Annotated in this window: 113 protein-coding genes, 2 tRNA genes, 1 pseudogene and 1 riboswitch (2 of these 117 cut by a window edge); of the genes and pseudogenes, 78 read left to right on the top strand and 38 right to left on the bottom strand. The window is 75.4% G+C overall.

Translation table 11 applies throughout. The annotated features are described in order from the left end of the window. The 3 genes in view from UXQ13_RS00550 to UXQ13_RS00560 are tightly spaced (each overlapping or abutting the next) and all read right to left on the bottom strand, a layout consistent with a single transcriptional unit that may run on beyond the window. Positions 1-705: the 5' portion of an adenosylcobinamide-GDP ribazoletransferase gene (locus tag UXQ13_RS00550; RefSeq protein WP_225234380.1), read on the bottom strand. 48 nt of this gene lie to the left of the window's left edge; the window shows 705 of its 753 coding nt (coding positions 1-705); its start codon is at positions 703-705; the stop codon falls past the left edge of the window. After that, on the bottom strand, positions 702-1223 hold the full coding sequence (locus tag UXQ13_RS00555; RefSeq protein WP_225234381.1) for a bifunctional adenosylcobinamide kinase/adenosylcobinamide-phosphate guanylyltransferase: 522 nt from the start codon (positions 1221-1223) through the stop codon (positions 702-704). The genes UXQ13_RS00550 and UXQ13_RS00555 overlap by 4 nt, the downstream gene beginning before the upstream one ends. Next, the gene (locus tag UXQ13_RS00560; RefSeq protein WP_225234382.1) at positions 1220-1756 is read right to left on the bottom strand and encodes a histidine phosphatase family protein; all 537 of its coding nucleotides are present in this window, start codon (positions 1754-1756) and stop codon (positions 1220-1222) included. Before UXQ13_RS00560 ends, UXQ13_RS00555 begins: the two co-directional genes overlap by 4 nt. A gap of 36 nt (positions 1757-1792) precedes the next feature. Here UXQ13_RS00560 and UXQ13_RS00565 point away from each other — a divergent pair, with 36 nt between their 5' ends. Next, positions 1793-2620, top strand: a complete 828-nt coding sequence (locus UXQ13_RS00565; RefSeq protein WP_225234383.1) for a Fic family protein — start codon at positions 1793-1795, stop codon at positions 2618-2620. 56 nt (positions 2621-2676) lie between these two features. Here the strand turns inward: UXQ13_RS00565 and UXQ13_RS00570 are convergent, their stop codons facing one another. Next, entirely contained in the window at positions 2677-3618 is a 942-nt protein-coding gene (locus UXQ13_RS00570; RefSeq protein ID WP_225234384.1) for a DUF559 domain-containing protein, read from the bottom strand. Between the two features lie 137 nt (positions 3619-3755). On the opposite strand from UXQ13_RS00570, the gene UXQ13_RS00575 reads away from it, so the two are divergent. Then, on the top strand, positions 3756-4790 hold the full coding sequence (locus tag UXQ13_RS00575; protein ID WP_225234385.1) for an aldo/keto reductase: 1035 nt from the start codon (positions 3756-3758) through the stop codon (positions 4788-4790). Here UXQ13_RS00575 and UXQ13_RS00580 read toward each other — a convergent pair. The 5 genes from UXQ13_RS00580 to UXQ13_RS00600 are packed head-to-tail and all read right to left on the bottom strand — an operon-like array spanning position 4768 to position 9188. Beyond that, complete coding sequence (locus tag UXQ13_RS00580; RefSeq protein WP_336391615.1) at positions 4768-5193, bottom strand: YkvA family protein; 426 nt, start codon at positions 5191-5193, stop codon at positions 4768-4770. The two genes, UXQ13_RS00575 and UXQ13_RS00580, sit on opposite strands and share 23 nt — an antisense overlap. Then, on the bottom strand, positions 5193-6605 hold the full coding sequence (argG, locus tag UXQ13_RS00585) for an argininosuccinate synthase (RefSeq protein ID WP_225234387.1): 1413 nt from the start codon (positions 6603-6605) through the stop codon (positions 5193-5195). Before argG ends, UXQ13_RS00580 begins: the two co-directional genes overlap by 1 nt. Before the next feature lie 29 nt (positions 6606-6634). Next, a complete protein-coding gene (locus UXQ13_RS00590) occupies positions 6635-7282 on the bottom strand; it encodes a response regulator (RefSeq protein ID WP_225234388.1) in 648 nt (215 codons plus the stop codon). Beyond that, positions 7279-8391 (bottom strand): MacS family sensor histidine kinase, encoded by a 1113-nt coding sequence (macS, locus tag UXQ13_RS00595; protein WP_225234389.1) that lies wholly within the window; start codon positions 8389-8391, stop codon positions 7279-7281. Before macS ends, UXQ13_RS00590 begins: the two co-directional genes overlap by 4 nt. Further along, on the bottom strand, positions 8391-9188 hold the full coding sequence (locus UXQ13_RS00600; protein ID WP_225234390.1) for an HAD family hydrolase: 798 nt from the start codon (positions 9186-9188) through the stop codon (positions 8391-8393). The genes macS and UXQ13_RS00600 overlap by 1 nt, the downstream gene beginning before the upstream one ends. 126 nt (positions 9189-9314) lie before the next feature. On the opposite strand from UXQ13_RS00600, the gene ssd reads away from it, so the two are divergent. From ssd to UXQ13_RS00635, 7 genes are all read left to right on the top strand, one after another. After that, on the top strand, positions 9315-10385 hold the full coding sequence (ssd, locus tag UXQ13_RS00605; protein WP_225234391.1) for a septum site-determining protein Ssd: 1071 nt from the start codon (positions 9315-9317) through the stop codon (positions 10383-10385). Then, the gene (locus UXQ13_RS00610; RefSeq protein ID WP_225234392.1) at positions 10378-11511 is read left to right on the top strand and encodes a TadA family conjugal transfer-associated ATPase; all 1134 of its coding nucleotides are present in this window, start codon (positions 10378-10380) and stop codon (positions 11509-11511) included. The genes ssd and UXQ13_RS00610 overlap by 8 nt, the downstream gene beginning before the upstream one ends. Beyond that, positions 11508-12272, top strand: coding sequence for a type II secretion system F family protein (locus UXQ13_RS00615; protein ID WP_225234393.1), 765 nt, complete (start codon positions 11508-11510; stop codon positions 12270-12272). Before UXQ13_RS00610 ends, UXQ13_RS00615 begins: the two co-directional genes overlap by 4 nt. Beyond that, positions 12269-12976 carry a type II secretion system F family protein gene (locus UXQ13_RS00620; protein ID WP_225234394.1) on the top strand — a complete coding sequence of 236 codons (708 nt, stop codon included), beginning with the start codon at positions 12269-12271 and terminating at the stop codon, positions 12974-12976. The genes UXQ13_RS00615 and UXQ13_RS00620 overlap by 4 nt, the downstream gene beginning before the upstream one ends. Before the next feature lie 141 nt (positions 12977-13117). Further along, a complete protein-coding gene (locus UXQ13_RS00625; protein ID WP_225234395.1) occupies positions 13118-13300 on the top strand; it encodes a DUF4244 domain-containing protein in 183 nt (60 codons plus the stop codon). Positions 13301-13302: 2 nt separating this feature from the next. Continuing rightward, the gene (locus tag UXQ13_RS00630) at positions 13303-13662 is read left to right on the top strand and encodes a TadE family type IV pilus minor pilin (protein ID WP_225234396.1); all 360 of its coding nucleotides are present in this window, start codon (positions 13303-13305) and stop codon (positions 13660-13662) included. Beyond that, complete coding sequence (locus tag UXQ13_RS00635) at positions 13659-14027, top strand: Rv3654c family TadE-like protein (RefSeq protein WP_225234397.1); 369 nt, start codon at positions 13659-13661, stop codon at positions 14025-14027. The genes UXQ13_RS00630 and UXQ13_RS00635 overlap by 4 nt, the downstream gene beginning before the upstream one ends. 8 nt (positions 14028-14035) lie before the next feature. Here the strand turns inward: UXQ13_RS00635 and UXQ13_RS00640 are convergent, their stop codons facing one another. Next, a complete protein-coding gene (locus UXQ13_RS00640; RefSeq protein ID WP_225234398.1) occupies positions 14036-16615 on the bottom strand; it encodes a DEAD/DEAH box helicase in 2580 nt (859 codons plus the stop codon). A 154-nt stretch (positions 16616-16769) separates the two neighbouring features. Between UXQ13_RS00640 and UXQ13_RS00645 the strand changes: the two genes are divergently transcribed. The 7 genes from UXQ13_RS00645 to UXQ13_RS00675 all read left to right on the top strand — a co-directional run bounded on the left by UXQ13_RS00645 (position 16770) and on the right by UXQ13_RS00675 (position 24417). Then, the gene (locus UXQ13_RS00645; RefSeq protein ID WP_225234399.1) at positions 16770-17087 is read left to right on the top strand and encodes a hypothetical protein; all 318 of its coding nucleotides are present in this window, start codon (positions 16770-16772) and stop codon (positions 17085-17087) included. Further along, entirely contained in the window at positions 17084-18592 is a 1509-nt protein-coding gene (locus tag UXQ13_RS00650) for an alpha/beta hydrolase (protein WP_225234400.1), read from the top strand. The genes UXQ13_RS00645 and UXQ13_RS00650 overlap by 4 nt, the downstream gene beginning before the upstream one ends. A gap of 135 nt (positions 18593-18727) precedes the next feature. Continuing rightward, positions 18728-21640, top strand: a complete 2913-nt coding sequence (topA, locus tag UXQ13_RS00655) for a type I DNA topoisomerase (protein ID WP_225234401.1) — start codon at positions 18728-18730, stop codon at positions 21638-21640. Between the two features lie 16 nt (positions 21641-21656). Continuing rightward, positions 21657-22418 (top strand): class I SAM-dependent methyltransferase, encoded by a 762-nt coding sequence (locus UXQ13_RS00660; protein ID WP_225234402.1) that lies wholly within the window; start codon positions 21657-21659, stop codon positions 22416-22418. Between the two features lie 49 nt (positions 22419-22467). Next, positions 22468-23103 (top strand): dTMP kinase, encoded by a 636-nt coding sequence (gene tmk / locus UXQ13_RS00665; RefSeq protein WP_225234403.1) that lies wholly within the window; start codon positions 22468-22470, stop codon positions 23101-23103. Then, positions 23100-24281 (top strand): DNA polymerase III subunit delta', encoded by a 1182-nt coding sequence (locus tag UXQ13_RS00670; protein WP_225234404.1) that lies wholly within the window; start codon positions 23100-23102, stop codon positions 24279-24281. Before tmk ends, UXQ13_RS00670 begins: the two co-directional genes overlap by 4 nt. 60 nt (positions 24282-24341) lie before the next feature. Further along, positions 24342-24417: transfer RNA gene (locus tag UXQ13_RS00675), tRNA-Thr, on the top strand. 10 nt (positions 24418-24427) lie between these two features. On the opposite strand, the gene UXQ13_RS00680 is transcribed toward UXQ13_RS00675, so the two are convergent. Further along, positions 24428-25063, bottom strand: coding sequence for a TetR family transcriptional regulator (locus tag UXQ13_RS00680; RefSeq protein ID WP_225234405.1), 636 nt, complete (start codon positions 25061-25063; stop codon positions 24428-24430). A 58-nt stretch (positions 25064-25121) separates the two neighbouring features. Here UXQ13_RS00680 and UXQ13_RS00685 point away from each other — a divergent pair, with 58 nt between their 5' ends. Both UXQ13_RS00685 and UXQ13_RS00690 read left to right on the top strand, forming a co-directional pair. After that, positions 25122-25595, top strand: coding sequence for an anthrone oxygenase family protein (locus UXQ13_RS00685; RefSeq protein ID WP_225234406.1), 474 nt, complete (start codon positions 25122-25124; stop codon positions 25593-25595). A 76-nt stretch (positions 25596-25671) separates the two neighbouring features. Beyond that, positions 25672-26319: pseudogene (locus UXQ13_RS00690) on the top strand (NAD(P)H-dependent flavin oxidoreductase); the annotation flags it as partial. A 135-nt stretch (positions 26320-26454) separates the two neighbouring features. Here UXQ13_RS00690 and UXQ13_RS00695 read toward each other — a convergent pair. After that, positions 26455-26967, bottom strand: a complete 513-nt coding sequence (locus UXQ13_RS00695) for an inorganic diphosphatase (protein WP_472975158.1) — start codon at positions 26965-26967, stop codon at positions 26455-26457. Between the two features lie 146 nt (positions 26968-27113). Here UXQ13_RS00695 and dacB point away from each other — a divergent pair, with 146 nt between their 5' ends. From dacB to UXQ13_RS00745, 10 genes are all read left to right on the top strand, one after another. Next, positions 27114-28460, top strand: a complete 1347-nt coding sequence (dacB, locus tag UXQ13_RS00700; protein WP_336391616.1) for a D-alanyl-D-alanine carboxypeptidase/D-alanyl-D-alanine endopeptidase — start codon at positions 27114-27116, stop codon at positions 28458-28460. Positions 28461-28500: 40 nt separating this feature from the next. Then, a complete protein-coding gene (locus UXQ13_RS00705) occupies positions 28501-29574 on the top strand; it encodes a zinc-dependent metalloprotease (RefSeq protein WP_225234410.1) in 1074 nt (357 codons plus the stop codon). A 3-nt stretch (positions 29575-29577) separates the two neighbouring features. Continuing rightward, positions 29578-30561, top strand: a complete 984-nt coding sequence (gene tilS, locus UXQ13_RS00710; RefSeq protein WP_225234411.1) for a tRNA lysidine(34) synthetase TilS — start codon at positions 29578-29580, stop codon at positions 30559-30561. Then, positions 30558-31139 carry a hypoxanthine phosphoribosyltransferase gene (gene hpt / locus UXQ13_RS00715; protein ID WP_318250002.1) on the top strand — a complete coding sequence of 194 codons (582 nt, stop codon included), beginning with the start codon at positions 30558-30560 and terminating at the stop codon, positions 31137-31139. The genes tilS and hpt overlap by 4 nt, the downstream gene beginning before the upstream one ends. A 183-nt stretch (positions 31140-31322) precedes the next feature. After that, positions 31323-33338, top strand: a complete 2016-nt coding sequence (gene ftsH, locus UXQ13_RS00720; RefSeq protein ID WP_225234412.1) for an ATP-dependent zinc metalloprotease FtsH — start codon at positions 31323-31325, stop codon at positions 33336-33338. After that, the gene (folE, locus tag UXQ13_RS00725; protein WP_225234413.1) at positions 33335-33949 is read left to right on the top strand and encodes a GTP cyclohydrolase I FolE; all 615 of its coding nucleotides are present in this window, start codon (positions 33335-33337) and stop codon (positions 33947-33949) included. The genes ftsH and folE overlap by 4 nt, the downstream gene beginning before the upstream one ends. Before the next feature lie 25 nt (positions 33950-33974). Beyond that, positions 33975-34826 (top strand): dihydropteroate synthase, encoded by an 852-nt coding sequence (gene folP / locus UXQ13_RS00730; RefSeq protein WP_225234414.1) that lies wholly within the window; start codon positions 33975-33977, stop codon positions 34824-34826. Beyond that, on the top strand, positions 34819-35181 hold the full coding sequence (folB, locus tag UXQ13_RS00735) for a dihydroneopterin aldolase (protein ID WP_225234415.1): 363 nt from the start codon (positions 34819-34821) through the stop codon (positions 35179-35181). The genes folP and folB overlap by 8 nt, the downstream gene beginning before the upstream one ends. Then, a complete protein-coding gene (gene folK / locus UXQ13_RS00740) occupies positions 35178-35681 on the top strand; it encodes a 2-amino-4-hydroxy-6-hydroxymethyldihydropteridine diphosphokinase (RefSeq protein ID WP_225234416.1) in 504 nt (167 codons plus the stop codon). Before folB ends, folK begins: the two co-directional genes overlap by 4 nt. Further along, entirely contained in the window at positions 35678-36175 is a 498-nt protein-coding gene (locus UXQ13_RS00745) for a DUF3180 domain-containing protein (RefSeq protein WP_225234417.1), read from the top strand. Before folK ends, UXQ13_RS00745 begins: the two co-directional genes overlap by 4 nt. 22 nt (positions 36176-36197) lie before the next feature. Here the strand turns inward: UXQ13_RS00745 and UXQ13_RS00750 are convergent, their stop codons facing one another. After that, a complete protein-coding gene (locus UXQ13_RS00750; protein ID WP_225234418.1) occupies positions 36198-37316 on the bottom strand; it encodes an ABC transporter ATP-binding protein in 1119 nt (372 codons plus the stop codon). A gap of 107 nt (positions 37317-37423) precedes the next feature. Between UXQ13_RS00750 and UXQ13_RS00755 the strand changes: the two genes are divergently transcribed. The 4 genes from UXQ13_RS00755 (at position 37424) to UXQ13_RS00770 (ending at position 41314) form a co-directional block, all read left to right on the top strand. Then, the gene (locus UXQ13_RS00755) at positions 37424-38173 is read left to right on the top strand and encodes an ABC transporter permease (protein ID WP_225234419.1); all 750 of its coding nucleotides are present in this window, start codon (positions 37424-37426) and stop codon (positions 38171-38173) included. After that, complete coding sequence (locus UXQ13_RS00760) at positions 38170-38934, top strand: ABC transporter permease (RefSeq protein ID WP_336391617.1); 765 nt, start codon at positions 38170-38172, stop codon at positions 38932-38934. Before UXQ13_RS00755 ends, UXQ13_RS00760 begins: the two co-directional genes overlap by 4 nt. A 127-nt stretch (positions 38935-39061) precedes the next feature. Then, positions 39062-40054 carry a glycine betaine ABC transporter substrate-binding protein gene (locus UXQ13_RS00765; RefSeq protein WP_336391618.1) on the top strand — a complete coding sequence of 331 codons (993 nt, stop codon included), beginning with the start codon at positions 39062-39064 and terminating at the stop codon, positions 40052-40054. Positions 40055-40318: 264 nt separating this feature from the next. Then, the gene (locus tag UXQ13_RS00770) at positions 40319-41314 is read left to right on the top strand and encodes a glycine betaine ABC transporter substrate-binding protein (protein ID WP_225234422.1); all 996 of its coding nucleotides are present in this window, start codon (positions 40319-40321) and stop codon (positions 41312-41314) included. 79 nt (positions 41315-41393) lie between these two features. Here UXQ13_RS00770 and UXQ13_RS00775 read toward each other — a convergent pair whose 3' ends face one another. After that, positions 41394-41999, bottom strand: coding sequence for a DUF1684 domain-containing protein (locus UXQ13_RS00775; protein WP_225234423.1), 606 nt, complete (start codon positions 41997-41999; stop codon positions 41394-41396). A gap of 85 nt (positions 42000-42084) precedes the next feature. Here UXQ13_RS00775 and UXQ13_RS00780 point away from each other — a divergent pair, with 85 nt between their 5' ends. After that, on the top strand, positions 42085-43302 hold the full coding sequence (locus UXQ13_RS00780) for a DUF6779 domain-containing protein (protein ID WP_225234424.1): 1218 nt from the start codon (positions 42085-42087) through the stop codon (positions 43300-43302). 3 nt (positions 43303-43305) lie between these two features. Here the strand turns inward: UXQ13_RS00780 and UXQ13_RS00785 are convergent, their stop codons facing one another. Further along, on the bottom strand, positions 43306-44106 hold the full coding sequence (locus UXQ13_RS00785; protein WP_225234425.1) for an SDR family oxidoreductase: 801 nt from the start codon (positions 44104-44106) through the stop codon (positions 43306-43308). Between the two features lie 233 nt (positions 44107-44339). On the opposite strand from UXQ13_RS00785, the gene UXQ13_RS00790 reads away from it, so the two are divergent. The 9 genes from UXQ13_RS00790 to UXQ13_RS00830 all read left to right on the top strand — a co-directional run bounded on the left by UXQ13_RS00790 (position 44340) and on the right by UXQ13_RS00830 (position 54796). Further along, positions 44340-45275 carry a Rossmann-like and DUF2520 domain-containing protein gene (locus UXQ13_RS00790; protein WP_336391619.1) on the top strand — a complete coding sequence of 312 codons (936 nt, stop codon included), beginning with the start codon at positions 44340-44342 and terminating at the stop codon, positions 45273-45275. Continuing rightward, on the top strand, positions 45272-46126 hold the full coding sequence (panC, locus tag UXQ13_RS00795) for a pantoate--beta-alanine ligase (protein ID WP_225234427.1): 855 nt from the start codon (positions 45272-45274) through the stop codon (positions 46124-46126). Before UXQ13_RS00790 ends, panC begins: the two co-directional genes overlap by 4 nt. Before the next feature lie 8 nt (positions 46127-46134). Beyond that, positions 46135-46563 carry an aspartate 1-decarboxylase gene (panD, locus tag UXQ13_RS00800; RefSeq protein ID WP_336391620.1) on the top strand — a complete coding sequence of 143 codons (429 nt, stop codon included), beginning with the start codon at positions 46135-46137 and terminating at the stop codon, positions 46561-46563. Then, positions 46560-48245 carry an L-aspartate oxidase gene (locus UXQ13_RS00805; protein ID WP_225234429.1) on the top strand — a complete coding sequence of 562 codons (1686 nt, stop codon included), beginning with the start codon at positions 46560-46562 and terminating at the stop codon, positions 48243-48245. The genes panD and UXQ13_RS00805 overlap by 4 nt, the downstream gene beginning before the upstream one ends. Next, complete coding sequence (nadC, locus tag UXQ13_RS00810) at positions 48242-49162, top strand: carboxylating nicotinate-nucleotide diphosphorylase (protein ID WP_225234430.1); 921 nt, start codon at positions 48242-48244, stop codon at positions 49160-49162. Before UXQ13_RS00805 ends, nadC begins: the two co-directional genes overlap by 4 nt. After that, on the top strand, positions 49159-49950 hold the full coding sequence (locus UXQ13_RS00815; protein WP_225234431.1) for a type III pantothenate kinase: 792 nt from the start codon (positions 49159-49161) through the stop codon (positions 49948-49950). The genes nadC and UXQ13_RS00815 overlap by 4 nt, the downstream gene beginning before the upstream one ends. A gap of 22 nt (positions 49951-49972) precedes the next feature. Then, on the top strand, positions 49973-51478 hold the full coding sequence (gene lysS / locus UXQ13_RS00820) for a lysine--tRNA ligase (RefSeq protein ID WP_225234432.1): 1506 nt from the start codon (positions 49973-49975) through the stop codon (positions 51476-51478). A 145-nt stretch (positions 51479-51623) separates the two neighbouring features. After that, positions 51624-51980, top strand: coding sequence for a histone-like nucleoid-structuring protein Lsr2 (locus UXQ13_RS00825; protein WP_225234433.1), 357 nt, complete (start codon positions 51624-51626; stop codon positions 51978-51980). 275 nt (positions 51981-52255) lie between these two features. After that, complete coding sequence (locus tag UXQ13_RS00830; protein ID WP_225234434.1) at positions 52256-54796, top strand: ATP-dependent Clp protease ATP-binding subunit; 2541 nt, start codon at positions 52256-52258, stop codon at positions 54794-54796. A 61-nt stretch (positions 54797-54857) separates the two neighbouring features. On the opposite strand, the gene UXQ13_RS00835 is transcribed toward UXQ13_RS00830, so the two are convergent. Both UXQ13_RS00835 and UXQ13_RS00840 read right to left on the bottom strand, forming a co-directional pair. Next, positions 54858-55751, bottom strand: coding sequence for an HhH-GPD family protein (locus UXQ13_RS00835; protein WP_225234435.1), 894 nt, complete (start codon positions 55749-55751; stop codon positions 54858-54860). Positions 55752-55790: 39 nt separating this feature from the next. Continuing rightward, positions 55791-56096 carry a putative quinol monooxygenase gene (locus UXQ13_RS00840; RefSeq protein WP_225234436.1) on the bottom strand — a complete coding sequence of 102 codons (306 nt, stop codon included), beginning with the start codon at positions 56094-56096 and terminating at the stop codon, positions 55791-55793. Positions 56097-56199: 103 nt separating this feature from the next. Between UXQ13_RS00840 and UXQ13_RS00845 the strand changes: the two genes are divergently transcribed. Continuing rightward, positions 56200-56907, top strand: coding sequence for a MucR family transcriptional regulator (locus tag UXQ13_RS00845; protein WP_225234437.1), 708 nt, complete (start codon positions 56200-56202; stop codon positions 56905-56907). Here the strand turns inward: UXQ13_RS00845 and disA are convergent. From disA to UXQ13_RS00860, 3 genes are all read right to left on the bottom strand, one after another. Continuing rightward, positions 56904-57986 carry a DNA integrity scanning diadenylate cyclase DisA gene (gene disA, locus UXQ13_RS00850; protein ID WP_225234438.1) on the bottom strand — a complete coding sequence of 361 codons (1083 nt, stop codon included), beginning with the start codon at positions 57984-57986 and terminating at the stop codon, positions 56904-56906. The genes UXQ13_RS00845 and disA overlap by 4 nt on opposite strands. 106 nt (positions 57987-58092) lie before the next feature. Next, positions 58093-59460: a DNA repair protein RadA gene (gene radA / locus UXQ13_RS00855; RefSeq protein ID WP_225234439.1), complete on the bottom strand. Its 1368-nt coding sequence runs from the start codon at positions 59458-59460 to the stop codon at positions 58093-58095. A gap of 54 nt (positions 59461-59514) precedes the next feature. Then, on the bottom strand, positions 59515-60060 hold the full coding sequence (locus UXQ13_RS00860) for a copper chaperone PCu(A)C domain-containing protein (RefSeq protein ID WP_225234440.1): 546 nt from the start codon (positions 60058-60060) through the stop codon (positions 59515-59517). A gap of 86 nt (positions 60061-60146) precedes the next feature. On the opposite strand from UXQ13_RS00860, the gene UXQ13_RS00865 reads away from it, so the two are divergent. After that, positions 60147-61706 (top strand): cryptochrome/photolyase family protein, encoded by a 1560-nt coding sequence (locus UXQ13_RS00865; protein WP_225234441.1) that lies wholly within the window; start codon positions 60147-60149, stop codon positions 61704-61706. Between the two features lie 3 nt (positions 61707-61709). Here UXQ13_RS00865 and UXQ13_RS00870 read toward each other — a convergent pair whose 3' ends face one another. Further along, a complete protein-coding gene (locus UXQ13_RS00870) occupies positions 61710-62570 on the bottom strand; it encodes a UbiA family prenyltransferase (protein WP_225234442.1) in 861 nt (286 codons plus the stop codon). Positions 62571-62701: 131 nt separating this feature from the next. Between UXQ13_RS00870 and UXQ13_RS00875 the strand changes: the two genes are divergently transcribed. The 6 genes from UXQ13_RS00875 to UXQ13_RS00900 are packed head-to-tail and all read left to right on the top strand — an operon-like array spanning position 62702 to position 67181. Next, complete coding sequence (locus tag UXQ13_RS00875) at positions 62702-63184, top strand: CarD family transcriptional regulator (protein WP_029337651.1); 483 nt, start codon at positions 62702-62704, stop codon at positions 63182-63184. Between the two features lie 47 nt (positions 63185-63231). Beyond that, positions 63232-63900 (top strand): 2-C-methyl-D-erythritol 4-phosphate cytidylyltransferase, encoded by a 669-nt coding sequence (gene ispD / locus UXQ13_RS00880; protein ID WP_225236070.1) that lies wholly within the window; start codon positions 63232-63234, stop codon positions 63898-63900. Beyond that, positions 63897-64400 (top strand): 2-C-methyl-D-erythritol 2,4-cyclodiphosphate synthase, encoded by a 504-nt coding sequence (ispF, locus tag UXQ13_RS00885; protein ID WP_225234443.1) that lies wholly within the window; start codon positions 63897-63899, stop codon positions 64398-64400. Before ispD ends, ispF begins: the two co-directional genes overlap by 4 nt. After that, positions 64397-65797 (top strand): cysteine--tRNA ligase, encoded by a 1401-nt coding sequence (gene cysS, locus UXQ13_RS00890; protein WP_225234444.1) that lies wholly within the window; start codon positions 64397-64399, stop codon positions 65795-65797. The genes ispF and cysS overlap by 4 nt, the downstream gene beginning before the upstream one ends. 47 nt (positions 65798-65844) lie before the next feature. Continuing rightward, positions 65845-66813, top strand: coding sequence for a 23S rRNA (guanosine(2251)-2'-O)-methyltransferase RlmB (gene rlmB, locus UXQ13_RS00895; RefSeq protein WP_336391621.1), 969 nt, complete (start codon positions 65845-65847; stop codon positions 66811-66813). After that, positions 66813-67181 (top strand): cupin domain-containing protein, encoded by a 369-nt coding sequence (locus tag UXQ13_RS00900; protein WP_225234446.1) that lies wholly within the window; start codon positions 66813-66815, stop codon positions 67179-67181. Before rlmB ends, UXQ13_RS00900 begins: the two co-directional genes overlap by 1 nt. Positions 67182-67184: 3 nt before the next feature. Here the strand turns inward: UXQ13_RS00900 and UXQ13_RS00905 are convergent, their stop codons facing one another. Both UXQ13_RS00905 and UXQ13_RS00910 read right to left on the bottom strand, forming a co-directional pair. Further along, entirely contained in the window at positions 67185-68453 is a 1269-nt protein-coding gene (locus UXQ13_RS00905; RefSeq protein ID WP_225234447.1) for a DUF445 domain-containing protein, read from the bottom strand. Between the two features lie 129 nt (positions 68454-68582). Next, on the bottom strand, positions 68583-69959 hold the full coding sequence (locus UXQ13_RS00910; RefSeq protein ID WP_225234448.1) for a trypsin-like peptidase domain-containing protein: 1377 nt from the start codon (positions 69957-69959) through the stop codon (positions 68583-68585). Positions 69960-70144: 185 nt separating this feature from the next. On the opposite strand from UXQ13_RS00910, the gene UXQ13_RS00915 reads away from it, so the two are divergent. From UXQ13_RS00915 to UXQ13_RS00925, 3 genes are all read left to right on the top strand, one after another. Further along, entirely contained in the window at positions 70145-70564 is a 420-nt protein-coding gene (locus tag UXQ13_RS00915) for a hypothetical protein (protein WP_225234449.1), read from the top strand. 16 nt (positions 70565-70580) lie between these two features. After that, positions 70581-70652: transfer RNA gene (locus UXQ13_RS00920), tRNA-Thr, on the top strand. A gap of 100 nt (positions 70653-70752) precedes the next feature. After that, on the top strand, positions 70753-70959 hold the full coding sequence (locus UXQ13_RS00925; RefSeq protein ID WP_225234450.1) for a dodecin: 207 nt from the start codon (positions 70753-70755) through the stop codon (positions 70957-70959). A gap of 76 nt (positions 70960-71035) precedes the next feature. Here UXQ13_RS00925 and UXQ13_RS00930 read toward each other — a convergent pair whose 3' ends face one another. After that, complete coding sequence (locus UXQ13_RS00930; protein ID WP_336391622.1) at positions 71036-71434, bottom strand: DUF5313 family protein; 399 nt, start codon at positions 71432-71434, stop codon at positions 71036-71038. Between the two features lie 114 nt (positions 71435-71548). Between UXQ13_RS00930 and UXQ13_RS00935 the strand changes: the two genes are divergently transcribed. The 4 genes from UXQ13_RS00935 to UXQ13_RS00950 all read left to right on the top strand — a co-directional run bounded on the left by UXQ13_RS00935 (position 71549) and on the right by UXQ13_RS00950 (position 73873). Beyond that, complete coding sequence (locus UXQ13_RS00935) at positions 71549-72310, top strand: DeoR/GlpR family DNA-binding transcription regulator (RefSeq protein ID WP_336391623.1); 762 nt, start codon at positions 71549-71551, stop codon at positions 72308-72310. Between the two features lie 68 nt (positions 72311-72378). Continuing rightward, the gene (locus UXQ13_RS00940) at positions 72379-72687 is read left to right on the top strand and encodes a hypothetical protein (protein WP_225234453.1); all 309 of its coding nucleotides are present in this window, start codon (positions 72379-72381) and stop codon (positions 72685-72687) included. Continuing rightward, positions 72680-73126: a PTS mannitol transporter subunit IIA gene (locus tag UXQ13_RS00945; RefSeq protein ID WP_225234454.1), complete on the top strand. Its 447-nt coding sequence runs from the start codon at positions 72680-72682 to the stop codon at positions 73124-73126. Before UXQ13_RS00940 ends, UXQ13_RS00945 begins: the two co-directional genes overlap by 8 nt. 27 nt (positions 73127-73153) lie before the next feature. Then, positions 73154-73873, top strand: coding sequence for a hypothetical protein (locus tag UXQ13_RS00950; RefSeq protein WP_225234455.1), 720 nt, complete (start codon positions 73154-73156; stop codon positions 73871-73873). Positions 73874-73900: 27 nt separating this feature from the next. Here the strand turns inward: UXQ13_RS00950 and UXQ13_RS00955 are convergent, their stop codons facing one another. After that, positions 73901-75538 carry a Na+/H+ antiporter gene (locus tag UXQ13_RS00955; protein ID WP_225234456.1) on the bottom strand — a complete coding sequence of 546 codons (1638 nt, stop codon included), beginning with the start codon at positions 75536-75538 and terminating at the stop codon, positions 73901-73903. Between the two features lie 95 nt (positions 75539-75633). On the opposite strand from UXQ13_RS00955, the gene rarD reads away from it, so the two are divergent. From rarD to UXQ13_RS00980, 5 genes are all read left to right on the top strand, one after another. Beyond that, on the top strand, positions 75634-76557 hold the full coding sequence (gene rarD / locus UXQ13_RS00960; protein WP_225234457.1) for an EamA family transporter RarD: 924 nt from the start codon (positions 75634-75636) through the stop codon (positions 76555-76557). 78 nt (positions 76558-76635) lie between these two features. Continuing rightward, positions 76636-76983, top strand: coding sequence for a DUF3263 domain-containing protein (locus UXQ13_RS00965; protein WP_336391624.1), 348 nt, complete (start codon positions 76636-76638; stop codon positions 76981-76983). Between the two features lie 21 nt (positions 76984-77004). Further along, positions 77005-78624, top strand: a complete 1620-nt coding sequence (locus UXQ13_RS00970; RefSeq protein WP_336391625.1) for a LytR C-terminal domain-containing protein — start codon at positions 77005-77007, stop codon at positions 78622-78624. 99 nt (positions 78625-78723) lie between these two features. Next, a complete protein-coding gene (locus tag UXQ13_RS00975; RefSeq protein ID WP_336391626.1) occupies positions 78724-81573 on the top strand; it encodes an alpha/beta fold hydrolase in 2850 nt (949 codons plus the stop codon). Next, the gene (locus tag UXQ13_RS00980) at positions 81570-82433 is read left to right on the top strand and encodes an ABC transporter permease (RefSeq protein WP_225234460.1); all 864 of its coding nucleotides are present in this window, start codon (positions 81570-81572) and stop codon (positions 82431-82433) included. Before UXQ13_RS00975 ends, UXQ13_RS00980 begins: the two co-directional genes overlap by 4 nt. 4 nt (positions 82434-82437) lie before the next feature. Here the strand turns inward: UXQ13_RS00980 and UXQ13_RS00985 are convergent, their stop codons facing one another. Continuing rightward, on the bottom strand, positions 82438-83259 hold the full coding sequence (locus tag UXQ13_RS00985) for an HAD family hydrolase (RefSeq protein WP_225234461.1): 822 nt from the start codon (positions 83257-83259) through the stop codon (positions 82438-82440). Positions 83260-83292: 33 nt separating this feature from the next. Further along, positions 83293-83409, top strand: a riboswitch (SAM riboswitch). Positions 83410-83421: 12 nt separating this feature from the next. On the opposite strand from UXQ13_RS00985, the gene thrC reads away from it, so the two are divergent. The 4 genes from thrC (at position 83422) to UXQ13_RS01005 (ending at position 88337) form a co-directional block, all read left to right on the top strand. Further along, the gene (gene thrC, locus UXQ13_RS00990) at positions 83422-84729 is read left to right on the top strand and encodes a threonine synthase (RefSeq protein WP_336391627.1); all 1308 of its coding nucleotides are present in this window, start codon (positions 83422-83424) and stop codon (positions 84727-84729) included. A 139-nt stretch (positions 84730-84868) separates the two neighbouring features. Then, on the top strand, positions 84869-85336 hold the full coding sequence (locus tag UXQ13_RS00995; RefSeq protein ID WP_225234463.1) for a hypothetical protein: 468 nt from the start codon (positions 84869-84871) through the stop codon (positions 85334-85336). A 186-nt stretch (positions 85337-85522) separates the two neighbouring features. Then, a complete protein-coding gene (gene groL, locus UXQ13_RS01000) occupies positions 85523-87148 on the top strand; it encodes a chaperonin GroEL (protein WP_336391628.1) in 1626 nt (541 codons plus the stop codon). A 193-nt stretch (positions 87149-87341) separates the two neighbouring features. Further along, positions 87342-88337, top strand: coding sequence for an iron-siderophore ABC transporter substrate-binding protein (locus UXQ13_RS01005; protein WP_336391629.1), 996 nt, complete (start codon positions 87342-87344; stop codon positions 88335-88337). A gap of 69 nt (positions 88338-88406) precedes the next feature. Here the strand turns inward: UXQ13_RS01005 and UXQ13_RS01010 are convergent, their stop codons facing one another. Both UXQ13_RS01010 and UXQ13_RS01015 read right to left on the bottom strand, forming a co-directional pair. Beyond that, positions 88407-89402 (bottom strand): Gfo/Idh/MocA family protein, encoded by a 996-nt coding sequence (locus UXQ13_RS01010; RefSeq protein ID WP_336391630.1) that lies wholly within the window; start codon positions 89400-89402, stop codon positions 88407-88409. Then, entirely contained in the window at positions 89399-89749 is a 351-nt protein-coding gene (locus UXQ13_RS01015) for a VOC family protein (protein WP_336391631.1), read from the bottom strand. Before UXQ13_RS01015 ends, UXQ13_RS01010 begins: the two co-directional genes overlap by 4 nt. Positions 89750-89766: 17 nt before the next feature. Here UXQ13_RS01015 and UXQ13_RS01020 point away from each other — a divergent pair, with 17 nt between their 5' ends. Beyond that, complete coding sequence (locus UXQ13_RS01020) at positions 89767-90054, top strand: DUF4031 domain-containing protein (RefSeq protein WP_225234468.1); 288 nt, start codon at positions 89767-89769, stop codon at positions 90052-90054. Here the strand turns inward: UXQ13_RS01020 and UXQ13_RS01025 are convergent. Continuing rightward, positions 90014-90634 (bottom strand): HD domain-containing protein, encoded by a 621-nt coding sequence (locus tag UXQ13_RS01025; protein ID WP_225234469.1) that lies wholly within the window; start codon positions 90632-90634, stop codon positions 90014-90016. The two genes, UXQ13_RS01020 and UXQ13_RS01025, sit on opposite strands and share 41 nt — an antisense overlap. Continuing rightward, complete coding sequence (locus UXQ13_RS01030; RefSeq protein ID WP_336391632.1) at positions 90631-91893, bottom strand: ArgE/DapE family deacylase; 1263 nt, start codon at positions 91891-91893, stop codon at positions 90631-90633. Before UXQ13_RS01030 ends, UXQ13_RS01025 begins: the two co-directional genes overlap by 4 nt. 31 nt (positions 91894-91924) lie before the next feature. Between UXQ13_RS01030 and UXQ13_RS01035 the strand changes: the two genes are divergently transcribed. Beyond that, positions 91925-92698 (top strand): LURP-one-related family protein, encoded by a 774-nt coding sequence (locus UXQ13_RS01035; protein WP_225234471.1) that lies wholly within the window; start codon positions 91925-91927, stop codon positions 92696-92698. Positions 92699-92912: 214 nt separating this feature from the next. On the opposite strand, the gene UXQ13_RS01040 is transcribed toward UXQ13_RS01035, so the two are convergent. Then, on the bottom strand, positions 92913-94340 hold the full coding sequence (locus UXQ13_RS01040; RefSeq protein WP_225234472.1) for a glucose-6-phosphate dehydrogenase: 1428 nt from the start codon (positions 94338-94340) through the stop codon (positions 92913-92915). Positions 94341-94473: 133 nt separating this feature from the next. On the opposite strand from UXQ13_RS01040, the gene UXQ13_RS01045 reads away from it, so the two are divergent. Together UXQ13_RS01045 and UXQ13_RS01050 are read left to right on the top strand one after the other, a co-directional pair. Next, positions 94474-95013: a DUF7282 domain-containing protein gene (locus UXQ13_RS01045; protein ID WP_225234473.1), complete on the top strand. Its 540-nt coding sequence runs from the start codon at positions 94474-94476 to the stop codon at positions 95011-95013. Between the two features lie 85 nt (positions 95014-95098). Next, the gene (locus UXQ13_RS01050) at positions 95099-96385 is read left to right on the top strand and encodes an MFS transporter (protein WP_225234474.1); all 1287 of its coding nucleotides are present in this window, start codon (positions 95099-95101) and stop codon (positions 96383-96385) included. A gap of 16 nt (positions 96386-96401) precedes the next feature. On the opposite strand, the gene UXQ13_RS01055 is transcribed toward UXQ13_RS01050, so the two are convergent. Further along, complete coding sequence (locus UXQ13_RS01055) at positions 96402-96794, bottom strand: DUF3592 domain-containing protein (RefSeq protein WP_225234475.1); 393 nt, start codon at positions 96792-96794, stop codon at positions 96402-96404. A 130-nt stretch (positions 96795-96924) separates the two neighbouring features. Here UXQ13_RS01055 and UXQ13_RS01060 point away from each other — a divergent pair, with 130 nt between their 5' ends. The 4 genes from UXQ13_RS01060 to UXQ13_RS01075 are packed head-to-tail and all read left to right on the top strand — an operon-like array spanning position 96925 to position 101087. Continuing rightward, a complete protein-coding gene (locus tag UXQ13_RS01060; protein WP_263639381.1) occupies positions 96925-97047 on the top strand; it encodes a hypothetical protein in 123 nt (40 codons plus the stop codon). Between the two features lie 37 nt (positions 97048-97084). Then, complete coding sequence (locus tag UXQ13_RS01065; protein WP_336391633.1) at positions 97085-100000, top strand: ATP-binding protein; 2916 nt, start codon at positions 97085-97087, stop codon at positions 99998-100000. After that, on the top strand, positions 99997-100554 hold the full coding sequence (locus UXQ13_RS01070; protein WP_336391634.1) for a DapH/DapD/GlmU-related protein: 558 nt from the start codon (positions 99997-99999) through the stop codon (positions 100552-100554). Before UXQ13_RS01065 ends, UXQ13_RS01070 begins: the two co-directional genes overlap by 4 nt. 41 nt (positions 100555-100595) lie before the next feature. After that, the gene (locus tag UXQ13_RS01075) at positions 100596-101087 is read left to right on the top strand and encodes a cupin domain-containing protein (protein ID WP_336391635.1); all 492 of its coding nucleotides are present in this window, start codon (positions 100596-100598) and stop codon (positions 101085-101087) included. On the opposite strand, the gene UXQ13_RS01080 is transcribed toward UXQ13_RS01075, so the two are convergent. Beyond that, complete coding sequence (locus UXQ13_RS01080) at positions 101088-102854, bottom strand: DEAD/DEAH box helicase (RefSeq protein ID WP_225234479.1); 1767 nt, start codon at positions 102852-102854, stop codon at positions 101088-101090. A gap of 213 nt (positions 102855-103067) precedes the next feature. Here UXQ13_RS01080 and UXQ13_RS01085 point away from each other — a divergent pair, with 213 nt between their 5' ends. After that, positions 103068-103460: a hypothetical protein gene (locus UXQ13_RS01085; RefSeq protein WP_336391636.1), complete on the top strand. Its 393-nt coding sequence runs from the start codon at positions 103068-103070 to the stop codon at positions 103458-103460. 57 nt (positions 103461-103517) lie between these two features. Here the strand turns inward: UXQ13_RS01085 and UXQ13_RS01090 are convergent, their stop codons facing one another. The 3 genes from UXQ13_RS01090 to UXQ13_RS01100 form a co-directional block, all read right to left on the bottom strand. After that, entirely contained in the window at positions 103518-105203 is a 1686-nt protein-coding gene (locus UXQ13_RS01090) for a DNA repair helicase XPB (protein ID WP_336391637.1), read from the bottom strand. Between the two features lie 149 nt (positions 105204-105352). Then, positions 105353-106633, bottom strand: coding sequence for a cyclopropane-fatty-acyl-phospholipid synthase family protein (locus UXQ13_RS01095; RefSeq protein WP_336391638.1), 1281 nt, complete (start codon positions 106631-106633; stop codon positions 105353-105355). Between the two features lie 103 nt (positions 106634-106736). Then, on the bottom strand, positions 106737-108968 hold the full coding sequence (locus UXQ13_RS01100) for a helicase C-terminal domain-containing protein (RefSeq protein ID WP_336391639.1): 2232 nt from the start codon (positions 108966-108968) through the stop codon (positions 106737-106739). Between the two features lie 42 nt (positions 108969-109010). On the opposite strand from UXQ13_RS01100, the gene UXQ13_RS01105 reads away from it, so the two are divergent. Beyond that, a complete protein-coding gene (locus tag UXQ13_RS01105) occupies positions 109011-109511 on the top strand; it encodes a hypothetical protein (protein WP_336391640.1) in 501 nt (166 codons plus the stop codon). Positions 109512-109520: 9 nt separating this feature from the next. Here the strand turns inward: UXQ13_RS01105 and UXQ13_RS01110 are convergent, their stop codons facing one another. Continuing rightward, on the bottom strand, positions 109521-110162 hold the full coding sequence (locus UXQ13_RS01110; protein WP_336391641.1) for a maleylpyruvate isomerase family mycothiol-dependent enzyme: 642 nt from the start codon (positions 110160-110162) through the stop codon (positions 109521-109523). A gap of 42 nt (positions 110163-110204) precedes the next feature. Next, positions 110205-111437: an MFS transporter gene (locus UXQ13_RS01115; protein ID WP_336391642.1), complete on the bottom strand. Its 1233-nt coding sequence runs from the start codon at positions 111435-111437 to the stop codon at positions 110205-110207. Between the two features lie 212 nt (positions 111438-111649). On the opposite strand from UXQ13_RS01115, the gene UXQ13_RS01120 reads away from it, so the two are divergent. Next, complete coding sequence (locus UXQ13_RS01120; protein WP_225234487.1) at positions 111650-111877, top strand: hypothetical protein; 228 nt, start codon at positions 111650-111652, stop codon at positions 111875-111877. After that, positions 111874-112163, top strand: partial view of an AMP-binding protein gene (locus UXQ13_RS01125; RefSeq protein ID WP_336391643.1) — the beginning only. Its footprint extends 1357 nt past the window's final position; 290 of the gene's 1647 nt are visible here — the first part of the coding sequence; it begins with the start codon at positions 111874-111876; its stop codon lies beyond the right edge, outside the window. Before UXQ13_RS01120 ends, UXQ13_RS01125 begins: the two co-directional genes overlap by 4 nt.

The raw sequence follows: 112163 nt of genomic DNA on the forward strand, positions 1-112163 counted from the left end.
CTCGCCGGCGGCGCCCATGACGTCGCCGTTGACCCCGCCCAGCCGGGCCCGGGCCCGGCGGTGCAGCAGCTCGCCGGCGGCCAGGCCGAGCGCGGCGGCGGCCACCAGCCGGCCGCCCTGCCCGAGGTCGCCCAGCCACAGCGCGGTGCCCAGCACCAGCAGGACGACGACCACCGCGCAGGCGGCCAGCCAGGCGCGGGAGACGGTGCCGGCGACCGCGGCGCCCAGCGAGGAGCCGGCCGCGGTGGGCACCCCGGGCAGGCCGCAGCGGGACATCGCCAGCCGGGCGGCGACCACCGCCGTCACCGGCGCGAGCCATCCGCCGTCCAGGGAGAGCAGCTGGGCCAGGCAGGCGACCTGCAGCAGGAGGGCCAGCACCAGGGTGGCGACCCCGAACGGGCCGACGTCGCCCGACCGCATCACCTCCAGCGCCCGCTCCCGCCCGCGCAGCGGACCCAGGCCGTCGGCGGTGTCGGCCAGCCCGTCCAGGTGCAGCCCGCGGGTCAGCCAGGCCAGCAGCGCGACCGCCAGCACCGCGCCGACCAGGGGGGAGGCGGAACGGGCGGCCAGCCAGCCGACCAGCGCGGCCAGGGCGCCGAGGACCAGGCCGACCAGCGGCGCCCACGGCAGCACGCCGCGCGCGCTCGCCGACCCGGGCACGCGGAAGACCGTCAGCCACCCGAAGGCGGCCCACACCCCGCTCACCGCAGGCGCTGGGGGAGTCCTGCGACGACGAAGAACACCTCGTCGGCGGTGGCGGCCAGCCGCTGGTTCACCGTGCCGAGGGTGTCCCGGAACAGCCGGCCCGACGACGTCTCGGGGATGACGCCCAGCCCGACCTCGTCGCTGACGGCCACGACGTGCGCCGGGGTCATCACCCAGGCCTCGAGCAGCTCGTCGACCCGCCGGGACAGGCGGTCGGCGGCCCGCTGGCCGCCGTCCCAGACCCCGCTGGCGTCCATCATCGCGGTGACCCAGGTGGTGATCGAGTCGACCAGGTAGGTGCCCGGGAGCACCAGCTCGCCGGGGTTGGTGGTCTCCTTCGTCGTCCACGCGGCCGGCCGGCGGGCGCGGTGCGCGGCGATCCGGGCGGCCCAGTCGGCGTCCCCGGGTCGGGGGTCGGTGGTGGCCAGGTAGGTGACGTCGTCCCGGCCCTCGAGCAGCGACTCGGCGTGCGCGGACTTGCCCGACCGCGAGCCGCCGAGGACGAGGGCGCGGCTCACAGCTCGAGCCGGGTGATCGAGCCGTTGTGCGGGGTGACCGCGGGCATCGCCTCGGGGCCGTCGCCGGCGAGCACGGCCTGGGCGGCGCGGATGGTGTCGCCGTGGGTGACCAGCGCGACCACCTCGGCCGGCGGGGCCGCCCGCAGGCCGTCCAGGTAGGTCGCCACCCGGGCGTGCAGCTGCGCCAGGGACTCCCCGCCGTCGGCGGACCAGTGCACGTCGGTCCAGTCCACGAGGTCCCACAGCTCGCGGGAGGGCCGGCCCTCCAGGACGCCGTACCCCTGCTCGCGCAGCGCCGGGGTGGTGGTGAAGCGGCGTCCGGTGGCGGCCATGCAGTGCTCGGCGGTCTGCACGGCCCGGTGCAGGTCGCTGGCCACCATCGCGCCGGGGCGCAGGCCCTTGAGCTCGGTGGCCGCGCCGCGGGCCTGCTCGTGGCCGAGCTCGGTCAACGGCACGTGCGCCGTCTGGCCCTGCATGAGGCCGGCGGCGTTCCAGGTGCTCTGTCCGTGCCGGACGAGCAGGAGCGTGGTCATCGAGGGGGAGCCTAGGTGCGCGGTTACCGTCGAGGCGTGACGATCCCCCTGCGGCCCCCGACGGACGGCCCCGGCGCGGCAGGCCTGGGTGCCCGCCGCGCGGCCCCGCGGCCGACCCGGCCGGCCGGTCCGGACCCGCTGGCCCCGCTGCTGGACCTGCCCGGCGTACGCGACGCGGCCGACGCGGCCCGCACCGCGGTCGACCGGCTGCTCGGCCACAAGGTGCTGCGCCGGGAGTCCGCCGGCGTGAGCTCGGAGTCCGCGCTGCGCGGCGCCCGCGCCTCGGCGTCGCTGGAGGGCGTCGACGTCCCGCTGGCCCAGGTGCGCACCGGCGACGTCAGCGAGCCGACCCTGCAGGGCGCGCTGCGGGTCTCGGTCGCGCTGGGCTCGATGGTCGACACCTGGGACCGCGCGCCGGGCCAGGTGCTGGCCCGCATGCACGTGCTCGCCGCCGCCGACCTGGTGCCCAGCGCCGAGCTGGGCCGGCCCGCGCCGCAGTCCAGCGGCCGGCTGGGCGGGGTGTTCGGGCTGATCACCGGGGCGACGACCGCCCCGGCCGTGCTGATCGCCGCGGTCGTGCACGGCGAACTGGCCGCGGTCGAGCCCTTCGCCGTGGGCAGCGGGGTGGTGGCCCGGGCCGCCGGCCGGCTGACCGGCATCGCCCGCGGCCTGGACCCCAAGGCCGTCTCCGTGCCCGAGGTGGGCTTCGCCGAGCTGGGGGCTGATGCGTACGCCGAGGCCCTGGCCGGCTACCGCAGCGGCACCGCCGAGGGCGTCGCCGGCTGGCTGGCGCACTGCTGCCGGGCCACCGAGCTGGGCGCCGTCGAGGGCCTGGCCATCTGCGAGTCCCTCCTCCGCGGGTAGCCCCCAGGCCTCGCCGAGTGCGGAGCCAGACCGGTCATCGGCGTGGATGAGCGGTCTCAGTCCGCACTCGACGATGCAAGGGCTGCCGCCACCAGCGCCACGATGCGCTCGGGGTGGTGGAGGTCGGCCGCCGTCACGTAGAGCACCCGCCAACCTGCGGCTTGCAGGCGGTTCATCCGTTGCCGGTCCGGGCCCAGCCGGGTCAGGTGGACCTCGCCGTCGTACTCCAGGGCCACTCTCAGCGCCGGCCAGGCGAAGTCCACCCGGGCCACCTCGCGTCCGCGAGCGTCGCGCACCCGGTGCTGAGCCATCGGTCTGGGCAGTGCGGACCGGTGGAGGACCAACCGCGTCCGGGTCTCCTGCGGTGACTCGGCCAGGCCGTCGGCGTCGGCCAGGGCGGCCCGGATCCGCCGGCAGCCACGCCCCGTGCGGGTGCCGGCACGGTCCTCGAGGTCGGCCAGGGTGACGGTCCGGTGCTCGCGGGGCCCGAGCTGGCAGAACTGGTCCAGGACCACCACGGCGTCGTCGTGGCGGAGCTCGGCAGCGAGGTCGAGGGCGGTGACCGTGGGGAGCGTCAGTCGCACCCCGTCCCGCCGTCCGACGTCCTGGGCGAACACCGCGCGCCGGCGGACGACGAGGCCCGCGATGCGCTGCTGACCAGCCGGGCGGCGGATGCCGTCGGCGTCGGGTGCCCGCCGTGGACGCGCGACCTCGACATCGGCCCGGTCGGGGTCGCCGGTGGGCCCGTCGACGTCCACGCCCCACAGTCGGGCAGCGCTGCGCCCGCAGACCACGGCGTCGGGGAACAGAACCAGGGCGGCCCGCACCCGGAGCTCGTGGGTGAGCGGCACCCCGGCCGCGATGTAGACGTCCGGGAACACCCGCACCCACCCCGGGCCGGCCAGCTGGTGCCGGGTGAGCGTGCCCGCCGCCACCGCGGCGGACCCCCGGAACGGCCGGGAGCCGAGGGCGGGCGCAGGGCGCGGCGGCCGGGACACGCTCGCAGGCTCCAGCACGGCGGACACCGATGTGGATCTTGTCCACAGGCGCCGTCGAGTGCGGAGCCAGGCCGGTCATCCCCGGCGATGGGCGGTCTCACTCCGCACTCGACGGCCGCTCCGCCCACACTGGGGGCATGCGCTTCCTCGACGTCGACGGTCTCGGTCCGGTCTCCCGGATCGGGTTGGGCACCTGGCAGTTCGGCTCCCGGGAGTGGGGCTACGGCGACGACTACGCCGACGCGGGCGCGACCGCGATCGTCCGGCGGGCCCTCGAGCTGGGCGTCACCCTCTTCGACACCGCCGAGGTCTACGGGCCGGGCAAGAGCGAGCGGATCCTCGGCGCGGCGCTGGGTGCCGACCGGGACGACGTCGTCCTGGCCTCGAAGGTGCTCCCGGTCGCGCCGTTCCCGAAGCTGGTCCGCAAGGCATGGCAGGGGAGCGCGCAGCGGCTCGGCGTGCGGCGGATCCCGCTGTACCAGGTGCACCAGCCCAACCCGGTGGTCCCCGACACCGTGACGATGAAGGGCATGGGCGCGCTGCTCGACGAGGGCCGGATCGGCGCCGTCGGCGTCTCGAACTACAGCCTGGAGCGCTGGCGGGCCGCCGACGCCGCGCTGGGCCGGCCCGTGGTCAGCAACCAGGTGGACTTCTCCCTCGCCGCCGCCGGCCCGCTGGAGGACCTGGTGCCCTTCGCCGAGGCGGAGGACCGGGTGGTGATCGCCTACAGCCCGCTCGCCCAGGGCCTGCTCGGCGGCAAGTACGGCGTGGACAACCGCCCCGGCGGCGTCCGGGCGATGAACAAGCTCTTCGGCACCGAGAACCTGCGCCGGGTGGAGCCGCTCCTGGAGCTGCTGCGGGAGGTGGCCGCCGCGCACCGCGTCGAGCCGGCCCAGGTCGCGCTGGCCTGGCTCCTCTCGCTGCCCCGGGTCATCGCGATCCCGGGCGCCTCCAGCGTCGAGCAGCTGGAGTTCAACGTGGCCGCCGCCGACCTCGAGCTGGCCGCCGACGAGCAGGCCGCGCTGACCACCGCGGCCCGGGCCTTCGACCCCAAGGCCACGGTCGGCACGCTGCTGGACCGGGCGAAGGAGGAGGCCGGGCCGTTGCTGGGCCGGGCCCGCAGCGAGGCCGGCCCGCTGGTGGACAAGGTCAGGCAGGCCCTGCGGCGCTGAGCCCGGCCAGCCGGCGCACCAGGTCCAGGCCGGCGGGGGTGCCGGGCCAGTGCCGGGTCAGCGCCTCCGGCCCGGCCCGCCGCACCACCGCGCGCAGCACCAGGGCCACCACCACGGCGTCGTCGGCGTACCCGATGACCGGCAGCACGTCGGGCACCAGGTCCACCGGCGACGCCAGGTAGACCAGCAGCAGGACCAGGCCGACCCGCACCCCGCGGGGCAGCGACCCGTCGCCGGCCAACCGCTTCACCAGCCGGACGACGTCGGGCAGCAGCCGCAGCGCCTCCCGGGCGGTGACCGTCTCCGGGTGCCGCCGGGCGTAGCCCCACAGCAGGCCGAGCAGGACGGCGTAGAGCAGCACCAGCCCGGCGACGACGCCCAGCAGGACCTGCCACCACGCCATCAGTCGGTGCCGACCTCCATGGCGGCGCGGTCGAGCATCTGCTCCTCCTCGGAGGCCTCGCCGCGGGAGGCGATGGCGTTCGCGCCGCCGGCCTCCAGGTCGCCGACCAGGTCCGCGTGCGAGCCGAGCATGCCGATCGCGGCGTACTGCTCGAGCTTGGACCGGGAGTCGGCGATGTCCAGGTTGCGCATGGTCAGCTGGCCGATCCGGTCGACCGGGCCGAACGCGGAGTCCGTCGTCCGCTCCATCGACAGCTTGTCGGGGTGGTAGCTGAACGAGGGTCCCTGGGTGTCGAGGATCGTCCAGTCCTCGCCGCGCCGGAGCCGCAGCGTGACCGACCCGGTGACCGCCGCGCCGACCCAGCGCTGCAGCGACTCGCGCAGCATCAGGCCCTGCGGGTCCAGCCAGCGGCCCTCGTACATCAGCCGACCCAGCCGCCGGCCCTCGCGGTGGTAGGTCTCCAGGGTGTCCTCGTTGTGGATGGCGTTGACCAGCCGCTCGTAGGCGATGTGCAGCAGCGCCATGCCCGGGGCCTCGTAGACCCCGCGGCTCTTGGCCTCGATGATCCGGTTCTCGATCTGGTCGCTCATCCCCAGGCCGTGCCGGCCGCCGATCGCGTTGGCGGCGAGCACCAGGTCGACGTCGGAGTCGAACCCGGCGCCGTCGATGCTCACCGGGCGGCCCTGCTCGAAGCCGATGGTGACGTCCTCGGTGGCGATCTCGACCTCGGGGTCCCAGAACCGCACGCCCATGATCGGCTGCACGGCCTCCAGCGGGACGTCGAGGTGCTCGAGGGACTTGGCCTCGTGGGTGGCGCCCCAGATGTTGGCGTCGGTCGAGTAGGCCTTCTCGGTGGAGTCGCGGTAGGGCAGGTCGTGGGCGACCAGCCACTCGCTCATCTCCTTGCGCCCGCCGAGCTCGGTGACGAAGTCGGCGTCCAGCCACGGCTTGTAGATCCGCAGGCTCGGGTTGGCCAGCAGGCCGTACCGGTAGAACCGCTCGATGTCGTTGCCCTTGAACGTCGAGCCGTCGCCCCAGATGCCGACGCCGTCCTCGAGCATGGCCCGCACCAGCAGGGTGCCGGTGACCGCGCGGCCCAGCGGCGTGGTGTTGAAGTAGGCCCGGCCGCCGGAGCGGATGTGGAACGCGCCGCAGGTCAGGGCGGCGAGGCCCTCCTCGACCAGGGCGGCCCGGCAGTCCACCAGCCGGGACAGCTCGGCGCCGTACTGCGCCGCGCGGCCCGGGATCGAGCCGATGTCGGTCTCGTCGTACTGGCCGATGTCGGCGGTGTACGTGCAGGGCACCGCGCCCTTGTCGCGCATCCAGGCGACCGCCACGGAGGTGTCGAGACCTCCGGAGAAGGCGATGCCGACGCGTTCGCCGACGGGGAGGGACGTCAGTACCTTGGACACGACTAGAGATTATGCATGCCGCCGCATGGTCATGCAGAGTCGGGGTCGGTGAGGCCGTGCTCGATGGCGTACCGGGTCAGCTCCACCCGGTTGTGCAGCTGCAGCTTGCGCAGGGTGTTCTGCACGTGGTTCTCCACCGTGCGGTGCGAGAGCACCAGCCGCTCGGCGATGGCCTTGGCCGACAACCCGCGGCTGACCAGCTTGAGCACCTCGGTCTCCCGCTCGGTCAGCTGCGGGGCGCCCGGGTCGGGACCGGCCTGCAGCCGCCGGTACTCACCCAGCAGCAGCCCGGCCAGCCCGGCGGAGAAGACCGCGTCCCCGGCCGCCGTCCGGGTGACCGCGTCGGCCAGCTCGTCGGCGCCGGCGGACTTCACCAGGTAGCCCGAGGCGCCGGCCTTGACCGCCTCCAGCACGTCCGCCTGCTCGGCGCTGGCCGAGAGCACCAGCACCCGGGTGCCCGGCAGGGCGGCGACGACGTCCCGGGTGGCGTCGACCCCGGACCCGGTGCCCAGCTGCAGGTCCATGACCACCACGTCGGGCCGGACGGCCAGGGCGCGGCGGACGGCGGACCCGGCGTCCCCGGCCGTGGCGACCACCTCGAAGCCGCGGGCGGCGAGGTCGCGCTCCACGGCCTCGCGCCACATCGGGTGGTCGTCGACCACCATCACGGTCGTCATCGCGGCGTCCCCCTCGGGATCGTGAGCTCCCACTCGGTGCCCTGGCCGGGCGCGGTGTGCAGGACGGCGGACCCGCCCAGGTCGGCCAGCCTGCCGCAGATCGAGGAGCGGACCCCGTGGTGCCCCTCGCCGGCGGCGGCGGGCAGCCGTCCGTCGGGGATGCCCGGGCCGTCGTCCCGGACCACCACGACCACCTCGTCGTCGGCCGGCTCCAGCGAGACCCAGGCGTGCGCCCCGGCGGCGTGCTCGGCGGTGTTGGCCAGGGCCTCCCGCACCGCGGCGGTCAGCTCGGCGGCGGTGTGCGCGGGCAGCTCGACCGGCTCGGCGGGACCGGCCACGTCGACGTCGGGGGTGGCCAGCAGCCGCAGCGCGGTGCCCAGGTCGGCGGTGCCGACGGCGACCTCGGGCCCGGTGGTCAGCAGCCCGCGCAGCGCGACCTCCTGCTCGGCGGCCAGCCGGGTCAGCTCCGGGTCCACGCCCCGGCGGCGGACGGCGGCCAGCACCTGCAGGACGCCGTCGTGCACCGCCCGGCCCAGCCGTTCGCGCTCCTGCGCGGCGGCCTGCGCCGCGGCGGCCTCCCGCAGCGCGAGCTCGGCCCGCCGGGTGATCGTGGCCGCGTAGCCCAGCAGCCCGGCGGTGAGCACCAGCAGCGTCAGGTTGAAGACCTCGCGGTCGCCGACGTAGCCGCGCAGGAAGGTGACCGCCGCCCAGACGACGACGGCACCGGCCACGCCGCCGTCCCGGCCGCGGGCCAGCGCCATGGCCAGCGCGGGCCCGGCCACCCAGATCGAGGTGACGATGGGGGCGCCCTCGCCGAACGCCCCGGCGGGCTGGGTGGCCACGGTGGCGGCCAGAACCAGCACGGTGACCCCGAGGTCGAGCAGGGTCACCCGGGTGCGGCGGCCCGCGGCGCGGCTGTAGGCGACGGTGACCACCGCGGTCCACACCGCCATCGCGACCAGCACGGCGACCGGGGCCGCCGTCCCGGGGTAGTCGTCGCGCTCCCGGAACCAGCCGGCGACGGCCAGCACCCACGCGACCAGCCGGAACGCGACCACGACCCGCCACAGCGGGGCGAGCAGGTCGCGCTGCCGGAGCTCCCCGGCCATCAGGCGCGCAGGGCCCGCCGGCGCACGAACCAGGCCAGCCCGACGACGGCGGCGCCGACGCCCACGGCCGCCCCGGTGACCACCTGGCCGCGCTGCGTCGTCCGCGAGCTCAGGGCGACCGGACGGCGGAACTCCAGCACCGGCCAGCCGCGCTCGGCCGCCGCCCGGCGCAGTCCCCGGTCCGGGTTGACCGCGGTGGGGTGGCCGACCGCGGTCAGCATCGGCAGGTCGGTGATCGAGTCGGAGTAGGCGTGGCAGTCGGCCAGGTCGTAGCCGCGCTCGGCGGCCACCTCGCGCATCGCCGACGCCTTGCCCTCCCCGTAGGCGTAGAACTCGATCTCGCCGGTGTAGCGGCCGTCCACCACGACCATCCGGGTGGCCACCACCCGGTCGACGCCGAGCATCTCGCCGATCGGCTCGACCATCTCCGCCCCGCTGCTGGAGACGATCACGACCTCCCGGCCGGCCGCCTTGTGCGCCTCGACCAGGTCGACGGCCTCGGCGTAGACCAGCGGGTCGACGATCGTGTGCAGGGTCTCCCGGACGATGTCGTGCACCACGTCGACGTCCCAGCCGGTGCACATCGCGGTGATCTGCGCGCGCATCCGCTCCATCTGCACCGCGTCCGCCCCGGCGAGGGAGAACATGAACTGCGCGTAGGCGCCCTTGAGCACCGCGCGGCGGTTGATCAGCCCGCCCTGGAAGAACGGCCGGCCGAAGGCCAGCGTGCTCGACTTGGCGATCACGGTCTTGTCCAGGTCGAAGAACACCGCGCTGCGGGGTCCGTCGGGGCTCATGGGGCACGAGGCTAGGGCTAGCAGACGCCGCCGACGTCCGGCGCGCCGTCGTCCACACCCGCAGGGGTTGTCCACAGATCCCGTCCGGGCCGCCCGCGGACGCCGTCCGGGGGGCTCACTGCCGGGGTGGACGAACGCACCGAACCCCATCCGCTGGTCATCAGCGCCGACGACGGCCTGGTCGACGAGCTGCTGCACCTGCTCGCCGCCGCCGGCACCACCCCGGAGCTCACGCACGGCGGTGCTGCGCTGCGCCGGGCCCACCGGTCGGCCCCGCTGGTGGTGCTGGGCGCCGACGTCCTGGGGGCCGCCGCGGTCCGGGCGCTGCCCCGCCGGCCCGGCGTGGTGGTGGCCAGCCGGGAGGAGCTGACCGGCGAGGGCTTCGAGGCGGCCCTGGCGGTCGGCGCCGAGCGGGTCGTCGTGCTGCCCCGGGACGAGGGCTGGCTGGTCGAGCGGGCGGCCCGGGCGGTCCGGGACCCGGTCGACCCCGGGGCGCTGGTCGTGGTCTCCGGGGCGTGCGGCGGCGCCGGGGCGAGCACGCTGGCCACCGCGCTGGCGCTGGGCCTGCCCGGCGAGCGGGCCACCGTGCTGGTCGACACCGACCCGGCCGGCGGCGGGCTGGACCTGCTGCTGGGGGCCGAGTGGGCCGAGGGCCTGCGCTGGCCGGACCTGGCCGGCCTGCGCGGGCGGGTCGACGGCGCGGCCGTGGTGGCCTCGCTGCCGCGGACCCACGGCGTGCACGTCCTGGCGCCGTCCCGCGAGGTGGCCGGGCCGGTGCCGCCCGGCGCGCTGGCCGCGGTGGTCGAGGCGGCCCGGGCGGACGGGCACCCGGTGGTCGTGGACCTGCCGCACCGGCCCGACCCGGCGGTGGCCGAGCAGGTGCTCGCCGACGCCGACCTCGCGGTGCTCGTGGTCCCGGGCCGGGTGCGGGCGCTCGCCGCGGCCGGCACGCTGCTGCGCGACCCGGTGTGGGGCCGGGCCGCGCTGGTCGCCCGCACCACACCGGGTGGGGTGGGCGCCGCCGAGGTGGCGACCGCCCTGGGCCGGCCGGTGGTGGCCGAGCTGGTGCACGACCGCTCCGCCCCGGCCCGCGCCGAGCGGGGCGAGCCGCCCCAGGTCGGGGCACGCACGCCGCTGGGCCAGGTGGTCCGGCGGCTGCTCCCGCGGGTGGGTGCCGGCTCGGTGGCCCGTGCCTGAGCCGCTGGTCGACCGGGTGCGGGCCCGGCTGGCCACCGGGACCGCGCGGCCCGACCAGGCCACGGTCGCCGCCCTGGTCCGGCAGGAGAGCGCCGGTCTGCTCGGCGACGGCGACGTGCTCAGCGCGGTCCGGGCGGCGGTCGACGAGTTCGCCGGTGCCGGGGTGCTGGAGCCGTTGCTGCGCACCCCGGGGACCACCGACGTGCTGGTGGTCGGGCCGGACCAGGTCTGGGTGGACCGGGGGTCGGGCCTGGAGCGGACGGCGGTGCGGTTCGCCGACGACGAGGCGGTGCGCCGGCTCGCCGTCCGGCTGGCCGGGTCGGCCGGACGGCGGCTGGACGACGCTGCGCCGTGGGTGGACGTCGGCCTGCCCGACGGCACCCGGCTGCACGCGGTGCTGCCCCCGGTGTCCGGCAGCGGCACCTGCCTGTCCCTGCGCGTCCTGCGCCGGGCCCGGCTGGCGCTGCCCGACCTGGCCGCGGCCGGTTCCCTGCCCGGCCGGTCGGCCGAGCTGCTGGCCGCCGTGGTGCGCCGCCGGGTGGCCTTCCTGGTCACCGGCGGCACCGGCACCGGCAAGACGACGCTGCTCTCGGCGTTGCTGGGGGCCGCCGACCCGGCCGAGCGGCTGCTGCTGTGCGAGGACGCCGCCGAGCTCGACCCGGCTCACCCGCACGTGGTCCGGCTGCTGACCCGGCCGGCCAACGTGGAGGGCGTCGGCGCCGTCGGGCTGCGCGACCTGGTCCGGCAGGCGCTGCGGATGCGGCCGGACCGGCTGGTCGTGGGCGAGGTGCGCGGCGCCGAGGTGGTGGACCTGCTGGCCGCGCTCAACACCGGTCACGACGGCGGCTGCGGCACGCTGCACGTCAACCGGGCCACCGACGTGCCGGCCCGGCTCGAGGCGCTGGGCACCGCGGCCGGTCTGGACCGGGCCGCGGTGCACAGCCAGGCCGCCGCGGCGCTGTCGGTGGTGGTGCACCTGCGCCGGGAGCCCACCGGTCGGCGGGTGCACGAGATCGGCCTGGTCGCCCGGGACGGCGACCTGGTGCGGGTGGTCCCGGGCTGGCGGGCCGACGGCGGCGTCGCACCGGCCGCGGCCGAGCTGGCCGAGCTGCTCGGCGTGCCGTGAGCGGCGCGCTGCTCTGCCTGGCCGCCGCCGCCCTGTGCTGGCCCCGCCGGGCGGTGCTGTCCCGGTTGCGACCGGATCCCGGGAGAGCCCGGCCGGACGTGCCGCTGGCCGCGGCCGCGGTGGTCGTCGCCGGGGCGGCGGGGGCGCTGCTGAGCACGCCGGTGGTGGCCGCGCTGGCTGCGGCCGGTGCGGGCGCCGGCGTGCGGGCCTGGCGCGGGCGGGTCCGCGCCCGGGACGCCCGGGAGCAGGTGCAGGCGCTGGCCGAGGCGCTCGGCGTGCTGGCCGCCGAGCTGCGGGCCGGCCGGTCGCTGCCCGACGCCACCGGCACCGCGGTCGGGCGCTGCCCGCACCCGGGAGCCGCCGCGGCGCTCGGCCCGGCGCTGGGGCCGGGGTCGGTGGCGGCCGACCTGCCCGAGGAGGCCCGGGACGCCCTGGGCCGGGTGGTCACCGCGGCCCGGGTCAGCGCGCGCACGGGCTGCTCGCTGGCCGCCGTCGTCACCGCGGCCGAGGACGACCTGCGCGCCGGGCTGCGCACCCGCGCCGAGCTGGGTGCGGCGCTGTCGGGGCCGCGGGCCTCGGCCGCCGTCCTGGCTGGGCTGCCGGTGCTCGGCCTGCTGATGGGGTCGGGCATCGGCGCCGATCCCTGGCGGGTGCTCACCACGACCCCGGTCGGCACGGTCCTGCTCGTGGTGGGGGTCGGCCTGGAGGCCGCCGGGATCGCCTGGTCGGGCCGGCTGGCCGCGCGGGCGGCCCGGGCGTGAGCGCCCTCCTGCTGCTCGTGACGGCGCTGCTGGTCTGGCCGCGGGCGCCGGGTCCGGCGGCCCGCCTCACCCGGGCCGACCGCGTGGTCGCGGCGGCCCCCGGTGCGCCGGCGGGGCCGGTGCGGCGCCGGGCGCTGGCGGCGCTGGCCGGGGCGGTCGTGCTCGGGGTGGCCGGCGTGGGGCCGGGCTCCCTGCTGGCGGCCGTCGGGGTCGCGGTGGGCGTGGCGCGCTGGGCCCGCCGGGGAGCGGCGACCGGTGCGGACGACGGCGCCCGGGTCCGCGACGACCTGCCCCTGGTCTGCGACCTGCTGGCGGTCTGCCTGGCGGCGGGCACGCCGGTGCCCGGTGCCCTGGGTGCGGTGGGGGCCGCCGCCGGTGGTCCGCTGGGCCGGGTGCTGGCCGGGGTCGCGGCGCGGCTGCAGCTGGGCGCCCCGGCCAGGACGGCGTGGCGGGACGTGCCGGCCGACGCGGCGGCCTTGGCCCGGGTCGTCGTCCGGGCGGGGGAGTCCGGGTCGTCGGTGGTGCCGGCGCTGCAGGCCCTGGCCGCCGACCTCCGGGTGGCCCAGCGGTCGGCGACGGCCGCGGCGGTGCAGCGGGCCGGGGTGTGGGTGCTGGCCCCGCTGGGGCTGTGCTTCCTGCCGGCGTTCCTGTGCCTGGGCGTCGTGCCGCTGGTGCTGGGCATCGCCGAGGACGTCCTGGGATGAGCACACCCCGGCCGGTCGTGCGGCCCGTCGTCCACACCCGGGGCCGCCGTCCACAGATGCCGTCGGCCCGGTCCGCGGAGCCCCGGTCGGCCCGAGGGTCGTGACGTGGCCCGATGCCCGGGCCGGTCGAGGAGGCAGGACATGAGCAGGCTGTGGCGGCGGTTGACGGCGGGCCCGGAGGACGGGATGAGCACCGCGGAGTACGCGGTCGGGACGGTGGCGGCGTGCGCGTTCGCCGCCGTCCTCTACCAGGTGGTCACCGGCGACTCGGTGGTCGCCGGGCTGGGCGCCCTGGTGGCCAAGGCGCTCGCGACGCTGGCCTGAGGGTGCGCACCGACCGGGCCCGGGAGCGCGGGATGGTCACCGCCGAGACCGCGGTGGTGCTGCCGGTGCTGCTGCTGGTGCTCGCCGGGGCGGTGGCCGCGGTGGTGCTGGTCGGTGCGCAGCTGCGCTGCGTCGACGCGGCGCGGGAGGGCGCCCGGGCCGCGGCCCGCGGGGAGAGCGCGGCCACGGTGGCCGACCTCGCGGGCCGGGCCGGGCCGGACGGCGCCGTGGTCACCACCGGCACTCACGGCGACCGGGTCACCGTGACCGTCTCCGCCCGGGTGCAGCCGCTGGGCCCACTGCCGCTGGGGCTCACCGTGTCGGCGAGCGCCACCGCGCTGGTCGAGGCGGGCACCGGGTGAGGGCCGGGGGCGAGCGGGGGTCGGCCACGGTGTGGACCGTCGCGCTGGCGACCGTGCTGGCCCTGGTCGGCGCGGCCACCGTGCTGGTCGGCGCCGCCGTGGTCGCCCGGCACCGGGCCGGGGCCGCGGCCGACCTCACCGCGCTGGCCGTGGCCGGGCGGGCGGTGCTGGGCGACCTCGCGGCCTGCGCCACCGGCAGCTCGGTCGCCAGGGCCAACGGTGCCGAGCTGACCGGCTGCACCGTCGGGCCGGACGCGGTGGTCGAGGTGGCGATCGCCGTCCCGGTCCGGCTCGGGCCGGTCGGGGTGACGCAGGCCGTGGGCCGGGCACGGGCGGGCCCGGTGCCGTGGGGCGCCGACCCGTGAGCGCACGGTCAGAAGACCAGGTCGTCCTCGGGGGGCTCGGCGAACGGGTCGTCGGCGGGCGGTGGTGGGTCGGCCGCGCTGGGCTGCGGGCGCCCCCGCAGCGCCCGGGCCGGGGGAGCGGCCCCCAGCTGGGCCCGGCGCCGCAGCGCCCGGGAGCGCGCGCTCGAGGTGCCGCCGCGGGCCTGGGCGAACGCCCCGCCCAGCCCGCGCGGGTCCGGCTCGTCGTCGCCCTCCTCGTCGGGCGGGTCGACGTCGCCGGCCGCGGCGAGCTCGTCCAGGACGACGTCGAGCACCCGCACCGCGCCGGCCTTGTCCAGCGGGTCGTTGCCGTTGCCGCACTTGGGCGACTGCACGCACGACGGGCAGCCCGACTCGCACTCGCAGGTGGCCACCGTGGCGCGGGTCGCGGTCAGCCAGCGCCGGAGCACGGCGTGCCCGCGCTCGGCGAAGCCCGCCCCGCCGGGGTGGCCGTCGTAGACCACGATCGTGGCCGCCCCGGTGTCCGGGTGCAGGGCGGTCGAGACCCCGCCCAGGTCCCACCGGTCGCAGGTGGCCAGCAGCGGGAGGATGCCGATCGCGGCGTGCTCGGCGGCGTGCAGGGCGCCCGGGAGCTCGCGGTCGGAGACGTCGGAGCGCTCGATCGCCCGCTCGTCGAGGGTCAGCCAGACCGCCCGGGTGCGCAGCTGGCGGGCCGGCAGGTCCAGCGGGAACTCGGCCAGCACCTCGCCGGTGCCCAGCCGGCGGCGCTGGTAGGCCACCACCTGGTTCGTCACGTCCACGGTGCCGGTGTGCGCGGTGACCGTGCCCAGCCGGCGGGTGGTGGCGATGTCGACGATGGCCAGGTCGGTGACGTCCCGGGCGACCGTCGTCCACTCCGGGCTCTCCGGGTGCACCGCCGCGCAGGCGTCCTCGACGTCGAGCTCGTCGACGACGTAGGTCTCGCCGCGGTGCACGTACAGCGCGCCGGTGTGCACCGCGGAGTGCGCGGCGTCGCCGTCCACGGTGCCCAGCAGCCGCCCGGTGGAGCCCTCGACGATCGAGACCGGCTCGGCCCCCGAGCCGCGGATGTCGACGTCGGGCCGGCCCCGGCCGGCCCAGTACCAACCGGTGGGTCGCCTGCGCAGCTGGCCGGCGGCGACCAGCTCCTCCAGCGCGGCCAGCGCCGCGGGGCCGCCGAACGCGTCGAGCTCGTCCTCGGTCAGCGGCAGCTCGGCGGCCGCGCAGCACAGCTGGGGCCCGAGCACGTAGGGGTTGGACGGGTCGGTGACCGTGGCCTCGATGGCCCGGCCGAAGACCGCCTGCGGGTGGTGGGCGAGGTAGTGGTCCAGCGGGTCGTCGCGGGCCACGAAGACCACCAGCGACTCCCGCTGCGCCCGCCCGGCCCGGCCGGCCTGCTGCCACAGCGAGGCCAGGGTGCCGGGGTAGCCGGCGAGCAGGACGGCGTCCAGGCCGGCGATGTCGATGCCCAGCTCGAGCGCGTTCGTCGTCGCCACCCCGAGCAGCTCCCCGGCCGACAGCGACCGCTCGAGCTCCCGGCGCTCCTCGGGCAGGTAGCCACCGCGGTAGGAGTCCACCCGGCGGGCCAGGTCGCCGCGGCCGCGGTCGGTCAGGATCCGCCGCGCCTGGTCGGCCACCGACTCGGCCGACCGGCGGGACCGGACGAAGGCCAGCGTGCGGGCGCCCTGCTGCACCAGGTCGGCCAGCAGCCCGGCGGCGTCGGCGGCCGCGGACCGCCGCAGCGGCGCACCGTGCTCACCGGTCTTCTCCGTCAGCGGCGGCTCCCACAGCGCGAACGTGGCCCCCGGGCGCGGCGAGCCGTCCTCGGTCACCGCGGTCACCGGGGCGCCCACCAGGCGGGAGGCGGCCAGCGCCGGGTCGGCCACCGTCGCCGAGGCCAGCACGAAGACCGGCTCGGCGCCGTATCGCCGGCAGATCCGCTGCAGCCGGCGCAGCACGTGCCCGACGTGGGAGCCGAAGACGCCGCGGTAGGCGTGGCACTCGTCGACCACGACGTAGGCGACCCGGCGCAGCGTGGAGGACCAGCGCTGGTGCCCGGGCAGGATCCCGCGGTGGACCATGTCCGGGTTGGTCACGATCCAGCGCGAGTGCCGGCGGACCCAGTCGCGCTCCTCCTGGGGGGTGTCCCCGTCGTAGGCCGCCGGCCGGACGTCGGGCGGGGCCAGCGCGGCCACCCCGGCGAGCTGGTCGCGGGCCAGTGCCTTGGTCGGGGCCAGGTAGAGCACGCAGGCCCGCGGGTCCTCGGCCAGCGCGGCGAGTGCCGGCAGCTGGTAGGCCAGCGACTTGCCCGACGCCGTCCCGGTGGCGACGACGACGTGCTGCCCGGCGTGCGCCAGCTCGGCGGCGGCCACCTGGTGCGACCAGGGTTCCTGCACGCCGCGGGCGAGCAGGCGCGCGCGCAGGTCCGGCGGGGTCCAGGCCGGCCAGCCGTCGTGCGCGGCCTCCCGCACCGGCAGCCGGTGCACGTGGGTGACCGGGGAGTCTTCGTCCGGGGTGCCGGCCAGCAGCGCCGAGAGCAGCTCGTCGCCCGGGAGGTCCCGGGGGAGCGGCGCGGCGGCGGACGACGTCACCCCTCCACTGTCACACCCCCTGGCAACCCGCCACCGCCCAGCGGGATCTGTGGAGGGCCACCGGTCCTGTGGACGACGGGCCGCGCGCCGTCGTCCCCCCGGGCGAACCTGCCGGCACCGGCCCGCAGGGGGCCCGGAGAGCAGGAGGACCACCGTGCCCGACACCGTGACCATGCAGCTGGACGCCGTGGCGGCGCTGGCCGGTCAGCTGACCGACCTCGGCGCCGAGCTGGCGACCGACGGGGAGACCACCCGGGCCGACGGCGCCCGGCTCGGCCAGGCGCTGACCGGGCCGGTGGCCGAGGAGCTGGCCGGCACCGGGGCGGGGTGGGGGCAGCTGGTGGACGCCCTCGCCGACCGGGCGCGGACCGTCGCGACCGGCCTGGACCAGGCGGTGCAGTCCTACCGGGCGCTGGACAGCCTGCTGACCGAGCGGGTCGGGGCCGGCCTGAACGCCGCGACCGCCCGGTGACCACCGGGTTGTCGGCGGTCGAGGCGTGGGACCTACCGGCGCTGCAGGGGTCGGTCGCCGGCCTCGCGGCGGTGCCCGACCGGCTGGCCGGCTGGCGGGCCCGGCTGGACGGCCTGCGCGGTCACCTGCGCGGCGCCGACCTGTGGTCCGGCCAGGCCGCCGACGTCGCGGCCACCGCGCTGGTCGAGCTGTCGGCGGTCGCCGGGGAGGTCGGCCGGGCGCTGGGCGGCAGCGCCGAGCAGCTGGGCGTCGTGGTCGTGCGGGCCGGCACCGCGCAGGAGGAGGTCGCCGCGGCCCGGGCCGCGGCCGCCAGCGGTCCGGTGGAGCTGTCGGACTCCGGAGCCGTCCCGCCGGTCGCCCTGGCCGGGATGGCGGCCGACCAGCTGCTGGCCGTCGCCGACCGCGAGCGCGCGGCCGGCTGGGCGGAGTCACACGCCCGCAGCGCGCTCGCCGCCGCCGACGCGGTGCTGCTGGCCGCCCGCGCCGCCGGCGAGCCGCTCACCCCGATGGTGGTCGCGGGGGTCGGGTACACCGGTGTGGCGCAGGCGGCCGCGGCGGTCGCGGCACCCCCGCGGGTCCCGGCCGCCGCCCCGGTCGCCGCCGCGGCCTGGTGGGAGGGGCTGACCCCGGCGGCCCGGCAGGCCGCGATCGCCACCGACCCGGCCGGCGTCGGCGCGCTGGACGGCCTCCCGGCCGCGGCCCGCGACCAGGCCAACCGGCTGCTGCTGGACCAGGCCCTGGCCCACCCCGGCCGGGACGGCCACGGCGTCGCGCTGGACACCGCGGCCCGGCTCGCCGCCCTCGACGCCGCCGGCCCGGCCCAGCTGGTCGCCTTCGACCCGGCCCACGAGGTGGTGGCCCTGTCCGTCGGCGACCTGGACACCGCCGCCGCGGTCGGCGTGCTGGTCCCGGGGATGGCCACCACGCCCGACGACCTCCCCGGCCTGGTCCACGACGCGACGTCGGTCGGTGCCCTGGCGGCCGTCGCGGTGCCCGGCCTGGCCGTGGCGACCCTGGTCTGGCTGGGCTACAGCACCCCGAACATCCTCACGGTCGCGTCGGCCCGCCAGGCCCGGGACGGCGGGGTCGCCCTGGACCGGGCCCTGGACGGCCTGGCCGCATCGCGCGGAGCGGCCGCGGCCGCGGGTGGGCCGCCGCCCCCGCGCACCAGCGTGCTGGCGCACAGCTACGGCACCGTGGTCGCCGGGTACGCGGCCCGGGCGGAGGGGGAGCTGGCCGCCGACGCGGTGGTCCTGCTGGGCAGCCCCGGCGTGCCCGAGGACGACGCCGCCGGCCTGGAGGCACCGGAGGTCTACGGCGCCTGGACGCCGTTCGACCCGGTCTCCTACCTCGGCCGGTTCGGGCCGAGCCCGTCGGACCCGGGGTTCGGGGACACCCCGCTGCCCACCACGCCGGTGCAGCTGCACACCGAGTACTACGACGAGTGGTTCCCGACCCTGGAGGCCGTCGCGGAGGTCGTGGCGGGCACCCGGGACCACGGGTGAGCGCGTCCCCCGGCGCGCCCAGGCGGTCCGCTCGACGCGGGGAGCTCCCCGCCGGTGGCCTACCGTGGCGTCCGCCGGGGCCTGCGCGTCGTCGCCCCGGCACGTGCACCTCAGCACCACCGACAGGAGTTCCCCGTGCCCACCAAGACCGCGAAGCCCGCCGCGCAGGCCGACGCCGGCGCTCCCTCGACCCCGCCCCGCAAGCGGGCGGCCGGGGCGCGCGGGGGCAAGCCGCTGGTCATCGTGGAGTCGCCGTCGAAGGCCAAGACCATCGCCGGCTACCTGGGCGACGGGTACGTGGTGGAGGCCAGCGTCGGCCACATCCGGGACCTCCCGCGCAACGCCGCCGACGTGCCGGCCGCGCACAAGGGCGAGTCCTGGGCCCGGCTGGGCGTCGACGTGGACAACGGCTTCGCCCCGCTCTACGTGATCAGCCCCGACCGCAAGCAGCAGGTCAGCCGGCTCAAGCAGCTGGTCAAGGACGCCTCCGAGGTCTACCTCGCCACCGACGAGGACCGCGAGGGCGAGGCCATCGCCTGGCACCTGGTCGACACCCTCAAGCCCACCGTGCCGGTGCGCCGCATGGTGTTCCACGAGATCACCCGCGAGGCCATCGCCCGGGCCGTGGCCAGCCCGCGCGAGCTGGACACCGCGCTGGTCGACGCGCAGGAGACCCGCCGCATCCTCGACCGGCTCTACGGCTACGAGGTCTCCCCGGTGCTGTGGAAGAAGGTGCTCCCCAAGCTGTCGGCCGGCCGCGTGCAGTCGGTGGCCACCCGGATCGTCGTCGAGCGCGAGCGGGCCCGGATGCGGTTCACCGCGGCCGACTACTGGAGCCTGACCGGCACCTTCGACGTCGCCGCGGCCGACGCCGTCGACGGCGACGAGCCCCGCCACCTCACCGCGAACCTGGTGGCGCTGGACGACAGCCGCATCGCCACCGGCCGCGACTTCGACGCCGACACCGGCGCGGTGGCCAGCAACGTGGTGCACCTGGACGAGGCCGGTGCCCGGGGGCTGGCCGCCCGGCTGGAGAACACCCAGGTCAGCGTCACCCGGGTCGACGAGAAGCGGTACACCCGCCGTCCCTACGCCCCGTTCACCACCTCGACGCTGCAGCAGGAGGCCGGCCGCAAGTTCGGCTGGTCCTCCCAGCAGGTCATGCGCACCGCCCAGCGGCTGTACGAGAACGGGCACATCACCTACATGCGCACCGACTCGACGAACCTGTCGGAGACGGCGCTGCGGGCGGCCCGCACCCAGGCCCGCGAGCTCTACGGCGACGCCTTCGTCCCGGCCGAGGCGCGGCACTACTCCAAGAAGGCCAAGGGCGCCCAGGAGGCGCACGAGGCGATCCGGCCCGCCGGTGACTCCTTCCGCACGCCCGGGCAGCTCGCCGGGCAGCTGGCCCGCGAGGAGTTCCGGCTCTACGAGCTGATCTGGCAGCGCACCGTGGCCTCCCAGATGGCCGACGCGGTCGGCCAGACGGTCACCATCCGGCTGGCCGGGCGGTCCACGACCGACGAGGTGGCCGAGTTCTCCGCCAGCGGGCGCACCATCACCTTCCCGGGCTTCCTGCGCGCCTACGTCGAGGGCAAGGACGAGGGCGCCGCGGGCGACGACGCCGAGGCCGACGACTCCGAGCGCCGGCTACCCCGGGTCGAGCGCGGCCAGGTGCTCGACACCGCGAAGCTCGACGCCAAGGGCCACACGACGAGCCCGCCGGCCCGCTACACCGAGCCCAGCCTGACGAAGGCGCTGGAGGAGCTCGGCATCGGCCGGCCCTCGACCTACGCCTCGATCATGCAGACCATCCAGGACCGCGGGTACGTGTGGAAGAAAGGGTCCGCGCTGGTCCCGACCTTCATCGCCTTCGCGGTGGTGAACCTGCTCGAGCAGCACTTCGCGGCCCTGGTCGACTACGACTTCACCGCCTCCCTGGAGGGCGAGCTCGATGAGATCGCCGGCGGCACGCTGCGCCGGGTGGACTGGCTGACCGAGTTCTACTTCGGCGGCGGCGGTGGTCACGCCGGCGGCATCGCGGCCTCGGGCGGGCTGAAGTCGGTGGTCGGTCAGCGGCTGGAGGAGATCGACGCCCGCGGGGTGAACTCGATCCCGCTCAAGGCCACCGGCCCGGCCGGAGAGCCGGTCATGGTCCGGGTCGGCCGGTACGGGCCGTACCTGCAGGCCGGCGGGGACGACGGCGCCCGGGTCTCCATCGCCGACGACATCGCCCCCGACGAGCTCACCGCCGAGAAGGTGCGCGAGCTGCTGGAGGCGCCGTCGGGCGACCGCGAGCTGGGCACCGACCCGGAGTCCGGGCACACCGTCGTGGTGAAGGCCGGCCGGTACGGCCCCTACGTGACCACCGTGGTGCCCGAGGGCAGCAAGGAGTCCCCGCGCACGGGCAGCCTGTTCAAGACCATGCAGCCCGAGTCGGTCACCCTCGAGGACGCCCTCAAGCTCCTCAGCCTGCCCCGCACCGTGGGCAAGGCCGAGGACGGCGAGGAGATCCAGGCGCTCAACGGTCGGTACGGGCCCTACCTCAAGAAGGGCACCGACTCCCGCTCGATCGAGAGCGAGGAGAAGCTCTTCACCACCACGCTGGACGAGGCGCTGGCGATCTTCGCCCAGCCCAAGCAGCGCGGGCGCGCGGCGGCCAAGCCGCCGCTGGCCGAGCTCGGCCCGGACCCGGTCACCAACGGCCTGGTGACGGTGCGCGAGGGCCGGTTCGGCCCCTACGTGACCGACGGGGAGTCCAACGCCAGCCTGCGCAAGGGCGACGACCCGCTGACCATCACCCTCGAGCGGGCCGCCGAGCTGCTGGTCGACCGCCGCGAGCGGGCGCCGGTGAAGAAGAAGGCGACCAAGAAGGCCGCCGCGAAGAAGGCCCCGGCCAAGAAGTCCACGGCGGCGAAGAAGACCACCGCGAAGACGACGGCGAAGGCCACGACCGCCAAGAAGACGACGACCACCCGGAAGACCGCCACGAAGGCGGCCGCCCGGACCACGACCAGCGGCGAGGGCGTCGTCCCGGCCGGCAGCTGACCACAGGGAGACGCCCGTGACCGGGGACCTCGAGCCCACCACCTGGGACGCCCGGCGGACCTCCTTCGGGTCCGTCGCGGCGGAGTACGCCCAGCTCCGGCCGGGGTACCCGGCCGACGCGGTGGCCTTCCTGCTGGGGGAGGCGCCGCGGCGGGTGCTGGACCTGGGGGCGGGCACCGGCCTGCTCACCGACCAGCTGCTGGCCGCCGGGCACGAGGTGGTCGCCGTCGACCCGTCGGCGGACATGCTGGCCCAGCTCACCGCCCGGCACCCCCACGTCGAGGCCGCCGTCGGGGGAGCGGAGCAGATCCCGCTGCCCGACGGCAGCGTGGACGCCGTGGTCGCCGGCCAGGCCGCGCACTGGTTCGACCCGCCGCGGGCCGCGCCGGAGCTGCGCCGGGTGCTGGCGCCCGGCGGGGTGGTCGGGTTCGTGTGGAACGTCCGCGACGAGACCGTGCCGTGGATCGCCGCGCTGGGCGCGGAGCTCGCCGAGGAGGCGCGCGGCCACGAGGCCGACCAGGGCGTCGTGGGCCGGTTCGCCGCCCAGCTGCCGGCCGACGTGGTCGAGCACGTCTCCCGGGTGGTGCAGCGGCTGACCCCCGAGCAGGTCGTCGCCGGCATCGGCACCCGCAGCTACGTGGCCACCATGACCCCGCCGGACCGGACGGCGTTCCTGGACCGGCTGCGCACCCTGCTCGCCGAGCACCCCGACACCGCCGGCCGGACCGAGCTCGAGCTGCCCCACGCCACCCACTCGGTCCGGCTGACCCCGCGCTGACCCTGCGCTGACCTCGGACCTGTCGGACCCCGCCGGTACCGTGGGCGCCGTGGCCGGGGGTGGGGTGTTCATCGCCTTCGAGGGCGGTGAGGGTGCCGGCAAGTCCACCCAGGTCCAGCGGCTGCACGGCTGGCTGACCGAGCAGGGGATCGCCGCCCGCACCACCCGCGAACCGGGTGCCACCGGCATCGGCGGCACCCTGCGCTCGATCGTGCTGGACCCGGCCAACACCCAGCTGTCCCCGCGGACCGAGGCCCTGCTCTACGCCGCCGACCGCGCCCAGCACGTGCACGAGGTGCTCTCCCCGGCCCTGGCCGCCGGCGAGGTGGTGGTCACCGACCGGTACGTCGACAGCTCGCTGGCCTACCAGGGCGCCGGTCGCACCCTGGAGCCGGCCGAGGTCCGGTCGATCTCCCGCTGGGCGACCGAGGGGCTGACCCCCGACCTGACCGTGCTGCTGGACCTGCCGCCGGAGACCGGGCTGGCGCGCGCCCGGGGCCGGGCGGCGGCCGACCGGCTGGAGGGCGAGTCCGTCGGGTTCCACCAGCGGGTGCGGGCCACGTTCCTGCAGCTGGCCGGTGCCGAGCCCGCCCGCTACCTGGTGCTGGACGCCACGGGGTCGCCCGACGACCTCGCCGACGCCGTCCGCGTGCGGGTGGCCGAGCTGCTGGCCGGCCGGCCGTGACCGAGCTCCCCGACGGGGTGTGGACCGACGTCGTCGGCCAGCCGGTCGTGGTCGCCGAGCTCAAGCAGGCGGTCGCGCACCCGGCGTCGATGACGCACGCCTGGCTGTTCACCGGGCCGCCCGGCTCGGGCCGGTCGGTGGCCGCGCGCGCCTTCGCCGCCGCCCTGCAGTGCCCGGCCGGCGGGGACGGCACCTGCCACGCCTGCACCACCGCGCTGCGGGGCACGCACGCCGACGTCCGGGTGGTCGTGCCCGAGGGGCTGTCGATCGGGGTGGCCGAGGTCCGCGAGCTGGTCCGGATGGCCGGCCGGGCGCCGTCCCAGGGGCGCTTCCAGGTGGTCATCGTCGAGGACGCCGACCGGATGACCGAGCAGGCGTCCAACACCGTGCTGAAGATGCTCGAGGAGCCCCCGCCGCGGACGGTGTTCCTGCTCTGCGCCCCGTCGCTGCACCCCGACGACGTCCCGGTGACCATCCGCTCGCGCTGCCGGGTGGTGCCGCTGCGCACCCCACCGGCCGAGGCCGTCGCCGAGGTGCTGGTCCGCCGGGACGGCGTCGACCCGACGCTGGCCGCCTGGTCGGCCGCCGCGGCGGGCGGGCACGTGGGCCGGGCCCGCCGGCTGGCCCGCGACGAGGACGCCCGCGCCTCCCGCAAGGCGGTGCTCGACGTGCCGCTGGCGCTGGTCAGCCTGGCCGCCTGCCTGCAGGCCGCCGACCACCTGGTCGCCGCGGCGAAGGACGAGTCCGACCGGACGACGGCGGCCACCGACGGTGCGGAGACCGAGGCGGTGAAGGCCTCCCTGGGCGTGGGCGCCCGCGGTCCCGGGGTGGCCGCGGCCAGCCGGGGCGCGGGCCAGCTCAAGGAGCTGGAGAAGCGGCAGAAGTCCCGCGCCACCCGGGTCGGGCGGGACTCGCTGGACCGCGCCCTGGTCGACCTCGCCGCGTTCTACCGGGACGCGCTGCTGATCGCCGCTGTGCGCGGGCAGATGGACCGGGTGCCGCACCTCAACCACCCCGACCGGCAGGCCGACGCCCTGGAGCTGGCCCGCAAGATCGGCACGGAGGGGGCGCTGCGCCGGATCGACTCGGTGCTGGCCGCACGCACGGCCCTGGAGCAGGCGGTCAAGCCGCAGATCGCCATCGAGGCGATGTGCGTGGCCCTCCGGCTGCCCGCCTGACACCCCGGCACCGGTGCGTCGGCGACCGCCGGGGGTCCCGTAAGCTCTGCGGAGCAGCACGCCGCCTTAGCTCAGTCGGTAGAGCATCTCACTCGTAATGAGAAGGTCGTCGGTTCGATTCCGACAGGCGGCTCCACCCTCCCCGGTCACCGCGCCAGCAACGCCGCGCGGAGCGTCCCGAGCACGAAGTCCCCGTAGGCCGCCGCCGTCCAGCCGCGCCGGGTGACCAGCAGGTCGTACAGCTCGGCCGCGGTGCAGGTCCAGAGCACGTCGCGGACCCGCTCGACGTCCCCCGGCACACCGAGGGCCAGCAGGTGCCGGGCCAGCCCGGTCATGCCGGCCAGCCGCTCCCGGTCGGCCTTGGCCAGCACCTCCGCCGCCCCGCCGTCGGCGGACGCGGCCGCCCGGGCCGCGACGAGCAGGGGCGCCACCCGCTGCTGCACGCCGACGGCCACCGCGACGTACCCGGCCAGCACCGCGCCCGGGTCGGTCTCCTGCGCCAGCGCGGTGACCGCGGGCCGGCGGGCCATCGGGACGTCCGCTTCGTCGCCGGCCAGCGCGACGTCCAGGACGGCGGCCAGCAGCGCCGCCCGCCCGCCGACGTTCTTGTAGACGAACTCGGCCGACACCCCCGCCGCCGCGGCCACCGCCGGGACCGTGGTCGCCGGGTACCCCTCGGCCAGCAGCAGGTGCCGCGCGGCGTCCACCACGACGCGGCGGGTGGCGGCTGCGCGCTCCCGCCGGGCCGAGGCGTCGTAGCGCCGCTTGACCGGCTCACTCATCGGGGAAAGACTCCTGTATCGGATACGGGGATCCGTCCCAGAATAGTCAGGAGCCGTCGTGCTGGTCCTCCTCGCCGCGGTCGCGGCCGCGCTGCACGCCATGTCGGCGGGCATCCACCTGTTCGGCGTCGCCGCCCTGAACCCCACCTGGCGCGAGCTCGACGGGCCGGCCTACGTGCTGGTCAAGCAGGCCGCGGACCGCCGGTTCCCGATGCTCATGCGGCCGTTCACCCTGCTCGGGCTGGTGGCGGTGGTCGCCCTGGCCGTGGTCGCCACGGTCGCCGGCGAGCAGCCGGCCGGGGCGCTGGCGTCGGCGGGCGCGGTGGCGGCAGTCGTCGGGCTGGTCGCCGTCGTGCGCGGCGACCTGCCGATCAACCAGCGCATGGCCACCTGGTCCGCGGCCGACCTGCCGGCGGACTGGCAGGAGGAGCGCCGGCGGTGGGAGCGGTGGTTCGCCGTCCGGACGGCGGCCGCCTCGGTCGCCGCGGTCGCCTGCCTCGCGGCCCTGGCCACCCTGGGCGGTCAGAGCTGACTGCCGTAACGTCCGCCGCATGACGCTCCCCGACGTGCTGCGCGGCCGGCTGACGCTGCCGGCCATCGCCTCGCCGATGTTCATCGTGTCCGGTCCCGACCTGGTGGTCGCCCAGTGCGCCGCCGGCGTCGTCGGCTCCTTCCCGGCGCTCAACGCCCGCCCGGCGGCCCAGCTGGGTGACTGGCTGACCGAGATCGACGAGCGGCTGGCCGCCGCGGCCGCCACCGGGGCCACCGTCGCCCCGTACGCGGTCAACCAGATCGTGCACCGCTCCAACGACCGGCTCGAGGCCGACGTGGCGATGTGCGTCGAGCACGAGGTGCCGATCGTGATCACCTCGCTGGGCGCCCGGGCCGACGTCTACGACGCGGTGCACTCCTACGGCGGCATCGTGCTGCACGACGTCATCGACGACCGGTTCGCCCACAAGGCGATCGAGAAGGGCGCCGACGGCCTGATCGCCGTCGCCGCCGGGGCCGGCGGGCACGCCGGGACGACGTCGCCGTTCGCGCTGGTCCGGGAGATCCGCCGCTGGTTCGACGGCCCGCTGGCGCTCTCGGGCGCCATCGCGCACGGCAGCTCGGTGCTCGCCGCGCAGGCCGCCGGGGCGGACCTGGCCTACATCGGCTCGGCGTTCCTGGCCACCACCGAGGCCCGCGCCGCCGAGGGCTACAAGCAGATGGTGGTGGACAGCTCGGCGTCCGACATCGTCTACAGCAACCTGTTCACCGGCGTGCACGGCAACTACCTGTCCGGCTCGATCGTCGCCGCGGGCCTGGACCCGGCCGACCTGCCGACCTCGGACCCCTCGTCGTCTCCGGTGCGCTCGGTGCGGCCGATCAGGCCGGCGGGATCGTGCTCAGTGGTGCTTGGAGGCGTTCTTGGCCCGCTCGAACGAGGCGTTGATCTCCGCCTCGGCCTCGGCGAGACCGACCCAGTTGGCGCCCTCGACGCTCTTCCCGGGCTCGAGGTCCTTGTAGGTCTCGAAGAAGTGCTGGATCTCCAGGCGGTCGAACTCCGACACGTCGGTGATGTCCTTGAGGTGGGCCATCCGGGGGTCGGTGGCCGGCACGGTGAGGACCTTGTCGTCGCCACCTGCCTCGTCGGTCATCCGGAACATGCCGATGGCTCGGCAGGTGATGAGGCACCCGGGGAACGTCGGCTCCTCCAGGAGCACCAGGGCGTCCAGCGGGTCACCGTCCTGACCCAGGGTCTCCTCGATGTACCCGTAGTCCGCCGGGTACCGCGTCGAGGTGAACAACATCCGGTCCAGCCGGATGCGTCCAGTGGCGTGGTCCAGCTCGTACTTGTTCCGCTGGCCCTTGGGGATCTCTACCGTCACGTCGAACTGCACCGACGTAGTGTGGCCCACGCCCGGCGCCCGTGGGACGTCGAGGGTCGTGGATCCATGGGGGAGGGGCCATCGCGAGCGCTCCGGCGAGCCCCGTGGTGGTCACCGCGAAGCCCCGACCGCGGTGGCGGCGGCGGGTCTGGCAGCTGCTGGTCGCGCTCTGCGTGGTGGCCGCGCTGGGGGCCGGCGCCTTCCTGCTGGCCACCCACGAGGACGCCGACCCCGACGCGGTGGCCGCCGTCCCGTCCGACGCGGTCGCCGTCCCCGACGCGGTGCTGCCCGAGCTGACCGGCCCGGCCCCGGTGCTCGCCGCGCTGCCCGCCGAGGCCCCGGCGCCCACCGCCGCGGGCCTGCAGGCGGTGCTGGCCCCGCTGCTGGCCGCGCCGGCGCTGGGCAGCGGGTTGTCGGCCGAGGTCGTCGACGTCGCCACCGGCGCCGTGCTGCTGGACACCGACGCGGCCGACCCCGGCACCCCGGCCTCGACCGCCAAGCTGCTCACCGGGCTCGCCGTGCTCACCACGCTGGGACCCGACGCCACCCTCGCCACCACCGTCGTCGCCGGGGCGGCCCCCGGCGAGGTGGTCCTGGTCGGCGGCGGCGACCCGACGCTGTCCACCACCGCGCCCTCGCTGAGCTACCCGGGCGCGGCCACCGTCGCCGACCTGGCCGCCCAGGTGCAGGCCGCGCTGGCCGGGGCCGCCGTCACCTCCGTCGTCGTCGACAACTCGCTGTTCACCGGACCGCTCACCGCGCCGGGGTGGGGCTCGGAGGATGCCCCGTCCACCTACGCCGCCCCGGTCACCGCCACCGCCGTCGACGGCGCGCGGGTGACCCCGGGGCAGAGCCAGCGCAGCGGCCAGCCAGGGACCGACGCCGGGCTGGCGCTGGCGGCTGCGCTCGGCGCCCCCGGCGCGGCCGTGTCCCTGGGGACGGCGCCGGTCGGGTCCGCCGTGCTGGGCACCGTCCGCTCCGCCCCGGTCGAGCGGCTGGTCGAGCAGGCGCTCACCGCCTCGGACAACCTTCTGGCCGAGACCCTGGCCCGCCAGGTCGCCCTCGCCACCGGTGCGGACCCCAGCTTCACCGGGTCCGCGGCCGCCGTCGCCGCCGCCGTGCAGGGGGCCGGGTTCACCACCGCGGGGCTCACCCTCACCGACGGCAGCGGGCTGTCGGGCACCGACCAGGTGCCCGCGCGGCTGCTGGTCGACGTCCTGGAGGCCGCCGCCGACGGGTCGGTCGCCGGGACCGGGGCGCTGCTGTCCGGGCTGCCGATCGCCGGGTACACCGGCACGCTCGCCGACCGCGGGGACGCCGACCCGGCCACCGCCCCCGGCACCGTGCGGGCCAAGACCGGCACCCTGGCCACGACCAGCGCGCTGGCCGGGGTGGTGGTGACCGAGGACGGCCGCCTGCTGGCCTTCGCCCTGCTCGCCGACGGCACCCCGGGGAACGTGGTCGCCGCCGAGGCCGCCCTCGACGCGGTCGCCTCGGCGATGGCCGGCTGCGGCTGCCGCTGACCCGCCGCTGCACCGTGCCGGGGGGCCGTACGGTGGGCCGATGAGCAGCTCGCTGGTCGACTGGGACCTCGCCGGACGCACGGCCCGCCGGCTGAGCAGCTCGGGGCCGGCGACCACCCGCGACGAGGCCGCCGCCGTCGTCCGCGAGCTGCAGGAGTGCGCCGCCACCGCGGTCGCCCACGTGGAGCAGCTCACCGGCCTGGTCCCGGCCGCGGGCGCCCCGTCCCCGGTCACCGCCGTCGTCGACCGGGGCGGCTGGGTCGACGCCAACACCGCCGGCATGGCCGCGCTGCTGGATCCGCTCACCGAGGCCCTGCAGGACAAGGCCGGCAAGGCTCCCGGCGCCCTGACCCGGGCGGTCGGCGGCCGGGTCACCGGGCTGCAGGCCGGCGGCGTGCTGGCGTTCGTGTCGTCCAAGGTGCTGGGCCAGTACGAGGTGTTCGGCACCGGCGGCCGGTTGCTGCTGGTCGCCCCCAACATCGTCGAGGCCGAGCGCCGGCTGGGCGTCGACCCGCACGACTTCCGCATGTGGGTCTGCCTGCACGAGGTCACCCACCAGCTGCAGTTCACCGCCGTCCCCTGGCTGCGCGGCTACCTGGAGGCGCAGGTCACCGAGTTCGTGCGGGCCAGCGACCTGGACCCGGCGGTGCTGCGCGAGCGGCTGCGCGACGTGGTGACCAGCCTCTCCGACGCCGTGCGCGGCAAGCCGGTCGAGGGCGACGCGCCCGGTGGGCTGATGGCGCTGGTCGCCGACCCCGCCCAGCAGGCCGTGCTGGACCGGGTGACCGCGGTGATGAGCCTGGTCGAGGGGCACGCGGAGTTCGTCATGGACGGCGTCGGCCCCGACGTCGTCCCCTCGGTCCGCACGCTGCGCAAGCGATTCGGCCAGCGGCGCAAGGGCACCGGACCGCTGGACCGGGTGCTGCGCCGGCTGCTCGGCCTGGAGCAGAAGATGCAGCAGTACGCCGACGGCCGGCACTTCGTCGCCGGCGTGGTCGAGCGCGTGGGCATGGAGGCGTTCAACACGGTGTGGACGTCGCCGGGCACCCTGCCGCGCAAGGAGGAGCTCACCGACCCCCAGCGCTGGGTCGACCGGGTCCTCACCCCCTACTGACCCGTGGGCGGACCCGATCCCGCGGTCGCCGCCGTCCGCTCCGCGGTCCGGCCCGGTCTCACCGCCGGCCCGGCGGCCGGCCCGGTGCTGGTCGCCTGCAGCGGGGGAGCCGACTCCCTGGCCCTGGCCGCGGCGGTCGCCTTCGAGGCACCCCGCGCGGGCGTGCCGGCCGGCGCGGTGACCGTCGACCACGGCCTGCAGGCCGGCTCGGCCGACCGGGCCGCCGCCACGGCGCAGCTGCTGCGCGGGCTCGGCCTGGACCCGGTGCTGGTGCGCACCGTCGAGGTGGGGACGGCGGGGGGCCCGGAGGGCGCGGCGCGGGAGGCCCGGTACGCCGCGCTCATCGCGGCGGCGCACGAGCACGGGGCCCGGATCGCGCTGGGCCACACCCGCGACGACCAGGCCGAGACCGTGCTGCTGGGCCTGGGGCGGGGGAGCGGACCCCGCTCGCTGGCCGGCATGGCGACCTGGCGCCCGCCGCTGTGGCGCCCGCTGCTGGACGTCGACCGGGCCACCACCCGGGCGGCCTGCGCGGCGCAGGGCCTGCCGGTCTGGGACGACCCGCACAACACCGACCCGGCCTACACCCGGGTACGGCTGCGCACCGAGGTGCTGCCGCTGCTGGAGGAGGTGCTCGGCGGCGGGGTGGCCCGGGCGCTGGCCCGCACCGCCGCGATGGTCCGCGAGGACGTCGAGGCCCTCGACGACCTGGCCCGGCTGCCCGACCCGGCCGACTGCACCGCGCTGGCCGCGCTGCCGCCCGCGCTGCGCCGCCGGGTGCTGCGCGGGTGGCTGCTGGAGCAGGGGGTGGCCGACCTCGCCGCGGTGCACCTGCACGCCGTGGACGCCCTGGTGGTCGCCTGGCGCGGCCAGGGCCGGGTGGACCTCCCCGGCGGTGCGGGCGTCGTCCGGGCGTCTGGCAGGCTTGCGCTGCAAGGCCCCCCTGCGCCCCTGCGCACACCCCCGAGCGAGGAGCCCCACCCGTGAGCGAGACACCCAGCGGCCCCCTGGGTCCCGACCACGGCTACGGCCCCGACATCGACCACGTCCTGCTGTCCGAGGAGCAGATCGCGGGCAAGATCCGCGAGTTGGCCGACCGGATCGCCGTGGACTACGCCGGCCGCGAGGTGCTGCTGGTCGGGGTGCTCAAGGGCGCCGTGCTGTTCATGAGCGACTTCGCCCGGGCGCTGCAGCTGCCCACCCAGATGGAGTTCATGGCCGTCTCCTCCTACGGGTCGGCCACCAGCTCCTCGGGCATCGTCCGGATCCTCAAGGACCTGGACCGGGACATCACCGACAAGCACGTGCTGGTGCTCGAGGACATCATCGACTCGGGCCTGACGCTGTCCTGGCTGCTGAAGAACCTGGGCTCGCGCGGCCCGGCGAGCCTCGAGGTGTGCGCCCTGCTGCGCAAGCCCGACGCGGTCAAGGTCGACGTGCCGGTGAAGTACGTGGGCTTCGAGATCCCCAACGAGTTCGTCGTCGGGTACGGCCTGGACTACGCCGAGCGGTACCGCGACCTGCCCTACATCGCCACGCTGAAGCCCGAGGTCTACAGCAGCTGAGGGCCTCACCCGTGCAGGGTGCGACCAGCGTCTGAGCAGCGGGCGCACAGGGTTTCCCGTGTACCGTCGGCCGGACGACGTCGCCCCTCGCGACGCACCAGACCTCGGGTCGCGCGGCGTCCCCGGACGAGCAGGAGGGTCGACGGGCATCCCGGGGCATCCCCGGCCGCCCGGCATCGGTACATGGAACGTAAGAAGATCTTCCGGTCGGTCTGGTTCTGGGTCGCGCTCGTCGTGTTGGTCGTCGCGATCGGCGTCCAGTCCTTCAGCGGTGGCAGCGACTACAAGGAGGTCTCGACCTCCACGGCGCTCGCCCAGTTCTCCGACGACAACGTCGCCAGCGTCACCATCAACGACCGCGAGCAGACCCTCGACATCGACCTCCAGCAGCCCGTGGACGGCGAGTCCAAGATCACCGCCTACTACCCGGCGGGTGCGGACTCCCAGATCTACGACCTGGTCAGCGGTGCCGACGCGGACTCCGGCGGGACGTCGGACAGCGGGGTCGACTTCGACACCAACGTCACCCAGGACAACGTCCTGACGTCGATCCTGATCAGCTTCCTGCCGTTCCTCATCATCCTGGGCCTGCTGTTCTGGCTGTTCAGCTCGATGCAGGGCGGCGGCCGCGGCGTCATGGCCTTCGGCAAGTCCAAGGCCAAGGCGGTCAGCAAGGACACCCCGAAGACCACGTTCGCCGACGTCGCCGGCGCCGACGAGGCGATCGAGGAACTCCACGAGATCAAGGACTTCCTGCAGAACCCGGTCAAGTACCAGGCGATCGGCGCGAAGATCCCCAAGGGCGTGCTGCTGTTCGGGCCCCCCGGCACCGGCAAGACCCTGCTGGCCCGGGCGGTCGCCGGCGAAGCCGGGGTGCCGTTCTACTCGATCTCCGGCTCGGACTTCGTCGAGATGTTCGTCGGCGTCGGCGCCAGCCGGGTCCGCGACCTGTTCGAGCAGGCCAAGACCAACGCCCCGGCGATCATCTTCATCGACGAGATCGACGCCGTCGGCCGGCACCGCGGCGCCGGCATGGGCGGCGGGCACGACGAGCGCGAGCAGACCCTCAACCAGATGCTGGTCGAGATGGACGGCTTCGACGTCAAGGGCGGGGTCATCATGATCGCCGCCACCAACCGGCCCGACATCCTGGACCCCGCGCTGCTGCGCCCGGGTCGCTTCGACCGGCAGATCGCCGTCGACCGGCCCGACCTGCTCGGCCGCGTCGCCGTCCTCAAGGTGCACGCCACCGGCAAGCCGCTGGCCGACGACGTGGACCTGGAGACCCTGGCCCGCCGGACGCCGGGCTTCACCGGTGCCGACCTCGCCAACGTGCTCAACGAGGCGGCGCTGCTCACCGCCCGGCACGGCGGCACGGTCATCACCGACGCCACCCTCGAGGAGGCGATCGACCGCGTCCTCGCCGGTCCCGAGCGCAAGACCCGGGCGATGAGCGCCAAGGAGAAGAAGGTCACCGCCTACCACGAGGGCGGCCACGCCCTGGTGGCGCACGCGCTGCCCAACCTGGACCCGGTGCACAAGGTGACGATCCTGCCGCGCGGCCGGTCGCTGGGCCACACCCTGGTGCTGCCCACCGAGGACAAGTACACCCAGACCCGCTCGGAGATGATCGACTCCCTCGCCTACGCGCTGGGCGGCCGGGCGGCCGAGGAGCTCGTCTTCCACGAGCCGACCACCGGTGCCGGCAACGACATCGAGAAGGCCACCGCGATGGCCAAGTCGATGGTCACCGAGTACGGCATGAGCGCCAAGCTCGGCGCGGTCAAGTACGGCAGCTCGGACGCCGAGCCCTTCATGGGCCGGGACATGGGCTCGCGGCCGGGCTACTCCGAGGCCGTCGCCGCCGACATCGACGCCGAGGTGCGCGCCCTCATCGAGGCCGCGCACGACGAGGCCTGGGAGATCCTGGTCGAGCACCGGCACGTGCTGGACAGCCTCGTCCTCGAGCTCATCGAGAAGGAGACGCTGACCAAGGACGACATGGCGCGGATCTGCGCCGGGGTCGTCAAGCGGCCCAACCTCGCGCCCTACAACGGCTTCGGCAAGCGGACGCCGAGCGACCGGCCGCCCGTGCTGACCCCGGCCGAGCAGTCCCGGGGCAACGGCTCGACAGCCGGGGCGTTCGACGACGAGAAGCCGCTGCCGGTGGGGGACGCCGGCGCACCGCAGTCCCGGTGACCGACCACGCCGTGGACCCAGGCCCCGTGCCGCACGCCGAGGACGGCGTCGACCACGCCCGGGCCGAGGCCGCCGTGCGGGAGCTGCTGATCGCCGTGGGGGAGGACCCCGACCGGCCCGGGCTGCGGGAGACCCCGGCCCGGGTCGCCCGGGCGTACGCCGAGACCTTCGCCGGGCTCCGGCAGGACCCGGCGCAGGTGCTGGCCACCACCTTCGACGAGGACCACGACGAGCTGGTGCTGGTCCGCGACATCGCGCTGTACTCCACCTGCGAGCACCACCTGGTGCCCTTCCACGGGGTGGCCCACATCGGCTACATCCCCGGTGCCGACGGCCGGGTGACCGGGCTGAGCAAGCTGGCCCGGCTGGTCGAGGTGTACGCCCGCCGTCCGCAGGTGCAGGAGCGGATGACCAAGCAGATCGCCGACGCGATGATGGAGGGCCTGCGCCCGCGCGGCGTCATCGTGGTCGTCGAGGCCGAGCACCTGTGCATGGCCATGCGCGGGGTCCGCAAGCCCGGCACCCGCACGCTGACCTCGGCGGTCCGCGGGGTGTTCAAGGAGTCCGCGGCCACCCGCGCCGAGGCGATGAGCCTGGTCCTCGGGCGGTGACGCCGCCCTGCCCCCGGACCCGCCCGTGAGCACCGGGCGCTGCCAGGTGATGGGCGTCCTCAACGTCACCCCGGACTCCTTCTCCGACGGCGGCTGCTTCGCCGACACCCCCAGCGCGGTGGCGCACGGCCTGGCCATGCACGCCGCCGGCGCCGACTGGGTGGACGTCGGCGGTGAGTCCACCCGCCCCGGCGCCGACCGGGTCGCGGCGGCGGAGGAGAGCGCCCGTGTGCTGCCGGTGGTGGCGCAGCTGAGCGCCGCCGGGGTGGCGGTGTCGATCGACACCACCCGCGCGGAGGTCGCCGCCGCCGCGCTGGACGCCGGCGCCCGGCTGGTCAACGACGTCAGCGGGGGGCTCGCCGACGCCGGCATGGCCCGGCTGGTCGCCGAGCGCGGCGTGCCGTGGGTGCTGATGCACTGGCGCGGGCACAGCCGCGAGATGTACGCCGCGGCCCGGTACGGCGACGTCGTGACCGAGGTCTGCGCCGAGCTGACCGCCCGGGTCGAGGACGTCGTCGCCGCCGGCGTGGACCCCGCCCAGCTGCTCCTGGACCCCGGGCTGGGGTTCGCCAAGAACGCCGAGCACAACTGGGCGCTGCTGGCCGGGCTGGACCGGCTGGTGGACCTGGGGTTGCCGCTGCTGGTCGGGGCCTCCCGGAAGACCTTCCTGGGCAGGCTGCTGGCCGGCGCCGACGGCACCCCTCGCCCGGCCGAGGAGCGGGACGCCGCCACGCTGGCCACCACGGTGCTGGCCGCGGAGGCCGGGGCGTGGGGCGTGCGGGTGCACGACGCCGGCCCGTCGGTCGACGCCGTCCGTACCGTGGCCGCCGTCCGCGCCGCCCGTGACCGAGCCCGACCCCGGAGGAACCGTGCCTGACCAGATCGCCGTCCGCGGCCTCACCGCCCACGCCCACCACGGCGTGTACGCCGTCGAGCGCGAGCAGGGCCAGACCTTCCGGGTGGACGCCGTGCTGGACGTGGACACCGCGCCGGCCGCGGCCGACGACGACCTGGCCCGGACGGTGAACTACGCCGAGCTCGCCCAGCAGCTGCACGCGGTGCTGACCGGCGAGCCGGTCGACCTGCTGGAGACCCTCGCGCAGCGGCTGGCCGACGTCTGCCTGGCCAACCCGCTGGTGGACGCCGTGCAGATCACCGTGCACAAGCCCGAGGCCGACCTCGGCGTCCCCTTCGACGACGTCACCGTGACCATCAACCGGACCCGCGGGTGACCCGCGCCGTCCTCTCGCTGGGGGCGAACCTGGGCGACCGGGCCGGCACCCTGCGCACCGCGCTGCGCGCGCTGGTGGGCGAGGGCCTGGTCGCCCGCTCGGTGCTGTACGAGACCCCGCCGTGGGGCCCGGTCGAGCAGCCGCCGTTCCTCAACGCGGTCGCCGTCGTCCGCGGCGAGCGGGACGCCGCCGGCTGGCTGGCGCTGGCCCACGAGCTCGAGGACGCCGCCGGCCGGACCCGGGAGGTCCGGTTCGGGCCGCGGACGCTGGACGTCGACGTGGTCGCCGTGACCGGGGACGACGGTGCCCCCGTGCTCTCCACCGACCCGGAGCTCACCCTGCCGCACCCCCGGGCGCACGAGCGGGCCTTCGTGCTGGTGCCGTGGCTGGCCCTGGACCCGGCCGCCGTCCTGCCCGGGCACGGGTCGGTCCGCGAGCTGCTGGCCGGGCTGCCGGCCGGCGACGTCGAGGGCGTGCAGCGCTGGGAGCAGCTGGCGTGAGACCGGTCAGCCGGCGGGACCTCGTCGTGGTCGCGGTGGGCCTGGCGGTGCTCGGCTGGGTCGTCGTCCGGGCGTTCTACGGGGACCTGCCCGGCCTGCACTGGTGGCAGCCCGTGCCGCTGGCCCTGCTGGGGGCGGCCGAGGGCCTCGGCGCGCGCTCGCTGGCCGCCCGGCTGACCACCGACCGGGACCGCCGGCGCGCGGCCCGCTCCGGCGAGGCGACCGCCCTGGCGCCCGGGCAGCGGTCCCTCGACCCGGTGGAGCCGATGCTGGTCGCCCGGCTCGCCGTGCTGGCCCAGGCCAGCGCCTGGGTGGCCGCCGGGTTCGCCGGGCTGTGGGCCGGTGCGCTGGTCTTCACCCTGTCCCAGGTCGGCCGGTTGGCCGCGGCGTCCGGCGACGCGGTCGCGGCCGGGGTCGGCGTGGGCTGCTCGGCGGCCCTGCTGGCCGGCGCCCTGCTCCTGGAGCGCGCCTGTCGCGTCCCGCCCGAGGACTGACCCCGGGCGGGACGCCGTCGGCTCAGACCAGGGCCGAGCCCGCGGTCTCGGGGACGGCGCCGTCGACCGACCGGCGCAGCGCGGCGTGCAGCGACTCCGGGGTGAGGACGCCGAGGAAGCGGTCGCCGTCGAGCACCGCCACCCAGCCGGCCTCCATCCGCAGCATGATCGCGAACGCGTTCTTCAGCGTGGAGTTCACCGGCACCCAGGCGTCCATCCGGCGGCTCACCTCGCGCACCGTGCCCGCACCCTGGGCGCGGTCCAGGGACAGCCAGCCGTGCAGCGCATCCTGGTCGTCGAGCACCACGGCCCACCGCGCGCCGGTCCGGTCCAGGACCGCGCGGGCGTCGGCGAGCCCGTCGCCGACGTGGACGACCGGCGGGCGCTCCAGGTCCTCGATCTCGATGCCGGTGACGGCCAGCCGCTTGAGCGCGCGGTCCGAGCCGACGAAGTCCGCGACGAACGGGCTGGCCGGCTTGCCCAGCAGCTCGGCCGGGGTGGCGTACTGCTCGACCTTGCCGCCCTCGCTCATCACCGCGATCCGGTCGCCGAGGCGCACGGCCTCCTCGATGTCGTGGGTGACGAAGACGATCGTCTTGCGCACGGTCTCCTGCAGCCGGAGGAACTCCGACTGCAGCCGCTCGCGGACCACCGGGTCGACGGCGGAGAACGGCTCGTCCATCAGCAGGACCGAGGGGTCCGCGGCCAGGGCCCGGGCCACGCCGGCCCGCTGGCGCTGCCCACCGGAGAGCTGGTGGGGGTAGCGGTCGCCGAAGGTGGCCGGGTCCAGCCCGACGGTGCTCAGCAGCTCCTCCACCCGGTCCCGGGTGCGCTTCTTGTCCCAGCCCAGCAGCTTGGGCACCGTCCCGACGTTGGTCCGGATCGACTGGTGCGGGAAGAGCCCGACGTTCTGGATCACGTAGCCGATCCGGCGGCGCAGCTGGGTCGGGTCGACGTCGGTGACGTCGTCGCCGCCGACCAGGATGCGCCCGGTGCTCGGCTCGATGATCCGGTTGATCATCTTCATCGTGGTGGTCTTCCCGCAGCCCGACGGGCCGACCAGGACGGTCAGCTGCCCGGGGGCGAAGGTGAGGTCGAGGGCCTGCACGCCGACCGACCCGTCGGGGTAGACCTTGCTCACGCCCTCGAGGCGGATCTCCTCGGCACCCCCCTGACCAGCGTCAGCGGTGGTGGTGCCGGCAGCGGTGGCAGTAGCGTCCACGCGGTGGCCTTCCTGGTGAGCGCTCGGTGAGCGCAGCGAGCGGTATGGCGGTGCTCGCGGTGGACGCGGCGCCGAACCCGTGGTTCAGCTCCTCGTGGGTGGTCGACAACTGGAGCACCATCATGCCGTTGTTGATCCAGCACATCAGGTTGACCGTCGTCTCGGTGCTGATCGGCGCGCTCATCGCGTTTCCGCTGGCCCTGCTGGCGCGGCGCAGCCGGTTCCTGACCGGGCCGGTCCTGGGGCTGTCGACGCTGGTCTACACGATCCCGTCGCTGGCCATGTTCGCCTTCCTGGCGCCGTTCACCGGCCTGTCCGAGACCACCGTCGCGGTGGGCCTGGTGCTGTACTCGCTGGTGATCCTGGTGCGCAACTTCCTGGCCGGTCTGCAGGCCGTGCCCGCCGACGCCGTCGAGGCCGCGCGCGGCATGGGCTACGGCACCGGCCGGCTGCTGGCGAAGGTCGAGATCCCGCTGGCGCTGCCCTCGATCATGGCCGGCCTGCGGATCGCGACGGTCTCCACCGTCGCGCTGGTCACCGTGGGCGTCGTCGTCGGCCAGGGCGGGCTGGGCCAGATCATCATCGTCAACGGCTTCAGCGCGAACTACTACCGGCCGCCGATCGTCTTCGGCACCCTCGCCTGCGTGGTGCTCGCCCTGGTCGCCGACCAGCTGCTGGCCCTGCTGGAGCGGGTGCTCACCCCCTGGAACCGCACACCCACGGCCGGCCGCCGCGCCGCCGCGACCCCCGCCGAGACCGTGGAGGTGGCCGCGTGAGCGTCATCGGGGACGCCGTCCTCTACCTCAACGACCCGGTCAACTGGACCCGCCCGCGCGGGATCCTCGACCTGGCCGGCCAGCACCTGCAGATCGCCGGCCTCGCGCTGGGCATCGGGCTGGTCATCGCCGTCCCGCTGGCGGTGGTGCTCGGGCACACCGGTCGCGGCGGCGCCCTCACCGTCGGTCTGGCCAACGTCTCCCGCGCGGTGCCGACGCTGGCGATCCTGACGATCTTCGCGGTGACCCCCATCGGGTTCACCATCTGGGCACCGGTCATCGCGCTGGCCGTCTTCGCCATCCCGCCGATCCTGGCCAACACCTACGTCGGCTTCCGCGAGGTCGACCGGGACGTCGTGGAGTCCGCCCGGGCGATGGGCATGAGCGAGCGCCAGGTGGTGCTGCGGGCCGAGCTGCCCCTCGCCGTCCCGCTGATGATGACCGGCATCCGGACGGCGGCCGTCCAGGTCGTGGCCACCGCGACGCTGGCCGCGCTGCTGGGCGGCGGCACCCTCGGGTCGGTGATCCGGACCGGGTTCGCCCGCCAGGACAACGGGGTGGTCATCGCCGGCGCGCTGCTGGTCGCGCTGCTGGCGCTGCTCACCGAGGTGCTGCTGGCCGTGGTCACCTGGGTGGTCACGCCCGGCCAGAAGCAGCTGCCCTTCACCCGGGGCCGCTCCCGCCGTCCGGTGGACGAGCCGGTCGACCTGCCCGCCGTCGACGGCCGCGACGAGCTGGTCGGGGCCGGCACCCGCACCTAGGTCACAGCTCGGCAACGGTGCTTTGCACAGGTCGGGCGGGGCGAGTTCAGTTGTGAGCTGCGGGAGTCCTCCCGCCAGACACGCGTCGCCTCCAGACCTGGGGGCGCGGGACACAGAAGGCGGACCCATGCGCACCAGCGCCCGCACAGCAACCATCACGTTCGCCGTCGCCACGGTGCTCGCCACCGCCGCCTGCGGGGAGTCCGGCTCCTCGGGCACCAGCACCGGCGGGGGCGGCGAGGCCTCCGGGGAGGCCTGCGCGCCGATCGCCGGCGACCAGCTCGTCGTCCTCGAGGACGACAAGGGCCTGCAGGCCGTGGACAACATCATCCCGGCCATCAACTCCGCCTACGCCGGCAGCAACCCCGGCGTGCTCGACGTGCTCAGCTCCATCTCCTCGGTGCTGACCACCGAGGACCTGGTGGCGCTGAACTCCGGCGTGGACATCGAGCGGAAGTCCGCCGAGGACGTCGCGGCGGCCTACGTCGAGGAGCAGGGCCTGGGGGCCGACGCCGCGGCCGGCACCGGCACCGTGCGGGTCGGGGCCGCGGGCTTCACCGAGAGCCAGATCCTCGCCAACGTCTACGCCGACACCCTGACCGCCGCCGGCTACACCGCCACGGTGCAGACCGTGGGTCAGCGCGAGACCTACCTGCCGGCCCTCCAGAGCGGCGAGTTCGACGTCTTCCCCGAGTACGTGGGCACGCTGACCGAGTACCTGGACGGCAACCCCGACGAGGCCGTCGCCAGCGCCGACCTGGACGCCACCGTCGAGGCGCTCCGCCCGCTGGGCGACGCGGTCGGCCTGACCTTCGGCGAGCCGGCCGAGGCCGCCGACGAGAACGCCTTCGCCATCACCACCACGCTGCAGGACGAGCTGGGCGGCATCACCACGCTGTCCGAGCTGGCCGACGCCTGCTCCGACGGCTCGCTGGTGCTCGGCGGCACCCCGGAGTGCCCGACGCGGCCCTTCTGCCAGCCCGGCCTCGAGGAGACCTACGGCTTCACCTTCGCCCAGGTGAACGACTACGACCTCGGTGCCCCGACGAACAACGCCCTCAAGCAGGGCGAGATCTCCCTGGCGCTGGCCCTGTCCACGGACCCGGTCTTCGCCCAGTAGGAGAAGGACCTGGCTGCCCCCCACGACGCGCTCCGCACGCCGCGGGTCCCTGCAGCCAGGCCGTTCCAGCACGTTCGTCGAGGCGGGCACCCGGACGGGGTGCCCGCCTCGCGGCGTTCCCGGGGGCTAACGGTTCGGTCACGGTGTCCCGTGGGATTTGCGCTGGTCAGGGCGCACAGGGTTCGCTCAGGAGCCGCGGGACACCTCCCGCCGGACACGCGTCGCCCCCACGTCCGGGGGCGCGGGACACAGAAGGCGGACTCCATGCGCACGCGCGCCCGCATCCTCACCACCACGTTCGCCCTCACCGCGGTGCTGGCCACCGCCGCCTGCGGTGAGTCCGGCTCCTCCGGCAACGGCGGGGGCGGCTCCGACGGCGGCCAGGCCTCCGGCGACACCTGCGCCCCCATCGCCGACGACCAGCTCGTGGTGATGGAGGACGACAAGGAGCTCCAGGCCGTCGACAACATCATCCCGGCGCTGGTGACCTCCTACGCCGAGGCCAACCCCACCGCGATCGAGGCGCTGAACACCGTGTCCTCGGTGCTCACCACCGAAGACCTCGTCGGCCTGAACGCCGCCGTGGACGTCGAGCGCCAGAGCGCCATCGACGCCGCGGCCGCCTACGTCGAGGACAACGACCTCGGCTCGGGCGTCACCGGCAGCGGCGCCGTCACCGTCGGGGCCGCCAGCTTCACCGAGAGCCAGATCCTGGCCAACGTCTACGCCGGTGCGCTGAACAACGCCGGCTTCACCGCCACGGTGCAGACCGTCGGCCAGCGCGAGGCCTACCTGCCCGCCCTGCAGGCCGGTCAGTTCCAGGTCTTCCCGGAGTACGTGGGCACGGTCGCCGAGTACCTGGACGGCAACCCCGACGAGGCCGTCGTCTCCGGTGACCTGGACTCCAGCGTCGAGACCCTGCGCAGCCTGGGCACCCCCGCCGGCCTGACCTTCGGCGAGCCGGCCGAGGCCGAGGACAGCAACGCCTTCGCCATCACCAAGGCGCTGCAGGACGAGCTGGGCGGCATCACCACGATGTCCGAGCTGGCCGAGGCGTGCTCGGACGGCTCGCTGATCCTGGGCGCCACCCCCGAGTGCCCGACCCGGCCGTTCTGCCAGATCGGGCTCGAGGACGTCTACGGCTTCCAGTTCGCCTCGCTCGGCGACTACGACCTGGGTGCCGCGACCAACCAGGCCCTGATCCAGGGCGAGATCTCCATGGCCCAGGTCCTGTCCACGGACCCGATCCTGGCCCAGTAGCGCACGGGACAGTCTGGAACGGCCCCCTCGCAGGGACCCACGGCGTGCGGAGCGCGTCGTGGGGGGCGAGGGGGTCCTTCTAGTACCAGCCGCCCTCGGGCAGCTGCTCGCCGGCGGCGACGACGGCGGCCACCCGGTTGCCGGCCTGGGGGAGCGGGCAGGACCAGCGCGGGTCGTAGGTGCAGCTCGGGTGGTAGGCGAAGTTGAGGTCCACCACCAGCCGGTCGCCGTCCCCGCCCAGGTCGGCGCCCTTGACGGTGTCCAGGAGGTAGCGGCCGCCGCCGTAGGTGGTCGCGCCCGAGGAGCCGTCGTGCAGCGGCAGGAAGAGCCCGCCGGCGTAGCCGCGCAGCCACCAGACGTCCAACCGGCCGACCTCGCCGAGGGTCACCCGCCCGATCCGCTCCATCCCCACCACGCCGTCGTCTGCGGTGGGCAGCTCCAGGCGCTGCGGTGCCGCGTCCTCCAGCGGCACGACGAACCGCATCGCCGGGTCGTAGGGGGCGACCGGGATGCCGGTGAACGCCGTCCGCGCCGAGTCCCCCAACGGGGAGTCCGGGTGGTCGGTGAACAGGGCGTCCCGGCCGGCCCGCCAGGTCGCCCAGCCGGCCGCGGGGTCCTCCGCGGCGCGGGCCTCGGCGTAGAGCGCGTGCACCCGGCGGCGCCAGTCCAGCAGCGTTGTGGTCACCGCCCCCAGCCTGCCAGGGGCGGCCCGGGACGGCGACGCGGTGACCGGGACCGGATCGTCACACACGCCCCGTACCCTCTGGCCCGTGACTGGCGGGCCGGGTGACCTGGGGACGAGTGCTCCACGACCGCGACCGCCGGAGTCCCGCCTGTCCCCGGTCGTGCGGATCGCCGGGCTGGTGCTCGGGTTCGCCCTGGCCATCGCCGCCACGCTGGCGGTCTTCCTCACCGACAACGCGCTCTACCTGCGGCTGGCGGTGATCGCGGTCGCCTGGGCCTTCGTCATCGCGGCGTTCTCGGCCGGGCGGCGCAAGACCGACCAGGCCGTCGCCGAGGGCCGGGAGAACCAGCTGCGCCAGGCCTACTCGCTGGAGCTGGAGCGGGAGGTCGCCGCCCGCCGGGAGTACGAGCTGAAGCTGGAGAACCAGCTGCGGCGCGAGACCCAGGAGGCGATGCGGGCGGAGATGGACAAGCTCCGGGCCGACCTGGCCTCCCTCGCCGGTCTGCGCGACCAGCTCGTCGGCCTGGGCGAGCTGCAGGCCGACATGGGCCGGCTGCGGCACGAGCTGACCGAGCAGCTGTCCGGCGAGATGCTCGTCGAGCGGATCGTGATGCGCACCCAGTCCATCCGGATGCCGGCCGAGCGGGCCGAGCTGGGTGCCGCGGGCAGCGACGTCATCGACGGCGACGCCGGCACGGGGTGGACCGGCGCGTCCCGGTCCGCCGAGGACGACCTCGTCGCGCGGGTGCAGCCGCCGCCGGTCCCGTCCGCACCGGACCGCCCGGCCGCGGAGCCGCCGTCGCCGTTCGCCTGGCTGGCCCCGCGGGAGCGCCCGGCCGAGCCGCCGTCCCGGCACGCCAGCCCGACCCAGGACGACCGGGTCGCCCGGCCCGACAGCGCCGCCCGGCACGGCACCGCAGAGCAGCCCGCCGTCGTCCAGGTCCCGGCCCGGACCCCGCCGCCCGTGCAGCCGTCCACCCCGCCGGTCGAGCCCCCGCCGGTCGAGCCTGCTCCGCCGGTCCGGGCCGAGCCGGCCAGCGCCGCTGGCCCGGCTACCGAGCTGTGGGCAGCGCCGGAGGCCGAGGCGGCTCCGCACCGTCGCCGGGCGCCGGAGGAGCCGGCCCCGCCGCCGGCCGAGCCCGAGCACGAGCCCGACGTCTTCGAGACCGCCGGTCACCAGCGGCTCACCGAGATCCTGGCCGAGTCGGGGTCGACCGCCGGCGGCGGTCGCCGTCGCCGTCGCTACCGCGAGGACGACGACCCGGGCGAGGACGACGTCCTCGCCCGGGTGCTCAGCTCGTAGCGGTCAGATCGGACCCTGGGACAGCGCGCCGCCGTCCAGGACGAGGGTCTGGCCGGTGACCCACCCGGCGGCGTCGGAGAGCAGGTAGGCGCCGGCCTCGCCGATGTCCTCGGGGACCCCGAGGCGCCCGACGGGGTACTGCCGGGAGACCTCGTCCTCGCGGCCGGTGAACAGCGCCTCGGCGAACCGGGTCTTCACCACGGCCGGGGCCACGGCGTTGACCCGGATGCGCTGCGGGCCGAGCTCGACGGCCAGCTGGGTGGTCAGGTTGACCAGCGCCGCCTTGCTGACGCCGTAGGCGGCGATGCCCTGGCTGGACTTGAGCCCGGCGACCGAGGCCACGATCAGGATCGACCCGCCGTGCTCGCCCAGCCAGGCGCGGTGCGCCTCCTGCACCAGGCCGAGGGTGCCGACCACGTTGGTGTCCAGGATCTTGCGGAAGGCGTCCAGCGGGGTGTCCAGCAGCGGGCCGTAGACCGGGTTGATGCCGACGTTGCCGACCAGGTGGTCCAGGCTGCCGAAGGTCTCGACGGCGGTCCGCACCGCCTCGGCCCGGTGCTCGGGGTCCGCGGCGTTGCCGGCCACGGCGACGGCGACCTCGGGGCCGCCGAGGGACGCCACCGCCTCGGCGAGCGCGTCGGGCTTGCGGGCGGTGAGCACCACCCGGGCGCCGCGGTCGACCAGCGAGCGGGCGATGGCCAGGCCGATGCCGCGGCTGGCGCCGGTCACCAGGGCGGTCCGGCCGGCGAAGGAGGTCGGGTCGGGGCGGGCGGGCGGCGTCGATGCCGCGGCTGCGTCGGTCACAGCCGCACCGTAGCCATCCCCTCCGCAGCTGCACCGGGTGAGTCAGCACACACCGCCCAGGCGTTGCCGGGCGCGTCCGCGGGTAACACACTCGCCACCGACACGACACCCGCGTGGCACACGGCCGCAGCGGGACCGCCGGGTCGACCGCACCACCCGGGTCCTCGACGAGGAGGCCCCGGCATCGCCGACAAGTCCGGTACCCGTCAGGGACTGGAACGAGAGGTGCACCGATGATGCCGTCCCGCCCTGGTCTGCCCCTGCGCGCCGCAGCCCCGAACCCCGGTGCCCCCGCCCGCCTGCGCGTCGGCGTGGTCGGAGCCGGCCGGGTCGGCTCCGTGCTGGGCGCCGCGCTCGCCGCCGCCGGCCACGAGGTGGTCGCCGCCGCGGGCCTGTCCGCCGCCTCCCGGGACCGCGCGCAGCGCCTGCTGCCCGGCGTCCCGCTGCTGCCGGCCGACGAGGTCGTCGCCGCGGCCGACCTGGTCGTCCTGGCCGTGCCGGACGACGCCCTGCCGGGGCTGGTCGCCGGCCTCGCCGAGACCGGCGTCTGGCGCCGCGGCCAGCTGGCCCTGCACACCTCCGGCGCCCACGGGCTGGCCGTCCTGGCACCCGCCCAGGCCGTCGGCGTGCTGGGCCTGGCCCTGCACCCGGCGATGACGTTCTCCGGCGGCCCCGAGGACCTGGACCGCCTGGTCGGCACGCCCTTCGGCATCACCAGCCTGGTCGAGCACCGCGCCGTGGCCGAGACCGTCGTCCTGGAGATGGGTGGCGAGCCCTTCTGGGTCGCCGAGGCCGACCGCGTGCTCTACCACGCAGCGCTGGTCACCGGCGCGAACCACCTGGTCACGCTGGTGGCCGAGGCCGCGGACCTGCTGCGCGCCGCCGGCGTGGACGCCCCGGCCCGGGTGCTGGGTCCGCTGCTCACCGCCGCCCTGGACAACGGGCTGCGCCGCGGCGACGCCGGGTTGACCGGGCCGGTCAGCCGGGGTGACGTCGGAACCGTGGCCGGGCACCTGGCGGCGCTGGCCGAGCGCGCCCCCGACGCCGTCGCCGGGTACGCCGCCATGGCCCGGCGCACCACCGAGCGGGCGCAGGCCGCGGGCCGGCTGCGGGCGCACGAGGCCCAGCCGCTGGTCGACCTGCTCGACGGGGTGGAGGTCCCGTCGTGACGACGGCCGTGGCGGAGACCGCCGCGGAGCTGCGCGAGCTGCTGGCCGGGCTGCCCGGCCCGGTGGTGCTGGTGCCCACCATGGGCGCGCTGCACGAGGGCCACCGCACGCTGGTCCGGCACGCCCGCTCGCTCGGCGGCAGCGTCGTGGTGTCGGTCTTCGTCAACCCGACCCAGTTCGGCCCCGGCGAGGACTTCGACCGCTACCCGCGCACCTGGGACGCCGACCTGGCCGCCCTGGCCGAGGAGGGCGCCGACGTCGTGCTCCACCCCGGCGTCGACGAGGTCTACCCGGCCGGCGCCGTCGGGGTCACCGTGCACCCCGGCCCGCTCGGCGACGTCCTCGAGGGCGCGGTCCGGCCCGGGCACTTCGCCGGCGTGCTGACCGTCGTGGCGAAGCTCTTCGGCCTGGTCCGGCCGGACGTCGCCGTCTTCGGCGAGAAGGACTACCAGCAGCTCACCCTCATCCGGGCCATGGCCCGCGAGCTTGCCCTGGGCGTGCAGGTCGTCGGCGTCCCCACCGTGCGGGAGGACGACGGCATGGCGCTGTCCTCGCGCAACCGGTTCCTCGACCCCGCCCAGCGCACGGCCGCGGCGGCGCTGTCGGCCGCGCTGCGGGCCGGTGCGGCCGCCGGCCCGCAGGGGGCCGCCGCCGTCCTGGCCGCGGCCCGGGCCGTCCTGGCCAGCGCCCCCGACCTGGTCCCGGACTACCTGGCCCTGACCGACCCCGACCTGGGCGCCGAGCCCGGCCCGGGACCCGCCCGCCTGCTGGTCGCCGCCCGCGCCGGCAGCACCCGTCTGATCGACAACACGGCCCTCGACCTGGGGACCGAGCTGGGAGGCCCCCGATGATGCGCACGATGCTCAAGTCCAAGATCCACCGGGCCACGGTCACCCAGGCCGACCTGCACTACGTCGGCTCGGTGACCGTCGACGAGGACCTGTTGGACGCCGCGGACCTGCTGCCCGGCGAGCAGGTGGCCATCGTCGACGTCACCAACGGCGCGCGGCTGGAGACCTACGTCATCCCCGGCGAGCGCGGCTCGGGCGTGATCGGCATCAACGGGGCCGCCGCGCACCTGGTGCACCCGGGCGACCTGGTCATCCTGATCAGCTACGGGCTGGTGGACGACGCGGAGGCGAAGTCCTACCTCCCGCGGGTCGTGCACGTCGACGGCGCCAACCGGGTCGTCGAGCTCGGCGCGGACCCGGCGACCCCGCCCCCCGGCGTGGCCGGCAACGATCTCGTCCGGGGCGACGTGGTCCGGGGGGATACGGTCCGGCGGTGACGCTGGCCGGCCCGGTCGTGGGCCCCCCTCTCCTGACCAGCCTGCCCGTGCGGCTGGCCGCACAGGCCCCGGGCTGGGAGCTGACCGCCGACGTCTGCGTCGTGGGCTCCGGGGTGGCCGGGCTGTGCGTCGCGCTGCACGCCCGGGCCGCGGGGCTCTCGGTCGCCGTGGTGACCAAGGTCGAGGTGGACGACGGGTCGACCCGGTGGGCCCAGGGCGGGATCGCCGCGGTGCTGGCCGAGACCGACTCGGCCGCCGCGCACGCCGCGGACACCGAGACCGCCGGCGTCGGGCTGTGCGAGCCGGCGGCCGTGCAGGCGCTGGTCACCGAGGGACCGGACCGGCTGCGCCAGCTGATCGGCTGGGGCGCCGCCTTCGACCGCGGGGCCGACGGGCACCTGCTGCTGACCCGCGAGGGCGGGCACCACGCCGACCGGATCGTGCACGCCGGCGGCGACGCCACCGGCGCGGAGGTGCAGCGGGCCCTGCACGCGGCGATCACCGCCGACCCCGGCATCACGCTGGTCGAGCACGCGATGGTGCTGGACCTGCTCACCGACGGCGCCGGCCGGGCCGCCGGGGTCACGCTGCACGTGCTGGGGGAGGGGACGGCGGACGGCGTCGGTGCTGTGCGCGCCCGGGCCGTCGTGCTGGCCACCGGGGGCATGGGGCAGGTCTACGCCGCGACCACCAACCCGTCGGTGTCCACCGGGGACGGCGTGGCCCTGGGGCTGCGGGCCGGCGCGGTGGCCACCGACCTGGAGTTCGTGCAGTTCCACCCCACCGCGCTCTACCTGGGCCCGGACTCCCGCGGGCAGCAGCCGCTGGTGTCCGAGGCGCTGCGTGGGGAGGGCGCCCTGCTGCGGGACGCCGCCGGCGAGCGGTTCATGGTCAGCGTCCACCCGCTGGCCGAGCTCGCCCCACGCGACGTCGTGGCCAAGGCCATCACCCGGGTGCAGCTGCGCGACGGCACCGACCACGTCTTCCTCGACGCCCGGCACGTCGAGGGCCTGGCCGACCGGTTCCCGACGATCGTGGCGCGCTGCCGGGAGGCCGGCATCGACCCGGTCACCGAGCTGGTGCCGGTCACCCCGGCGGCGCACTACGCCTCGGGCGGGCTGGTCACCGACCTCGCCGGGCGCACCACCGTGCCCGGCCTCTACGCCTGCGGCGAGGTGGCCTGCACCGGCGTGCACGGGGCCAACCGGCTGGCGTCGAACTCCCTGCTGGAGGGTCTGGTGTTCGCCGGCCGGATCGGCGCGGCGCTGGCCGCCGAGCTGCCGGTGCCCGAGCCGGTGCCGCCGGCGGTCGCGCACCTCGACGGCCTGCTCGACCCCGCCGCCCGCGGTCGGCTCACCGCCACCATGTCCGCCCGGGTCGGTGCGCTGCGCAGCGGCACCGGCCTGGTCGTGGCCGCCGGCGAGCTCTCGGCGATCGCCGGGCTGCTGGGCACCACCGAGCCCGGCGTCCCCGCCTGGGAGGCCACCGACCTGCTGACCGTGGCGACCGCGCTGACCGCCGCGGCCGGCGCCCGGGAGGAGACGCGCGGCTGCCACTGGCGCGAGGACCACCCCGACGCCGAGGACGCCTGGCGGGTGCACCTGGACATCCGGCTGCACCCCGACGGCTCGCTGCAGCTGACCCCCCGCCCGGTCGGCGCCGCCCCGGAGGTGCACTGGTGACCGCCGTCCACCCGCGGGACCCCCGCGACCTGACCGGCACCGGCCTGGACGAGGCCTGGGTGACCGACCTGGTCGAGCGCACCCTGGCCGAGGACCTCACCGGCGGCTCGCCGCTGCCGCACGCCCCCGACCAGGCGGTCGCCCACGACGTCACCAGCGCGGCCACCGTGCCGGCCACCCAGCGCGGCACCGCCGACCTGGTTGCCCGGGCCGACGGCGTGGTCGCCGGGCTGCCGGTGGCCGCCCGGGTGTTCGCCCGGCTGTCCCCGTCGGCGTCGATCACCGCCGGCGCGGCCGACGGCGACGTGGTCCGCCGCGGCGACGTCCTGCTCACCGTCTCCGGCCACGTCCGGGCGCTGCTGGCGGCCGAGCGGTCGGCGCTCAACATCGCCAGCCGGGCCAGCGGCATCGCCACCGCCACCCGGGCCTGGGTGGACGCCGTGGCCGGGACCGGCGCGGTGGTGCTGGACACCCGCAAGACCACCCCGATGCTGCGGCCGCTGGAGAAGTACGCCGTGCGCTGCGGCGGCGGCTCCAACAAGCGCATGGGCCTGTACGACGTCGCGATGATCAAGGACAACCACGTGGCCGCCGCCGGGTCGGTGGCCGCCGCGGTCGCCGCCGTCCGGGAGCGGGCACCCCGGGTGACGGTGCAGGTGGAGGCGGACACCGTCGGGCAGGCGGTGGAGGCCGTCGAGGCCGGCGCTGACTTCCTGCTGCTGGACAACATGACCCCCGACGTCCTGCGCGAGGCCGTCGCCGCGGTGGCCGGCCGGGCCGAGACCGAGGCCACCGGCGGGCTGACCCTGGCCGTCGCCCGCGAGGTCGCCGCCACCGGCGTGGACTACCTGTCGGTCGGGGCGCTCACGCACAGCTCGCCGATCCTCGACCTCGCGCTGGACCTGCGGCCGGCATGAGCCTCCTGTGCGTGGACGTCGGCAACAGCCACACCGTGCTGGCCACCTTCGACGGCGACCGGGTGACCGGCTGCTGGCGGGTGCGCACCCAGCCCCGGGCCACCGCCGACGAGATCCAGCTGCTGTGGCGCGGCCTGCTGCGCGACGTCGAGGTCACCGGGGTGTCGGCCTGCTCGACGGTCCCGCAGCTGCTGCCGGTGCTCCGCCAGCTGCTGGACCGCCTGGACGTGCCGGTCACCCTCATCGGGCCCGGCGTGCGCACCGGGGTGCCGCTGCACGTGGACAACCCGCGCGAGGTCGGCGCCGACCGGGTGGTCACCGCGCTGGCCGCCCACGAGCTGCACGGCAAGCGCCCCGACGGCACCGGCCGGCCGGTGGTCGTCGTGGACTTCGGCACCTCCACCACCGTGGACGCCGTCGGCCCGGCCGGCCAGTTCCTCGGCGGCGCCATCGCCCCGGGGGTCGAGGTGTCGCTGGACGCGCTGGCCGCCCGCGCCGCCCAGCTGCGCTCGGTGGAGCTGACGGTCCCCACCAAGGCGATCGGGAAGAACACGGTCGCCGCCCTGCAGTCCGGCGTCGTCCTGGGGTTCGCCGGGCTGGTCGACGGCCTGGTCGACCGGGTCGCCGCCGAGCTCATGGCCTCCTTCGGCGTGGGACCGGTCGTGGTCGCCACCGGCGGCCTGCACCCGCTGGTCGTGGACAGCTGCCGGTCGGTCGGCGAGCGGGACCCCGACCTCACCGTCCAGGGCCTGCGGCTGGCCCACGAGAAGCACCAGTCGACCCGCTGAGGCACCTCCGTAGGCTTGCCCGGTGACCGACGGCCCCCCTGAACCCCCGGACGACGAGCTCCCCGAGCAGCTGCGGGTCCGCCGCGGCAAGCTCGACCGGCTGCGCGCCGCCGGCGTCGAGCCCTACCCGGTGTCGGTGCCGCGGACGACGTCGCTGGCCGCCGTCCGCGAGGCGCACCCCGACCTGGACGCCGACGTGATGACCGGGACGACGGTCGGGGTGACCGGGCGGGTCATCTTCAGCCGCAACACCGGCAAGCTCTGCTTCGCCACCCTCCGCGAGGGCGGCACCGAGCTGCAGGTGATGCTCTCCCGCGACCGGGTCGGCGAGGACGCCCTCGCCGCCTGGAAGGCCGACGTCGACCTCGGCGACCACGTGCTGGTCACCGGCGAGGTGGGCACCTCCCGCCGCGGTGAGCTCTCGGTCTTCGCCGACTCCTGGCAGCTGGCGGCCAAGGCGCTGCGCCCGCTGCCGGTGGCGCACAAGCCGATGAGCGAGGAGCTGCGGGTCCGCCGCCGCTACGTGGACCTCATCGTCCGCGACGAGGCCCGGCGCACCGTGCACCAGCGGGCCGCGGTGAACGCCGCCGTCCGCGCCGGGCTCACCACCCGCGGCTACCTCGAGGTCGAGACGCCGATGCTGCAGGTGGTGCACGGCGGGGCCACCGCGCGTCCGTTCCGCACCCACATGAATGCGTTCGACCTCGACCTGTACCTCCGCATCGCGCCGGAATTGTTCCTCAAGCGCTGCATCGTCGGCGGCCTGGACCGGGTCTTCGAGATCAACCGCAACTTCCGGAACGAGGGCGCCGACTCCTCGCATTCACCGGAGTTCGCCATGCTCGAGTTCTACGAGGCGCACGCGGACTACCAGGACATGGCCACCACGACGCGCGAACTCGTGCAGGAATCGTGCGCGGCATTGTTCGGCGACCACGTCGCCCGGCACCACGACGGGACCGAGGTCGACCTCGGCGGGGAATGGCCGCAGGTCTCCCTGTACGGGATCACCTCCCAGGCGCTCGGCGAGGAGATCACCCCGGCCACCACCGTCGACCAGCTGCGCGCCCACGCCGCCCGGGTCGACCTGGGCGTGGACCCCGCCTGGGGCCACGGGAAGCTGGTCGAGGAGCTGTTCGAGGCGCTGGTCCAGGACTCGCTGCAGGACCCGACCTTCGTCATGGACTACCCGACCGACACCTCGCCGCTGACCCGGGCGCACCGCAGCACGCCCGGGGTCGCGGAGAAGTGGGACCTCTACATCGGCGGCATCGAGCGGGGCACCGGCTACTCCGAGCTGGTCGACCCCACGGTGCAGCGCGAGCGCTTCACCGCACAGGCGCTGCTGGCCGCGGCCGGGGACCCCGAGGCGATGGTGCTCGACGAGGACTTCCTCGAGGCGCTCGAGTACGGCATGCCGCCCACCGGCGGCGTCGGCATGGGCATGGACCGGCTGATGATGACGCTGACCGGACTCGGCATACGCGAGACCATCCTGTTCCCATTGGTGCGACCGATCACCTCCTGAGAATGGATCCACCCCGTTGGGGCGGGAACCTGCGCGGATTGCGCTTTCCCCGCCGATTCGTGGTGGAATGCATTCACCGCCGGTGAATTCGACCGGTGAATGCACCAGGCCACCACGGGGGCCGACAGCTACAGGAGTGAATTCGATGGCACGCAAGGTCCAGGTCATCCTCAGCGACGACTTCGACGACGACGTCCCCGCCGACGAGACGGTGACGTTCGCCCTCGATGGGACGACGTACGAGATCGACCTCTCGGACAAGAACGCCGCCGACATGCGCGAGGCGTTCGCCAAGTACGTGGGTGCCGCCCGCAAGGTCTCCGGTCGCGGTCGGGCGTCGGGCGGGGGCCGCAGCAAGGCCACCGGCGGCACCGGTGCCGGTCGCATGGACCGCGAGCAGGCCGGCGCGATCCGCGAATGGGCCCGCAAGAACGGCCACGAGGTCAGCGACCGCGGCCGCATCCCGGCCACCGTCGTCGAGGCCTACGAAGCCGCGCACTGAACCACCGCGAAGGCCCGGTCCCCGGCAGGGGCCCGGGCCTTCGTCGTCCGCTGTGGGCGTAACGGTGCCGGAACACCACCCGGGGGCCATCGGTTGAGCAGGGTGGACGACAGCACCCTCCCGGGTGTGGACGGCGCTCCGGCGACCGTCGTCCGCGACTACAGTGGAACGACCGGTGCCCCGTTCATCGGAGAAGTCACCGACGACGTCGGTCAGCAGGACCCCGCGAGGGGAGCAGCACCGCACGTCCGAGCCGGTCAGAGGGGAAGCAGCAGATGTTCGAACGGTTCACCGACCGAGCCCGACGGGTCGTCGTCCTGGCGCAGGAAGAAGCCAGGATGCTCAACCACAACTACATCGGCACCGAGCACATCCTCCTGGGCCTGATCCACGAGGGTGAGGGTGTCGCCGCCAAGGCGCTGGAGTCCCTGGGCATCTCGCTCGAGGGCGTCCGCCAGCAGGTCGAGGAGATCATCGGTCAGGGCCAGCAGGCCCCCTCCGGCCACATCCCCTTCACCCCGCGCGCCAAGAAGGTCCTCGAGCTGTCGCTGCGCGAGGCGCTGCAGCTCGGCCACAACTACATCGGCACCGAGCACATCCTGCTCGGCCTGATCCGCGAGGGCGAGGGCGTCGCCGCCCAGGTCCTGGTGAAGCTGGGCGCCGACCTCAACCGGGTCCGCCAGCAGGTCATCCAGCTGCTCTCGGGCTACCAGGGCAAGGAGCCGGCCGCGGCCGGCGGCCCCGCCGAGGGCACCCCCTCGACCTCCCTGGTCCTCGACCAGTTCGGCCGCAACCTGACCCAGGCCGCGCGTGACTCCAAGCTCGACCCTGTCATCGGGCGGGCCAAGGAGATCGAGCGGGTCATGCAGGTGCTCTCCCGCCGCACCAAGAACAACCCGGTGCTGATCGGCGAGCCCGGCGTCGGCAAGACCGCCGCCGTCGAGGGCCTGGCCCAGGCCATCGTCAAGGGCGAGGTGCCCGAGACGCTGAAGGACAAGCAGCTCTACACGCTGGACCTCGGTGCGCTCGTCGCCGGTTCCCGCTACCGCGGTGACTTCGAGGAGCGGCTGAAGAAGGTCCTCAAGGAGATCCGCACCCGCGGCGACATCATCCTGTTCATCGACGAGATCCACACCCTCGTCGGGGCCGGTGCCGCCGAGGGCGCGATCGACGCCGCCAGCATCCTCAAGCCGATGCTGGCCCGCGGTGAGCTGCAGACCATCGGTGCCACCACGCTGGACGAGTACCGCAAGCACCTGGAGAAGGACGCCGCCCTCGAGCGACGATTCCAGCCCATCCAGGTGGCCGAGCCGACGCTGGCCCACACGATCGAGATCCTCAAGGGCCTGCGCGACCGCTACGAGGCGCACCACCGGATCAGCATCACCGACGCCGCGCTCGTGGCTGCCGCGACGCTGGCCGACCGGTACATCTCCGACCGCTTCCTGCCCGACAAGGCGATCGACCTGATCGACGAGGCCGGTGCCCGGATGCGCATCAAGCGGATGACGGCCCCGCCGGACCTCCGCGAGTTCGACGACCGCATCTCCGGCGTGCGCCGCGAGAAGGAGTCGGCGATCGACGCCCAGGACTTCGAGAAGGCAGCCAACCTCCGCGACAAGGAGAAGCAGCTGCTGGGCGAGAAGGCCGAGCGCGAGAAGCAGTGGAAGGCCGGCGACATGGACGTCGTGGCCGAGGTCGACGAGGAGCAGATCGCCGAGGTCCTGGCGAACTGGACGGGCATCCCGGTCTTCAAGCTGACCGAGGAGGAGACCACCCGTCTGCTCCGCATGGAGGACGAGCTCCACAAGCGGATCATCGGCCAGGAAGAGGCCATCAAGAGCGTCAGCCAGGCCATCCGGCGCACGCGGGCGGGTCTCAAGGACCCGCGCCGTCCCGGTGGGTCGTTCATCTTCGCCGGCCCCTCGGGCGTCGGGAAGACCGAGCTGGCCAAGACGCTGGCGAACTTCCTCTTCGGCGACGACGACGCGCTCATCCAGATCGACATGAGCGAGTACCACGACAAGTTCACCGTGTCGCGGCTCGTCGGTGCCCCTCCCGGCTACGTCGGCTACGACGAGGGCGGGCAGCTGACCGAGAAGGTGCGGCGCAAGCCGTTCTCGGTGGTCCTCTTCGACGAGATCGAGAAGGCCCACGCCGACGTCTTCAACACGCTGCTGCAGGTGCTGGAGGACGGCCGGCTGACCGACGGCCAGGGCCGGATCGTGGACTTCAAGAACACGATCCTCATCCTGACCACGAACCTCGGTACGCGGGACATCTCCAAGGCCGTGGGCCTCGGCTTCCAGGTCGGCAACGACGAGCGGAGCAACTACGAGCGGATGAAGCTCAAGGTGAACGAGGAGCTCAAGACCCACTTCCGCCCGGAGTTCCTCAACCGCATCGACGACATCGTCGTGTTCCACCAGCTGACCGAGAACGAGATCGTGCACATCGTCGACCTCATGCTCTCCCGCGTGGAGGGCCAGCTGGCGAACAAGGACATGGCGCTCGAGGTCACCCCGGCGGCCAAGCGGCTGCTCGGTGCCCGCGGGTTCGACCCCGTGCTCGGTGCGCGCCCGCTGCGGCGCACCATCCAGCGCGAGATCGAGGACACGCTCTCGGAGAAGATCCTCTTCGGCGAGATCGCGCCCGGCCAGATCATCGTGGTCGACGTCGAGGAGGCCGAGGACCCGACCAAGTCGGTCTTCACCTTCCGCGGCGAGGCCAAGCCGATCGACGTCCCCGACACCCCGCCGGTCGCCCTCTCCGGCGCCGACGACGAGGACGGGCCGTCGGCCGCATCGGCCGAGTAGCACCAGCACGACACGGAGGCCGCCACCCGCACCGCGGGTGGCGGCCTCCGCCGTGTCCGGCTCAGGAGGGCAGCGCGAACCGGTCGTCGTCGGTCTGGACGACGAGGCCGTCGCTGAGCAACGAGTCCAGGCAGCGCGACCGCTGCACCGGGTCCGACCACACGGCGTCCAGCTGGGCGGCCTCGACCGGTTCGGTGGTGCCGCGCAGCACGTCCAGCAACCGGCCGCGGACCTGCCGGTCGGTGCCGGCGAACCTCTGCACCCGCCGGGGTGGCCCGTCGTGCGCCGGGGAGCCGGCCAACCGCCAGGCGCACACGGTGCGCACCGGGCAGCTCCCGCACCGCGGGGTCCGGGCGACGCAGACCAGTGCGCCGAGCTCCATCACGGCTACGGAGAACCGCACCGCCCGGTCGTGGTCGGCCGGGGCCAGCGCCTCGACGTCGGCCAGGTCGGTCGCCCGGGCGGGCAGTGCCTCGGCCCGCCCGTGCACCAGCCGCGCCACCACCCGCCGCACGTTGGTGTCGACCACCGGCTGGCGCTGGCCGTACCCGAAGCAGGCGACCGCGCGGGCGGTGTAGGTGCCGATCCCGGGCAGGGACTCCAGCGTCGCCACGTCCGACGGCACCACATTGCCGTGGTCGGTGGCGATCGCCGCCGCCGCGGCCTGCAGCCGCATGGCCCGCCGCGGGTAGCCGAGCTTGCCCCAGGCGCGGATCACCTCACCGGTCGGCGCCGCCGCGAGGTCAGCGGGGGAGGGCCACCGGGCCAGCCAGGCCCGCCAGGCCGGCTCTACCCGAGCGACCGGCGTCTGCTGCAGCATGACCTCGCTGACCAGGACGGCCCAGGCGTCGACCCCGGGCTGCCGCCAGGGCAGGTCCCGGGCGGCGGAGGCGTACCAGTCGACGACGACGTCGCCCGGGGAGTCACCGGGCAGCGGGGCGGGGGCGGTGCTCACGGGACGCCAGTCTCCCAGCGCCCGTGACCACCCGGTCGGTCAGCCGCCGTAGGGGCCGCTGGCCGAGACGTCGTGCACGGTGATCGTGGGCTCGGCGGTCAGCAGCGGCGGGAGGGCGCCGAGCAGCTCGGCGATCGCCGGGGTGGCCATGTGCCGGTCGAGGTCGTCCCTGGAGTCCCAGGTCTCCACCGAGACGAAGGAGTTGGGGTCCTCCACGTTGGCGGCGAACGAGTAGCTGGTGCAGCCCTGCTCGGTGCGGGCCGTCCCGGCGGCCTCGGCGAGGAGGGGGACGAGCGCACCGCGCTGGTCGGGGCGGGCCTGGGCGCGGGCGATGACGAGGATCATGGCCGAACGGTCGCACGCGACGGGATGGGGCACCACCCCTGACCTGCGTCGTCCTCGGCGAGCCGCCGCGGTCGGGGGCCCGGGCACCGCTAGCGTCCGGCCTGTGTTGCACCCGGTCGGCGAGCTGCCCGCCGGCGTCTACTGGCGCCGACGTGCCCTCGTGCTGGGCATCGCACTGTCCGTGGCCGGTGGCGGCGGCTGGCTGGCCGCCTCGGTCGGCTCCGGCACGACCCCGGTGACGCCGGCTGCGTCCAGCGACTCCGCGGCCGAGCCCTCGCTGGACACACCGTCCCTGGAGCAGGTCGTGCCGTCCCTGGCGGCGGTGCAGACCCCCGCCGAGCAGACCCCGCTCGAGTCGGCCCCGGTCGCCACCGAGACCGCACCCCCGCCGGTGGCCCCGGCGGCGGGGCCGGTCGAGGGCCAGGCCTGCACCGACGACATGCTCGCCGTCGACGTGGTGCCCGCCGCGCCGCAGGCGGCGGTCGGCACCAAGCCCACGTTCACCCTGGTGGTCACCAACATCGCCGGGGTGTCCTGCACGCGCAGCCTCGACGCCGGCCTGCGCGAGGTCGTGCTGCTCGACGCCGCCGGCACCCGGGTGTGGGGCAGCAACGACTGCTTCCCCGAGCGCAGCAGCGAGCCGCGCACCCTGGCCGCCGGGGAGGCGGTCAGCTTCCCGGTGCAGTGGGGCGGGCTGACCAGCGAGCCCACCTGCACCGTCACCCGGGCGAACCCGCCGGCCGGTGCCTACCAGCTGCAGGGGCGGCTGGACACCAAGGTCGGCGGCGCCACCCCGTTCACGCTGGTCTAGCTGTAGCGGTCGAGGATCGAGGTCTCGGCCAGGCGGGACAGGCCCTCGCGGATGCCCCGGGCGCGGGCCTCGCCGACGCCGTCGACGGACAGCAGGTCCTCGATGGTGGCGGCCAGCAGCTTCTGCAGGCCGCCGAAGTGGGTGACCAGCCGGTCGATGATGCCTGCCGGCAGCCGGGGCACCCGGGCCAGCAGCCGGTAGCCGCGCGGGCTGACCGGTGAGTCCAGGGCGTCGGGCGAGGTGGGCAGGCCGTAGCAGCGGGCGACGGCGGACAGGTCGAGCAGCTCGGTGGCGCTGAGCTCGCGCAGGTCGGTGAGCACCTGCTCGCCGATCGGCGTGCGTCGGCCCTCGGCGGGCAGGTAGTCGCGGACCAGCAGACCGCGGTCCTCCTCGACCCCGGCCAGCATCTCGTCGAGCTGCAGGGCCAGCAGCCGGCCGTCGGTGCCGAGCTCGACGACGAAGCCCTCGATCTCGTCGGCGATCCGGCGGACCATCTCCAGCCGCTGGCTGACGCTCATCGCGTCGCGGACGGTGACCAGGTCCTCGATCTCCAGCGCGGACAGCGTGCTGGCCACCTCGTCCAGGCGCAGCTTGTAGCGCTCGAGCGCCGCGAGGGCCTGGTTGGCCCGGGCCAGGATGGTGGTGGGGTGCTCCAGGGTGTAGCGGCGGCCGGCGACGTAGACCGAGATGATGTGCATCGACTGGCTGACCGAGATGACCGGGAAGCCGGTCTGCAGGGCGACCCGCTCGGCGGTGCGGTGCCGGGTGCCCGACTCCTCGGTGGGGATGGTCGGGTCGGGCATGAGGTGCACGCCGGCCCGGACGATGCGGCTCCCGTCGGCCGAGACGATCACCGCGCCGTCCATCTTGGCCAGCTCGCGCAGCCGGGTGGCCGACAGCGCCACGTCCAGGGCGAAGCCACCCGTGCACTGGGACTCGACCACCCGGTCGTAGCCCAGCACGATCAGCGCACCCGTGCGCCCGGCCAGGATCCGCTCCAGGCCGTCGCGCAGCGCGGTGCCCGGGGCGATCCGCCCCAGCAGCTCCCGCAGGGCGACGTCGGGGTCCAGCGCGGACACGGGTGCTCCTGACCTCTGCGGATGTGGCTGGGCCGAGTCTAGGCGAGGGCCGGGGCGCCGTCCCGGCGTGCTGTCGCGCCGTGACCGGCCGGTGACCTGGGGGTGCTCAGAACAACCGGTTGAGCACCGACCCGAGGTCGGGGATCTCCACCACCCGCAGCCCGCGCGGCACCGGGCCGGGGTCCGGCGGCACGACGGCCAGCGTGTAGCCCTGGCGGGCCGCCTCGGCGAGCCGCCGGCCGATGCCGCCCACGCGGCGGACCTCGCCGGACAGCCCCACCTCGCCGAAGGCCACCATGCCCACCGGGAGCGCCTTGTCCTTGGCGGCCGAGGCGATGGCCAGGGCGATCGCCATGTCGGCGGCGGGCTCCACGATGCGCACCCCGCCGACCGAGGCGGCGAACACGTCGGAGTTGCCCAGCGGGACCCCGCCGCGGCGCTCGACCACCGCGTTGATCATCGCCAGCCGCTGCGGGTCCAGGCCGCTCACCGCCCGCCGCGGGGAGCCACCGCCGGCGTTCTGCGCGACCAGGGACTGCACCTCGGCCAGCAGGGGTCGGCTGCCCTCCATCGTGACGGTCACGCAGCTGCCGGCCACCGGGGACGCCCGCTTGGAGACGAACAGGTGCGAGGGGTCGGGTACCCCGACCACGCCGCCGTCGCCGATCTCGAAGCAACCGATCTCGTCGGCCGGGCCGAACCGGTTCTTGGTGGCCCGCACCATCCGCAGCGTGGAGTGCCGCTCGCCGTCGAAGCTGATCACCACGTCGACCAGGTGCTCCAGCGCCCGGGGCCCGGCGATGGCGCCGTCCTTGGTCACGTGGCCGACCAGGATCACCGTCATGCCGCGGGACTTGGCGATGCCGGTCAGCGCGCTGGCGACCGCCCGCACCTGGGTGGCACCGCCGTCGGTGCCGTCGACGGCGGGGGAGCGGACGGTCTGCACGCTGTCCAGGACCAGCAGCGAGGGGTTGACCTCCTCGATGTGCGAGAGCACCGCCGACAGCTCGGTCTCGGCAGCCAGGAACAGCTGCGGGTGCAGCGCGCCGATCCGCTCGGCCCGCAGCCGCACCTGGGCGGTGGACTCCTCGCCGGACACCACGAGGGTGGGCCCGTTGGACTCGGCGACCCGGTGCGCCACCTCCAGCAGCAGGGTGGACTTGCCGACCCCGGGCTCACCGGCGACCAGCAGCACCGCGCCGGGCACCAGGCCGCCGCCCAGCACGCGGTCGAACTCGTCGATCCCGGTCGGGACGGCGCGGGACCCGTCGAGCTCCACCTGGCCGATCGGCCGGGCCCGGCCGGTGACCGGCCCGGGCACGACAGCCCGCAGGCCGCCGGAGGCGGTGCCGCCGACCTCGCTGAGCGAGCCCCAGGCCTGGCACTCGGGGCAGCGGCCCATCCAGCGGGTGGCGGCGAAGCCGCACTCGGTGCAGCGGTGGGCCGGGCGGGACTTCACGACGGTGGGTGGCACGCGTCCATGGTGCCGCCGGGGTACGACAGAACCGCGGGAGCGGCTGCTCCTCGCCTACTCCTCGCCCTCGCCGAAGTCGAAGCCCTCGCCGCGCGGCAGGTCCAGCGCGGGGGTGCCGACCAGCACCGGCAGGGTGACCTCGCCGGCGTCGCGGAAGGTGAAGGTGACCTCCAGCGACTGGGCCGGGGTCAGCTCCTCGGTCAGCCCGACCAGGGTGACCGTGGGCCCGCCCTCGCCGACGTAGACGTTCTGGCCGGCCGGGACGACGAAGCCGGTGGGGGCCTCCTCGGTGGCGGTGGGGTCGACGATCTCCACCGACTCGAAGCCCTCGCCGGAGATCTCGGTGAGCTCGTCGTCGGCGTCCCCGGAGTTGGCGATGGCCACCAGGAGGCGGGCATCGCCGCCCTCGGTGTAGGAGCCGGTCTGCGGGTACGCGGTGGTCGCCGTGCGCAGGTGGATGTCGCCGAGGTCGGCCTGGCCGCCACGGATGTCGCGGTCCTGGGTGGCGGTCTGGGCGATCTGGCCGGCGCTGCAGGCGGACAGGGCCACCGGCGACAGCACCAGCGCACCGATCGTGGCGGCGCGCACAACGCGGTTCACGGCGGGGGACCTCCTGGGGCACCGGGGGCACCGGGCTTCGTCGACTCGAGTAGCGCTGAGCCTAACGGTCACCCCACGATGCGCGCGTGGAGGTGACAGGTGCGGCGCGCGACGACGGCCTCGGGGACCCGGCGCTGGCGGACTTCCCCGCCGACGCCCCGGGGACCAGGCGGTGGTGCTTCGCCGACCAGCTGGGCCCGCACTTCCTGGACGACCCGCACCAGGAGGTGCTGCTGGTCGAGGCCCGGTCGGTGTTCCGGCGTCGCCGGTTCCACCGGCAGAAGGCGCACCTGCTGCTGTCGGCGCTGCGGCACCGGGCCGCCGAGCTCGGCGGCCGGGCGCGGTTCGTGCAGGCCGACACCTACGCCCAGGCCCTGGACGGCGTCGAGGAGCCGCTGAGCGTCTGCGCCCCCACCACGTGGGCGGCGCGGGACTTCGTGCTGGGCCGCCCCGGCGTCCAGGTGCTGGCCTCGCGCGGCTTCGTCACCGGCGAGCAGACCTTCCGGCGCTGGGCCACCGGCCGGGGCACCGACGGGGGCAAGCGGCTGCTCATGGACGACTTCTACCGGGCCGCCCGCCAGCACCACGGCGTGCTCATGGACGGCGGTGACCCGACCGGTGGCAAGTTCAACTTCGACCACGACAACCGGGAACCACCGCCGAGGGACGGCCGGTCGCCGGCCCCCGAGCCGTGGCTGCCCACCGAGGACGGGATCGACGAGGAGGTCCGGGCCGACCTGGACCGGTGGGAGCGCGACGGCGACGTGTCCTTCGTCGGGGACGACGGCCCGCGGCTGTTCCCGGCGACCCGGCGGGAGACGCTGCACCGGCTGCGCGACTTCCTGGACCACCGGCTGGCCGCCTTCGGCCCGCACGAGGACGCGATGCTGGCCGGTCAGCCCTGGCTGGCCCACTCGCTGCTCTCGGCGCCGATGAACCTGGGTCTGGTCGACCCGGTCGAGGTGGTGCAGCGCGCCGAGCAGGCCTACCGCGAGCACGACCTGCCGTTGAACTCGGTCGAGGGCTTCGTCCGCCAGGTGATGGGCTGGCGGGACTACATCTGGCACCTCTACTGGCACCTGGGGCGCGACTACCGGGACCGCAACGCCCTCGACGCGCGCGCCGCCGTCCCCACCTGGCTGGCCGAGCTGGACACCGCCGACCTGGACGCCGCCTGCCTGTCCGGCGTGGTGGGCGACCTGCGCGCCCGCGGCTGGGTGCACCACATCCCGCGGCTGATGGTGCTGGGCAACTACGCCCTGCAGCGCGGGATCGACCCGGCGGCGATGACCGACTGGTTCCACCGCACGTTCGTCGACGGCTACGACTGGGTGATGGTGCCCAACGTGGTCGGCATGAGCCAGCACGCCGACGGCGGGGTGCTCGCCACCAAGCCCTACGCCTCCGGCGGGGCCTACATCGACCGGATGAGCGACTACTGCGGCGGCTGCCGGTACGACCCCAAGAAGCGGCTGGGCGAGGACGCCTGCCCGTTCACCGCCGGGTACTGGGGCTTCCTGGACCGGGTCGAACCGGTGCTGCGGGGCAACCGCCGGATGGCCCAGCCGCTGGCCGGCCTGCGCCGGTTGAAGGACCTGGAGGCCGTCGTCGAGCAGGAGCGCGACCGCGGCACCGACCCGTTCTGAGCCTCAGCCGAGCGAGCCGCCGCCCACCAGCAGCAGGACGACGTCGACCACCGTCAGCAGCATGACCGCGGGGAAGGCGGCGGACCGGAAGCGCTCGGTCCCGGCGAGGCCGGCCACCACCAGCGCGGGGACGGCGACCACCAGCGCCAGCCAGCCGACCGTCGACGGGCCGCCGGCCGGGCCCAGGACGAGCACCAGCGACGCCGCCCCCAGCAGCCCGGCGGCCACCAGCGCCGAGGCGGTGGCCCCGAGCCGGTGCGGCAGCCCGCGGACGCCGGTGGCCGCGTCGTCCTCCAGGTCGGGGGCGACGTTGGCCAGGTGGGCCGCGCCCCCCAGCAGCGCCCCGGCGGCGACCAACCACCACGGCGCGACCGGGGTGCCCGGTGCCGCGGCCACCACGCCGGCGGGCAGCAGGCCGAAGGCGACCAGGTAGGGCAGCAGGGACGCCGCGGTGCGCTTGAGGCCGGCGTTGTAGGCCCAGCCGCCGGCCACCACGCCGAGCAGCAGCACCCCCGGCGCCGGGCCCAGGGCCAGCGAGGTGACCACGGCCAGCACGACGGCGACCAGGGCGCAGGTGCGCAGCCGGGCGGGTGTCACCAGCCCCTGCACGGTCGGCTTGTCCGCGCGCGCGACCGCGGCGTCCCGGTCGGCGTCCAGCCAGTCGTTGCTCCACCCGATCGAGGCCTGGCCGGCCAGCACCGCGACCGCGACGAGCACCGTCCGGGCGGGGCCGACGTCGGCGGTCACGGCCAGCAGGGTGGCCACCGTCGTGACCGCCAGGGTGGGTCCCAGATGGGTCGCCAGGGCCATCGCGGCGGCAGTCCGCAGCGCTCCCGGCCGTGCCCCGACGTCGTCGGCAGGCACATCGACCACCCCTCTGTCAACCCCTGGCTGACCAGCGACAAGCGCCTGACCTGCACGTTTGGCAGGACCAACCAATTCGGCCCAACCCGTCCCGTGGTATTCTGGTCGACAGCGAAAGGGGTCACACACACATGGGCTTCACTGTCGGCGAGACCGTCGTCTACCCGCACCACGGCGCTGCGCTCATCGAGGCGATCGAGCAGCGCACCGTGAAGGGAGTCGAGAAGGCCTACCTCGTGCTCAAGGTCGCCCAGGGCGACCTGACCGTACGAGTACCAGCAGACAACGCCGAGATCGTCGGTGTCCGGGACGTCGTGGGCCAGGAAGGCCTGGACAAGGTCTTCGAGGTGCTGCGTGCCCCGCACACCGAGGAGCCGACCAACTGGTCGCGGCGCTACAAGGCCAACCTCGAGAAGCTGGCCTCCGGTGACGTGAACAAGGTCGCCGAGGTCGTCCGCGACCTGTGGCGTCGCGACAAGGACCGCGGCCTGTCGGCCGGGGAGAAGCGGATGCTCTCCAAGGCCCGCCAGATCCTGGTCAGCGAGCTCGCGCTCGCCGAGGGCACCAACGAGGACAAGGCCGAGATCCTGCTCGACGAGGTGCTCGCCAGCTGAGCACGAACCCCCCGCACCACCACCCCGCTCCCGGACCCGCGACGGCCATCGTCGTCGCGGCCGGGAGCGGAGTGCGTCTGGGCGCGGTCCGCGCCGGGCGCCCGGTGCCCAAGGCCCTCGTCGAGGTCGACGGGCGACCGATGGTCACCCACGCCGTCGAGGGCCTCCTCGCCGCCGGGGTCGACGACGTGGTCGTCGCCGTGCCGCGGGAGCACCGCGAGGAGTTCGCCGCGCTGCTCCCGGCCGGGGTGACGCTGGTGGTCGGCGGGGACACCCGGACCGCCTCGGTCCGCAACGCCCTGGCGCAGTGCGCGGACGGCGACGGGCCGGTGCTGGTGCACGACGCCGCCCGCCCGTTCACCCCGCCCGCCGTCGTCCACCGGGTGCTCGCCGCCCTGGCCGGCGGCGCCCGCGCCGTGGTCCCGGTGCTGCCGGTCGTCGACACCACGGTCGTGGTCGACGACGACGGGCAGGTCACCGGGGAGGTCGCCCGCGCCGCGCTGCGCCGGGTGCAGACCCCGCAGGGCTTCGACCGCGGCACGCTGCTGGCCGCCTACGCCCGGGTGACCGACGGGGGACCGGGATTCACCGACGACGCGTCGGTGGTCCGGGCCGCAGGCGTGCCGGTGCACACCGTGGCCGGCGACGAGCTGGCCGCGAAGATCACCGTGCCGCACGACCTGCAGCGCGTCGTCCGACCGGCGGTGCAGGCGTGAACATCCCCCGCGTGGGCACCGGCACCGACGTCCACCCGGTCGAGGCCGGCCGCACCTGCTGGCTGGCCGGGCTGGAGTGGCCCGGCGTCGACGGCTGCGCCGGGCACTCCGACGGCGACGTGGTCGCCCACGCGCTCACCGACGCCGTCCTGTCGGCGGCCGGGCTGGGCGACATCGGCGGTCTGCTGGGCACCGACGACCCGCGCTGGGCCGGCGCCCGCGGGGCCGACGTCCTGGTGCACGTGCGCGAGACGCTGGCGGCCGCGGGCTGGGTGGTCGGCAACGCCACCGTGCAGCTGGTCGGCAACACCCCCAAGGTCGGTCCGCGGCGGGCCGAGGCCGAGCAGGTGCTGTCGGCGGCGCTGGGCGCCCCGGTCGGGCTGACCGCGACCACCACCGACGGGCTCGGGCTCACCGGGCGCGGGGAGGGCCGGGCGGCGATCGCCACCGCGCTCGTGGTCCGGAGCAGCCCCGGGACCTCCGTAGACTCCCCGCAGTGAGCCTCCGCCTGTACGACACGGCCGCGCACGCCGTGCGCGACTTCACGCCCCTGCGGGCCGGTCGGGTCTCCATGTACGTCTGCGGCCTGACCGTCCAGGGTCCGCCGCACATCGGGCACGTCCGGGCCGCGCTGGCCTTCGACGTCCTCCGCCGCTGGCTGACCCACGCCGGGCTCGAGGTCACCTTCGTCCGCAACGTCACCGACATCGACGACAAGATCCTGGCCAAGGCCGCGGCGCACGGCGTCGAGTGGTGGGACTGGGCCTACCGCAACGAGCTGGCCTGCACCCGGGCCTACGAGGTGCTGGGCACCCTGCCGCCGACATACGAGCCGCGGGCCACCGGCCACGTGCCCGAGATGGTCGCGATGATCGAGCGGCTGGTCGAGCGCGGGCACGCCTACGCCGCCGGCGGCGACGTGTACTTCGACGTCCGGTCCTGGCCGGCCTACGGCGAGCTCACCGGGCAGAAGGTCGAGGACCTGCAGCCGGCGGCCGACAGCGACACCGACGACCTCAAGCGCGACCCCCGCGACTTCGCCCTGTGGAAGGCGCACAAGCCGACCGACCCGGCCACCGCCTCGTGGGACACCCCGTGGGGCCGCGGTCGGCCGGGCTGGCACCTGGAGTGCTCGGCGATGGCGCACAAGTACCTCGGCGAGGAGTTCGACCTGCACGGGGGAGGGCTGGACCTGCGCTTCCCGCACCACGAGAACGAGCAGGCGCAGTCCCGCGCGGCCGGGGACCCGTTCACCCGGTACTGGCTGCACAACGGCTGGGTCACCCTGGGCGGGGAGAAGATGAGCAAGTCGATGGGCAACACCGCCCTGGTCGACGAGGTCGTCACCCGGGTACGGCCGGTCGAGCTGCGCTACTACCTGGTCACCCCGCACTACCGGTCGACCATCGAGTTCACCGACGCCGCCCTGGTCGAGGCCGGGCAGGCCTACCGCCGGCTGGAGTCCTTCGTCCGCCGGGCGGTGGAGCGGGTCGGCGACGTCCCGTCCGGCACCCTGCCGACGGCCTTCGTCGACGCGCTGGACGACGACCTGGCCACCCCGGCGGCGATCGCGGTCGCCCACGAGCACGCCCGGGCCGGCAACACCGCGCTGGCCGACGGCGACGACACCGCCGTCGCGGCCGCGCTGGGCGCCGTGCGGGCGATGCTGGGAGTCCTCGGGCTGGACCCGCTGGACCCGCACTGGGCCGACGGCGGCGCCGACGACCGGCTGACCGAGGTGACCGACGGCCTCGTCCGGCTGGCCCTCGACCAGCGTGCGGCGGCCCGGGCCCGCAAGGACTACGCGGCGGCCGACGCCATCCGCGACCAGTTGACCACCCTCGGCGTCGTCGTCGAGGACACCCCGTCCGGCCCGCGCTGGGAGCTCTCCCGGTGAGCCGGACGGCAGCAGCACGATGAACCACAGGAAGAGGTGACCCGCTGATGGCGGGCAACAGCCAGCGACGCGGCCGTTCGGCCGGCGCAGGGAAGAAGACGGCGACCGGCGGGACCGGTGGCAAGAACCGCCGGTCCCTGGCCGGTCGGGGAGCCACCCCCAAGGCCGAGGACCGGCCGTACCACCCGGCGTACAAGGCGGCCAAGCAGGCCGCCGCCCGCCGGGACAACCGCGCCCGGGTGACCAAGCGGAACGAGGAGCAGCCCGAGCTGCTGCTGGGCCGCAACCCGGTGGTCGAGGCGCTGCGCGCCCGGATCCCGGCGACCGCCCTCTACGTGGTCACCGGCGACACCAGCCGCGGCGGCACCGACGAGCGGATCGCGGAGTCCGTGCAGTTGGCCGGCGACCGCGGGCTGCCGCTGCTGGAGGTCGGCCGCGCGGAGTTCGACCGGATGAGCGACGGCGCCCTGCACCAGGGCATCGGCCTCATGGTGCCGCCCTACGACTACGCGCACCCCGACGACCTGCTCGACATCGCCCGCAACGCCAACCGGGCACCCCTGGTGGTCGCCCTGGACGGCATCACCGACCCGCGCAACCTGGGCGCCGTCGTCCGGTCGGCGGCGGCCTTCGACGCGCACGGCGTCGTCGTCCCGCAGCGGCGGGCGGTCGGCATGACCGCCTCGGCCTGGCGCACCTCCGCCGGTGCCGCGGCCCGCGTCCGGGTGGCCCGGGCGGTCAACCTGGCCCGCGCGCTCGCCTCCTACCAGGACCAGGGCCTGACGACCGTGGGCCTGGCCGGGGACGAGGCCGACATGGACCTGCACGAGTTCACCGGGTTCGCCGACCCGCTGGCGCTGGTCGTGGGCAACGAGGGCACCGGGCTGTCCCGGTTGGTCCGGGAGCGCTGCGACGTCGTCCTGCGCATCCCGATGACCAAGGACACCGAGTCGCTCAACGTCAGCGTCGCGGCGTCGATCGCCCTCTACGCAGCAGCCTCGGCCCGCCGCCGCTGATGCCGCGGCCCTCACGGGCGGTCCGGCTGGACCTGGCCGCCCACCCCGAGGGCGGCTGGTTCCGCCGGACCTGGACCGGGCCGGCCGGGGACGGCGGTCGCCCGCAGGCGACGGCGATCCTCTTCCTGCTGGCCGCGGGGGAGTCCTCGGCCTGGCACACCGTGGACGCCGACGAGCTGTGGCTGTGGCACGGGCCGGGGGAGCTGGAGCTGCAGGTGGGCCCCGACGTCGTCGTCCTGGGCCCGGAGCACCCGCAGGCGCTGGTGCCGGCCGGGGTGCGGCAGCGGGCCGCACCGGTGGCCGGGGAGGTCCTGGTCAGCTGCGTGGTGTCGCCCGGCTTCGAGTGGTCGGGGTTCAGCCTCGGCTGAGCGTCAGCCGAGGAGCTGGGCCACGGTGTAGATCACCAGGCCGGCCAAGCCGCCGACCACGGTGCCGTTGACCCGGATCCACTGCAGGTCGCGGCCGACCTGCAGCTCGATGCGCCGGCTGGTCTCCTCGGTGTCCCAGCGGGCCACCGTGGTGCTGACCAGCTCGGCGGCGTCCCCGCTGAACCGCTGCACGGCCCACCGCGCGGCCCGCCGGGTCTGCTCCTGCACCTTGGCCCGCACCGTCTCGTCCTCGCGCAGCAGCCGCCCGGCCCGGCGGACCACGTCGGCCACCCGGGCGCGCAGCACCGATTCGGGGTCGTCGGCGGCGGTGAGCAGCGCGGTCTTGGCGTTGCCCCACAGGCCGGCCGACCAGGTGCGGACGGCGGGGTGGTCCAGCAGGTCGGCCTTGAACTCCTCGACCCGGGCCGCGGTCTGCGGGTCGGTGCGCAGCGCGTGGACGTAGGCCCGCAGCCGGGCGTCGTAGGAGCGGCGCAGCTCGTGCTGCGGGTCGGCGCCCACCTCGGCGAGGAACCGCTGCACGCCGTCGAAGGCCCGCACGAAGACCCGGTCGTCGAGCCAGTCGGGCACCCACACCGGGGAGGCGTCGGACAGCTGGGCGCGGAACATCGTCCGGTTGTCGCGGAGGAAGGCGGCCAGGCCGGTCAGCCCGGCCGACAGCACGTCCTGGTGCTTGTCGCCGTCCACGACGGCCTCGATGACCCGGGCCAGCACCGGGGCGGCCGGGGTCTCCCGCGCCTTGCGGTCCACCAGCGACCCCACGGCGTCGGTCACCACGTCGTCGTCGAGCAGGTCGAACAGCGCCCGGACGGCGGTGCCGGCGTCCCCGGCCAGCCGCTCGGCCCGGCCCGGGGAGCCGAGGAACTCCCCGACCCGGCCCGGCACGTCGTAGGCGGCCAGCCGCTCGTCCACCACGGCCGGGGTCAGGAAGTTCTCCTGCACGAAGGCGCCCAGGCTCTCGCCGATCTGGTCCTTCTTGCGCGGGATGATCGCGGTGTGCGGGATGGGCAGCCGCAGCGGGTGCCGGAAGAGCGCGGTGACGGCGAACCAGTCGGCCAGCGCGCCGACCATGGACGCCTCGGCCGTGGCGCGCACGTAGCCGACCCAGGTCCGGTCGCCGCCCAGCAGCACGCAGGCCAGGAAGACCACGGCCGCCACCACGAACAGCCCGGTGGCCAGGCGCTTCATCTTGGCCAGGTCGCGCGCCCGGGCCGGGTCGTCCAGGGCGCCGGTCAGCGGGAGGGGTGCGGCCACCGGCCCAGCCAACCACCAGGGCCCGGGCGCCGCGTCGCGGTCCCGGGCCCTGGTGAAGGACCCGGCTGCCCCCCACGCCACGCTGCGCGCGCCGCGGGTCCCTGCAGCCGGGCCGTTCCAGTCCCTCGCCTAGCTGGAGGCGGTGCCCAGCGTGACGTCGACGGTGTCGGTGCTGCTCCCGCGCCGGACGGTGAGCGACACCTTCTCGCCCGGGGAGGCGCTGCGGACCGCGGCGGTCAGCTCGGTGGAGGTGGTGATCTCGCGGTCGCCGACCGCGGTGATCACATCGCCCACCTGCAGCCCGGCCTCGGCGGCCGGCCCGCCGGAGGCCACCTGCGCGACCTCGGCGCCCTGGCCCACCTCGGAGCCGCTGGCCGAGGCGGTCTGCGCGCTCACGCCCAGCAGGGCGTGGGTGGCGCTGCCGGAGGAGATGATCTCGCTCGCGACCCGCTGGGCGGTGTCCGACGGGATCGCGAAGCCGACGCCGATGTTGCCGCTCTGCGACTCCTGGGAGCCCGACGAGCCGGCGACCGTGGCGATGGCCGAGTTGATCCCGATGACCTCGCCGGCCGAGTTCACCAGTGCGCCGCCGGAGTTGCCCGGGTTGATCGCGGCGTCGGTCTGGATGGCGTCGATGACGGTGGTGTCGGTGTCCGAGCCGGTGGCGACGGCGCGGTCCAGTGCGCTGACGATGCCGGTGGTCACCGTGTTGGACAGGCCCAGGGGCGCCCCGATGGCCACGGCCTGGTCACCGACCTGCACCTTGCCGGAGTCGGCGAAGGTGGCCGGGGTGAGCCCGGACGCGTCCTTCAGCTTGATCACGGCGAGGTCGGAGGTCGGGTCGGTGCCCACGACGGTCGCGTCGTAGAGCGTCCCGTCGGAGGTGGTGACCTGCACGGTGGCCGAGGTGGTGCTGCTGTCGAGGGTGACGACGTGGTTGTTGGTCACGACGTAGCCGTCGTCGGTCATCACCACCCCCGAGCCGGACCCGGACCCCGAGCCGTCGGTCACGTAGACGGTGACCACGCTGGGCTCGGCCTTGGCCGCCGCGGCCGTGGCCGAGGTGGCGGTCTGCGGGTCGGTGATCACCACGTTCTGGGCCGCCGCGGTCGAGGTGGAGGAGCCAGACGAGCCGTCGACCAGGGCCACCACGCCCGCACCGGCACCGCCGCCGATGAGCGCGCCGGCGGCCAGGCCGGCCACCGCGATCCGCCAGCGACCGGTCCGCCGCGGCGCGGTCCCGGGCGGGGGGCCGGCGGGGGTGAAGACCGGGGGCAGGCCGCCGCCGTGCTGCGTGGCCCCGTAGGTGGCCCCGGACGGGGCACCGGCCGGGACGCCGAACACCGGCTGCTGACCGGTCCAGCCCTGGTGCGGCGGGACCTGGTGCGGGGGGACCTGCTGGGGGGTCGCCGGCTGCTGCGGGCCCATCGCCGGGAACGGCTGCTGGCCCGGGTACCGGTTCAGGTGCTGTCCGTTCTCGTCGCCCGGACGGTGCTGCTCGGTCACTGTGGTTCCTCCCCACGACGCGAGGGCTTCTCCGCTCGCAGGGACCACGATCGGCGCCCCGGATAGGTCTGGACTGCACGTGGCCTGTGAGGTGTCTGGACACCGCGGGGCGGGCGGCACATCCGGACCGCCCGCCCGGTGCGAACCCCCGCTGCCGATCCGCACCAGCGCCGAAGGGGTTCCCCGTGCCAGCCCCTCGCCGCCATGCCGCCGTGCTCTCGGTGGTCGCGCTGGCCGTGCTGGCCGTCGTCGCGGCCACGGCGGTCGCCGGGCTGGTCGTGGTGTCGTTCGGGCTGGCCGTCATCGGGGGCGTGGGCCTGGGGGTGCTCGCGGTGAGCACCTGGCACCGGTGGCGGTCCGTGGAGGCCCCGGTGCTCCCGCCGGTGTCCGAGCTGTCGACGGACCTGCTGGGCCGGGAGTGGCTGCGCACCTCCTCGGCGCTGCTCGGTCCGCTGGCCCCGGCCACCCGCGACGCCGTGGCCACCCGGCGGCAGGACACCCTCGACGAGCTCGAGCGCCGGGACCCGGCGGGCTTCGCCCGGTGGCTGGCCGACGACAGCCCGGTCAGCCGGAACCCGGCCGAGTTCCTGCACGGCTCCGGGTAACGTGCTCGGGGCACTCGCCCCGTTAGCTCAGTGGTAGAGCACCCGCCTTGTAAGCGGAAGGTCGTCCGTTCAATCCGGACACGGGGCTCTCCTGACCCGCACCGCCGTCGTCGGGCGGATCGGCTCCCGGCGTGTGAGGGTCGCACCGGTGTCCCGGGGTCGTCCCGGGTCCGGACGAGGAGGACCCCGTGAGCGACCACGTGTACCGGCTGACCGAGGTCGTCGGCAGCAGCACCACCAGCGTCGACGACGCCGTCCGCGCGGCGGTGGCCAAGGCCGCGGAGACCGTGCGCAACATCGAGTGGTTCCAGACCCAGGAGATCCGCGGGCACGTCACCGACGGCCAGGTCGAGTACTTCCAGGTCACCGTGAAGCTCGGGTTCCGCGTGGAATGAGGTTCTCTGCTCGTCCGGCGTCGTCCTAGGGCCCCGCGGCGTGCGGAGCGCGTCGTGGGGGAGGACGAGGTCCTTCTCAGTCGTAGGAACCGGCGCCGTCGCGGCGGTAGCGGGCTCCCCGCTCCACCGCGCGGCGCTCGGCGTCGGCCTCGCGGACCCGGCGGGTGGTCCCCGGCGGCCACCCGGCCTTGACCGCCCGGTGCTCGCTGGTCTCGGTCATGTAGGCCGCCGAGAACAGCAGCCCGAGCAGGACGCCGCCGCCGCACGCGGCCAGCCGGTACTCCAGCGGCACCGGGACGGCGACCAGGCAGAGCACCAGCACCGGCGCCAGCTGGACCAGGGCGCGCAGCAGGTGCCGCCACGCCCAGCCGCGGCCGGTCACGTCGGCGAGCACCCAGTCGGCGAGCTCGCGGGGCAGGCCCCCGCCGAGGGCGTACCAGGTCCACTGCACCGGGTTCGGACGGCGACGGGCCACGCCGTCCGACGATAGGCGGCTGTGTGCCCGCTGTCCGGCCGACCGCCGTTGCAGCTTGACGACGCCCGTTCGGGCCCGTATGCACGGCGTGGAGTCGGCCGACGAGGGGTGCACGTGTACGCAGAGGAACGCCAGGAGCACATCCTGCGGGCCGCCCGGTCCATGGGCCGGGTGGACGTGGGCGAGCTGGCCGTCGAGCTCGACGTCGCCCCCGAGACCATCCGCAAGGACCTCACCGCGCTGGAGCGGGTCGGCGTCCTGCGGCGGGTGCACGGCGGGGCGATCCCGGTCGAGCGGCTGGGGTTCGAGCCGCCGGTGGCCGCGCGCGACGTGGTGCTGACCGCGGAGAAGGAGCGGATCGCCAAGGCCGCCATCGCCGAGCTGCCGGAGGAGGGGGCGGTGCTCATCGACGCCGGCACCACCACCGCCCGCCTGGGTGACCTGATGCCCACCGACCGCGAGCTCACCGTGGTGACCAACGCGCTGTCGCTGGCCGGCCGGCTGGCCGCCTTCCCCAACCTCACCGTGCTGCTGCTGGGCGGGCGGGTGCGCAGCCGCACGCTGGCCTCGGTCGACCCGTGGGCCATGTCGGCGCTGGCCGGCATCTACGTCGACCTCGCGCTGCTGGCCACCAACGGGGTGTCGGTGGAGCGCGGGCTCACCACCCCCGACCCGGCCGAGGCGGCGGTGAAGACCGCGATGGTCGCCGCGGCCCGCCGGGTCGTGCTGCTGGCCGACCACACCAAGGTGGGCCGGGACCACTTCGCCCGCTTCGCCGAGCTCGACGCGGTGGACCTCCTGATCACCGACACCGGGCTCGACGAGCGGACCGCCGCCGAGCTCGCCGACGCCGGCCCGCGGGTGCAGCGGGTCTGAGGCCCCGGCCCCGGTGCCGGGGTGACAAGCTGGACGCCGTCGTCCCCTCACCCGCAGGAGCTCACCCCATGCCGAGCATCGAAGGCTCCCAGGTCCGCAAGCTCGTCATCGCGTGCGACGCGGGGATGGGCAGCAGCGTGCTGATGGCCAACCAGCTGAAGAAGCGGCTCAAGGACAACGGCGTCACGATCGAGCACAGCCCCATCGACGCCATCCCGGCCGACGCCGACCTGGTGCTCACCCACACCAAGCTCGCCGACCGCACCCGCGCGCACGCCGGGGACCGCCCGGTCGTGGCGTTCAGCGCGTTCATCGGCGACCCGGCGGTCGACGGCGTCGTGGCCGCCATCCACGGCGGCACCACCATCGATGGCTGAGCTGCTCGCCCTGCTGGACCCCAGCCGGATCCGGCTGGACGGCCGGGCGGCCGACCGCACCGAGGCGGTCCGGCAGGCGGGGGAGCTGCTGGTCGCCGCCGGTGCCGTGACCCCGGACTACGTGGCCAGCATGCTGGAGCGCGAGGACTCCGTCTCGACCTACATGGGCGAGGGCGTGGCCATCCCGCACGGCACCAACTCCGGCAAGCAGGCCGTGCTGGCCGACGCGTTGACCGTCGTCCGGTACCCCGCGGGCGTCGACTGGGGCAACGGCACCGCGCACGTGGTCATCGGCATCGCCGCCGTGGGGGAGGGGCACCTCCCGGTGCTCGCCGCGCTCGCCGACGTGCTGGTGGACCCCGAGCGGGCCGCCCGGCTGCGGGCGGCGACGTCGGTGGACGACGTGCTGGAGCTGCTCACCGCCGACGTCGAGGACTGAGCCGGTCCGGGCTGGCACGATGCCCGGGTGCAGCCGTACCAGCCCCAGCCGCAGCAGTTCCAGCCCCAGTTCCAGGCCCAGCCGCAGATGGCCCAGCCGCACATGCCGCCGCCGCAGCAGCAGTGGTCCGGCCCGCCGCCCGGCCTGGTCGCCCCGCTGGGACCGCCGGAGCGGGTCCCGGACGGCGTGCGGATCGGTGCGCTGGTGGTCCTGGGCATCGCCCTGGTCGGCCTGTCGGCGTTCGGCGGCTACGAGGTGGCCTTCTACGGCGGCAACAAGCTGCAGATCCTGCTGTGGTTCCTGCCGGCGATCATCGCGATGCTGGCCATGACCGCGATCCTGCAGAGCACGGTCTACTCCGTGCGCAGCGACGGCTGGGTGCTCGAGGGCACCGGGGTGCTGGGCCGGCAGGGCATCGCGCTGACCCGGCTCACCTCGGTGACCGCGACCGCCGCCGGCCGCGCGGTCCAGCTCGTGCTCCGCGACGACGTGGCCCGGCTGACCATCGACACCAAGACCCTGCACAAGGCCGGTCCGGCGGTGCTCGACGTGGTCGGCCGCGCCGTGTGGGCCGGCCACGCGCAGGGTCGCTATGCGCTGCCCCGCACCGTCGCGGCGGTCTGGGGCATGCCCACGCGCGACGACGCCCCTGCCCGCGGCAAGGCCGGGGCGACCGGGCGGGCCCTGGCGGTGGTCGGGTTGCTGCTGCTGGGCACCGTGGCGGGCGTCGTCCTCGCGCTGGCCTGAGTCGCCGGCCTGGGTCGCCGGCCCGGGTCAGAGCCGGCCGACCCAGGAGTTCGCGGTCGCGGCCTCCTCGTAGTCCAGCTCCTGGAGCACCGCCCGCATGACCTCGTCGTCCAGGTGGCCCTTGTCGCGCTCCTCCATGAGCACCCGGCGCTGCACCTCGATGATCTCCTGCCGGACCCGGTGGAAGGTGCGTGCCCGCCGGCGGTCCCGGTCGCCGTCCTCGCCCTGCTCGGCCCGCATCGAGGCCGACATGGAGCGCGCCCGCGCCAGCAGGGGACCCCGGATCCGCTCGGCGACCGCGTGCGCCCGCTCGACCCCGACCTTCTCGACCAGCTCCTGCTCCACCTCGGCGATCCGCTCGAGGGCCGCCGCGGTCGCCCGCTCGGCCAGGTGCACCTCGGCGGCGGCGTCCCGCCGGGCCTGCCCGGGGTCGGTCACCCCGAGCACCCGGATCAGCCACGGCAGGCTGAGCCCCTGCACCAGCAGGGTGCCGATCGTGACCACGTAGGCCAGCAGCTGCAGCACCTCGCGGTCCGGGAAGTCCTCGGGCACCGCGGCGGCCGCCGCCAGGGTCACCACCCCGCGCATCCCGGTCCAGGAGATCACCGCCTGCTGCCGCCAGGTGGGCCGGTGCGAGCGGGACCGCCGCTGCCGCCACGGGCGCGGCACCCGGCGCAGCCCCTCGACCAGGTAGACGAACAGCGGCCGGACGACGACCGCGGTGGCGAGCACGGCCAGCGCGGCGCCGGCCAGGGACCAGTTCGACCGGGCCGAGGCCTCCGCGGACTCCGCGACGCCGCGCAGCTGCAGCCCGATGAGGGCGAAGACGAGCGCCTGCAGCAGCAGGTCCAGGGAGGTCCACAGCGGCCGCTCCTGCAGCCGGCTGGCGTAGCCGGCCTCGGGTGACCGGTGGCCCAGGTAGAGCCCGGCCGCGACCACCGCCAGGACCCCGGACCCGGACAGCTCCTCGGCGACCAGGTACGCCGCGAAGGGGACGACGACCCCGAGCACCGAGGTGACCACCGGGTCGTCGAGCCGGACCCGGACCAGGTGCACCAACACGCCGATGGCCAGCCCGAGGGCCACGCCGACCGCGACGGCCAGGCCGAAGGTGGCCGCGGCGTCGGAGGCGTCCAGCCCGAGGAGGACACCGCCGGCGCCGAACACCGCGGCCAGCGCCACCTTGTAGAAGGTCAACGAGGCGGCGTCGTTGATCAGGCTCTCGCCCGACAGCACGGTCATCACCGGCCGCGGCAGGCCCAGCTGCCGGCCGATGGCCGCGGCCGAGACCGCGTCCGGCGGCGCCACGACCGCACCCAGCACGAGGGCGGCCGGCAGGCTCAACCCGGGGACGACGGCGTGCGCCACCAGGGCCACCACGACCGAGGTCACGACCACGAGCCCGACGCCCAGCTGCACGATCGGGCGGAGCAGGGCGCGGAAGTCGGCGTAGGAGACCTCCAGGGCGGCCGAGTACAGCAGCGGGGGCAGGACGACGGCCAGCAGCAGGTCGCCGTCGATGCTGAACTCCGGCACCCCGGGCACGAAGCTGGCCGCGAAGCCGACCAGCACCAGCAGCAGCGGCGCCTGCCAGCCCAGTCGTCGGGCCACGGCGGTCACCGCGACGGCACCGACGGCCAGTGCGAGCAGGGGGGCCACGTCCACGCGGTGCGGTCCTCTCGTCGGGGATGGTTGCCCTCCCACCATGCCCGGGACGGTCGGCCCGGGAACTGTCGGACCCCCGACCTAGTCTTCGGGTCATGAGCGAACGGCGCACCGGCGTCCTGATGGGCCTGGCGGCCTACGGGCTGTGGGGGCTGTTCCCGCTGTACTTCCCGCTGCTCGAGCCGGCCGGCGGGGTCGAGATCGTCGCCCACCGCATCGTGTGGTCGCTGCTGTTCGTGGCGCTGCTGCTCACCGTGCTGCGCGGCTGGTCGGCGGTGCGCCGCGCGGCCACCGACCGGCGCACCCTGCTGATCCTGGCCGGGGCCGCGGTGCTGATCACCGGCAACTGGCTCACCTTCGTGATCGCGGTGAACGCCGGCCACGTCGTCGAGACCTCGCTGGGCTACTTCATCAACCCGTTGGTCAGCGTGCTGCTGGGCGTCTGCTTCCTCGGGGAGCGGCTGCGCCGGCTGCAGTGGATCGCCGTGGGCACCGCGGCCGTGGCGGTGGCGATCCTGACCGTGGAGTACGGGCGGCCGCCGTGGATCGCCATCCTGCTGGCGGGCACCTTCGCCACCTACGGCCTGCTCAAGAAGCTGGTCCGGGTCGACGCGGCGCCCGGGTTGTTCCTGGAGACCCTGATCCTCGTGGTCCCCGCACTCGTCGTGCTGGTGGTGCTGCAGGTCCGCGGGGCGAGCTCGCTGGGCGAGGCCGGCGCCGGGCACGTGCTGCTGCTGATGACCTCGGGCATCGCCACGGCCATCCCGCTGCTGCTGTTCGCCGCCTCCACCCGGCGCATCCCGCTGTCCACGGTGGGGCTGCTGCAGTACCTGACCCCGCTCATGCAGCTGGCCATCGGCGTGTTCGTCAACGGCGAGCCGATGCCGCCGGCCCGGCTGGCCGGGTTCGTGGTCGTCTGGCTCGCGCTGGCGATCTTCACCGTCGACGGCCTCCGGGCGAACCGGGCCACCCGCGCCGCCCGCCGGGACACCCTCGAACCCGCACCCGCCGGGCTCTGACGCGGGCCGCTGCCCGTCCGTCGGCCACCCGCCACCCCGCCCGCCCCACCACCCCGACCCCAGGAGGACCGTCCGCCGATGAGCAGCGACGCCGCCCACGCCCACCCGCCCGTGCTCCCCGGGGCCGCCGCCGAGACCGCCGCGGAGATCGCTGCCGTGGCTGCCGGCCAGGAGACGGGCCTGCCCCGCCGCGAGCGGGACGTGCTGGCCTTCGAGCGGCAGTGGTGGCGCTACGCGGGGGCCAAGGAGGCCGCCATCAAGGAGCAGTTCGGGCTCTCGGCGACCCGGTATTACCAGGTGCTCAACACCGTCATCGACCGGCCGGAGGCGCTGGCGGTGGACCCGTTGCTGGTGCGCCGGCTGCGCCGCATGCGGGCGACCCGGCAGCGACAGCGCTCGGCGAGGACCCTGGGCACCGAGGTCTGAGGCCCACTAGGCTCGGTCACCGTGGGGAGGCATGGAGCATCGGACGGTGAACTGCCCTCGATCCCCGACGAGCCCCCGGTCGGCCGCCGTCGCGCCCCCGAGCCCGAGGCCCCCGCCGCGGCCGATCCCTGGCCCGACGACGACGAGCTGACCACCCTGGGCCGCCGCACCCGGGCCGAGCGCCGCCGGGACGGGCTGCTGCCCCGCGGCGAGGACCCGATGTCCGGCCGCGGCTCCGGTCAGCCCGGCACCGAGCCGCCCTCGGGTGGGCGCCCGCCGGCTCAGGCCGGCCCGCGCACCTACGTGACCGGCATCCCGGCCCCCGCGCCCCGGCCCGAGGTCCCCCGTCCCGAGGCGCCCCGGCCCGAGGCGTCCCGTCCCGCCGTGCCGCCGCGGGACACGGCCCCGCCCGCCAGCCGCGGGCCGGCCACCCCGCCGCCACCGCCGCCGGCCCGGGGCTCAGCACTGCCGCAACCCACCCGCGGACCAGGGACCCCGCCTCCGCCGACCCGCGGACCGGGGACCCCGCCGCCGGCCACCCGGGCCCAGCCCGCACCCCCGCCGCCCACCCGTGGCCTGCCCACCCCGGTGCCGCCCGCGGCCGGGTCGCCGGGCCGGGCCGGGCCGGCGACCACCGCCGACCCGCTCCCGGGCAGCCGGCCCCCGGCCGGTCGCGCACCCGAGGTCCCCGGCCGGGCACCCGAGACCTCCAGCCTGCCCACGTGGTCCACCACCCTCGGCCCGCCGACACCGGCACCGCCGTCGGCACCGACGCCCCCGCCGCCGTGGACGGGCCCCGAGCGGCGCACCGTCGACCTGCCCGACGCCGTCCCGCCGACCGGTGACCGGCGCGGAGCGCGCACGGAGTCGCTGCCCGAGCGCCCCCCGCTGGCCGCCGGCCGCCCGCCCGGCCCCGGCACCGGCTCCACCGCGTCCGCCGCGTCCGCGGCAGCCGCCGACGCAGCCCCACCCGCCCGGACGCCCGAGCGGACGACCTCGCCGGGCACCGGCGAGACCGGGGTCATCGGCGGTCGGGCCGCTAGCCGGGCCGAGCGCCAGGCCGTCGACGTCGTGCGCCGCCGCGAGGAGCGCCGGCAGGGCATCACGCCGATCCCGCCGCTGCCCGAGGAGGGCCGCCGCGGCTCCCGCGGCCTGGTCATCGGTCTGGTGTCCTTCGTCGTCGTGGCGCTCGTGCTGCTCGGCGTGTGGTCCTTCCAGGGCCCGGACACCCAGGAGTCGGCCAGCACCGCACCGGCCACCACCTCCACCGCCGCGTCGGCGACCACCACCGCCGCGCCGCCCCCCGCCCCGGTCACCACGCCTGCGGGGCCGACCGGTCCGGTGTTCGCGCCGGTGACCGTGCTCAACGCGACCACCGTCAACGGCCTGGCCGGCGACATCGGCACGGTGCTGGCCGACGGCGGCTGGGAGATCCGGGAGGAGGGCAGCTACGGCGAGCAGGACGTGGCGGTCACCACGGTCTTCTACACCGCTGGCGACGCCCAGCAGGAGCAGGCGGCGGCCACCCTCCAGGCGCAGTTCCCGGACATCCAGGGCGGGCCCTCTGAGCGGTTCTTCGAGGTGGAGGGAGTGCCCGACCCCGGCCTCGTGGTGATCGCGACCGGCAACTGGCAGCCCTGACCGGCTGACCGGCCGCACAGCGCGCGCACAGGTCCGTCGCCCGCGGAACACAGCCCGGTCGCCGTCCGTTCACCGCCCGTGCGTCCCACCCGCGGGCTCGTGCGACCCAGCCCGCGCCCCGGCGCCCGCGCGACCGTCGCCGCCCTCACCACCGTCCTGACCGCCGCCGTGCTGCTCGCCGTCCCCTTCGCCGCGCCGGCGTCGGCGGCCGAGGACGTCGCGACCGAGGACGCCACCGTGCCCTCGGGCAGCGGCGAGGACGCCGTGGAGCTCGACACCACCGTCTACGTGCCGTCCTCGGCGACCGCGGACGACCCGGCGCCGGCCGTCGTCCTCGCGCACGGCTTCGGCGGCAGCAAGGCCTCGGTGGCCGACGACGCCCGCGACCTCGCCGGCCGCGGCTACGTGGTGCTGACCTACTCGGCCCGGGGGTTCGGCGACAGCACCGGCCAGATCGGGCTGGACGACCCCCGGTACGAGGTCGCCGACCTCTCCACGATGCTCGACCTGCTGGCCGACCGGGACGACGTCGAGCTCGACGCCCCGGGCGACCCGCGGGTGGGCGTGGCCGGGGCGAGCTACGGCGGTGCGCTGGCGCTGCTGGGTGCCGCCTACGACGACCGGGTCGACGCCATCGCCCCGCAGATCACCTGGAACTCCCTCACCACCGCGCTGTTCCCCTCGCAGGCAGGGGCGGTGGACGGCGAGACCCCGGCGGCCACCCCGACCACCGGCGACAGCGGGGTCTTCAAGCGGCTGTGGTCCGGGTTGTTCTTCGGTGCCGGGTCGGTCCCGACCGGGGACGGCCTGCTGGCCTCGCTGACCGGCGGCGCGAGCGGTGCCGGCGCCGGCGGGCTGCCCGACGTCGACCCCTCGACGCTGGACTCCGCCGCCGTCGAGCAGGCGCTGACCTGCGGCCGGTTCCGGGCCGACATCTGCGCCGCCTACCAGGTCGCCGCGGCCAGCGGCACGCTCACCCCGGAGATCGCCGCGGTGCTGGACCGGTCCTCGCCGGCCGCCGTGCTCGACCGGATCACCGCACCCACGCTGCTGGTGCAGGGCACCCAGGACTCGCTGTTCGGGCTCGGCCAGGCCGACGCCAACGCCCGGGGCATCGCCGCGAACGGCACCCCGGTCTCGGTGGTCTGGTACGACGGCGGCCACGACGCCAGCGCGTCGGAGGGTGACACCGCCGACCTCCGCGACCTGGTCGCCGGCTGGTTCGACGTGCACCTGCGCGGCACCGGCGAGGACCGCGGCACCGAGTTCACCTTCCCGGTCCCGACCGGCGTCGGGGCGGCGACCGGCAGCGTGCAGGGCGGCAGCCAGACCGAGACCGCCGCGGCCTACCCGGGCCTGTCCGGCGACCCGGTGGCGCGCACCGACGTCCCGCTGTCGGGCACGACGTTCCCGGTGGTCACCCCGCCGGGCGGCAACCCCGCGGCCATCACCACCGTCCCGGGCCTGGGCGCGGTCACCGCCGCCCTGGGCGGCACGACGGTGGAGATCCCCGGCCAGTTCGCGGCGTTCGACTCCGAGCCGCTGACCGACGCCGTCGACGTGGTCGGTGCGGCCACCACCACGCTGACCGTGTCCTCGCCGACCGGGACGGCGACGCTGTTCGCCAAGCTCTACGACGTCTCGGCCGACGGCAGCCAGACCCTCCCCTCGGGCCTGGTGGCCCCGCTGTCGCTGACCGGGCTGTCCACCGACCCGACCGCGCCCACCGAGGTGCAGGTGACCCTGCCCGGGATCGTGCACCGGTTCGAGGTCGGCCACACGATGCGCGTGCTGGTCTCCTCCACCGACCAGGCCTTCGCCGCGCCGGCCGAGTCCGGCGTCTACGCCGTCGGGCTGGCCGACGGCGCCGCGCTGGCCGCCCCCACCGTCGACGGCACCGTCAGCACCGCCTCTGGCGCCACCCGCTGGTGGGTGCTGCTGGGCGTGCTGGTCGCGCTCGGCCTGGCCGGGGTGGTCGTGGCGAAGCTGTGGGGCGCCCGGCGCCGGAAGCAGCTGTCGGTCGTCGAGCCCGACGGCGAGGACGTGCCGCTGCGCTTCTCCGGGGTGACCAAGTCCTACAAGGACGGTTTCACCGCCGTCCGCGACCTGTCCTTCGAGGTCCGCCGCGGCCAGGTGCTCGGCCTGCTGGGCCCCAACGGCGCCGGCAAGACCACCTCGCTGCGGATGCTCATGGGCCTGATCCGGCCGACCGAGGGCACCATCTCCGTCTTCGGCCACCCGGCCACCCCCGGCGCCCCGGTGCTGTCCCGGCTGGGCTCCTTCGTCGAGGGCACCGGCCTGCAGCCGCACCTGTCCGGCCGGGACAACCTGGAGCTGTACTGGGCGGCCACCGGCCGGCCGCTGGCCGACGCCCACCTGGACGAGGCGATCGCCATCGCCGGCCTCGGGACGGCGCTGGACAAGCGCGTCCGCTCCTACTCCCAGGGCATGCGCCAGCGGGTGGCCATCGCGCAGGCCATGCTCGGCCTGCCGGACCTGCTCGTCCTCGACGAGCCGACCAACGGGCTGGACCCGCCGCAGATCCACGCCATGCGCGAGGTGCTGCAGGACTACGCGGCGACCGGCCGCACGGTCATCGTGAGCAGCCACCTGCTGGCCGAGATCGAGCAGACCTGCAGCCACGTCGTCGTGATGGCCAAGGGCCAGAAGGTCGCCGAGGGCACGGTCGAGGAGATCGTCGGCACCGGGGGAGCGGTGCTGGTCGTGCTCGAGGACCCGGCGGACGCCGACCGCGCGGTCGCCGTCCTCGAGGGCCTGGACGGCGCCTCGGTCGAGCGCGCCGACGAGGGCCTGGTCGTCGAGCTGGCCGGTGCCTCCCGGGCCTCGGCGGTCGCCGCCCTGGTCGGGGCCGGCATCGGGGTCGACCAGGTCACCCCGCGTCGCCGCCTGGAGGACGCGTTCCTGTCGCTGGTGGGGGAGAGCTCGTGAGCACCGTCCAGTCCACCGGGGCCGTCGCCGGCTACCGGCCCGAGCGCACCCTGCGGCTGTCGGTCGAGCTGCGCCGGCAGTTCAAGCGGCGGCGCACGATCGGCGTCTTCGCGCTGATGGTGGCGCTGCCGCTGCTGCTCATCGCCGCCCTGCAGCTGGGCGCCAGCGAGGACGCGCAGGCCAACAGCCGGCTCAACCTGGTCGACGTCGCGACGTCGTCCGGGCTGAACTTCACCCTGTTCGTGCTGTTCGCGACCACCTCGTTCTTCCTGGTGGTCGTCTACGCGCTGTTCTTCGGCGACACCGTGGCCAGCGAGGCGCAGTGGGGGTCGCTGCGCTACGCGCTGGCCACCCCGGTGCCGCGGATGCGGCTGCTCCGGCAGAAGTGGCTGGCCGCGCTGGTGCTGTCGGTGTCGGCGCTGCTGACCGTCACCGTGGTGGCCGTGGTCGCCGGCGGCATCGCGTTCGGCTTCGAGGACATCCAGACCCCGATCGGGATCAGCATCGACCAGGGCCAGGGGATGCTCCGGCTGGCCGGGATGGTCGGCTACCTCGCCGTCCACCTGCTGGTCGTGGGCACGCTGGCGTTCTGGCTGTCCACGGTGACCGACGCGCCGCTGGCCGCGGTCGGCGGGTCGGTGTTCACGATGTTCGTCTTCGCGATCCTCGACCAGGTCGAGCAGCTGGGCAGCATCAGGGACTACTTCCCGACCGCCGAGGAGTTCGCCTGGACCGACCTGCTGCAGACCCCGGTCGACAGCGGGGACCTGTACCGCGGGGTCATCCAGTCGCTGCTCTACGCGGCGGTGTTCACCGCGCTGGCCTTCCGGCACTTCGCCCGCCGCGACGTCACGAGCTAGGCAGCTACCCGAGGGCGGCGCGGACGGCCTCGGCCCAGCCGAGACCCATCGCGCCGGCGGTCGCCGCCACGTCCGGCAGGGCGGCGATCGCCTCGGCCATGCCGGGGACGGCGGCGCCGTTCGCGGTGATGAACAGCCGACCGACGGCCGGCGCCATCTCCAGGTCGCTGACCGAGTCGCCGACCGCCACCGCGTCGGCCGGGTCGATCGCGCGCCGGGCCAGGTCCCAGGCGATCGCGGAGCCCTTGCCGATGCCGCGCGGCATCAGGTGGAAGACGTGCGGGTCGCCCTCGACGTCCAGCGTCATCCGCGAGGTGCGGGGGACCCGGCCGTTGTCCTTGAGGGTCAGCCACCCCCAGCCGCGGTCGGCGAGCCACGCGTCGACCTCGGCGGTGCCCACCCGGCCGCGGAGCATGGCGTCGCCGGTGTGCGTGGCGTGCCAGGGGGAGTGCCACTCCAGCTGCCCCGGCCAGGCCGCCACCAGCGCGTCCACCACGCCGAGCCCGGCCATCACCTCGACCGGGGTGCGCCCGGCGAACTCCGCGGGCAGGTCGCCGGTCAGCAGGTGGGTCTCCCGGCCGCCGGCCCAGCTCACCAGCGAGCCCAGCTCGGCGATGTGCCCGTCGACGGCGAAGACCCGGCCGGCCTCCTGCAGCTGGGCGTGGGTGCGCCCGGAGACCAGGACCAGCGGCACGCCGGCCCGGTGCAGCTCCAGCAGCGCCGTCCAGGGCTGCGCGGTGAGCTCCCCGGTGGCGGTGTGCACGAAGGACCCGCGCGGGCCGACCATCGTGCCGTCGAGGTCGGTGTAGACGATGGCTGCGGGCACGGCGCCCATCCTGCAGTAAGGTCCGGGGCGTTCCACTCATCCAGAGGGGCAGAGGGACACGGCCCGATGAAGCCCCGGCAACCACTGCGCGAGCAGCAGGTGCCCCATCCGTCCTGCGCGGTCGACGACCCGGCGCAGGGAAGATGAGGAGGTAGTCGTCGCATGACCCTGACCGCTCCCGAGGCCACCACCGGCCCCACCACCACCGGCCCCGCCACCACCGTCGCCGCCAACCCGGCCCGCGGGCTGGTGTGCCGCAACTGCGGTGCCACCTTCGGCCTGATCGCCGAGCACGCCTGCGCCGAGTGCTTCGGCCCGCTCGAGGTCGACTACGACCCCGAGCTCATGCGCGCGGTCACCCGCGAGCAGATCGAGGCCGGCCCGCACAACATCTGGCGCTACGCCCCGCTGCTGCCCACCGGCCAGGACCCGGCCGACCGGGTGAGCCTGGACCCGGGGATGACCCCGCTGGTGCGGGCGCAGCGGCTGGGCGACGAGCTCGGCTTCACCGCCCCGCTGTGGGTGAAGGACGACTCGGCCAACCCGACGCACTCGTTCAAGGACCGCGTCGTCAGCCTGGCCGCCACCGCCGCCAAGGGGTTCGGCTACGCCAAGATCGCCTGCGCCTCGACCGGCAACCTGGCCAACTCGGTGGCCGCCCACGCCGCCCGCAATGGCCTGCCCTCGTTCGTGTTCGTGCCCAGCGACCTGGAGCCCGGCAAGATCGTCCAGTCGGCGGTGTACGGCCAGGCCCTCGTCGCCGTCGACGGCTCCTACGACGACGTCAACCGGCTGACCAGCGAGCTCGCCGAGACCGACGAGTTCGAGGACTGCGCCTTCGTCAACCAGAACGTCCGGCCCTACTACGCCGAGGGCTCCAAGACCGTGGGCTACGAGATCGCCGAGCAGCTCGGCTGGCGCATCCCGGCCCAGGTCGTGATCCCGATGGCGTCGGGGTCGCTGCTCACCAAGGTCGACAAGGCCTGGAAGGAGCTGGTGGCCGCCGGCATCGTCGAGGACACCCCCTGGAAGGTCTTCGGTGCCCAGTCGGCCGGCTGCGACCCGATCGCCACCGCGTTCGACAACGGCTGGGACGTCGTCAAGCCGGTGAAGCCGACCGGCATCGCGAAGAGCCTGAACATCGGCAACCCCGCCGACGGGCCCTACGCCCTGGACGCGATCCGGCGCACCGGTGGCTCGGTCGGCCGGGTCGGGGACGACGAGATCGTGGCCGGCATCCGCGACCTGGCCCGCACCACCGGCGTCTTCGCCGAGACCGCGGGCGGGGTGACCACGGCCGTGCTCCGCCAGCTCGTGGAGAAGGGGCTGCTGGACCCCGCGCAGGAGACGGTGGTGCTCAACACCGGCGAGGGGCTCAAGACCCTCGACCCGCTCGCCCCGGTCGTCGGCCCCACCCACCACGTGCAGCCCTCGCTGCGCTCGCTGCGCGAGGCCGGCCTCATCGCCTGAGGTCGGCCGCGTCGGTGCCGCAACCTGGGTCGACCCACCCCGTGGCTCCTCACCCCAGTCCACGACCTGGGGTGAGGGTCTGCGCGGGGGGTCCACCCAGGCTGCGCCGGGCGCCGGCGTGGGGCCGGAGGCCGGCGCGGTGACCACGCCCTCCGAGCCCTCGCGCCAGGTGCCCCGACCGGTGCCGGTCGTCGTCCGGCCGCGGTCGTGGGCGCCCGCGCTGCTGGTCGGCCACGTCGCGCTGGCCGTCGTCCTCGTGGTGATCTCGCTCGTCCTGCTGGTCGCCGGGGCGGGGGAGCGGGCCGTCGGCGGACCCCTGGCGGCCGTGCTGGTGGGCCTGCTGGTCGTCGGGGCCGTCGCACGCCGGTTCGGCACCCGGCCGCAGACCCGCGGGGGTCGCTGGTCGACGGTGCTCGGCCTGGCCGTCGTGGGCCCGTGGGTCTGGTACGTGCTCGGCGTGGCCGGGTTGTCCGGGTACACCGGGCCCCTGCTCGGCGTCCTGGCGCTCTACCTCTGGGTGTACGTCCTGGCCCTCGTGGTGGCCGCCGTGCTGGTCGCGTTTCTGGACCTGGCCGCCGGCGAGGTGCTCCGCCGACGGCGGGGGTGACCCCCGTTCTTGCACTCGCCTGGGTCGAGTGCCAGACTCGGGCTGGCACTCGGAGCATCTGAGTGCCAACCAGGTCGGGCCGGTGAGGCATCGGCACGTGGGCCGCAGGAGCGTCCACGGTGCAGGTGCCGTCCGTCGCGGGCGCCGCCCGACCAGCAGCGAGCCACGCATGGAGGACACCACCACATGGCCAAGATGATCGCCTTCGACGAAGAGGCCCGCCGCGGCCTCGAGCGGGGCATGAACACCCTCGCCGACGCCGTCAAGGTCACCCTCGGCCCCAAGGGCCGCAACGTCGTGCTGGAGAAGAAGTGGGGTGCCCCCACCATCACCAACGACGGTGTGAGCATCGCCAAGGAGATCGAGCTCGAGGACCCGTACGAGAAGATCGGGGCCGAGCTCGTCAAGGAGGTCGCGAAGAAGACCGACGACGTCGCGGGTGACGGCACCACCACCGCCACCGTGCTCGCCCAGGCCCTCGTCCGCGAGGGGCTGCGCAACGTCGCCGCCGGCGCGAACCCGATGGCCCTGAAGAAGGGCATCGAGAAGGCCGTCGCCGCCGTCTCCGAGTACCTGCTCTCGACCGCCAAGGACGTGGAGACCAAGGAGCAGATCGCTGCCACCGCCTCCATCTCCGCCGCTGACCCGGCCATCGGCGAGCTCATCGCCGAGGCGATGGACAAGGTCGGCAAGGAAGGCGTCATCACCGTCGAGGAGAGCAACACCTTCGGCCTCGAGCTCGAGCTCACCGAGGGCATGCGCTTCGACAAGGGCTACACCTCGCCCTACTTCGTGACCGACACCGAGCGCATGGAGGCCGTCCTCGACGACCCGTACGTGCTCGTCGTCAACTCCAAGATCAGCTCGGTCAAGGACCTGCTGCCGCTGCTGGAGAAGGTCATGCAGTCCGGCAAGCCGCTGCTGATCATCTCCGAGGACGTCGAGGGCGAGGCCCTCGCGACCCTGGTGGTCAACAAGATCCGTGGCACCTTCAAGTCGGCCGCCGTCAAGGCCCCCGGCTTCGGTGACCGCCGCAAGGCCATGCTCGGCGACATCGCCATCCTCACCGGTGGCCAGGTCATCTCCGAGGAGGTCGGCCTCAAGCTGGAGAACGCCGGCATCGACCTGCTGGGCCGCGCCCGCAAGGTCGTCGTCACCAAGGACGAGACCACCATCGTCGAGGGTGCCGGCGACCAGGACCAGATCGCCGGTCGGGTCAACCAGATCCGCGCCGAGATCGAGAAGTCGGACTCCGACTACGACCGCGAGAAGCTGCAGGAGCGCCTGGCCAAGCTGGCCGGTGGCGTCGCCGTCATCAAGGCCGGCGCCGCGACCGAGGTCGAGCTCAAGGAGCGCAAGCACCGCATCGAGGACGCCGTCCGCAATGCGAAGGCCGCCGTCGAGGAGGGCATCGTCGCCGGGGGTGGCGTCGCGCTCGCGCAGGCCTACTCCGTCTTCGAGAAGCTCGAGCTGACCGGCGACGAGGCCACCGGGGCGAACATCGTCCGCGTGGCCCTCGAGGCCCCGCTCAAGCAGATCGCGATCAACGCCGGCCTCGAGGGCGGCGTCGTGGCGGAGAAGGTCCGCAACTCCGAGATCGGCTGGGGCCTGAACGCTGCCTCGGGCGAGTACGTCGACCTGGTCGCCGCCGGCATCATCGACCCGGCCAAGGTCACCCGCTCGGCGCTGCAGAACGCCGCCTCCATCGCGGCGCTCTTCCTCACCACCGAGGCCGTCATCGCCGACAAGCCGGAGAAGTCCGCGCCGGCGATGCCCGGTGGCGACGGCGGCATGGGCGGCATGGACTTCTGAGTCCCGCCGCACCACCGCCGGCGTGAGCCGGCACCAGCACCACCTGCACTGCCCGGACGGGGCGGTCTCCACGAGGAGGCCGCCCCGTTCGGCGTCCCGCACAGCGTGTGCACAGCCCGGGGTCCGAGCGGTTGGCAAGGGCAGGCTAACCTCATCCGGTACCCGTCGGCCCCACCCTGGAGCGCACCCCCTCATGACCCGTCGTCCCCTGGCCGCCCTCGCCACCGCCGCCCTGGCGCTGACCCTGACCGCCTGCGGCAGCTCCGACGAGGAGACCCCGGCCGCCGGGGGGTCCTCGTCGTCCGACGGCGCCTTCCCGGTGACCATCGAGCACACCTTCGGCGAGACCACGATCGAGGCCGAGCCCGAGCGCGTGGTGACCATCGGCTTCAACGAGCAGGACTTCGCCCTCGCGCTGGGTGTCACCCCCGTCGGCGTCCGCGAGTACCTGAGCTACGACGCGAACACCCGGCCCTGGGCGGTGGACCTGCTGCCCGACGAGCCCCTGCCGACCGTGGGTGCCGAGGAGCTGGACCTCGAGGCGATCGCCGCGCTGCAGCCCGACCTGATCCTGGGCGTCTACTCCTTCATCGACGAGAGCACCTACGACCTGCTGTCGCAGATCGCCCCCACGGTGGCCGAGTCCGCCGACTACGAGCTCGGCGCCACCCCGTGGCAGGAGCAGACCCGGATGGACGGCGCCGCCCTGGGCAAGGCCGACGAGGCCGACGCGCTGGTCGCCGACGTCGAGGGCGCCTTCGCCGATGCCCGCGAGGCCAACCCCTCCTTCGAGGGCCAGACCCTGGCGCTGGACTACTGGTTCGAGGGCACCCACGGCGCGCTGCCCGACACCGACCTGCGCATGCAGTTCTTCACCGAACTGGGCTTCCAGGCACCGGCGACGACCGGCTCGCTGTCCGCGGAGTCCCTCGGGGCGCTGGACGGCGACGTCCTGGTCGCCGCGGGCACCGACCAGGCCACGCTGCTGGCCGAGCCGCTGTTCGCCGCGCTGCCCGTGGTGGCCGAGGACCGCACCGTCTTCGTCGGCGGGTTCGACAAGCAGTTCCCGGCCGCCCTGGGCTTCACCAGCCCGCTGTCGCTGCCCTACGCGCTGGAGCTGATCGTGCCGCCGCTGGCCGCCGCGGCCGACGCCGACCCGGCCACCCCGGTGGAGCAGATCGCCATCTGAGCCGCCCCGCCGCGCAGGCGACGGAACCTCTGCACCCCCTCCCGCGCCGCGGAGGGGGTGCAGAGGTTCCTATGCCTCCGGGGGCGCCTCGGTGAAGCTGACGCCCAGCTGGGCGGCGGCCTCCTCGAGCACCCGCATCACGGCGAGGGTGTCGGCCAGCGGCATGACGGCGGACTCGGTCCGCCCGGCCAGCACGCCCTCGTGCACCTCGCCGATCTCGTGGCTGTAGCCGGTGCCGGCGGCCGGGAGGGTGATCTCCTCGGGGTCGGCACCTGCGCGGTGCAGCACGATCGTCGCCGGGTGGTGGAAGCGGGGGAGCACGTCGACCCACCCCGTCGTCCCGAAGACCCGGGCCTGGCCGGGGAGGGCGTTGCGCAGCGAGGTCTGCAGCGTGGCCGAGCGCCCGTCGGCCCACCCCAGCAGCAGCGCGGCCTCGGCGTCCACGCCGGTGGGGAAGGTCGAACCGGTGGCCCGCACGGTGTCCGGGTCGCCGAGCAGCATCTGGGCGAAGGACACCACGTAGACGCCGAGGTCCAGCAGCGCGCCGCCGCCGAGCTCCTTGGCGAACAGCCGGTCGGCCGGGTCGAACTCGCGCGCGACGCCGAGGTCGGCCTGCACCGAGCGGACCTCGCCGACCGCGCCGTCGGCGATCAGCTCCCGCAGCCGGACGACGGCCGGCTGGAAGCGGGTCCACATCGCCTCCATCACGAAGACCCCGGCCGCCCGGGCGGCGTCGACGACCTCCTGGCTGCCGGCGAGCGTGGCGGTGAACGCCTTCTCCACCAGCAGCGACTTGCCCGCGGCGATGGCCTGCAGGGCGACCGCGTGGTGCTGCGGGTGCGGGGTGGCCAGGTACAGCACGTCGACGTCGGGGTCGGCGACCAGCTCGGCGTAGGACCCGTAGGCGGTCGGGACGCCGTGCCGGTCGGCGAAGTCCCGTGCCCGGTCCAGGGAGCGGGACCCGACCGCGGTCACCCGCGCCCCCGGCACGTGCGGGAAGTCCCGCACGACGTTCTCGGCGATCCGGCCCGGTCCGACGATGCCCCAGCGGGTCTCAGCACTCACCCGGACGACGGTAGCGGGGACACGAACCGCAGCAGGTTCCCGTCCGGGTCGATGTGCCAGCCCTCGCGGATGCCGTATCCGGTGTCCACCGGCCCGCCGGTCCGCGGCACGTCGGCCCAGCGCCGGGCCAGGTCGTCGGCATCGGGCACGTGCAGGAACACCGCGGAGGCCGTCCGCGCCGGGTCGTGGTCGGCGACGACGGACAGGTGCAGCTCGACCCCGGCCAGCGCGGCGAACCCGTAGGTGTCGTCGTGCCGGCTCACCGTGCAGCCGACGGCGGCGTAGTGCGCCAACGCCCGGTCCAGGTCGGTCACGGGCAGGATCGGGCACGCCCGGGCCTCGGTCATGCTGCGACGATGGCACGGTGGCCGTGCTGATCGACACCCCTGTCTGGCCCTGGCGGGGGCGGCTGTGGTCGCACCTGGTCAGCGACACCTCCTACGACGAGCTGCACGCCTTCGTCGAGGCCGAGCTGGGCATCCCGCGGCGGGCGTTCCAGGGCGACCACTACGACGTCCCGGAGGAGCTGCACGCCGTCGCCGTGGCGGCGGGGGCGGAGTCGGTGCCGGCCCGGGAGCTACTGGCCCGGCTGCTCGCGGCCGGGCTGCGGGTCAGGAAGCCCGGGCGCGGAGGAGCTGCAGCTCGGCGGTGAGGTTGGCCCGGGCCGGCTCGGTCCACGGCTGGGCGGTCGGCGTCCGGTAGAGCCGGGGGAGGGCGAGCAGGTGCTCCAGGACGGCGATCCGGCCGGCGGTGAACACGTCGTCGGCCAGGTGCCCGTACTCCGCCCGCACCGCCGAGGCGTAGCCGGCGTAGGCCGCGGGCGGGGAGGCCAGCACGGCCAGGTCGGCGTCGCAGAGCACCGCGCCGTCGGCGTCGGCGTCGGCCGGGTCGTGGCCGGCGGTCAGCCGGACCAGCCGGGCGACCTCCGCGCGCTGCCCGTCGGGCACCAGGCCGCGCAGCCCCACCTCGGCGCGCTGCGCGCTGACCTCCTCGTTGTCCGCGGCGGTCGGGTCGTAGGCGACGTCGTGGTACCAGGCGGCCAGCGCCACGGCGACCGGGTCGGCGGCGTGCCCGGACAGCTCGCCGACCAGCCCGAGGACGGCGGCCAGGTGGGCAAGGTCGTGGTAGCTGCGGTGCGGTTCACCCCAGGCGGCCACCAGCGCGGCCCACTCGGTGCGGGTGGTGGGGGAGTCCTCGGTCAGGGCGGCGAAGTCCTCGTAGGAGACGGTCACGGCTCCACCGTGCACTGCCGCAGCGCGGTCAGCGCGAGCACCCGGGCCACGTGCCCGACGTCGGCCACCGGGACCTGCTCCCGCGGGGCGTGCGCCAGGGCCAGGTCCCCGGGCCCGTAGTGCAGCGTCGGCACCCCGGCCGCGGCGTAGAGCCGCAGGTCGGTGCCGGCCGGCACGTACCGCTCGACGGGGCGGGCCCGCCCCAGGTCGACGACGGCGTCCTGCACGGCCGGCAGCATGGGTGACCCCTGCGGCAGCCGGCCGCTGGCGAAGCTGCCGCCGACCCACTCCACCCGGGCGGGGTGGTCGTTCAGCCACCCGTGCCCGGCGCAGGAGGCGGCGACCGCGGCCTCGAACGCGGCCTTCGCCGTCTCCACGGGCTCGTCGACCTGCACCCCGAAGCGGCCCTCGGCGACCAGCCGGTCGGGGACGGTGGAGGACCAGTCGCCGGCCTGCACCGTGCCGATCGAGATGCCGTAGGGCAGCGCGGTGCCCAGGAACCGGTCGACGTCGCGCTGCCGGCCGGCCTCGAACTCCCGGATGCCGGCGTGCAGGTCGGCGAAGGCCTCGACGGTGCTGACCCCGCGGTCCCGCATGGCGCCGTGCGCGGCCAGGCCGGTCAGGGTGAGCCGGAAGGTCAGGGCGCCGGCGTTCGCCGTCATCACCGCACCGGCGGTGGGCTCCGGGATGATGCAGGCCGCACCCCGGTGGCCGCGGCGGAGCGTCGCCCAGGCGCCCAGCCCGCCGTCCTCCTCGCCGACGACGCTGTGCACGGCCAGCGGTCGGGCCAGCCGGACCCCGGACGCGGCGACCGCCCGGGCCGCGGCGAGCGCGGCGACCAGCCCGCCCTTCATGTCGCAGGTGCCCCGCCCGTGAAGCACCCCGCCCTCCAGCCGGGGGGCGAACGGGTCGCCCGGCCACAGCGCCGGGTCGCCCGCCGGGACGACGTCGCTGTGCCCGCAGAGCACCAGCCCGGGCTCGCCCGCGCCGAGGGTGCCGACCACCCCGACGGCCTCCTCGCGCACGGCCTCCTGGCCCGGGGCGTCGGGTGCGGTGGCCGCCTCGGTCAGGTCGATCGCCCAGACGTCGGTGTCGGCGCCCATGTCCCGCAGCCACCCGGCCACCAGGTGCTGGGCCTCGGACTCCGCCGCGGTGCCGCCCACCGAGGGCACCGCCACCAGCTCGCGCAGGCGCGCCAGGAGCCACCCGTCGTCGACCGCGTCGAGGACGCGGGCCTCGGTGTCTGTCAGGTCGGCCACGGGCCCAGTCTGGCGCACTACCTTGCACGCCATGACCTCTCCGCCGCCCCCGCCGGGCTGGTACCCCGACCCCGCCGGCACCCCGGCCAGCCGCTGGTGGGACGGGCAGAACTGGACCGACCACCTGCAGCAGCCGCAGCAGGCCGCACCCCCGCAGGCCGCACCGCAGCAGGTCCAGCAGCAGTACGCGCCGCAGCAGCACGGCCGGTCGATCCTGCTCGAGCAGCCGACGCTGGTGGTGTCCCAGAAGACGAAGCTGATCGAGCTGACGAACGAGTACGCGGTCTTCGACGGCAACGGCCAGCAGCTGGGCGCTGTCGTCCAGGTCGGCCAGTCGGCGGCGAAGAAGGCGCTGCGGTTCGTCTCCTCGCTGGACCAGTTCCTCACCCACACCCTGGAGGTGCGGGACGCCACCGGGGTGGTGCTGGTGCTGGTCCGGCCGGCGAAGCTGGTGAAGTCCCGGGTGCAGGTGTCGCGCGGGTCCGGCGAGCCGGTCGGGGAGATCGTCCAGGCCAACGCCTTCGGCAAGATCCGCTTCGACCTCGTCGTCGGCGGCCAGGTCGTCGGCGCGATCCAGGCGGAGAACTGGCGGGCGTGGAACTTCGCGGTCACCGACCACACCGGCCAGGAGGTCGCCCGGATCACCAAGACCTGGGAGGGCCTGGCCCGGACGATGTTCACCACGGCCGACAACTACGCCGTCCAGGTCCACCGGCGCCTGGAGGACCCGCTGGCGAGCCTGGTGCTGGCCTCCGCGCTCACCGTCGACACGGCGCTCAAGCAGGACGACCGCGGGTTCGGCTGACGAGCGGGCCCGGGACGCGTACCGTGGACGACGTCCGGGCCGGGCGATCTGTGTCCCCGGGCTCCACTGGATAACTGCCGCCGGGGAATACCGCTCTCACGAGGCTGGAGCCCCGGATGCGCAACTCGCCGCGAGGCGACCAGCGTCCGGCTCGGACCCCACCGCACGACGAAGGCCCCCTCCCGCACGGAGGGGGCCTTCGTCGTTCCGGGTCCTACTGCTCGGTCTGGCCGAGGAGCCAGCCGTGCTCGCCGGCCAGCGCGGTCGCCTGGGCCGGGCCCCACGAGCCCGGCTCGTACGGGTGCACCTCGGGCCGGTCGTCGAGCACCGGCTGCAGGGCCCGCCAGGTCTGGGCCAAGCCCTCGCTGGTGGTGAACAGCGACCGGTCGCCGGTGAGCACGTCGTGGATCAGCGAGACGTAGGGCGGCAGCGGGTCCCCGCCGGGGATCTTGGACAGGTCCAGGGAGACCCGGGCCGGGGCCATCGCCAGGTCCGGGCCGGGCCGCTTGGCCATCACGTCGATGTCGACCGCGCCGGCACCGGCCAGCGACAGGGAGATCACGTTGCCGTTGGCCGGCACGTCGTTGACCGGGCCCTTGGGCCGGTGCAGCACCAGGCTCACCCGCTGCTCCTTGGCCGCCATCCGCTTGCCGGTGCGCAGGATGAACGGCACGCCGCGCCAGCGGCCGGAGTCGATGAACAGCCGCGCGGCCACGAAGGTGTCGGTGGTGCTGTCGTCCGGGACGCCGTCCAGGTCGCGGTAGCCGTCGAACTGGCCCAGGACGACGTCCTCGGGCGCCAACGGCCGGAAGGCGGCCAGCACGGACTCCCGGGCGGCGAGGATGTCGTCGGCGGCGAAGCTGACCGGGGGCTCCATGGCCACCTCGGCAGCGACCTGGAACAGGTGGGTGACCAGCATGTCCAGGGTGGCGCCGGTGCCGTCGTAGAAGTCGGCCCGGTCGGCGACGTCGAGGTCCTCGGGCACGTCGATCTGCACCTGGGCGACGTGCTCCCGGCTCCAGACGTGCTCGAAGAGGCCATTGGCGAAGCGCAGCACGTGCAGGTCCTGGGTGCCCTCCTTGCCCAGGAAGTGGTCGATCCGGAAGACCTGCTGCTCGTCGAACACCGAGTGCACGACCTCGTCGAGCTCGCGGAAGCCGTCGGGCGAGGCGCCGTAGGGCTTCTCGTAGACCACGCGGGAGCCCTCGGCGAGGTCGTGCTCGCCCAGCGCCTTGGTGTAGTCCAGGAAGTTCTTGGGCGGCAGCGACAGGTAGTGCACGAGCTGGGACTCCTCGCCCAGGTCCTCGCGCGCCGCGGAGACCGCGTCCAGCAGCTGACCGGGGTCCTCGACGGTGAAGCCGCCGCCGGCGAACCGCAGCCGGGCGGCGAACTCGTCCCAGGGGCCGTCGTCCGGGGAGGGCCCGAACTCCTCCAGGGCCCCGCGCACGTGCTCGACGAAGTCGTCGTCGGAGCGCTCGCCGCGGCCGCTGCCGATCAGCCGCCAGTCCGGGGGCAGCAGGCCGTGCTGGGCGAGCTGGAAGAAGGCGGGCAGCACCATGCGGCGCGCGAGGTCGCCGGTGGCCCCGAACAGCACGAAGACGGTGGGTGGGGACTTGCGGTCGGTCGTCCCGTTCTCGGGCACGGTGGTCCTCTCGTCGGCAGTTCTCGGTGCGGAGCATGCCCCGCCCACCAGGACGTACGCCTCGGGATCTGGATGAGACAGCTCTCATCCGGACCTCATGGGTGCCTCCCGGTCCACGGGCAGCATCCCTGCCATGACCACACGACGCCTCCTGCTCGCCCTGCCCGCCGTCGCCGCGGTCGCCCTCCTCCCCGCCTGCGGCTCCGACGACGACGTCCGCGGCGCCGCGACCTCGGGCACCGCCGGCGGCCCGTCCTCGTCCTCGAACGCCTCCGCCCCCGCGGTCGACGGCGGCAGCAGCGCGGCCGCCGCGCTGCAGCTGCAGGACCAGACCGGCGACGGGGCCACCGTGCAGGTGGCCTCGGTGACCGCCGTCGAGGACGGCTTCGTCGTCGTCACGCTGGACGACGACCAGGCCGGGCCCGGGCAGCTGCTGGGCTCGGCCGAGGTGCCCGCCGGCACCAGCACCGACGTCCGGGTCGACCTGGACACCCCGGTCCCGCCGGCCACGGACGACGACGACGGCACCGAGATCACCGCGACCCTGGTCGCGGACACGAACGGCAACGGCAGCTACGACGAGGGCACCGACCAGGCCGTCCCGGAGCCGCAGGACGACGACGACGACGATGACGACGCGGTGGACGACGACGCGGACTACCGCCTGACCTGATCCACCTGTGGGTGCTCGGTGAGCGCGCTGGGACCGTGATCGCTAACGTGACGCAGGTCCCAGCGCCGCCCCGACGGAGGACCCCGTGACCAGCACCGTCGCACGCGAGGCCGAGCACAAGCTGCCGGTCAAGACCCTGGTCTCGGCCAGCATCGGCAACGCCGTGGAGTGGTTCGACTGGACCGTCTACGCGACGTTCGTCGTCTACTTCGCCGGCCAGTTCTTCCCCGCCGAGAACGACGCGCTCGCGCTGATCGGCGCGACCTCGACCTATGCGCTGGCGTTCTTCTTCCGCCCGCTCGGCGGCTACGTGCTCGGCCGGTTCGCCGACCTCAAGGGCCGCAAGGCCGGCATGCTGGTCACGATCCTGCTGATGGCCGGCGGGTCCCTGGTGATCGCGATCCTGCCGACCTACGAGCAGGTGGGCTGGTTCGCCCCGGTCCTGCTGCTGCTGGCCCGCATCGCGCAGGGCATGTCGCTGGGCGGCGAGGTCTCCAACGCCTCGGCCTACCTCGCCGAGATCGCCCCGCCGGCCCGCCGCGGCCGCTACTCGGCCTTCTTCTACATCTCCACCGGCACGGCGCTGCTGCTGGCCTCGCTGCTGGGCGTCCTGCTCACCACGGTGCTCAGCGAGGACCAGCTGCAGGCCTACGGCTGGCGGATCGCGTTCGCCACCGGCGGGCTGCTGGGCTTCGTGGGCCTGTGGCTGCGCCGCTCGCTGGTCGAGACCGACCAGTTCGAGGAGAACGCCGCCAAGGCCCGGGCCACCAAGAACCCGCTGATGCAGACCATCAAGGAGCACCCGCGGGCGGTGCTGCAGCTGTGCGCCTTCACCCTGCTGTCCACGCTGAGCTACTACACGTTCTTCTCCGCGCTGACCCCGTTCGCCATCAACTTCCGCGGGGCCGACGGCAACCAGGTCTTCATCGCCCTCAGCATCGGCACCGCGCTGTTCGTCGCGCTCTGCTACCCGTTCGGTGCGCTGTCGGACCGGGTCGGCCGCAAGCCGCAGATGCTGGTGTGGTCCGGGGCGATGGCGGTGCTGATCATCCCGCTGTCGTTCCTGGTGCGCGACGACCTGCTCTCGCTGATCGTGGTCTTCTGCGTCGGGCTGGGCCTCTACGCGATGATGGCGTCGCTGGCGCCGGCGGTGATGAGCGAGCTGTTCCCCACGGAGCTGCGGGCCACCGGGATCGGCTCCTGGTACAACCTCACGGTCGCGCTATTCGGCGGTACGGCACCGCTGGTGATCACCGCGCTGTCCGACGCGGGGCACCCGGTGTTCTTCTTCGTCTACGTGGCCGTCGCCGCCGCGATCGCCTTCGCCGTCATCCTCGGCCTCAAGGAGACCAAGGGCACCGAGCTGCGCTGAGCGGGCGCCGCCGGGGTCAGGCCAGCACGACCCCGGCGGCCACCAGCAGCACGCCGAGCACGTCCAGCACCGGGCCGAGCAGCCCGATCCGCAGGCCGCCGTCCCGGACGAACCGCTCCGGCCGCTCCGGGTCGTAGCGGACGGCGACCGGGCCCCCGGTCGGGTACACCCCGACGTCCACGGTCGTGGACTGGGTGGCGGTCACCACCTGGCCCTCCCGGGTGGTGAACCGGACGACGGGGAAGGACTGCCCGTTGGTCTGCCGGTACCCGGTCACCTCGCCCCGGGCCGGCACCCAGGCCGCGGTGCGCCGCACCCGCAGGACGACCAGGCCGGCGCCGGTGGCCATCAGCAGGACGCCGACGACGAGCAGCGCGGTGGTCACGGACGGCGGCACGACGGGGAGCACGACCCCAGCCTGCCGCACCCCCTCAGTCGCCGTCCCGGTGCAGGACGACGTGACCACCCCATGCCCGAGGGCCCCCCTCAGGCCGAGCGTCACCGTCACCGCACCACCGACGGACGACGAGGAGCACACCGTGGACAGCTACTGGGGATCCGGGACCGAGGCCGAGCTGGCCTGGCGGCGCGAGCAGCTGGGCGCCCTGCGCCGGCGCACCCCGCCCGGGCAGCGGCGGCCCTGGCGGCTGCGCCGTCGCTGAGCCGCCCGTGTCGGAGGGCCGTGCCACCATCGCCGACGTGCCGCAGTGGGTCGAGGGTGCGCTCGTCGGGCGGGCCGGGGAGCTGTCCCGGCTGACCGCCTCCGTCGACCGTGCCCGCGAGGGCCGACCGTCGGCGGTGCTCGTCGCCGGGGACGCCGGGGTGGGCAAGAGCCGGCTGCTCACCGAGGTCGCCCGGCACGCCGGTGCCTGCGGCGTCCGGGTGCTCACCGGGCACTGCCTGGACCTCGGCGACGTCGGGCTGCCCTACCTGCCCTTCGTGGACCTGCTGCGCCCGCTGCGCGAGGAGCCGCCGGCGGCCGCCCGCCGTCCCGCGGTGGCCCCGCTGCTGGCCGCGCCCGGCGCCGCGGCCCGCCCCGAGGGCGCCGACGACCGGCTCCAGCTGTTCGAGGGCGTGGCCGGCCTGCTCGGCGAGCTCGCCGCCGAGCAGCCGCTGCTGCTGGTGCTGGAGGACCTGCACTGGGCCGACCGGTCCAGTCGCGACCTGCTGCGCTACCTGCTGGCCCGCCTCGTCGACGAGCCGGTGGCCCTGCTGGCCAGCTACCGCAGCGACGACCTGCACCGCCGGCACCCGCTGCGCCCGCTGCTGGCCGAGCTGGCCCGCCTGCCCGGCGTCGAGCGGCTGGACCTGGCCCCGCTGCCGGACGCCGAGATGGCCGACCTGGTCCGCGCCGTGGCCGCCGGCGACGGCGGGGTCGCCGAGGGCGTCGTCGCCGACGTGGTCTCCCGGGCCGAGGGCAACGCGTTCTACGCCGAGGAGCTGCTGGCCGCCGGGGTCCGCGGCGGCGCGCTGCCGCTGGGGCTCACCGAGGTGCTGCTGACCCGGGTCGAGGAGCTGGGCGAGGCCGCCCAGCAGGTGTTGCGGGTGGCCGCCGTCGCCGGCCGCCGGGTCCCGCACGCCCTGCTCGCCGCGGTCGCCGGGCTCGACGGCCCGGCACTGGACGCCGCGGTGGGGGAGACGGTGTCCCGGCACCTGCTCGTCGTGGACCCCGACGGGCGCTACCGGTTCCGGCACGCCCTGCTGCGCGAGGCGGTGCTGGCCGACCTGCTGCCCGGCGAGCGGACCCGGCTGCACGCCGCGGTGGCCGCCCGGCTGCGCGCCGACGGCACCGGCACCGCCGCCGAGCTCGCCCACCACGCCCGGGGGAGCAACGACCTGCCGGCCGCCTTCGCCGCCGCGCTGCAGGCCGCCGACGAGGCCGCCGCGGTCGGCGCGCCGGCCGAGGCGCTGCAGCAGCTGGAGAGCGCGCTCACCCTCTGGCCCGCGGTGCCCGGCCAGCACGCCGCGGTCCCCGACGGCGAGGTCGGCCTGCTGCTGCGTGCCGCCGCCCAGGCCCGCTCGGCGGGGGAGCTGCACCGCGGGGCCTCGCTGCTGCGGGCCGCCCGGGACCTGGTGGCCGGCCGCCCCGACCCCGCGCTCGCCGCCCGGGTGCACCACCGGCTGGCCCAGCTGCTGCTCCGCCTGGACGACGTCCCCGGCGCGGTCGAGGCCGCCGAGCGGGCCGTCGAGCTGGCCCCCGTCGAGCCCCTGGGGCCCGACCGGGTCTGGGCGCTGGCCACCCGGGCCCGCACCGCGTGGGCCGCAGGCGGGCAGGACGACATCGGCGAGCAGGCCGCCCGGGAGGCGTTGGAGGGCGCCGAGGCTCTGGGCCTGGAGGACGCGTGGTCGGACACCGTCATCTCGCTGGCCCGGATGACCGGCGGTGGCGACCCCGGCACCCGCACCGCCCGGCTCACCGAGGCGCTGGCCCGCGCCCGCCGGGCCGGGGACCCCGACGTGGAGATGCGGGCCGCGTTCAACCTGGCCTCGGCCGCCTACGAGGACGGCGACCTGGCCGCGGCCGCGGGCTGGATCGACCCGGCCGTGCGCCGCGCCCACGAGCTGGGCGTGGAGTGGAGCTACTACCCGGCCGAGCTGCGCTATCTGCAGGTGCTCGTCCGGATCGGGACCGGTGACTGGGACGGTGCGCGGGCCGCCGCCGAGGAGCTGGGCCGGGTGCCCGACACCGCCGCGCACGTCCGGGTCGCCGGGCTGCACGTGGCGATCGCCCGGGGCGAGGACGGGCTGACCGAGCAGGTCGAGCAGGCCGAGGCGGTGGCCCAGCGGATGGGCCGAGCCAGCCTGCTGCTGTCGGCCGGCAGCGCGGGGGTGGAGCTGGCCGGCTGGCGCGGGGACGCCGCGGCGGCGGTCGCGGTCACCGAGCGCACCGTCCGGCGGGTGCGCGAGGTGTGGCCGCTGGACTTCCTCGTCGCCGTCCGGCTCGTCGCGCTGTGCGTGGGCACGGTGGCCGACGCCGCGGCCGCCGCGCGGGCCACCGGCGATGCCGCGACCGCCGACCGGTGGGTGCAGACCGGGGAGCGGCTGGCCGAGCTCGCCGACGAGGCGCAGGCCGTGTTCGCCGAGCACGTGGGCCCGGTGCTGTGGGAGGGCCGGGCGTGGGCGCTGCGGCTGGACGCCGAGCGCGGCCGGCTGCACGGCCGGGTCGACCCTGCGGCGTGGGCGGCCGTCGTCGCCGCGTTCGACGGCCGCGACGTGCACGAGCGCGCCCGCAGCCGGGCCCGGGAGGCCGAGGCGCTGCTGGCGGCCGGTGACCGGGAGGCGGCGCTCGACGCCGCCCGGGACGCGCACGCGGTGGCGCAGCAGCTGGGTGCCCGGCCGCTGCGCGCGCGGGTCGAGGCGCTGGCCCGGCGCGGCCGGCTGGACCTCGGCCTGCCCGGCGTGCGGGTCGCCGACCCGGCGGCGGTCTTCACCCCGCGCGAGGCCGAGGTGCTCGCGCTGGTCGCCCGGGGGATGACCAACCGGCAGGTCGGCGCGGCGCTCTACATCAGCGAGAAGACCGCCAGCGTGCACCTGTCCCGGGTGCTGGCGAAGCTGGGCGCCTCCGGGCGGACCGAGGCCGTGGCGATCGCCGCCGAGCGGGGACTGCTGCCGTGAGCCGGGTGCTGACCGCCCCGCTGTGGTGGGTCGTCGAGCGCGCCGCGGCCGGGCCGTACCTCCGCCGCGACGCCGACAGGTTCGCCGAGTGCCTGCCCCGGCCGGCGTGGTCGGGGCTGTCGCCGCGGGCCCGGTTCGGCCGGTTGGTGGTGCACCACCCGGAGTTCCGCTCCGTGGTGCACTACCGGCTCACCCCGCTGCCGGCCGTCCTCCGCTGGTTGCTGCGCCGGGCCTACCCGCCGCTGCCCACGCTGCACATCGGCGCCCCGCACGTCGGGCCCGGGCTGTACGTCGAGCACGGCTTCGGGACCGTGCTGACCGCGGCGTCGGTGGGGGAGGACTGCTGGGTCAACCAGGGCGTGACGGTTGGCCACACCGGCCGCGGTCAGCCGGTGATCGGCGACCGGGTGCGGCTGGGTGCCGGTGCGGTCGTGGTCGGCCCGGTGCACGTGGGCGACGGCGCGGTGGTCGGCGCCGGCGCGGTGGTGCGCAGCGACGTCCCGGCCGGTGCCGTCGTGGTGCCGCCGGAGGCCGTCCGGCTCGATCGGCCCTGATCCCCCTGGTGGTCCCCGCCGGGAGGGGCCAGGGTGGAGGGGTGCCCGACGACCTGGTCCGCAGTCCCAGCGGGGTGCTCGTGCCCGCCTCGATCGACCCGTTCCACCGGGTGCTGCACCACGTGGCGCCGTCCGGGCTGGTGGGCGGCACCGCCCAGACCAGCGGGATGCGCCGACGGGAGGCGATCAGCGGGACGACGGTCGGGGCCCGCAACCTGTGGATGGGGCAGACCCACGTGCCCGGCGCGACGAACTCGGGCAACCACCACCACGGGGCGTCGGAGACGGCGATCTACGTCGTCTCGGGCACGCCGCGGTTCGTGTTCCTCGACCTGGAGGGCGACGAGCCGGTGGAGCGGGTGGTGCAGACCGCGCCGGGGGACTACGTGTTCGTGCCGCCGTGGGTGCCGCACCGCGAGGAGAACCCGGACCCCGAGGTGGAGGCGGTGGTCGTCATCGCCCGCACCACCCAGGAGGCGGTCGTGGTCAACCTCGCCGGCCTGGACTGGTCCGAGGTCGACGTCCGGGGCTGATCAGAGCATCGTGCGCAGGCGCTCCCGGCGCATGCGCAGCACGTCCACCGACGCCGACGCCGACGGCGGGCCGGGCACGGACTGACGCAGCTGGGTGTGCACCACCGCGTGCGGGGTGGAGGTCTTCGCCGAGACCCGGGAGACCAGCCGGTTGATCTCCCGGCGCAGGTCGGCGGCATCCCGCCAGCCGTTGGTCTCCTCCTCGGGGTGCTCGTCGACCAGCATGAACTCGTCGGTGTCGGCCCGGTGGCTGGCCGCGATCCGCAGCCGCAGCTCGTCGTCCCGCTTGCTCAGCAGCTCGGCGGTCTGCTCGGGGGTGAGCAGGCCGGGGATGCCGACGAACTCGGCCTCGTCGTCCCCGAGCGGGGTGGCCGGCCGGTTGCCGGCGCCGGTGTGCGCCGTCCCGCCGTGCAGCACGTGGGCGAAGCGGGCGTCGGCCTCCAGGGCCTCCCACTTCTGCAGCTCGCCCTCGCGGGGCTCGCGCTCGGGCAGGTCGAGCTGCTCGAGGTCCTCCTCGGTCTTCCGCGGCGGCGGCATGACGTGGTTGCGCTGCTCCTCCATCGTCGCGGCCAGCGCCAGCAGCGGCCGGACGGCGGGGAGGAACACCGTCGCGGACTCCTTCGGGTCCCGTGCGCGGACGACGCGGCCGACGGCCTGGGCGAAGAACAGCGGCGTCCGGTAGGAGGTCATCCAGGCCAGGACGGCGGCCCGGGGGATGTCGACGCCCTCGGAGACCATCCGCACGCAGACCGCGATCCGGGCCGAGCCGGTGGCGAACCGCTCGATCTTCTTCGAGGCCTTCGGGTCGTCGGAGAGGATCAGCTCGGGGGCCTTGCCGGTGATCCGGCGGACGATCTTGGCGTAGGCGCGGGCGTCGTCCTGGTCGGAGGCGAGCACCAGCCCGGCGGCGTCGGGCATGCCGTGCTCGCGCAGGTGGGTGATCCGCTCGTCCATCGCGGCGATGACGTGCGGCACCCACTGGCCCTTGGGGTCCAGCACGGTGCGCCAGGCGGCCATCTCGACGCTCTTGGTGCCGGCCTCGGTGAGCGAGGCGGCGATGACCTCGCCGGCGGAGTTCCGCCAGCGCGCGGTGCCGGTGTAGGCGGCGAAGACCACGGGCCGGACGACGCTGTCGGCCAGCGCCTCCTTGTAGCCGTAGGTGTAGTCGGCGCGGGAGGCCAGGCCGACGCCGCGCTCGCCGTCGTCGGCCTCGAAGGTGTCCTCCTCGTAGCGCACGAAGGGGATCCGCTCGTCGACCTTGGTGCGGAACGGCGTCCCGGTCAGGCACACCCGGCGACGGGCGCTGCCGAAGGCCTCGGCGACGGCCTCGCCCCAGGACAGGCCGTCGCCGGCGTGGTGGATCTCGTCCAGGATGACCAGCGTCTTGACCGTGGTGGAGCGGGCGGCGTGCAGCATCGGCTTGCCGGCGACCTGGGCGTAGGTGGTCACGTAGCCCTGGGTGCCCGCCCGGACCGGGCCGACGGCGTTGGTCAGGCCGGGGTCCAGCACGATGCCGGCGCGGTCGGCGGCGTCGGCCCACTGCAGGCGCAGGTGGTCGGTCGGGGCGACGACGACGATGCGGGCGATCTCGCGGCGCTGCAGCAGCCGGGCGGCCAGCGTCAGGGCGAAGGTCGTCTTGCCGGCGCCGGGGGTCGCGGTGACCAGGAAGTCCTTGGGGGACTCCTCCTCGTAGCGCTCCAGCGCCTGCTGCTGCCAGGCCCGGAGGGGGCGTGCGCCGGCGGCGTAGACGGGTGCAGGAGAGGCCATGGCGTCGACCATCTTGACCCGGGATCGACCGACACGCCCAGCCCGGGTTGCCCTGGGCATGCCGTCGCCCGTCGTGTAGTGGAGCCGGTCGCACCTCGCTGACCTGCGGATTCACCCGGCACCGCGGATGATCTGTGGTCAGGGTCTCGCCGGGGCTGGACCGTTCCGTCCCGTCGGCCCCGCAGACCACGCGGGGCCGCTACGGTCCCGCGCATGACGCGGATCGTGCTGGACGCACCGACGCTGCTGCACGTCGTCTCCGGCGGTGCGGAGATCGGGCCCGCTCACCAGCTGGTGGCCCCGCAGTCGCTGCGGCCGCAGGCGCTGGCGCTGTTGTTCGCCGCGGTCGGTCGGGGCGAGCTGACCGAGGCGGCCGCCCGGGAGCAGCACGAGGCGATGACCCGGCTGAAGGTGCGGTCGCTGGGGGACCGGGTGAGCCGCTGGACCGCCTGGTGCATCGCCCGCGACCACGGGCTGGACCTCGCCGTCGCCGAGTACCTGGCGGTCACCCGCCTGCAGGCCGACGTGTTCGTCAGCGTCGACGAGGCGGCCCGGGCCCGCGCCGAGGGCATCGTGCCGGTGGGCGGGCCGGAGCTGCTGCGCTGAGTGCACGACTGCGGTGGTCCCGGAGCCCGGATGACCACCGCAGTCGTGCACTCGGCGTCAGTCGGCGGTGGGCTCGACCCAGTCGGGGCCGTTGACCTCGCCGCGGCCGGCCAGGTCGGCGGCGTCGACGATCGTGTACGCGTAGCCCTGCTCGGCGAGGAACCGCTGGCGGTGTGCGGCGTACTCGCTGTCCAGGGTGTCCCGGCTGACCACGGTGTAGAAGTGCGCCGTCCGGCCGTCGGCCTTGGGGCGCAGCACCCGGCCCAGCCGCTGGGCCTCCTCCTGCCGGGACCCGAACGTGCCCGACACCTGGACGGCGACCGCGGCCTCGGGCAGGTCGATCGAGAAGTTGGCGACCTTCGAGACCACCAGCGTCTTGATCTCGCCGGTGCGGAAGGCGGCGAACAGCCGCTCGCGCTCCTTGTTCGTCGTCGACCCCTGGATGACCGGGGCGTCCAGCGCGGTGCCGAGCTCCTCGAGCTGGTCGAGGTAGGCGCCGATGACCAGCTTCTGCTCCTCGGGGTGCCGCTCCAGGATCCGGCGGATCACCGGCATCTTGGACTGCGCGGTCGCCGCGATCTTGTAGCGCTCCTCGGGCTCGGCGACCGCGTAGGTCATCCGCTCCTCGTCGTCCAGGGCGACCCGGACCTCGATGCACTCGGCCGGGGCGATGTAGCCCTGTGCCTCGATGTCCCGCCACGGGGCGTCGTAGCGCTTGGGCCCGATGAGGGAGAAGACGTCGTCCTCGCGACCGTCCTCGCGCACCAGCGTGGCCGTGAGGCCCAGCCGGCGGCGGGACTGCAGGTCGGCGGTGAGCCGGAAGATCGGCGCGGGGAGGAGGTGCACCTCGTCGTAGACGATCAGGCCCCAGTCCTGGGCGTCGAAGAGGTCCAGGTGCCGGTACTCGCCCTTCCGGCGGGTGGTGATCACCTGGTAGGTCGCGATGGTGACCGGGCGGATCTCCTTGCGCTCGCCGGAGTACTCGCCGATCTCCTCCTCGGTGAGCGTGGTGCGGGCGATGAGCTCGCGCTTCCACTGCCGGCCGGCGACGGTGTTGGTCACCAGGATCAGCGTGGTCGCCTTGGCCTCGGCCATCGCCGCGGCGCCGACCAGGGTCTTGCCGGCCCCGCAGGGCAGCACGACCACGCCGGACCCGCCGGCCCAGAACCCGTCGACGGCCTCCTGCTGGTAGTCGCGCAGGTGCCAGTCGGCCTGGTCGAGCTCGATCGGGTGGGCCTGGCCGTCGACGTAGCCGGCGAGGTCCTCGGCCGGCCAGCCCACCTTGAGCAGCGCCTGCTTGAGCCGGCCGCGCTCGGAGGCGTGCACCTGGATGGTGTCGTCGTCGATCCGGGCGCCCAGCATCGGGGCGACCTTCTTGCTGCGGGCCACCTCGGTCAGCACGGCGCGGTCGGTGGTGGTCAGCACCAGCCCGTGCACCGGGTTGTTGGCCAGCGTGAGCCGGCCGAAGCGGTCCATCGTGTCGGCGACGTCGACCAGCAGCGCGTGCGGCACCGGGTAGCGGCTGAACCGCACCAGGGCGTCGACGACCTGCTCGGCGTCGTGGCCGGCGGCGCGCGCGTTCCAGAGCGCCAGCGGGGTGACCCGGTAGGTGTGCACGTGCTCCGGCGAGCGCTCCAGCTCGGCGAAGGGTGCGATCGCGGCCCGGCACTCCTTGCTCTGCGGGTGGTCGACCTCCAGCAGCAGGGTCTTGTCGGACTGGACGATCAGGGGGCCGTCGCTCACAGGTGTCCTTCGGCTAGGAGCAGATACTCCACGGTAACCACAGCTACCGACAGGTTGCTCCCGCCGCGGGCGGTGCCGCGGGTCACCGTGCAGTCATCGGGCCGCGTCACGACGCGACCCGATGACTGCGGGGTGACCCTCTGTGCGGCTCAGACCCAGTCGGTGCGGCGCAGCGGGGGCTGCTCGCCGCCGGGCTTGACCGCCAGCACCTGGTCCACACCCATCGCGCCGCCCTCGAAGGCCAGCGCGCAGGCGGCCATGTACAGCCGCCAGACCCGGGCGCGGCCCTCCGTGCTCGCGGCCACCGCGTCGTCCCAGTGCTCCTCGAGCAGGCGCACCCACGCCCGCAGGGTGAGTGCGTAGTGCCGGCGCAGCGCCTCGACGTCGACGACCTCGAGGCCGCCGGCCTCGATGGCGCCGACCATCTCGCCCAGGCCGAGCAGCTCGCCGTCGGGGAAGACGTAGCGGGCGATGAAGCTGTCCTCGCTCCAGCTGGCCTCCCCGGCGTTCCAGGCGATGGCGTGGTTGAGCAGCCGGCCACCGGGCCGCAGCAGCCCGGCGAGCTGGTCGACGTAGGTGCCCAGCCGGGCCCGGCCGACGTGCTCGGCCATGCCGATCGAGCTGATCGCGTCGAAGGGGCCGTCGTCGATCTCCCGGTAGTCCTGCACCCGGATCTCGACCTTGTCGGTCAGCCCGGCCTCGGCCACCCGCTTGCGGGCCAGCGTGGCCTGCTCCTCGGAGATGGTGATGCCCACGACGGTCGCGCCGTACCGGCCGGCGGCGTGGATGGCCATCGAGCCCCAGCCGCAGCCGACGTCGAGCAGCCGGGAGCCCTCGGTCAGGCCCAGCTTGCGGCAGACCAGGTCGAGCTTGGCCTCCTGCGCTGCGTCCAGGCCCACCTCGGGGGTGTCCCAGACCGCGCAGCTGTAGACCATCGACGGACCGAGCACGAGCTCGTAGAAGTCGTTGCCCACGTCGTAGTGGTGGGCGATGGCGGCGGCGTCCCGGCGGCGGGAGTGCCGCAGGCCGTGCCGGCCCAGGTCGGCCTCCTCGGCCGGCGGCGCGGGGTCGGTGCCCAGCCCGCCCAGGCCCGCGACCGTGCGCAGCAGGGCCACCCGCTCGGCGGCGGTCACCGGGCGCATCTGGCCGGTCTCGGACAGCCGTCCCACCGAGCTCAGCGCGGCGAAGGTGTCGAAGACGTCGTCCTCGACGTCGATGTCGCCGGCGACGTACGCGCGCCCCAGCCCGAGCTGCCCCGGCGACCACAGCAGGCGGCGCAGCGCCCGCCTGTTCCGGACGGCGAGCACCGGTGCGCCCGCAGGACCGGCCACCGACCCGTCCCACCCGCGCAGCCGCACCGGCAGCTGCGTGCTCCCCAGGACGGTGCCCAGCACCGTCGCCAACCGGTCCGCGACCGTTCCTCGACCCATCCGACACCATCCGTGCAACTCGTTGCCTGTACCAACGAACGGGACAAGTCGATCACCTACCCGTGCATTCCGCCCGGGTATGCGCGGGGATCCGGGGGAGGGGTCAGCCCCGGTCGACGAGGTCCACGGAGGTGATCCGGTGGACGGCGAACGTGCGCTCCTCGCCGCGGCCCTCGTCGAAGCCGGACAGGAACCCACCGCCCAGGGTGAGCGGCTGGACGGTGCGCCGGCTGCCGGAGCCCTGGGCGTCCACGTAGCCCAGCCAGACCGGCAGCTGCTCGCGCACCGCCCGGGACAGCAGCTCCAGCGTGCTCGCCGTCGTCACCCCCGGGACCTGGCGGGCGGGATCGGTCCGGCGGGCGGCCAGCGCGGCGTCCCCGGCCCGGATCTCCCGGACGGTCGCCTCGACCTCCTCGGCCCGCAGCGGTCGCGGCCCCGCGGCGGGTCGGCCGCCCGGCCGCGCGGTCGCCCGGGGCCGTCCCGGCGGACGGGTGAGGACGGCGCCGCCCGCGGACTCCCCGGCGGGGGCGTAGCCCGCCGTGCGCAGGACGGCGAGCACCTCGTCGGCCGGCAACCCGCTGACCAGCACACCCGGGGCCAGCCGGCGCAGCTCGGCGGGGGCCGACCGCTTGTCCGACAGCACCTGGGAGAGCAGGCCGTGGTCGTCGCTGCGCACGTAGCTCTCGATCGCCCCGACCCGCAGCCGGCCGTGCTGGCGGGCGACGTCGTCGACCAGGTAGTCCAGCGCCTGGGGCACCGGGGTGCGGGAGGCGCGGGCGAAGAAGTCGTGCAGCTCGGACGCCGACCAACCCGAGTCCAGCGCCCGCCGGATGCTGCCCTCGTCCACCCGGAACACCGTGGCCCCGCCCGAGGACTCCACGTCGGCGACGGTGGCCAGCGTGCGGGCCAGCTCGGGGACCAGCGGGCCCGGGGCGACCAGGGACAGGTCGGGCTGGGCCAGCACGTGGTCGACCGGTTCGGGCAGCAGCCCGCGCATGCCGTCGGCCGCGCCCTCCTCGCCGGCGGCCAGCAGCCCGCGCCCGCCCGACGACAGCCGGCCGGCCACGACCACGCCGAGGCGCTCGGCCTCCTCGACCAGGGCCGGCACCAGCGTGTACCGGTCGCCGCGGCGCGGGCTCTGCCAGCGCAGCAGGTCCAGCAGGTCGTCGGTGGCCAGGCCCTCCCCGGCCGGCAGCTCGCCCAGGGTGGTCAGCACCGCCCGGCGCACCGCCGGCACGGTGTGCCGGACGACGTCGGGGGACAGCACGTTCACCGCCTTGCCGGCCGGGTCGCGCTGTCCGACGAGCGCGATGACCCGCAGGGAGTCCAGCCAGCCGGCGGCCAGCAGCGCCCACCGCTCGGGCAGGGGCTGCTCGCGCCAGGTGTCGTACCCGCGGCTGGGCAGCCACTCGTCGCGGTGCGGCCCGCCGAGGTCGAGCAGGCCGGCGGCGTGCGCGACCTCGATGTGGAAGGCGGCCTGGCGCTCGTCGACGCCGAGCGCCTTGGCCAGCCGCTTCTGGTCGCGGATGGCCATGCCGCCGCTGCGCAGCAGGCCCGCCGGGTCCTCCTCGACGGCGGCGAGCAGCTCGCCGACCCGGCCGACGACCTCCAGCGCCGCCCCGGCCGCGCGCCGGTCGGTGACCTCGGGGTCGCGGTGGGTCGTGGTGGGCTCGGGGCGGGTGCGGGTCGGTCCGTAGGGCCGGTCGCCGCGCAGCGCCAGGCCGTACTGGCGGGGCAGCTCCACGGTGGCGGCGTCGACCCGGGTGAGCAGGCCACGGCGCAGCAGCCGCCGCGCGGGGGACTCGTCGGCGGCGTCGGCCCGGGTGGAGTGGTCGACGGGCAGCCGGCCCAGCGGGTTGTCCCGCGCCAGCGCCTCCAGCACCGTGCGCTCCTCGTCGTCCACCGTGGCGAGGTCGCCCTCGACGTCGGCCGGCGGCGGGGTGCGCGGGCGGCCCAGCCCGGCGGGGAACCGGACGGCGCGGCGCACCGGCTCGGGGGCGTGCACGACGTCGTCGCCCCAGAGCAGGGCGCGGGCGGTCAGCAGCTCCAGGGCCGGCTCCACCGGGGCGTCGGGCAGCGCGGCAGCCAGGTCGGCCCGGCTCATGCCGTCGGTCGGGGACAGCAGGACGGCGTCGAGCACCTGCAGGGTGCCGGCGTCGAGCTCGTCGAGCGCCCGGTCCACCGAGACCGGGACGGCCAGGCGGGTGGCCAGACCCACGACGTCCGAGGGAGCCGGGCGGGCGACGTCGGGGCGCAGCGCCAGCAGCGCACCCAGCTGCTCGTCGGAGCGGGTGCGCAGCCACGCGGCCAGCGTGGCGGGAGGGTCGGTGGCCATCTCATCCACGCTACGTCGCGGCGCGGGTGGCAGCATCGGCGCGTGCCCGGCGCCCTGGACGACCCGACCACCCGCACCGACCTCGCGGCCACGCGCGCGGGGGCGCTGCGCTGGCTGGGCGGCGGGGTGATCGCGCTCGTGCTCGCCGTCCTGCTGGGGGTGGCCACCGTGCAGACGGTGTCCTCGGGCGGCCAGCGGCTGCCCTTCGCGGGGCTCGCGGTGGTGGCGCTGGTGCTGGTCGGCCTGGCCGCGCTGGTGGCCGGCGCCGGGTCGCTGCTGCGGGTCACCGCCTGGACCCGCGGCCTGGCCGGCACCCCGTGGCGGACCGGTCGGCTGCGGATCGCCGGGCCCGCCGTCCTGCGGGTGGAGCCCGACGACGGCGGCGAGGACGTCGACCTGCGGCTGCTGTCGACCGCGACCTGGCGCACCCGGGCGGTGCAGCGCCTGGACGCCCAGGAGGTCCGGTTCGCCGCGGTGGGGGAGGGCCGCTGGGTGCTCACCGCCGACGGCCTCGGCACCCTCTACGGCGCCCGGACGCCGTGACCGGCTGGGTCAGCCGCGGACCAGGCGGTCGCGCAGCACGGGCACTCCGTCCCCGGCCAGGTCGGCCAGGGCCACCGGACGGCCGCTGACCGCCAGCGCGAGCGCCTCGGCAGGGCCGGTGACGTCGGCCCCGGCGCCCCAGGACCAGCCGTCGTCGGCGACCAGGTGGAGACCGGCGAGGCGGCCACGGGCCACGAAGCCGGCCCGCACCGCGCGCGGCGTCACCAGGAAGTCCAGCGCCCGCACCCAGTCGTCGAGAGGTGGCGTGCTGGGCCGGTGCAGCGGCAGGGCGATGTCGCGCAGGTGGATGCAGGAGTCGGTGAAGGGACCCAGCGGGCCGATCCCGGGCGGGGAGACGACGTCCCCGCTGTGCTCCCGCAGGATGCCGACGAGCTCGGCGGTCGGCCGGTCGCCGAACGCGCGGGCCACGCGGAACGAGGTCCGCGATGCCCGGCCGCGGTCGCGCACCACCTCGAGGAGGAAGCGCGGGAACGACAGCTCGAGGGCCATCGCGAGGTGCCCGAGCACGTCCCGGCAGCGCCACCCCGCGCACAGCCTGGGCGTGGCGAGCTCGGCGTCGGTCAGCCCGGCGCAGAGGTCCGCCAGGGCGGTCCGGTTGGCCGCGGTCCGGGACTGCACGTCGTCGGTCACCCGGCGACGATGGCGCGCCCGTCCGGTCCGCCGCAAGCGGCCTCAGGCCGGGGGCGCCTCGTCGGCGTGCGCCACGTGCCGCAGCTGACCCCAGATCAGCACCACGAACAGCGCCGAGCCGGCGAAGGCGAACCAGAACGGCCCGGTCACCCCGAACCGCTGGGCCACCAGCCCGCCGATGCCGGCGCCGATCACCAGCCCGCCGAAGGTGCCGACCAGGTTGACGCTGCCCACCCGGCCCTGCAGGTGCCGGGGGACGGCGCGCTGCCGGACGGTCACCGACGTGGTGCCCCAGACGAAGGCGTGCGCGCCGAACACCACGAACACCGGCATGGCCACCCACGGGCTGGTGGTCAGCGCGAGCGCCAGGTGGGTCAGGGTCTCCACGACCAGCCCGACCCGCAGCAGGTTGCCCAGGCTGACCCGGGCGGTGATCCAGCCGTAGGCGGCGATGCCGAGGATGCCGCCGACCGCCTGCGCGGTGGTGACCAGACCGAAGCCGATCTCGCCCAGGCCCAGGCGCTGCGTGGCGTAGAGGACCAGCACCGACCAGGCGGCGCCGAAGGTCAGGTTGAAGCTGAAGATGGTGAGCACGAGCGTGCGGACGGCGGGGTGGTGCCGCACCCAGCGGAAGCCCTCCACGATCTCGGTGTGCACCGGGCCCCGCTCGGTCCGCTCGGCCGGGGGCAGCACGATGCGGGAGACCAGCACGGCGCCCAGCGCGACCAGGACGGCCACCGCGCCGAAGGCCCACGCCGCGCCGACGGTGAACAGCGCCGCGCCCAGCGGTGGCCCGGCGAGCTGGTTGACGGTGATGAAGCCGGTCATCAGCCGGGCGTTGCCCACGGCCAGGTCGTCGCGGTGGACCAGCGTGGGCAGCAGGGTCTGCGAGCTGTTGTCGGCGAACACCTCCGCCGTCCCCAGCACGAACAGTGCGACCAGCACCCCGGCGATCGTCACCAGGTCGGTGGCCACCGCCAGGGTGAGCACGACCAGGACGGCGGCGCGGAGCAGGTCGACCAGCACCACCAGCAGGCGCCGGTCGACCCGGTCGGTCACCGCCCCGGCGAGCAGCCCGAACAGCAGCGGCGGGAGCCACTGCACCCCGGCGGCCAGCGAGACCAGTAACGGGTCGCGGGTGAGCGAGGCGACCAGCAGCGGCCCGGCGGCCAGCGCGATCCCGTCGCCCAGGTTCGACGTCCAGGAGGAGGCCAGCAGCCAGCGGAAGCCCAGACCCAGGCGGGACGGCGCGACGACCTCGCTGATCCGGCTCACGGGGAACCGACCCTAGGCGGCCATCCCGCGGCTGTCGCCCGGGTCCGCCCACGGCCGCGCCTCGGGACCTGACGAGCCCCGCCGGGACCCCGCTCGTTGCGTCCCCGCTGCACCAGGGGTGGCGTGGGGTGTCGCCGGTGGGGTGGGATGCACGGGAAGATGTCCCTCGAGCAGCCCGCAGGCACGAGCGGGCCCGAGCACCGGAGGCGACCGTGGCCAAGAAGAACAGCAAGAACGCGCACCTCGTCGAGCCCACCTGGGGCCAGTCCGAGGACGGCGGCCCGCCGCTGACCGAGCTGGTCAGCGAGATGACCGGCTCGCTGTCGCCCTTCGGCGAGGACCACTCGTTCCCGCTCCCGCCCGAGCGGCTGCGCTACGCCCACCCGACCGACAAGCCCAACCGGGCCGGCGTCCAGCTGCGTCCGGGCGAGCGGGCATGACCGCGCCCGCGCTGCCCTCCTACACCAGCGGGACGTCGACGGTCCCCCTGCTGGGCGACACCATCGGCGCCAACCTGGACCGGACGGCAGCGCGGGTCGGTGACCACGAGGCCCTCGTCGAGTGCGCCACCGGTCGCCGGTGGACCTATCCGCAGCTGGTCGACGACGTCGACGCCTTCGCCCTGGGCCTGCACGCCCTGGGCATCGAGAAGGGCGAGCGGGTCGGCATCTGGGCGCCCAACTGCGCCGAGTGGGTCTTCGTGCAGTACGGCACCGCCAAGCTGGG

The sequence above is a fragment of the Klenkia terrae genome (assembly GCF_037083865.1).
Lineage (GTDB): Bacteria > Actinomycetota > Actinomycetes > Mycobacteriales > Geodermatophilaceae > Klenkia > Klenkia terrae.

What these genes read in the sequence shown, in the direction of transcription:
- UXQ13_RS00560 (WP_225234382.1), bottom strand. Translation starts at nt 1,756, where the DNA reads ATGACCACGCTCCTGCTCGTCCGGCACGGACAGAGCACCTGGAACGCC.
- UXQ13_RS00575 (WP_225234385.1), top strand. Translation starts at nt 3,756, where the DNA reads ATGCGCTTCCTCGACGTCGACGGTCTCGGTCCGGTCTCCCGGATCGGG.
- UXQ13_RS00580 (WP_336391615.1), bottom strand. Translation starts at nt 5,193, where the DNA reads ATGGCGTGGTGGCAGGTCCTGCTGGGCGTCGTCGCCGGGCTGGTGCTG.
- UXQ13_RS00590 (WP_225234388.1), bottom strand. Translation starts at nt 7,282, where the DNA reads ATGACGACCGTGATGGTGGTCGACGACCACCCGATGTGGCGCGAGGCC.
- macS (WP_225234389.1), bottom strand. Translation starts at nt 8,391, where the DNA reads ATGGCCGGGGAGCTCCGGCAGCGCGACCTGCTCGCCCCGCTGTGGCGG.
- UXQ13_RS00600 (WP_225234390.1), bottom strand. Translation starts at nt 9,188, where the DNA reads ATGAGCCCCGACGGACCCCGCAGCGCGGTGTTCTTCGACCTGGACAAG.
- UXQ13_RS00625 (WP_225234395.1), top strand. Translation starts at nt 13,118, where the DNA reads ATGAGCAGGCTGTGGCGGCGGTTGACGGCGGGCCCGGAGGACGGGATG.
- UXQ13_RS00680 (WP_225234405.1), bottom strand. Translation starts at nt 25,063, where the DNA reads ATGAGTGAGCCGGTCAAGCGGCGCTACGACGCCTCGGCCCGGCGGGAG.
- UXQ13_RS00705 (WP_225234410.1), top strand. Translation starts at nt 28,501, where the DNA reads ATGAGCAGCTCGCTGGTCGACTGGGACCTCGCCGGACGCACGGCCCGC.
- ftsH (WP_225234412.1), top strand. Translation starts at nt 31,323, where the DNA reads ATGGAACGTAAGAAGATCTTCCGGTCGGTCTGGTTCTGGGTCGCGCTC.
- UXQ13_RS00765 (WP_336391618.1), top strand. Translation starts at nt 39,062, where the DNA reads ATGCGCACCAGCGCCCGCACAGCAACCATCACGTTCGCCGTCGCCACG.
- UXQ13_RS00770 (WP_225234422.1), top strand. Translation starts at nt 40,319, where the DNA reads ATGCGCACGCGCGCCCGCATCCTCACCACCACGTTCGCCCTCACCGCG.
- UXQ13_RS00790 (WP_336391619.1), top strand. Translation starts at nt 44,340, where the DNA reads ATGATGCCGTCCCGCCCTGGTCTGCCCCTGCGCGCCGCAGCCCCGAAC.
- panD (WP_336391620.1), top strand. Translation starts at nt 46,135, where the DNA reads ATGCTCAAGTCCAAGATCCACCGGGCCACGGTCACCCAGGCCGACCTG.
- UXQ13_RS00815 (WP_225234431.1), top strand. Translation starts at nt 49,159, where the DNA reads ATGAGCCTCCTGTGCGTGGACGTCGGCAACAGCCACACCGTGCTGGCC.
- UXQ13_RS00825 (WP_225234433.1), top strand. Translation starts at nt 51,624, where the DNA reads ATGGCACGCAAGGTCCAGGTCATCCTCAGCGACGACTTCGACGACGAC.
- UXQ13_RS00830 (WP_225234434.1), top strand. Translation starts at nt 52,256, where the DNA reads ATGTTCGAACGGTTCACCGACCGAGCCCGACGGGTCGTCGTCCTGGCG.
- UXQ13_RS00840 (WP_225234436.1), bottom strand. Translation starts at nt 56,096, where the DNA reads ATGATCCTCGTCATCGCCCGCGCCCAGGCCCGCCCCGACCAGCGCGGT.
- UXQ13_RS00875 (WP_029337651.1), top strand. Translation starts at nt 62,702, where the DNA reads ATGGGCTTCACTGTCGGCGAGACCGTCGTCTACCCGCACCACGGCGCT.
- rlmB (WP_336391621.1), top strand. Translation starts at nt 65,845, where the DNA reads ATGGCGGGCAACAGCCAGCGACGCGGCCGTTCGGCCGGCGCAGGGAAG.
- UXQ13_RS00900 (WP_225234446.1), top strand. Translation starts at nt 66,813, where the DNA reads ATGCCGCGGCCCTCACGGGCGGTCCGGCTGGACCTGGCCGCCCACCCC.
- UXQ13_RS00940 (WP_225234453.1), top strand. Translation starts at nt 72,379, where the DNA reads ATGCCGAGCATCGAAGGCTCCCAGGTCCGCAAGCTCGTCATCGCGTGC.
- UXQ13_RS00945 (WP_225234454.1), top strand. Translation starts at nt 72,680, where the DNA reads ATGGCTGAGCTGCTCGCCCTGCTGGACCCCAGCCGGATCCGGCTGGAC.
- rarD (WP_225234457.1), top strand. Translation starts at nt 75,634, where the DNA reads ATGAGCGAACGGCGCACCGGCGTCCTGATGGGCCTGGCGGCCTACGGG.
- UXQ13_RS00965 (WP_336391624.1), top strand. Translation starts at nt 76,636, where the DNA reads ATGAGCAGCGACGCCGCCCACGCCCACCCGCCCGTGCTCCCCGGGGCC.
- thrC (WP_336391627.1), top strand. Translation starts at nt 83,422, where the DNA reads ATGACCCTGACCGCTCCCGAGGCCACCACCGGCCCCACCACCACCGGC.
- groL (WP_336391628.1), top strand. Translation starts at nt 85,523, where the DNA reads ATGGCCAAGATGATCGCCTTCGACGAAGAGGCCCGCCGCGGCCTCGAG.
- UXQ13_RS01005 (WP_336391629.1), top strand. Translation starts at nt 87,342, where the DNA reads ATGACCCGTCGTCCCCTGGCCGCCCTCGCCACCGCCGCCCTGGCGCTG.
- UXQ13_RS01015 (WP_336391631.1), bottom strand. Translation starts at nt 89,749, where the DNA reads ATGACCGAGGCCCGGGCGTGCCCGATCCTGCCCGTGACCGACCTGGAC.
- UXQ13_RS01035 (WP_225234471.1), top strand. Translation starts at nt 91,925, where the DNA reads ATGACCTCTCCGCCGCCCCCGCCGGGCTGGTACCCCGACCCCGCCGGC.
- UXQ13_RS01045 (WP_225234473.1), top strand. Translation starts at nt 94,474, where the DNA reads ATGACCACACGACGCCTCCTGCTCGCCCTGCCCGCCGTCGCCGCGGTC.
- UXQ13_RS01080 (WP_225234479.1), bottom strand. Translation starts at nt 102,854, where the DNA reads ATGGCCTCTCCTGCACCCGTCTACGCCGCCGGCGCACGCCCCCTCCGG.
- UXQ13_RS01085 (WP_336391636.1), top strand. Translation starts at nt 103,068, where the DNA reads ATGACGCGGATCGTGCTGGACGCACCGACGCTGCTGCACGTCGTCTCC.
- UXQ13_RS01095 (WP_336391638.1), bottom strand. Translation starts at nt 106,633, where the DNA reads ATGGGTCGAGGAACGGTCGCGGACCGGTTGGCGACGGTGCTGGGCACC.
- UXQ13_RS01100 (WP_336391639.1), bottom strand. Translation starts at nt 108,968, where the DNA reads ATGGCCACCGACCCTCCCGCCACGCTGGCCGCGTGGCTGCGCACCCGC.